The sequence below is a fragment of the Pseudogulbenkiania sp. AW2-16 genome, assembly GCF_056824575.1.
This window is the reverse complement of record NZ_CP157668.1, coordinates 2,692,454-2,805,083: the sequence shown is the minus strand read 5'-3', so window position 1 is coordinate 2,805,083 and position 112,630 is coordinate 2,692,454. Positions and strand designations below refer to the sequence as shown.

The following is a 112,630-nucleotide window of genomic DNA, read 5'->3' as shown; positions in this document are numbered from 1 at the left end:
GCTGGCCACATCCTCCGGACAACGCGCACTCATCACTACGCAGCCTGGATAGCGTTCCTGCAGTTCGGCCGTCCAGGCAGCCTGCTCCGCCTCATCGCCGACATGGTCGATCTTGTTGAACACGCGAATTCTCGGCACGTCGTCGGCGCCGATTTCCTGCAGCACCTCGTCGGTCACTTCCAGCTGGCGCTGAAAACCGGGGTCACTGGCATCAATCACATGCAGCAACAGCGCTGCATCCAGTGCCTCTTCCAGCGTGGACTTGAACGAGGCTACCAGTCCGTGAGGCAGGTTCTTGATGAAGCCGACAGTATCGCTGACCAGCACGCGCGGCACACTTTCCGGATAAAGGGCACGCACCGTGGTGTCCAGCGTAGCGAACAGCTTGTTGGCCACGAGCACCTCGCTGCCGGTCAGTGCCCGCATCAGCGTGGACTTGCCTGCATTGGTATACCCCACCAGCGACACCCCGCCCAGGCCCAGGCCCTGACGTTCCAGACGGCGCGCGCGCTGGGTCTTGCGCTCCAGTTCCATGGCGATGATTTCGCGTTGCAGCTCGGCGATGCGGTCACGCACCTTGCGGCGGTCCAGCTCAGTATGCGATTCACCGGCACCACGACCACCCGTACCGCTGCGCTGCCGGCCTTGCGGACCGGCCAGCTTGGCCGCTTCGCGCAGGCGCGGCGCCATATAGCCGAGACGGGCGATTTCCACCTGTGCACGTGCCGCGCGCGAGCGGGCATTGCGATGGAAAATCTCCAGGATGACCATGGTGCGGTCCATCACCTCGCAGCCAACGGCCAGCTCCAGATTGCGCGCCTGTGAGGGCGAGATTTCGTGGTCCACCAGCAACACGTCGAACTCGACCGTGCTGGAGTCCAGCTCTTGTGGGTCTTCTTCCAGTTCGTCGTTGCGGATGCCACGGTTGACGAACATGCTGATTTCTTCCAGCTTACCCACGCCCAGATAGGCCGTGCGGTCGAAGCTGTTACGCTTTTGAACAAAGGTCTGCATCACCTGGAAACCCAGCGTCTTGGCCAACTCGCTCAGTTCGTTGAGCGAGGCCTCGAACTCGCTATCGCTGACATCCGGCAACTGGACCGAGGTCACAAGGGCATAACGAGGCTTCTCTTTGACTTCTGTTTGCATGTGCAGATTGCTTTACTTGGTGACGAGCCCAGATAGTACTCACAAATGGCACTTTCCGCTGGCAGGATGAGTGACTGGCCATCGATCCGCTGCCACCCGCAGCCCCCTGGCAAGCAAGAGCCGCCATCTGGGCGCACACCGGCTGCAGCCACGCAACGCCTTCCTTGACCGCGTGGCTGGCGCAGCCGATACTCCTGCGGCCCTAGGCCGCAAGGTCCTCACACTCATACCCGTCGCCATTCATGCCATTCTCTTCTATGGGCCTGCACCCCTCTCTGGCCCAGGCCGCCCTCAGTCAGGGCTACCTTGCCCCCTCTGCCATCCAGACCTCCGCCATTCCTGCCATTTTGCAGGGCCGCGATGTACTGGCCACCGCACAGACCGGCTCCGGCAAGACAGCGGCCTTCTGTCTGCCGCTGCTGCAGCAATGGCTGACGAGTCGCCAGGGTTCGCCACGTCAGGTCCAGGCGTTGATCCTGCTACCCACTCGCGAACTGGCAGTTCAGGTCGGCAATACCCTGCGTGAACTGGCCCTGTCCCTGCCACGGAGCGTGAAGGTGGCCGTGGTCTATGGCGGCGTCTCCATCAACCCGCAAATGATGGCCTTGCGCGGCGGTGCCGACATCGTGGTGGCCACCCCCGGACGACTGCTGGACTTGATCGGGTACAATGCACTGACTATTTCCACCGTCGGTACCTTGGTACTCGACGAGGCCGACCGTCTGCTCGACCTCGGTTTTGCCGACGAACTTGGCCGCCTGCTGGCCTTGCTGCCCACCTACCGGCAGAACCTGCTGTTCTCCGCCACGTTTCCGCCCGCCGTTCACTCACTGGCGGAACAACTCCTGAGCCAGCCACTGCGCATCGACATTGCGCAGACCGCCGCCACGGCACCGGATATCCACCAGCGCGCCATCGAAGTGGACACCAGCCAGCGCACGATGCTGCTGCGCCACCTGTTGCAGACGCATGGATGGGACCGGGTACTGGTGTTCGTGGCTAGCCGGCAGGCTGCCGACCGTGTGACCGGCAAGCTGCAACGTGCCGGTATCCGTGCCGCAGCCCTGCATGGCGATTGCAGCCAGGGACAGCGCGGCCAAGTGCTGGCCGATCTCAAGTCGGGACAGTTGCAGGTACTGGTGGCCACCGACGTGGCGGCTCGCGGCATCGACATCCCCCTCCTGCCGGTGGTGGTCAACTACGATCTGCCACGCTCGCCGGTGGACTACACCCACCGTATCGGCCGCACCGGCCGGGCCGGTGCTCGCGGCGAAGCCATCAGTTTCATCAGCGCCGACTGCGCCGCCCATTTCCAGCTGATCGAAAAGCGCCAACAGCGACGGCTGCAGCGCGAACAGATTGCCGGTTTCGAGCCGACCGCCACCTCGAATGTCGCGAGCTTAGGCCACACGGCCGAACACGTCGGCAACGGCGGCATCAAGGGCAAACGCAAAAGCAAGAAAGACAAGCTGCGCGAAGCCGCCGCTCAACAACAGGCTGACAACAGCTAGGACGAATCATGGCGGCAGAACTCCGCCATCACCACCCGATGAGTAACAGCAGCGCAGGCGGCAGAGGAAGGAAGACGCTACCCCACCCTCTACCGCCACCCCCGGCTAGCCGATGACCGTCAGCTTGGCCGAAATCCAGATCACGGCAACCGCCAGCAGGAGCGCAAGGTACGGCAGGACGCCGGCGCGGGCATGCGGCAACTCCATGTCCTTGCGCATGGATGCCGGAAACTGCCCCTTGTCTTGCCAGTAATGACGGTAGATGAACACCGGCACAATCAGGAAAGTGGCGATCAGCCCGTTGCGCAGCGTGTTCTCACCCTGGAAGTTGGCGCCGGCGCCGACGAACACCAGGTCGAGATAACCGCACAGCACGCCAAGCGCCAGCAGCCAGTTGGCGCACTTGTACGGACGCGGCCAGTCGGCACGGTCGAGGCGGTGAATCCATCCGGACTGCAGGTTAAGGAAGACGAAGATCATGTAGCAGACGTTGGAGACCGACAGCACGGCCATGTAGTTCGACATCAACAGCAGGAACAGGTTGAACACCAGGTCGGTCCACATCGCCCGGGTCGGGGCACCGTGCTCGTTGACGTGCGACAGGTATTTCGGCAGCCAGCCGTCGACCGATGCCTGGTACAGGGTGCGCGACGACCCCATCATCGACGTCATCACGATCAGCAGGATCGACAACACCAGCATCGCTACGATCACGTTGAACACCACCACCACCCCACCACCGACAAACTTGGCCATCGCGGCGCCGACGCCAGAACCATCGACGATGGCCGGTGCGAGCATGCCGGAGAGGCCCAGTTCCCCCTGGAAGGCGATCGGCACCGCGATGAACATGAACAGGCACAAGAGCCCCGACGAGACGATCGCCTTGAAAGTGTCCTGCTGCGGGTTCTTGAACTCCCGGGTGTAGCACACGGCAGTCTCGAAGCCGAAGGTCGACCAGCAGGCCAGGAACATGGCACCCATCGCGGTACTGATGCCGGCGGCGTTCCAGCTTCCCATCACCGAGGCGCCGGTGGCGTCATGCATCAGCGGCAGCAGCGGCAGGAAATTCGTCGACGGCATGTCGCCGGTAAACAGGGGAACCAGCGCGATCACCACCAGCGGCGTCAGCGAAGCGATGCCGAGAATGCGCTGGGTTCGGGCGGCGGCGGAGGCGCCGCTGTGCTGCAGTTTGAACGTGATCAACAGGAAGATCACCGCCAGAACGAAGGTGGAATTGATCCGCAGCGTCAGATCCTTGCTGATGAAGCCCAGATCCAGCAGCGTGACCTGCCAGGTGTTGATGGCGGCATCGGCCGGGAACAGGTTGCTCAGCATGTAGCCGGCAGCCAGGCTGGTGCCGAGCGCCAGCATCGGCGACCAGGCGATCCAATTGCACCACACCGATACCGGGGCCACGAACTTGCTGTAGCGGACCCAGCCGAGTGCGCCGTACACCGACGCCCCGCCCGACTTGTGGGGGTAGAGCCCGGAGATTTCGGCATAGGTAAAGCACTGGGCGAACCCGACCAGGATGGCCAGAATCCAGATGATCCATGCCGGCTGGCCAATGGTGGCAGACACGCCACCGATGGTGAACAGCACACCAGCGGGTACGCCGCTGGTCACCCAGAACGCATCTCTCCAGGTGAGGTTACGATGCAGGTCCTGGGTTTGCCCGGCAACGTGCGTCCGGGCACCGCCTGCTGTGGGAAAAGGCAGTACTTCTTCTTGCAAACTCACACTTTCTCCTTTGGTGCTGCATTTCATGGTCTGGCCCGCGATACGCAGGCGCAAACCTTTGCTGCCTGTATTGGCAGTCATTTTTATATGCAGGGAAATGTAGCCGGCTTTTCTCATTCCTTGTAGCCAGCCAACGAAAAGGCAAACCACGCGACTTTCCGGGCAACCGCTGTTTGTCCGGACAGTGCATCCTGCCCCGTGGGGGCAGGGCAATGTTGCACGGTTACCGTTGTAAGGCATGCGGGGCTCGCCCTCTTGTCCTTACCGGCACTGCACTGGCCAAATTGCGTCATCGAGAGAGCTGACGCCACGAGAGCCGTCAATCGGTCAGAAAGAGAAAGGACATGGAGAGGCGCGCCCTCCGATCCGATACGCATACCAACACAAAGCAACTGGAGAAGCCAGCGCGGCTCAGGGTATGCTCAAGCACGGAACCGCACCATGGTGACGGCTCCGTCCCTCGTCCTTCTTCCTGTTAGCGGGTGCCATGGAAAAAAATCGGCTTGAAGCGTTCAGCGACGGCGTGCTGGCGATCATCATCACCATCATGGTGCTGGAACTCAAAGTGCCGCATGGCGAATCGCTCTCCGCCCTGCTGCCCTTGTGGCCGGTCGCCATCAGCTACGTGCTGAGCTTCATCTACGTCGGCATCTACTGGAACAACCACCATCACATGATGCACGCCAGCAAAAGCGTCAACGGTGCCATCTTGTGGTCGAACCTCCACCTGCTGTTCTGGCTGTCCTTGCTGCCTTTTACCACGGGCTGGATGGGCGAGAATCATTTTGGCCGCTGGCCGACCATGCTCTACGGCCTGAATCTGCTGCTGTGCGCGGTGGCCTATAACCTGTTGCAGACGTCCCTGATCCGCCATCACGGGCCGGACAGCCTGCTCGCACGAGCGATCGGACGGGACCTGAAGGGCAAGGCGTCGCCCGTGCTCTACCTGCTAGGCATCGTGACCGCCGGGCTGGATTACCCCTGTGGCGGGATGATTTTTTTCGTCGGCGTCGCCTTGCTGTGGCTGGTGCCTGATCGACGGATGGAAAGGGCCATGGCGGGGCATCAACGCAGTACGCCATAGCCTTCAAGATGAGAGGGCTGACCAGTCGCCTCACCGCGTGCCCATGTTCTGGATCGCTTCGGCCAACCAACGCTCGAGCGCGATGGTGTTGCTGGGATGGACCACCGTATTGCAACTGACCACCTGTGCTGCCCCGGCACCGTTCAGCAGGTCGACGGCTCCCTCGGTGAAGATGGCATGCACGGCGACGCACACCGCCGGGTTGGCGCCGAGTTGCCGCAGCTGCTGCAAGGTTTCAGCCATGGTATGGGCGGTGGACACGATGTCGTCGACCAGAACCGGCGTGCGGCCGGACAAGCGGGTCATGTCGGGGCGGGAAACCTCCACCTGCCGGTCGCCATGCCGGGTCTTGCTCAGGACCAGATAAGGCGCCTGGGCCAAGGCCGCGACCTCGGCAACCCATTGCTGGCTTTCCTCGTCCGGACCGATCAGGAGCGGCTTGGGCACGTTGGCGGCGATCCACTCGGCCATGGCCGGCGCGGCATGGACCACGCACGTGGCGCAGCGGTAGACCTGCTCCAGGCGGGCAATGCGGTGCAGATGCGGGTCGACCGTGACCAGCCAGTCAAAACGTGGCGACAAGGTCTCGGCGAAATAGCGCGCCGTCACCCCCTCTCCGGGATGGAAGCGGGTGTCCTGACGCATATAGGCGAGGTAAGGCACCAGCAGACCAACCTCCGCCGCACCGTAGTCGCGCACCAGCGCCGCGGCGAACAACAGGGGCAGCAGCTTGCCGTCGGGACGATCCAGCGTGGCGACCAGGACGACCCGGGCACCATCCACCTCGCTCAACAGCTGCAGGTGGGTTTCGCCATCGGGAAAGGAGCGCACCATGAGCTCCCCGCGTTCAGCTTGGCTGGCGAGCGCCGGCTGCGCCAGCAAGGCGGCAGCCATCGCCTCGTTGCCGGGCAAAGGCAGCAGCACGGTCTTCATCGCTCCTCCACCGTCACGATCTGAGGGTGCATCTCCAAATAGCTGAGGGCATATTCGAGTTCACCCGGCGTCTCGGCGTGCACCGTGAACAGGGGCATGCCGATGTCGACGTGGCTGTCGACCATCACGTGCAGGTCGATACCGGCTGACGCCGCGCGTGGGGCACCGGCCAATTTGGCGGCGCGGCTGACCAGGCGATTGTCGATGGCGGTGACGCGGCCGGCCTTCACGGCGCAGACAGGGTGAGTGTGGGGAGCTACGGGCGGCGTGCGCAAGCCGCCTTGGGCATTGGCAATGGCGACGAATTTCGCCCACGCCTGACCCGAATCGAGCAGGCGCCGGGCATGGGCCACGCCGGTGCCGATCGCGGCGGTGCCGCAAAACTCGAGCAGGGTGCCCGCCAGCGTCAGCGAGCGCTCGCGCAGATCGGCCGGCGCATCCGCTTCATTGCGCAATACCGCCAGAATGTCGCGGGCCTCCAAAGCGGGGCCCACACCCCGCCCGACTGGCTGGCTGCCGTCGGTAAACACCACCTGAATGGCCAATCCAAGGTTCCCCGCCACGTATTCGAGCAGGGTTTTCAGCACGGTCGCCGCGTGCTGCGAGCGTATCTTGGCGGTGTAGCCGACGGGAATGTCGATCAGCGCATGGCTGGAACCGGCGGCCACTTTCTTGGACAGGACGGAGGCGACCAGCTGGCCTTCGCTGTCGAGGTCCATCGGGCGTTCGACACGGATCAGGATATCGTCGGCCGGGCTCAGGTTGACGGCGCCGCCCCAGACGATGCACCCGCCCTCTTTCCCGACGACACGGCGGATGGCCGGCAGATCGAGGGCGACGGGAGCCAGGGTTTCCATGGTATCGGCCGTGCCTGCCGGCGACGTAATGGCACGGGAAGAGGTCTTGGGCATGATCAGCCCGGCCGCGGTCACGATCGCCACCACGATGGGGGTGGTGCGATTGCCCGGCAAGCCGCCGACGCAGTGCTTGTCGACGACGGGGGCGCTGCCCCAATCCAGGCGTTGTCCCACATTCACCATGGCGCGCGTCAAGGATACGGTCTCGTCGGCATCCAGGCGGCCGCCGGCGCAGGCCGCGACAAATGCGGCCAGATAGATGTTGGGGTAGCGCCCTCGCGCCACGTCCTCGATGATGCAATACATCTGCTCATCGTTCAGACGATGGCCGTAGATCTTGCTGCGCAAGGCAATCAGCGATTCCAGCGGCGGCAGAGGCCGGACCCGGATGGTATCCCCTTCACGACCGTCCAGCTGACGCCAGGCCGCCGAAGACAGACTGGCCTGGTGCGGAGCGAGCAGGTCGGAATCGATGACATTGAGCGTGGCGACGATCTCCACGCCGTTGCGCGCCACGCGCACGCGCGACTGAGCCTCGAACCCCTCCGAGCGGCATACCTCGCAGTCTCGCCGCATATAGATCACGGCTTCCTGGTAGGTGTCGATACCAAGCCACTTCAAGCGCAATTTATGACCGGCATTCACCGTTAGCTCCCCCTTTGATTCTTCTTTTTGCCGTTGATCGATCATGCCGAGCTGCTGAAGCGAAACGCGCTGTGTTTATTTTGAAAATTAGACGAATTCGAATCGGACTGGCAACGGCAATTCCCCTGCCAGTGAAGGGGGTGGGCAGGCGCAGGCGCCTGATTAGCTGGCGATCATCAGGGAACGCGCCATGCGGCATGGCGACCCCGGCCTACGCAAGGGTTTGGCAGGGGACGGAGCATTGCGTGCGCTAGTATCAAGGAAGAGGCCACCCTGCCCGCTCCGAACGCCTGATCGACGTCCACCGCCGTCGCAGCGAAGCGGCCCTCTCTTGGGCGTGTCATCCACGGGTTCTCCGGCGCTGGAGCAATGGATGCCCTGCCCCAAACTCACTGACCGAGGACTCGCCTTGCACGAACCGCTCGACGCACAGCCGGTCCCGTTCTGGACCCGATCGCTGACCGCACTCAAGACCGAACTCGGCGCGGACGAGCGCGGCCTGTCGGAGGAAGTCGCCTTGGCGCTGCGTGCGCGATACGGCGACAACGTGCTGCGCGCCCGGCGCCGGCGCCACCCAGTACTGGAGTACCTGGCCCACTTCCGCAACCCCCTGGTGCTGCTGTTGTTGAGCGCCAGCGCGGTATCGGCCCAGTTAGGCGACGTCACCAGCTTTGTCGTCATCAGCCTGATCGTGATCGGCAGCGTGACCCTGGACTTCGTGCAGGAGCACCGGGCCGGCAACGCGGCCGAGCGCTTGCGCGAATCGGTGGCCTTGCGCGCCAGCGTGCTGCGCGACGGCCACGTCGTGACGCGGCCGGCAGCCCAGCTCGTTCCGGGTGACCTGGTGCAACTGGCCGCGGGCGACCTGGTTCCGGCCGACGGGCGCATCGTCGAAGCGCGCGACTTCTTCGTGCGTCAGTCGATGCTCACCGGCGAGTCGTACCCGGTCGAAAAGCATGCCGTGGAGCTGACAGCGGAGGCACGCGAGGTCGCCGATGCCGTCAACGCGGCGTTCATGGGGTCGTCGGTGCTGAGCGGCAGCGCCACGCTGCTGATCTGCCATACCGGGCCGGCCACCTTTCTGGGCGGGATTGCCGACACCTTGCGCGCACCGGCCGAACCGACCTCGTTCGAGCTCGGCACCCGCCGCTTCGGCCAACTCATCATCAAGATGACCTTCGCCCTGGTGCTGTTCATCGTCTTCGTGCACACGCTGGCGCACCGCCCGGTGCATCAGACCTTCATGTTCGCGGTCGCCCTGGCGGTGGGGCTGACCCCCGAACTCTTGCCGATGATCGTGTCGGTGACCCTGTCGCGCGGGGCCCTGCGCATGGCGGCCAAGAAGGTGGTGGTGAAGCGGCTGGCGGCGATTCAGGACATGGGCAGCATGGACGTGCTGTGCACCGACAAGACGGGCACCCTCACCGAGGCAACGATCCGCCTCGAACAGCATGTCGACCTCCTGGGACACGACAGCGCGCGCGTGCTGCAGCTGGCGTACCTCAACAGCTTTTTCGAGTCCGGGCTGCGCAGCCCGCTCGACGACGCCATCCTGCAGCACGAGGAAATCGACGTCGGCGGCTGGAGCAAGATCGACGAGGTGCCGTTCGGTTTCGAACGCCGGCGCGTCTCGGTGCTGGTGGAACGCGCCGGAGAACGGCTGCTGATCGTCAAGGGCGCGCCGGAGGACATGCTGCGCCTGTGTGCCGAGGTCGAAACCGGTTCACCGGATGCGCCGCCCATGCTGCAGGCGATGGACGAGGCCACGCGCGAGCGCGCCCTGGCGCAATTCGAGGCGCTGAGCCGCGACGGCTTCCGCGTGCTGGCGATCGCCTGGCGCGCCGTGCCGCCGGACCATGGGCACGCCGTGGTCGACGACGAGACCCGGCTGGTGCTGTGCGGCTTTGCCGCCTTCCTCGACCCGGCCAAAGCCAGCGCGGCGACCGCGCTGGAGGAGCTGCGACGCAGCCATGTCCACGTCAAGGTGCTGACCGGCGACAACGAGTGGGTGACGCGTCACGTCTGCGCCCAGGTCGGCCTGCCGGTGAAGACGTTGCTGACCGGCGCGCAGATCGACCAGCTCGACGACCCCGCGCTGGCGGCGCAAGCCCAGCACACCGACGTGTTCTGCCGCGTCTCGCCGCCGCAGAAGAGCCGTATCCTGCGCGCGCTGCGCCGCCGCGGGCACGTGGTCGGCTTTCTTGGCGACGGCGTCAACGACGCGCCGTCGCTGCACGACGCCGACGTCGGCATCTCGGTGGACTCAGGGGTCGACGTGGCCAAGGACGCCGCCGACATGATCCTGCTCGAGCACGATCTCGGCGTGCTGCACGACGGCGTGATCGAGGGACGCCGCACCTTCGCCAACGTGATGAAGTACATCATGATGGGAACCAGCTCGAACTTCGGCAACATGTTCAGCATGGCCGGCGCGTCGCTGGCCCTGCCCTTCCTGCCGATGCTGCCGGTGCAGATCCTGCTCAACAACCTGCTCTACGACACGTCGGAAATCCCGATCCCGCTCGACGACGTCGACGCCGCCTACCTGCGCTACCCGCACGACTGGGACGCCGGCTTCATCCTGCGTTTCATGCTGACGCTGGGGCCGGTGAGTTCGCTGTTCGACTTTCTCACCTTCTACCTGCTGCTCAGCGTATTCCATGCCCAGGAGGCGCTGTTTCACACCGGCTGGTTCATCGAGTCGATCGCCACGCAGGTGCTGGTGATCTTCATCATCCGCACCCGTGCCGCCCCCTGGCTCAGCCGGCCCAACCCGTGGCTGGCCGGCACGGCGCTCGCGGTGGTGGGGGCCGCCGTGCTGCTGCCGTTCACCTCGCTGGCCGACCTGCTGGGCTTCGTCGCGCCGCCGGCGGAACTGTTGCTGCTGATCGCGGCGCTGACCCTGGTCTACCTGTGCGGCGCGGAGGCGGCCAAGCGCTGGTTCTACCACGCCGGGCGACCCCACCGGGCGCATGCCCGGCACGGCTGAAGACAAGGCGCACTCGACTCGCTGGCTTCATCGCGCCGCCGTCGGCAGTTGTCGCAGGAAGGGCTTTGCCCAATAATCGCCAGCGAAAACGTCGCTCTGCTTGGGGGCTGACAGGCCACATAACGGCAACACGTTGGCTCCCGTCCCCGCTCCGCCAGACGCCCTGGACGGAGCAGCACTGCACCGAACACGTCTCCAGGAGACTGGCGTCATGCCTTATTTACCTACGTTCATCCCGCCTAGCCGTTTCGACGACCCCGCCGCCGCGCTGGCCCAAGTGCGCCACATTTACCAAAACAGCCTCGCCCACTTGCGCGAGACGATGCAGCGCTTTGTCGATGGTGAAGACTTGCCCGGCCATGTACGGGCCTGCTACCCCTTCGTCCGTATCCAGACCGGCACCGTGTCGCGGCTGAAACCGCTGGAGAGCAAACGCCGCAGTTACGGCTTCGTGGCCGGACCGGGCCGCTTCGAGACCACGCTGACGCGACCGGACCTGTTCGAGGACTATTACCTCGAGCAGTTCACCTTGCTGCTGCAAAACCATGGCGTGGCGCTGGAAGTCGGCAGCAGTTCGCAGCCGATCCCCATCCATTTCTCGTTTGCGGAGAGCGATCACCTCGAGGGCAGCCTGAGCGCAGAGCGCCGCGAACGGATGCGCGACGTGTTCGATCTGCCCGACCTCACGGTGATGGACGATGGCATCGCCAACGGCACCTACGAACCGCGCGGCGGCGAGCCGCGGCCGCTGGCGCTGTTCACCGCGCCGCGCGTCGACTATTCGCTGCATCGCCTGCGGCATTACACCGGCACCCAGCCCGAGCACTTCCAGAACTTCGTGCTGTTCACCAACTACCAGTTCTACATCGACGAATTCATCCGCCTCGGCCACGAATGCATGGCCGACCCCGACAGCGACTACACCGCCTTCGTCGAGCCCGGCAACGTGATCACGCGCCGCGTGGGGATGGCGGCCGAAGCCGGCGATGCCTTGGGAAAAGCACCGGCGCGCCTGCCGCAGATGCCGGCCTATCACCTGATGCGCGGCGACCGCAGCGGCATCACCATGGTGAATATCGGTGTCGGCCCGGCCAACGCCAAAACCATCACCGACCACATTGCCGTGCTGCGCCCGCACGCCTGGATCATGCTGGGCCACTGCGCCGGCCTGCGCCAGACGCAGCAGCTCGGCGACTACGTGCTGGCGCACGGTTACGTGCGGGACGATCACGTGCTCGACCAGGACCTGCCGCTGTGGGTGCCGATTCCCGCCCTGGCGGAAATCCAGCTGGCGCTGGCCGCCGCCGTGTCCGACATCACGCAGATCCAGGGGTCCGAACTCAAGCGCATCATGCGCACCGGCACGGTGGCCAGTACCGACAACCGCAACTGGGAGCTGCTGCCGGAGAATGCGCCGCAACGCCGCTTCAGCCAGAGCCGCGCGGTGGCGCTGGACATGGAAAGCGCCACCATCGCCGGCAACGGCTTCCGTTTCCGGGTGCCCTACGGCACCTTGCTGTGCGTGAGCGACAAGCCCTTGCACGGCGAGATCAAGCTGCCGGGAATGGCCGATCAGTTCTACCGGGAACGCGTCGATCAGCATCTGCGCATCGGCATCCGGGCGATGGAACTGCTGCGCGAACAGGGCGTCGATCAGCTGCACAGCCGCAAGCTGCGCAGCTTTGCGGAAGTGGCGTTCCAGTAGGGCCCGGCTCGCATTGAACGCCGGCTACAGGTCGAGCGGCGAGACGATGCTGAACTTCTTCATGTGGCGGTACACCGTGGCGCGGCAGATGCCCAGTTCGGTCGCTGCCGCGGTGACGTTCCACTTGTTGCGCCTGAGCGCCGCCAGCAGCAGCCCGGCTTCGTCCAGAGCCGCCGGGAGGCTCTCTTCCCTTTCCGCCTTCGGCGGGGTCAAGGTCTCCTCCAGCGGCGGCCGCCCCTCCATCAGTTCGTGCGGCAGGTCGCCGAGTTCGACGCTGCCGCCGTCCGACAGCGCCAGCGCAAAGCGCAGCACATTGCGCAGCTGCCGCACGTTGCCGGGCCACGGGTAGTCCATCAGGCAGGCCAGCGCCGCTTCGGCGAGGACGGGAGATTGCCCGCTCTGGGCCGCTTCCTCGGCGAAGAGGCGTTCGATCAGGTAGCGCTTGTCCTGGCGTTCGCGCAGCGGCGGCAGGAACAGCGTGGCGCCGCACAGCCGGTAATAGAGATCCTCACGGAATTGCCCGCCGGCGATCAGCTTGCGCAGGTCGCGGTGTGAGGCGGCGATCACGGTCAGCTCCACCCGCACCGGCTTGTCGGCCCCCAGCGGCAGCACTTCGCGCTCGGACAGCACGCGCAACAGCCGGGTCTGCAGGTGCAGCGGCATGTCGCCGATTTCGTCGAGGAACAGCGTGCCACGGTCGGACTGCTGGATCAGGCCCTTCATGCCCTTGCTGCGCGCCCCGGTAAAGGTGCCGGGGGCGTAGCCGAACAGCTCGCTTTCGATCAGCGAATCGGGAATGGCGGCACAGTTGACGGCGATGAACGGGCGCGCCGCGCGCTCGCTCGATTCGTGCAGGGCTTTGGCGAACACTTCCTTGCCAGTGCCGGTCTCGCCGTGGATCAGGATATTGACGCCCTTGTTCACCAGGCGCTTGGACTGATCCAGGATGCGCTGCATCTGGCGATCGTCGCCGGCCAGCCGGTCGAGCGCGGGACAGGCGGGCAACGGCACGCTCTCGCGCGGAGTTGCAGAGACGGCCGGCCGCGGGGCAATGCGCGGCGGAATGACCGAGGCGTGGAAGAGGTCGTGGTCGAACGTGGCCAGGAGGGCCGCGTCGCCCATGGCGGGCGTGCGGGCGAGTTGGATGATGTCGTCCATGCTGCAACGGAAGATATCGGTCAGGAGATGGCCGATCAGACCGCCGCCGGCATCGTCCAGCCGCGTCCGGCCCAGCCGCTGACGGGCACCGGAGTTGGCCCCCACCACGACGCCGTCGGCGTCGAAGGCCAACATCAGTTCGCCGCACACGTCGACCAGCGCCGCCGCCGTGCCCAGGCGCAGGATCCAGCGATTGGCGAAGTGGCGCAGGAAGTTGGCGTCCTCGATCAGTTGCGCATAGAGCAGGGTCAGGTGCAAGGCGAGGTGCTGGCTCTCGCGCGCCTGCGGCGAGGCGAGCATGGAGACGTCGAGCACGCCCATGAATTCGCCGTCGGGCTGGAACAGCGGCGCGGAGTTGCAGCTCAGGGTGATGTGGGTGGCGTCGAAGTGATCCTCGCGGTGGCAGGTCAGCGGCGCCTGCTCGACGATGCAGGTACCGACGGCGCAGGTGCCGGCGTGTTCTTCGTTCCAGTCCGCACCGAGGTAGAGCCCGGCTTTTTTGAGGTCCGTTTCCAGCGCGTCGTTGCCGATGTAGTCAATGGTGACGCCCTGGGCATCGGTCAGCAGCAGCACGTAGCCCAGCGACGAGACGCGCTTGTAGAGCTGTTCCATGCCAGCACGGGCGACGTGCAGGAAGTCCTCGGCCTGCTCGCGATGGTCGCGCAGTTCATGCGCGGTCAAGATGCGCGCATGGCGGCGGGCAGCCGGGTCGAGGCCGTAGTCGTGCACGCAGCGCGACCAGGAGCGCTTGATCAGGTCGTACGCCGACGAATCCTGGCTCAGTCCGCTGTCGTGCGTGGCGACCGCCAGCACGCGCTCGATGTGCTGGCGCTCGGAAAGGTTCGCCATCTGTTCTCCTCCATGGGTACCCCATCATCGTGTGCGCTACGCGCCTGGGCTGTGCCGCCCCGGGGTTCTTTATGTTTGCCGCAACCGCTCGCATCGTGCGCCGGCCACGCATTGCAGTATAGCCACCCTCGCCCCTCCCCGAGCAGTCCCTCGGAATGTCGCCCCGGCTCAGTATCGTGACACCAGAAAAAAAGGGCGCCCCAGCAGGCGCCCGAACACCACGACAAAGGGGAGGATGTCCTACGTGGTGGGAGTGATCAGAGCTCCTTTCTCTGCATCGCGCCCGCGATGTACTCGGCACTGGCGGATTGCCAGCGCGACGATGGTGAGCGTCGGGTTGGCCGCCGAGCTGGAGGTGAACTGGCTGCCGTCGGAGATGAACAGGTTCTTGATGTCGTGCGCCTGCCCCCATTTATTGACCACGCCGTCGCGCGCCTTGGCGCTCATGCGGTTGGTGCCCATGTTGTGGCTGGCCGGGTACGGCGGCATGTCGATGACGCGGGTGGCGCCGACCGCCTCGGACACCTTGCGGAACTGAGCGAGACCATGCCGGCGGATGGCGGCATCGTTGGCGTGGTCGGTCTTGCTGACGATGGGCACCGGCAGGCCGTACTGGTCTTTCTCGGTGGGGTGCAGGGTGACACCGTTCTGCTCCTGCGCGAAGTCTTCGCCGCACACCCAGACGCAGCTCATGTGGTCGTACATCTCCAGCGCCGAGGTGACGTCGCGCCCCCAGCCGCCGGGCTTCATGAAGGCGGCGGTGTACGGCAGGCCGAGTGACAGCCCTTCGAGGTGATAGCCGCCGAAGAAGCCACGCTCCGGGTTGGGGTCGGCCTCGTCCGAGATCACCGCCGCCAGCGCGGTGCCGCGGTACATGTGCACCGGTTTCCGGTGGATGGCCACGGCGGCGGCGGTGGTGTGGGTGAGGTAGTTTCGGCCAACCTGGCCCGATGAATTGGCGAGCCCGTCCGGGAACAGCGACGAGGCCGAGTTGAGCAAGAGGCGCGGCGATTCGATCGAGTTGCCGGCCACGCATACCACGCGCGCCGCCTGGCGCTGCGTGCGTCCCTGCTGGTCGACGTAGACCACGCCCGTGACCTTGCCGCTCTTGTCGTGCTCGATCTTCAGCACCATGCTCTGCGGGCGCAGCTCGACGCGGCCGGTGTCGAGCGCCTTGGGGATTTCGGTGTAGAGCGTCGACCACTTGGCGGTCATCTTGCAGCCCTGCATGCAGAAGCCGAGCTGCTGGCAGCCGGGGCGGCCGTCATACGCCTGCGAGTTGATCGCCATCGGCCGCACGATCTGCTTGTAGCCGACCTTGCGCGCCCCGGCGGCGATCACCTTGTAATGGTTGTTCTCGGGTAACAGCGGCAGGCCGCTGGCTGCCGTGCCGGCCACGCCCATCTTCTTCTCGGCGCGGAAATAGTAGGGTTCAAGGTCGTCGTAGCCGATCGGCCAGTCGAGCAGGTTGGCGCCGTCGACGTGGCCGTAGGTCGACTTGTTGCGAAAGTCGTGCGGCAAAAAGCGCAGCGCCAGGCCAGCCCAGTGGATGGTGGAGCCGCCCACGCCCTTGACGATCCAGGCGGGCAGATTGGGGTAGGTCTTGGTGTGATGCCAGCCACCCGCCGAGATGCGCTTGTCCAGCCAGGAAATCTTGTTGAACATCGCCCACTCGTCGTTCTCGAAATCGTCGGGCTGGTAGTGCTTGCCTGCCTCCAGTACCACGCACTTGACGCCCTTTTGCGCCAGTTCGTTGGCCAGCGTGCCGCCGCCGGCACCGGAGCCGACAATCACCACCACTTCGTCATCATCCAAACGGAATTGCGTTGCCATTGCTTGTGTCTCCTCAGCGTGCCGGTCGCCCGTGAACGCCGGCTTGTGCTCATTGGCCGCTTACAGCCAGTCGATGTCGTCGAAACCGCGATGCAGGTAGCCGCCCTTCTCCCAGGACGAGCCTTCATAGCCGAACTGCGGCCACAGCGCCTTGTTGTTGTAGAGCCCGGTCACCAGGTTGCCGCGCACCTTCTGGAAGAAGGGGCCGGATTCGATGGCCTTGAGCAGCGCCACACGATCTTCTTCCTTGGCGACCGCGGTGTAGGGGCGCCCATAACGCTGGCGTGCGGAGGCATCAAGCGCGCTCACGCCGTCGGCCAGCAAGCTGGCGGTCGCCGCATTTTTGCCGGCCTCGGCATCCAGCGGCGCGATGGCTTGGCGGTAGTACGGGTCGGCCAGTTTGTCGTGGGGGAAGATATCCCGCGCCATTTTTTCCAGGGTTTTGGCCGTGGCCGGGCTGAGCGTCTTGAACGGCTTGGCCGCCATGGCATTCGGGCTGACCAGCAGCGCCGACAGCGGCACCAGGGTGACGCCGAGCGCGGCCAGCCCGCTGCCCTTGAGGAAGCTGCGCCGGCTCAAGCCGGTTTCGTCAATCGATGTTGTCATCTTTGTCTCTCCCAATCTCCAAATCAGGCTGAATCAGCCTGTCGTGACGGCACCATCCGTTTTAGGAGTGCCCTCCTCGCTTCAACCGCGCTTGGTGGGCGCCGGGCAATAGGGACGGGGAATAACCCTGGCCTTATCGCAATTAACCTGAAGCCCTGTTCAATCAGCAAAATCGATGCCAGTTTTTACATTCGCCTTAGCAACGCCGAAAACGTGATGAATTTCAATTGATTGCACGGCGAAACCCCATCATTTGGGGGTACAGGAAGCTTGAAGCGAGGTTGACATGGCAAAGCACGTCGAATAGGAAGCGACACCTGTTGCTTATTCGGTAGCTCGATGCGACAGGTGTAACAGGTGAAATGACTCAGGAGACAAACTGAATCAATTGGCCGACCCACGCTCTATGCCGGTTTTGAATGGATTAACCGGTTCGAGAGAGTGCCAATTTTTGGCTGCTCGAATCTGGCATATGGATTGCATAAAGCCTCTTCGGCCAACCTGCCTTAATGCAGTGGCCGTTCAAACCAAATCGAGGAGACAACCATGAATCATCCTGAATCGATGCCTACCATGCGTGCAGCGGTGTGGCACGGTAAAAACGATATTCGCGTCAGCGATGTTCCCCTTCCGCTCCCCCCGGCCCTGGTCACGTCCAGATCCGGGTCGAATGGTGCGGCATATGTGGTTCGGATCTGCACGAATACCTGGCTGGACCGATTTTCATCCCGGTCGACACGCCGCATCCGCTGACCGGACATAAGGGCCAGTGCATTCTTGGCCATGAATTTTGTGGCGAGATTACCGAACTCGGCAGCGGGGTCAGCGGTTTCAGGACAGGGCAACGGGTGGCGGCCGACGCCTGCCAGCATTGCGGCCAATGCCATTATTGCCAGCACGGCCAGTACAATTTATGCGAAAGCCTGGCGTTTACGGGACTGATGACCAATGGCGCCTTCGCCCAATACGTGAACGTGCCGGCCAACCTGCTGTATCCCTTGCCGGAGCACTTCCCGCCGGAGGCCGGCGCGTTGATCGAGCCTTTGGCCGTGGGGGTGCATGCCGTCAAGCAGGCCGGCTCGCTGGTCGGCAAGACGGTGGTGGTGATCGGCGCCGGCACCATCGGCTTGTGTACCATCATGGCGGCCCGGGCGGCGGGCGCCAGCAAGATCATCACCCTGGAAATGGCCGATGCCCGCAAGCGCAAGGCGCTGGAAGTGGGCGCAACACAGGTGCTCGATACCTCGCAATGCGACGCCGTGGCTGTCATCAAGGAAATGACGGGCGGCTACGGCGCCGATATTTCTTTCGAATGCATCGGGCACAAGGCCACCGGGCCGCTTGCGGTCGAGGTGATCCGCAAGGGCGGCAAAGCGATACTGGTCGGCATTTTCGAAGAGCCGAGCCAGTTCAATTTCTTCGATCTGGTCGCCACCGAGAAACAGGTCATTGGCTCCCTCGCCTACGCCGGCGAATTCGCCCATGTCATCGACCTGATCAGCGATGGCCGCTTCGATGTCACCCCGCTGATTACCGGCAGGATTCATCTCGAGGATATTGTCGAAAAAGGCTTCAAGGAACTGGTCGCCAATAAGGACAGGAACGTGAAGATTATCGTCAGCCCGCAACCGAAGTAGGCCTGTTCGTCAGAATGATGCTCGTCCACGGCCACCTCGGTGCGTGGACGAGCCCATCGCCCTCATCTTTCAGAGCAACCCGCGGTTTATTTGCCGCCTTTTTCACCCTCTTTGTTTTCTTCCCCCATACCCTTCTTAAACCCCCGTACGGCCCCACCCAAATCCTCACCGACATTGCGCAATTTTTTGGTTCCGAATAGCAACACGATGACCAGCAAGGCAACGACCCAATGCATGATGCTGAACGACCCCATGGCCTGCTCCTTTTTCCGCCTGCAGTAAAAAAAAGGCGCCCCGACGAGCGCCCAATACTCCACCATCACCCGATGCCTAAACGAGCGGTCATCTTTCCGGGAACCGGGGGTCCCACAGCAGGCGCGACTGGTCCCGCTCGTACCCCATACCGGCCGGAAAACTCACCAATTCCAGCTGCAACCCCCAAGGGGCGAGAAAATAGACCCAGGTCAGTCCGGCGGCGGGACCGTCGGTAAACGTGCTGGGCGTATCCAGTACCGTGACATGGCGTGACTTGAGATAGGCCACGGCCTGGTCCATATCATCGACATAAAAAGCCAGATGATGCCCACCGACATCGCTGTTGCGGGGCAGCCTGGTGTTTTGGTCCGGCGCGGCGTATTCGAAGATTTCCAGATTGGTGCCGTTGCCGCAGCGAACCATCTGGAAATCCCGGATTTCGGCACGGGGATGAACGTTGAGGTGCCGCGTCATCCAGTCGTCGTCGAATTTGAACGGGCCAAACGTGAAGTACGGCTCGCACCCGAGCACCTCGACGAAGAAATCCACCGCCTCTTGCAGGTTCGGCACCGTGATGCCGATATGCTGCAATCCGCGCATGCCGGGAAGGCCGGCTGTGGACGGTCTGGACTGTTTCAACTCCGGATCTTTCAACAAAGACATGCTGTCCCTCCTTATGATTTGGCAGGCGTCGGCGACGCCCGCTGTTGCTCGCACTACCCTTGCACTCACCTTTCAGGCCGGGCCGGGCAAGCCGGTCACCATGGCTCATCCGGACCGGACGGAGCCCCCAGGCTCGCCCACAGCCTCTGCTGCAAAGAGCACAGCAAAGCCAGCGGCGACAACGTCTCTCCGGCCTCGTCCACGCAGCAGGTGTTGCCGTCGGCCAGCCGCTGCGCCTCGCCTGACGGGCGCCCGAAGGCGCGGCACAGCAGGGTCCAGTCGGTCCGGCCAAACAGCAGGCCGGCCACGAACAGCACCCCCTTGGCACGACGCACCTGGGCGAGCCCCACCAGCTTGCGCCGCCCCACCACCACCTCGCCGGGCGAGAAGCCGCCGTAGCAGGCCCAGCCGATATCCGGGTCGGCCTCGCGCTGCAAGCGGCGCGCCGTCTCGGGGGTCAGCACCTCGCTGACGATGCCGACTTCTGCCAGCACGGCGCGGTAGGCCTCGCCCAGCCAGTGGTAGCTCAGCGCCGGTGGCTGCTGCGCGTAGCGGTGGCCGAGCGGCAGCAGGATCGAGGCGCTCAGCATCCACGGTCCGACCAGCACCGCACCGCCGCCGGCATCGCGCGCGGCGAGATCGAGCCCGGCACGCTCGCGCACCGTCTCCGCCGAGATGGCGCGGCGCTGCGAGCAGCCCAGCACCAGCGCCGGCTCGCGATAGCCCCAGAAGCGGATGGCCGGGGCCGTCACCGGCTCGGCCAGGTGGCGCCGGTTCCAGGCCTGCTCCTCCTCGGCCGAGACGATGTCCAGCGTCAGCGGCGCGTCCATGGCTAAAGCTCCTCGGCGCTTTCCAGGCGGCGCTTGAGGTCGCCCAGGAACAGCGCCGCCGGGTAACCGTCCACAGCACGGTGGTCGAACACCAGGCTCAGCCCCATCAGCGGCGCCGCCACGATGCCGCCGTGGCGCACCACCGGCTTGTCGATCACCCGGCTGACGCCGAGGATGGCGACCTGCGGCGGGTTGATCACCGGCGAGAAGCCGTCGATGTCGGTCATGCCGAGGTTGGTGACAGTGAAGGTGCCGCGCTGGAACACCCCGGCGCCGAGGCTGCCGTTGCGCGCGCCCTCGGCCAGCCAGCGTGACTCGGCGGCCAGTTCCAGCACCGACAGGTTGTCGGCCTGGCGGATCACCGGCGCCATCAGTCCGCCCGGCACGCTCACCGCCAGCGCGAGGTTGATGTCGTCGACCAGTTCCACCTCCTTGTCGCGCATCAGCGCGTTGAGGTGCGGGTGCTCGCGCAGGGTCAGCGCCAGCGCGCGCAGCACGAAGGCGGTGAGCGTGACCTTGAAGCCGGGATGCTCGGTCATCAGCCGGGCGCGTTTGAGCTGGCACGCGGTGACGTCGACCTCGGCCCACATCGCCACGCGCGGGGCCTGCCAGCCCTGGCTCATATTGCGGGCGATGGCGCCGCGCAGGCCGGTGAGCGGGATGCGCTTCACTGCCGGTGGTGCCGTTTCTACAGCGGTGGACATGGCCTAGTCCTCCAGCACGATCAGCACCGCGCCGCGCGGAAAGGTCTCCTGCGCCGCCACCTTGATCGCCGCCACGGTGGCGCCTACCGGTGCCATCAGCTCGTGGCTGGTCTTGACCAGCTCGACGGTGCCCAGCACCTGGCCGGCGGCGACGCGGTCGCCCACCGCCACCGTCCACTCATCCACCAGCGCCTCGGTGCCGTCTTCCACGTCGGCCCAGGCCGCGTCGTCCAGAATGATGTCGATCATGTTTGTTCCTTTCACAGTCCGATGGAGGTTGCCAGTTGTGCCTTGACCGCGGCGACGATGCCGTCGACCTGCGGGATGACGTGCTGTTCGAGCGGGCGGCTGAACGGGATCGGCACGGCGTCGACCGCGAGGCGGCGCACCGGGGCCTTCAGGCGAACGGTGTCAAGATGCTCGGCCACCAGCGCGGCGATCTCGCCGGAGAGGCCGAAGTGCAGGTAGTCCTCGTCGGCCACCAAAAGGCGCCCGGTCTTGGCGACCGAGGCGAGCACGGTCTCGGTGTCGAGCGGGACGATGGTCCTGAGGTCGATGATCTCGGCGCTGATGCCCTCTTCGGCCAACGTGTCGGCCGCCAGCACCGCCTTCTGCACCATCTGGCTCAGGGTGACGATGGTGACGTCCGAACCCTCGCGCACCACGCGCGCCTTGCCGAACGGGATGGCGTAGGCTTCCTCGGGGACTTCGTTGGTGCTGCCCTCGAAGTAGGACATCCACGACAGGCCCATGATGCCCTTGTGGTAGCAGAACACCACCGGGTTGTCGTCGCGGATCGCCTGAATCATCAGGCCCTTGGCGTCGTAGGCGTTGGACGGCACCACCACCTTCATCCCCGGCATGTGGGCGAAGCTGGCGTAGAGGCACTGCGAGTGCTGCGCTGCGTCGTTGTAACCGCCGCCGATGCCGGTCATCACCACCGCCGGCAGCTTGATATTGCCGCCCGCCATATAGGTGTTCTTGGCGAGATGGTTGTAGATCTGGTCGAAACAGACGCCGAAGAAGTCGACGAACATCAATTCGGCGATCGGGCGCAGGCCCTCGGCGGCGGCGCCGATCGCCGCGCCCATGAAGGCGGTCTCGGAAATCGGCGTGTCCATGATGCGTTCCTTGCCGAAACGCTCGTAAAGGCCGGTGGTGGCGCTGAAGATGCCGCCGTACTTGCCGACGTCCTCGCCCATCACGAACACGCGCTCGTCGCGCTCCATCTCCTGGCCGATGGCTTCGGAAATGGCCTGCGCCATGGTCAGCGTGCGGGTTTTCTGTTGCGTAGTCATGCTCTCTCTCCTCGCTATGCGCTAACTTAATCGACGAACACGTGCCGGTGGGCTTCCGCCACGTCCGGGTAGGGGCTGTGGCGGGCGAAGTCGAACGCCGCCTGCACCTTGGTCCTGATCGCCTCGCGCAACTCGGCGTCGCGCGCGTCGTCGAGCAAGCCCTGCTCGCGCAGCACGGCACCCAGCGCCGGGATCGGGTCGTGTTCGCGCAGCGCCTTCACCTCGCCCTTGGGACGGTAGGTTTCCGGGTCGCCCTGGAAGTGGCCGTAGTAGCGGTCGGTCTTGACCTCGATCAGCGTCGGCCCCTCGCCGCGGCGGGCGCGGTCGATGGCGACGCCGGCCGCCTCGAACACCGCCAGCGCGTCGTTCTTGTCCACCAGCACGCCCGGCATACCGTACCCAGCAGCGCGGTCGGCGTTGCTAGCGATGGCGGTGGAATCGCCCTTCCCCACCGAGATGCCGTACTTGTTGTCCTCGCACACGAACACCACCGGCAGCTTCCACAGCGCCGCCAGGTTCAAGGCCTCGTGGAAGGCACCCTGGTTGGCCGCGCCCTCGCCGAAGAAGGCGATCGCCACCCAGTCCTTGCCGAGCTTCTTCGCCGCCAACGCCGCGCCGCAGGCTTGCGGCGCACCGGCACCGACAATGCCGCTGCAGCTGAACTTGTGCGCAGGATCGAACAGGTGCATGTGCCCGCCCTTACCGCGCCCGAGCCCGGTGACCTTGCCGAACATCTCGGCGGTCATCTCGTTCAGCGGCACGCCCTTGGCGATGGCGAAGTGGTGCGGACGGTGCGCGCCGACCACGCTGTCCTCGTCGCGCAAGTGGGCGCAGACCCCCACCGCCACCGGCTCCTGCCCGGCTGCCAGGTGCATCTCGCCCGGCACCGGCCCGGCGCCGATATCGAAGGCCAGCCCCTTCTGGATCTTGGGCGGCAGCTTGCCCTCCAGATAGACCTTGGCCATGGTCTCTTCGTATTCGCGGATTTCCACCATCGTCCGGTACATCCAGAGCAGGCGGTCTGATGTCGTTTCCATGTCTCTCGTCCTCCTTTGCGAACGTGTTGCCGGAGCCTCTCGTCGACGCACTGCGCGACTGTCACGGACACCGAGCTCCTGATCCCTTAATGGCAAGAACGGTGCCAGCTCCAGCGCAACAGCCCGCCAGCGGCGCGAAAACCCATTTATTTTCTTAAATATCAGATAGTTGCATAGAAAAAACAGGGCGGACCGGCATCCAGAACGCACTGCCGGCGCCAACCCCGGAGGGGAAATCGGGAAAAAGGAGGGAAGGAAGGCTGCGACAGCTGTCGCATTGCTACGGCCGGATTGCGACAGGTGCCACAGACATGACAGGCGCGGTGGCCAGGACGGCATGGGGGGCCGGTGCAGCGGCGGCGTGCCCGCAGATTGAATTAATCAGTTTAAGGTTCTTTAATTAACTTCACTCTCGCACCGTACCGCGCACCGCTCACACCCGGTGCCGGCGCAGGAGCACGGCGTCGTCAGCCGGCGGGCAAGCACATGCCCCAGGCACGACATCGCACCTCAGACCTGGACCAAGAGCCTGTTCACGGTCTTCTTGCGGCGGGAACAAACCTTGAAGCGGCTTTGAAGGGTAACGATCATGACCACACCGCGTTCTTCCGCAGGCGCATCGCCCAAACCGGGTCGCCCGCCAGCCATGCCAGCGGACGACGCGCAGTCCGCCCCGCACGCGTCGGAAGCGCGGATGGACGGAACCGGCACCCTCGACCCGCTCGGCATCGCCACCCCGATCATGCAGGCGCAGCTCGGCTGGCTGCTGCACCCGCAGGAGCTGGCCGCGCGCCTGACCCGGCTGTCATCCGACCTGTGGCAGCTGCAGCGGCACAGCTGGCTGCGCCAGCTCGGCTTGGCCGACGCCGATCCGATCCCGGCCAAGGCCGACGACACCCGCTTCGCCGACCCGATCTGGTCCGACTCGCCGGCGTGGGATCTGGTCAAGGAGTGGTATCTGGCCTACACCCACCATACCCAGGACATGCTCTACGACACCCCCGGCCTCGCGGACAAGGAACGCCGGCGCGCGGCCTTCTGGTGGCGCAACTGGCTGAATGCGGCCGCCCCCACCAACTACCTGTGGAGCAACCCGGTGGCGCTGCGCAAGGCGTTGGAGAGCCATGGCGAGAGCCTGGCGCAGGGATTCCAGAACTTCCTCGCCGATGCCCGGGCCGGCAGCGTGCGCATGACCGACCCGGAGGATTTCGCGGTCGGCGTCAATCTCGCCACCACACCCGGTGCCGTGGTGTACCGCAACCGCCTGCTCGAGGTGATCCACTACGCCCCGCGCCAGCCGCAGGTACACGCCGAGCCGGTGGTGATCGTCACGCCGTGGATCAACAAGTTCTACGTGCTCGACCTCACCCCGAAAAACAGCATGATCCGCTTCCTGCTCGATCAGGGGTTGGACGTTTTCATCACCAGTTGGAAGAACCCGGACGCCTCGATGAGCGAGGTGCGCTTCGACGACTACCTCACCGAGGGCGTCGACACCATCATGCAGCTGGCCCGCCAGTTCAGCGGCGCCGCCAAGGTCCACGCCGTCGGCTACTGCATCGGCGGCACCGCGCTGGCGATGTACCTGGCCTGGGCCAACCGGCACTACGGCGCGGACGCCACGCCCGTGGCCGACGCCACCTTGCTCACCACGCTGGTCGACTTCCACAAACCGGGCGACATCGAGGTCTTCATCGACGACGCCAGCGTGCGCCACCTGTGCGCGCGGATGGAGCAGCAGGGCTTCCTCGACGGCAAGGACATGGCCGCGGCCTTCCGCCTGTTGCGCACCAACAGCCTGATCTGGCACTACGTGGTGCATGGCTGGCTGTACGGCGAAACGCTGCCCGCCTTCGACGTGCTGTACTGGAACATGGACACCACGCGCATGCCGAAGGCCATGCACGCCTGGTACCTGACCGAGCTCTACCTCAACAACCGGCTGATCGTGCCCAACGCGCTGACGGTGGCCGGCGAGATGCTTGACCTCGCCGCAATCGACCAGCCGCTGTACGTGGTGTCCGCCGAGGACGACCACATCACGCCGTGGGACCAGACCTTCAAGATCATCAACCACGGCATCGGCGAGAAGCGCTTCATCCTGTCGAGTTCCGGGCACATCGCCGGCATCGTCAACCCGCCGGTCACCCCGCCCAAACGCCGCTACTGGGCCGACATCGCGCACCGCTCCGACCGCCCCGAGCACTGGCAGCAGCGCGCCGAGGAGCACCCGGGCAGCTGGTGGGAAGACTGGATGGCGTGGCTCAAGCCGAAAGCCGGAGCACTGGTCGACGCCCCGCCGCTGGCGACGACGGACTTCCCCGCGCTGGACGCCGCCCCCGGCCGCTACGTGCTGGAACCCTGAAACGGCGCGGGGCCGAGGCCCTGCCCGCGGCGGCCTGACGGCGACACGGCGGGCGAACCTGCGGCCCCTCCCCGGAACCCTCGCCGCTACGCACGCTGCCCGACGCCGTGTTGCGACGCCGGCGGCAGGCACTCGCGAACTATCGGCTTACTGGGTCTCGGTCTTTTCCTTATAACCGGGCGAGGTTTTCAGCTTGAAGTCGAGCCAGCCCGAAGGCGGGTTGCGGGGAACGTGATAGTGGATGAATCCATAGCCCAACGCGGTATGGCAGGCATTGCAGCCCCTTTCGGCCTCGGCAAAGCGAGGATTGAACTGACTGAGGTCCTTCTTGTTGATGGCGGCCTGGAGCGGTACCAGATAATTCTCTTCAAGCGCTTTCAACATGGACGCCCGCCCGGGCCGCGTCGCCTCGCCCACCTCCTGGGCTTCCAGCAACTCCTTCAACTGATAATCGGCCATGCCCCAGTTACCGCCGTTGGCCGCCCAGTAGAGGTTGGCAAACCGCGTGCCGATTTCGTTCATGACGACCCCGAGGCCGGGTTGAATCTCGGCCAAGGCATTGATCCGCTGCTCCGGGGGGCCGTCAAAAATGCTCTTGCCGACCTTTTCTTCGGCCAACGTTGGCAAACAAACCAATAAGACCGCGCAACCGCCTAGCAACCAGTGTTTCATAGCCACCTCCCCAGAAAGAGTCCATTCGGACGGTGCCCACACCATTTTCGGCCCGGAATGCGGAGTGAGCGCTTCCAGCTTAGGTCGCCGCATTTGCTCCAGCCACATCAACCATCGCACTCCGGCCGGCAACGGTAGTTGCAATTGATCACGTCGCAGCCGTTGTGCCCGAAAAAACAAGGGATGGCGATCCATCCGCTCGACCGGGCCTCGGCCATGGAGAAGCGCTTGCGAGCGCCATGCACCGATTCTGCCTGCCGCCAAGCAGCGGGGCGCCGTATTCGCCGATTTCTCCACGAACGACGTCGAAACCTACAGGAAGATGCCCAAGGCAGTGATCACACAGTGCGGAGCAAGGGTACAACCGCCACAGGCGAAAGGCGGCTTGACGGGAAAGGACTGACGCTGCTCAAAACCAAAGAGGCCCCTGGCCTCTTTAACATGGGTGGAAAAATCCGTACGGGCTGTTCTTTTGCAAACAGCATGAAAACGTTCCGGTTCCTCGAATACCTCTCCATTGTGAATGATTGCCGCCTCATTCAAAAGCAAGGCTTTTCGACGCACCCAAAGAAGCTGCCCGGGATGTCAGCTCCCACTATGATGCATTATTTTTGACGGCCCCTCTATTTCTCATTTCGGTCGGAGTGATACCAAACTCCGACTTGAAAGAACGAGTAAAATGGGAAGACCCGATAAATCCACACTCGAATGCAATATAAGATATTTGATGCTTGGTGTTAAGCAGGAAGTGCCGGGCATGGTTCAACCTTAGCTTCAAGGAAAAAGACGCAGGCGTCATGCCCAACTCAACATGAAACAATCTTTCGAGCTGCCTAAGGCTGACATTGACCTTCCGAGAAACATCCTCAATTGACAGTGGGTTACTCAGATTGCGTTCGATCAAAAGCATGGCTTTCCGCACTACCAGGTTCGATACTTTTTCTGTCAAAACAGGCTGTGGCTGAGGAGTGGCTGCCGGCAGAGGCATTTCCTCAAGCATAATGCGAAGAGCCCGTGCCGCTTCGAATTTTCCACAGTGTTTCTCGATGAGATGCGCAGCGAGATGCGTTACCCCCGCCCCGCCGGCACACGTCATTCTCTTGCCATCTATGATGAATAGCTCATCCGAACTAACCGGCAGCTTTGGAAATTCGGCCTCGAAATGTTGATGGTGAAACCAACTAACACAGCAATTATGGCCTTGCATCAGCCCTGCGCGTGCCAATATGAAGCTTCCCGTGCAAATACCCACAAGCGGCAGATCCAATTCCGCTGCGCTTTTCAGATAGCTTAGCAATTGATTGGATATTTTTTTCCCGGAGTGCAATAAACCACCGACGACAACAATATAGTCAAATGACTTTGGATCTTCCAGCCCTGCGGTGGGGATCACCTCCAGGCCACAACTGGAGGCAATCGGTCGACTGTCATGGCTTAAAACTTTCCATTTGCAACGAATCTGCCGGCTAAAGTCGCCGTCATCTGCTGCCAGCCTCAGCGCATCAACGAAGTTTGAAAACGCACTCAGCGTAAACTGAGGCGCGAGTATGAAGGCAACCGACAATGGCTTTGCTACTTCATTTTGCTTGGACACTAAATGATTGTTACCCATAACGATACTATCCATTTTTGATAGCCCTCCCACGCAGCTTTAAATGATTGCCATTTGCTGGTGAAGTCTTTCCCTTCGATGACTCGGATGCCCATGCTCAATCGTGAGCATCTTTCTGTTTGTTACGTTCGATAATTGCAACGCTTGCCAAGGCCAGTCAAGTTCTCACTGGAAGTCCGGGGTGCCCCCCCCGAGAGGCTAGTTGTTGACGCTCCATGCCGCTGTAGTGGGCCGATTGCGGGTCTTCCCTGGCCGCAATCTCCCGTCAATACACGCTTTTCAGGTACCCCACATCCTCCTACTTCATTTACGCGAACACTCCGCACCTGTGATGCATTACCAAAAGTCAGTGAAAGGGTGCAGGAAATGTAACTGGATGCTGGGGGCAGACTTGATACGCTGTAGTCAAGCATTACACACAGATCACGAGTGATTCTGAAAGCGCCTCTCCTACGGTTGGTAGGATGCGGCTGCGGGCCACGAACACGAAGAGACCGCACAGGACACTCATTGCGTAAGCTTCAAGGAATCCGGCAAGTCGGTGCAGGTGGCGAGCGGGATGACCCTGCATGCGGCCGCAGCCAGTGCCGGTCTCACCATCCCCAAAGCCTGCGGCATGGGCATCTGCGGCACCTGCCGGGTGAGAGTGCTGGAGGGCGAGACGGAAATGAATCACAACGGCGGCATCACGGATGAAGAAATCGCCGAAGGCTATGTGCTCACTTGCTGTACCAAGGCGAAATCGGATGTGAGTCTGGAGTACTGATTCGGCGTAAGCCATCTAGGGGCGGGGTCGTATTCGGACGCGAACGCTTCGTAGACCGCCCCGCCCGGATCGAGGCCCGGCCTGCCTCCCTGCCGCCAGCCGTACACCACCTATACTGAAAAGTATGGTTGGAGGCAAAGATCATGACGACACCAAAGGTGGCGGGAAACGATGCGATCGGGGCCAGCTGCGTCACCCCGGCCGACTACGCCCGCCTGTGCCGCGCGCTGCGCACCCTGAGCGCGGGCAACCGGGCACTGGCGCGGGCCCCGGACGAGCAAACCTTGCTGCAGGACATGTGCAACGCCATCGTCGAGCAAGGCGGCTACCGCATGGCCTGGATCGGCTACATCGAGCACGACGAGCACCAGACCATCCGCCCGATGGCCCATGCCGGCGTCGAAGAAGGCTTCCTGCAACTGCTCGATCTGACCTGGTCCGAGCAGAGCACCACACCGTCCGGCCTCGCCATCCGTACCGGCCAGCCGCAGGTCGGGCATGACGTCCTGAACGACCCCGCCCTGGCCACACTGTTCGAGGAACAAAAACGGCGCGGCTACGCCGCGGCGAGCGCCTATCCGCTGGTGATCGACGGCGAAATCGGCGGCAACCTGAGCATTGTCGCCGGCGAATACAACGCTTTCGGCGAGGAAGAGTTGCGCGTGCTCAGCGAGTTGGCCGAAGACGTCGCCTACGGCATCAGCGCCCTACGCAGCCGGGTGCGCCACCAGGAAGCCGAAGCGGCCATGCACCGCATGGCGTATTACGACCAGCTCACCGGGCTGCCCAACCGTACCCTGTTTCTCGAACAGCTCGGGCGCATGATTGCTTCCTCGAGCCCCCCTACCGCCCGTTCACGGTGGGCATCCTCAGCGTCACCCAGTTCCGGGAAATCAACGACGTACTGGGCTACCAGCAGGCCAACGAACTCTTGCTGCAGGTGGCTGCCCGGCTACAGCCGCAGATCGACCAGGGGTATTTCCTCGGGCGCGTGAGCGATAACGAGTTCGCCATTCTGCAGCCCAACACCGACGCCGAGCGCGCCTCGCAAGAGGCGCTGCGACTGTTGCGCCAGTTCGACGAGCCGCTCACCGTGGCCGGCATCCAGGTCGATGCGCGGCTGCGCATCGGACTCTCGCTGTTTCCGGGGCACGGCCAGGAGCCGGACGCGCTGATGCGGCGTGCCACCATGGCGTCGCGCCAGGCCCTGCACTCGGCGGTGAACTACACCATCTTCAACGGCAGTCTCGACAAGGAATGCACCCGCCACGTCTCGCTGATCGCCGAACTGCACCATGCCATCGAGCATGACGAGCTTCGCCTCTACTGCCAGCCCAAGATCCAGTTCGACACCGGCAAGCTGTGCGGCGCCGAGGCGCTGGTGCGCTGGCAGCACCCCCAGCGCGGGCTGGTCGAGCCCGACCTCTTCATCAAGCTGGCGGAGCAGGCCGGCATGATCACCTCGCTCACGCATTGGATACTGGAAGCGGCCTTCCGGCATATCTACACGCTGGAACAGGCCGGGCGCCCCACCCCGCTGGCGGTCAACCTGTCGGCGCGCGACCTGCTCGACCCGCGCCTGGCCGAGCGCATCCGCGGCCTGTTCCTCACCTGGGGCATCGACCCCGCCCACCTGCAATTCGAACTGACCGAAAGCGCCCTGATGGACGACCCCGGCGGCGCGCTGGCGACGCTCAACCAGCTCAAGGCGCTCGGGGTGCAACTGGCGGTGGACGACTTCGGCACCGGCTATTCCAGCCTGAGCTACCTGCAGCGGCTGCCGGCCGACACCATCAAGATCGACCAGTCGTTCGTCGGCGCCATGATCGCCGACCAGGAGTCGGACACGATCGTACGCTCGACCATCGACCTGGGGCACAACCTGGGACTGCACGTGGTGGCCGAAGGCGTGGAAAACCGCGACATCTGGAACCGGCTGGCGACGCTGGGCTGCGACATCGCCCAGGGCTACTTCGTCAGCCGGCCGATCCCGGTGGAGCAGTTCGACAGCTCCTGGCACACCACGCTTGCAGCCTGACCCCGGCCCGCCCGCGCACCCCACTCGCCGCCCCAGCCCCGGATGGCATGCCATCCGGCACGCCACTGTCGACAGGCCGGTGATGGCAGCGCCTCGCCGCTGCGCCACATAACCATAATTAAATGTTATGGATAATTCGCCAATATCTCATTATCCATAACCTTGTTTCTTACATAGACTCTCCCTACCGACCTTGCTGCACATCAAGCATTTGCAACACCAGGCAGCAGGGTGAGGCAACACACAGTACCTAGCTCACCACAAAGATAGTGGCACCTACCAAGGAGACATGCATGAACCGCTCTAGCGATCAGTACGGCGAGTTCTACCAGCGCGACCGCAGCGTGCACCCGCCCGCTTACGCGCCCGACTACAAAACCAGCATTCTGCGTTCGCCCAAGAACGCCCTGATTTCGCTGCAGAACTCGCTGTCGGAGATCACCGGCCCGGTGTTCCGCCAGGACGAACTGGGTCCGCTCGACAACGACCTGATCCTGAACTACGCCAAGGACGGCCTGCCGATCGGCGAGCGCATCATCGTGCATGGCTTCGTGCGCGACGAGAACGGCCGCCCGGTGAAGAACTCCCTGGTGGAAGTGTGGCAAGCCAACGCCGGCGGCCGCTACCGCCACAAGAAGGACCAGTACCTGGCGCCGATCGACCCCAACTTCGGCGGCTGCGGCCGCGTGCTGACCGACGACAACGGCTACTACTTCTTCCGCACCATCAAGCCCGGTCCGTACCCGTGGCGCAACCGCGTCAACGACTGGCGTCCGGCGCACATCCACTTCTCGCTGTCGGGCGACGGCTTCGCCCAGCGCCTGATCACCCAGATGTATTTCGAGGGCGACCCGCTGATCGCCACCTGCCCGATCGTGCGCTCCATCAACGACGAAGAAGCCGTGCGCACCCTGATCGCCCCGCTCGACCGCCATGCTTTCGTGCAGCTCGACAGCATGGCGTACCGTTTCGATATCGTGCTGCGCGGCCGTCGTGCCACGTTGTTTGAAAACCGCATCCAGGGGGCGAAATGATGGTCAACCAGCTCAACTACCTGAAAGAAACCGCCTCCCAGACCGCCGGCCCGTACGTGCACATCGGCCTGGCGCCACACGCCGCCGGTTTCGACATCTTCGAGAACAACTTCTCCAACGTGCTGACGACCCCCGCCACCCGCGGCGAGCGCATCCGCATCGAAGGCCGCGTGATCGACGGTTCCGGCACGCCGCTGCGCGACGTGTTGCTGGAAATCTGGCAGGCCAACGCCGACGGCCGCTACAACCACCCGGCCGACACCCAGGACAAGCCGCTCGACGACAGCTTCCGCGGCTGGGGCCGCGCCTGCTCCGACTTCGAAAGCGGCCTCTACACCTTCGAGACCATCAAGCCGGGCGCCGTCGAGGGCCGCCACGGCCGCACCATGGCCCCGCACATCAACCTGTGGATCGTGGCGCGCGGCATCAACATCGGCCTGAATACCCGCCTCTACTTCTCGGATGAAGCCGAAGCCAACGCCAAGGACCCGGTGCTCAACCTGATCGAATGGGAAGTGCGCCGCAAGACGCTGATCGCCCAGCGCGAAGAGCGCGACGGTGAAGTGGTGTACCGCTTCGACGTGCGCATCCAGGGCGACAACGAAACGGTGTTCTTCGACGTCTGATCCTCCTCACTCGCGTTTCTCCCTCAAGTTATTCAGGGCCGCCCAGCGGCCCCTGCTTTTTTCCAAGGCCAGGTTGGCCGAAGGCGTCGCGCGGCCCCGCCCGAAACGCTGGACGCGACGAGCCCGCTCCCGGCTACGTCGCCTGGCCGGCTGACCTTTCCGCCCCATTCCGGCCCAGGTGGCGCACCTCGCCGCTCAGGCCGTCGACTTCGATCTCGTCGCCATCCTGCAGGGCATCGAGGATGCCGGGCAGGTTGACCACCGCCGGCAAGGCGAATTCGCGGGCGACGATAGCGCCGTGCGAGAGATAGCCGCCGGTTTCGACCACCAGCCCGCCCGCCCTCAGAAAGAGCGGCGTCCAGCCGGGATCGGTCGATGGCGCGACCAGAATCTCGCCGGCCTGCAGGCGCCCGCCGTCGGAGGGATGGCGCAAAATGCGTACCCTGCCCTGCACCCGCCCCGTGCCGGTGGCGACACCACGCCAGCGATGGCTGCCGTTGCCGGCGCCGGATGGCGAAGCCTTGGCTGGCAGCGTCGTCCCGGCCGCTTCGACCAACAGGAACTCCGGCGCCTCTTCCGCCTGCCACTGGCGGAACAGCGCTTGCCGCGCCGCAATGCGCGCCTGCAGGCCGGCGGCGGGGGTCTTCCCGCTCATGGCGGCGCGCTCGGCTTCGGAAGGCAGCAGCCAGAAGACATCCTCCGCCGCCCGCAGCCAGCCCTGCGACTGCATCCAGGCGGCGGCGCCCAACCAGGCGTGCCGCACCGCGTCGAGATTGGCGATCAAGGCGCTGCGCGCCGCCTCGCGCTGGTTGGATTCGCGATTGGCGGCCTTGACCAGGCCCTTGATGAACAGCGTTTTCCACAACGGCACATGTTGGCGCAGGCGTTGCCAGGCCGCGTCGGCGGCAGCCTGCTGGCGCGCCACTATCGCTTTCTCGTCGACCTGCGCCAGCGCCGGGAGTTGTTCGAGAATCGTCTCAGGCTGTTCGCGCCAGCGCGGCGAGCCGATATAGGTCTCGTAATGGCCCCGATGACCGTACTCGTCGAGAAAGGCGGCGAAAGCGCGGGCAAACTCGGGGTGGTCCTGCGGGCTGTGGCCACAGCGGGCCGCCAGGCGCGCCAGCGCCAGCAAGGCGTAGCCCTGCTGCGCCGTGACACTGGCGTCACCTCCCGCCAGCAGGGCGGCGCCGAGCGCCGCTCCTTCGCCAGGGAAGGTTTTTTCCAGTGTCTCGACCAAGAGGGACAGACTGCCGCCCCCCGACCCTTGCAGGAACAGCAGATCGACTTCCTCCCGCGCCGGCCGGCACAGCTGGTACAGCCGTTCACGCCAGCCCGCGGCATCGCAAGGTGACGTCTGCCCCAGCGCCTGGCGGGCGCTTGCCCGTACCCGGGCGATGGCCGCGTCGCCGCTCCGGCGCTTGGCCGGCGCCCCCAGGGCATAGCGCAGGATGCGCCCCAGGCGCCGCAGCCGTGTGCCGAACGCGGGGGGATTCACCGAGATTGTGGGCTGATGGCCGCCCAGCAGCGTATTGAAATGCTCGGGGGTCAACCCGATGGCGTCCCAGGCTTCCCACTGCATGATGGCCGCTTCGAGGTAGAGCCGGCCGTGAAACAGCCCGGCACGCTGGACTCCGGGCAACAGCGGGTAGCCGGCGAGCTTCCAGCCCTGCTCCAGCAGGTGGTTGACGCCGCGCCGGGAGAAGTTCCAGTCCATCGGCTGCAGCGGCTCGGGCATGATTTCGCGGGTATTGCCGCGCGTCCAGATCGACGGCTGGCCTTGCAGTGCGGCATAGGTACGACGCGGCCGCCGTGTCACCGGCCGTGCCTGGGTCAGCCAGCAGCGTGTGCCGTCCCAGACCCATTCAAGATCGTAGAAAGGCGCGACGAAATCGAGCGCAACGGCGGCGTCTCCCAACAAGGCGGCCAGCGCTTCGGCTTGCGCGGTATCGAAGACGGAAGCCGAGGCCTTGCCCGCGGGGACCGCTACGCGCACCGTGCCCCCGCCCGCAGCGCTCACGCTCATCGTCGCCTTGCTGCCTTGGCGGCGCTCGATCAGGCGCCAGATGTCGCTCGTATCCTCGGCGAAAACGTACTCGTCGCCCGCCGCCTCGCCACCCACCAGCGACTCGCCCAGCCCCCAGTTGGCATGCACGATCAGGCGATCCTCGCGGCCGCTGACGGGGTCGCAGGTGAACGCGATGCCGGATGCCTCGGCGGCGAGCAGCGGCATCACGATCACCGCCATCGTTGCCGGCTGCCGTTGGCCGATACACTGGCGATAGGCGCTTGCCGTCTCGCTGTCGAGCGAGCCCCAGACCTCGGCGATGGCCGCCAGCAACGCAGGCAGGCCGCGCACATTGAGGCATGAGCGATAGATACCGGCGAACGAGGCCAGCGCCGAATCCTCGCCCACCGCCGACGAGCGCACGGCGAGCGGGCGGTCGAGCCAGCCTCGTTCGGCCAACGTTGAGGCCAGCTGCGACGCCAGTTCCTCCGGAAACGCGCCGTGCCGGGCCTCGCTCCAGCTCGCCGGAATCGCGACGAAATCCGGTACCGGCAGGCCGAAATGGCGCAACTGCGCGAGTTGCCAGGCCTTGCCGCCGACGGCGGTGGCGCCCAGCGCGAGGCTCTCTGCTTCATTGATGATGGCCGCCGTCATGCCCGCACCTCCAGGCCGCCGAAGAAGACATCGAGCATGCTCTCGAACTCGCCGGGCAGCGAGGGCGCCGCCTCGGTCAGCCAGCGCAGCAGTGCAGCGAGATAGAGGAATTCGAGGTACACCGCCAGCACCGAGGCGCTGACGTCCTGGCGGAAACAGCCGGCCGCCTGGCCGTCGGCGATCAGGGCCGCGAAGATGCGCTCCAGACCGCTGCGCTGGCGCTCATCGTTCGGATGGCGCGGCTCGGCCAGACGGTATTGCACGTAGGGCAGCAGGTAGCGGCGGTGTGGTTCCGACCACTCGGCGCTCAGCGCGAAGAACCGGCGCAGGCGGGCCGCGCCGGGCGCTTCAGCCTGGATCACCGGCGCCAGGCCGGCCTCGGCCTTCGCGCAATTCACGGTGGAAGCGATGGCGAAGCAGCGCCTCCTTGACCGGGAAGTGCTTGTACAAGGTGCCCTTGGCGACATCGGCGGCCTCGGCGATGCGCTCCATGGTCACCGCTTCGTAGCCTTCTGCCTCGAACAAGGCCCAGGCGGTGTCGGCGAGATGGTCGAGTTGTTGCTGGCGCTTGCGTTCGCGCCGGCCGGTTTGCGCCGCCGACGGTTCGTCTGGCGTCGGGACGACGGAGTTGGACAGGTTGCCGGGCATGGTGACACCCTCAAGATAATATAGACGACATCTATTTTTATACGACGTTCAGTTTTTATCAAGTCCACGCAGCCATGCCACCCACTACCCTCGAAAACCGGCATCGGAATTCATGAAAATTGCCATGGCACGGCTTCTTTCATAACATCGGGCTATGGAAAAGGATCGTTTCACCAGCCGCATCCGGCTGCGCCACCTGCATTGCTTCGTCGCCGTGGCCCAGGAGCAGAACCTGGGACGTGCCGCGGCACGCCTGATGTTGAGCCAGCCGGCGGTCTCGAAGACCCTGGCCGAGCTGGAGGAGATCGCCGGCGCGCGGCTGTTCGAACGCGGGCGCCTGGGTGCCACGCTGACGCAAGACGGCGAGGCGTTTCTGGTGCATGCGGTCGCGGTGCTCGACACCCTGGGCGCGGCGGGGCGCGCCGTGAGCAAGCATGACGCCCCGTCGCCGACCCTGCTGCGAGTCGGCGCCCTGCCGACCGTGGCGATCGACCTGCTGCCGCTGGCGCTGGGCAAGTTTCGCGCCCAACGCCCGCACACCTCGGTACAGGTGCAGACCGCCGCCAACGCCCCGCTGCTGGCCAGCCTCAAGGCGGGCGAATACGATCTGGCGATCGGCCGCATGGCCGATCCGGAAATGATGGTGGGTTTGAGCTTCGAACTGCTCTACGTCGAGCCGATGATCATGGTGACCCGGCCCGGCCACCCGCTGCAGTCCGACCATCCGCCGTCGCTGGAGACGGTGCTCGATTACCCGCTGATCGTCTCGCCCAAGGGCACTATTCCGCGCCACAACACCGAGAGCTTTTTGCAATCGCGCGGCCTACGCCTGCCCGAGAGCCTGGTGGAAACCTTGTCGGTGTCACTGGCGCGGCTGCTGGCGCTGCGCTTCGATTACGTGTGGTTCATTTCGGCGGGGGCGGTGCGTGACGATCTGGAGCGGGGCCTGCTCGCGCGCCTGCCCCTGGCCACCGGCGGCACCGAGGAACCGGTGGGGCTGCTGACGCGCAGCGAGGGCCGGCTGTCGATGCCGGCCCAGGAATTGATCGCCACCATCCGCGATTCGGCGGCGCGGCAACGCGAGCGCCTGAAGGGCCAGGAATAAGCCCCCGCCGGATGCCTCAACGGCTCCCGACGGGGGCTTCGTCAGTATCGAGACGACAGGCTGCCGGCGGCGCTCGCCTACTTCGCCACGGTCACCGGGACGTCGGCCAGCCGGATCACTTCCGACGTCACCGAGCCCAGCAGCAGATGGCCGATCCCGCTGTGGCCGTGCGAGCCCATGACGATGGTGTCGATGCCGCGTTCGCGCGCGAACTGGGTGATGGTTTGCGCGCTATGCCCCACCGCGACGTGCACCGTGCAAGGGACGCCGGCCTGTTCCAGCCGCTCGCGCCCGGCCTTGAGCGCCGCCTGGCCTTGTTCGCGGTAATACTCCTGCAGATCCTCGTGGCTGATGAACATGCGCACGTGGCCGGATTCGAGCGGTATCTGCACGTTGAGCAGATGGACGTCCAGATCGCCCGCGGCGGCATGCAGCCGAAGGAGGTAGTCGATGGCGCGCAGCGACGGCTCGGAGCCGTCCAGTGCCACCAGAATTCGCATCGTCATGACAGATTCCCCCGATTAGTCTTTGCCGCTGCGCGGTGTCTCGCCGCTCAGCGCAATCTCGTTAAGCGGTGCGGCGGCAGCGCGTTTTGCCAGCTGCGTGCCGACAGCCACCACCAGCACCGCACCCACCGAGCCCGAGAGGTAGTGCAACCAGTGCGGTGCGTCCGCCAGGTACGGCTTGACCATCACGTCGCCCAGCACCATGTCGCCGGCGATCCAGCCCAACAGCGCCGCGCCCAGCGTGATCACCACCGGGAAGCGGTCCATCAGCTTGAGCACGAACTGGCTGCCCCAGACGATGATGGGAATGCTGATGGCGATACCGAACGCCACCAGTCCCAGCTCGCCCTTGGCGGCGCCGGCCACGGCGATGACATTGTCCAGGCTCATCACGGCGTCGGCCACGATGATGGTCTTGATGGCGCCCAAGAGATGGGTGCTGCCTTGGACGTTGGCGTGGCCGTCGTCGTCTTCCGGCTGCAGCAGCTTGACGCCGATCCACAGCAACAGCAGCGCGCCCCCCACCTTCAGCAAGGGCAGCGCCAAGAGCTGCAGCGCGAAGAAGATCAGCACGATGCGCAGGGCGACGGCGCCGGCCACGCCCCACAGGATGCCTTTGCGGCGCTGCGCTTCGGGTAGTTTGCGGCAGGCCAGCGCGATCACCACGGCGTTGTCGCCGCCCAGCAGGATGTCGATGGCGACGATTTGCGCCACCGAGAGCCAGAAGCTGGCCTCGAACAAGAATTCCGGCATGACGTCTCCTCTGACGGTGTTTGGAGCGGAAAGACAATGAAGCCGGGCACAAGGCCCGGCTTCTCCCATGACGCGATGATACCGGAGCGGTTAGCCCTGTGCCTTCATCTCGGCGAACACCGCTTCGGCCAGATGGAAGGCGGCGTTGGCGGCGGGCAGGCCGCAATAGATGCCGGACTGCATCAGGACTTCCTTCAGCTCGTCGCGCGTCACGCCGTTATTAAACGCGGCCTTCAGGTGCATGCGCAACTCGTCTTCGCGGTTGAGCGCGATCAGCATGGCGATGGTGATCAGGCTGCGGCTGTGGCGCGGCAGGCCGGGGCGGGTCCAGATGTCGCCCCAGGCGTAGCGCGTGATGAACTCCTGGAATTCGGTGTTGAAGTCGTTGCGCTTGGCCAGGGTGCGGTCGACGTGGGCGTCGCCCAGCACGGCGCGGCGCACCGTCATCCCGTTTTCGTAGCGGTCTTTTTCGTCCATGTTGCTGTCTTCCTTGTTCTGGGCGCTGCGCCGGCTCAGGCGAGCAGGAAATCGAGCACGGCACGGTTGAAGTCGGCGGCGGCCTCGACGTTGGAGAGGTGGGAGGCGTCGAGGTCGACGCGGGCGGCGCCCGCCACGCGGCTGGCGATGAAGTCGGCGTCGAGCGGGGTGGTCACCGGGTCGAAGCGGCCGCCCACCGACAGCGTCGGCACCGGGATGGTGGCGATGACCTCGCGCAGGTCGGCGTCGGCCAGGGCGTCGCAGCAGCCGGCGTAGCCTTGCGGCGGCGAGTCGCGTAGCTGGCTGATCAGCCCGTCGACCACCGCCGGCCGGGCCGCGACGAAATCGGGGGTGAACCAGCGTCCGGCGGCGCCGGCGGCGACGTCGGCCATGCCCTGCTCACGCACCAGCGCGGCGCGCGCCTGCCAGCCCTCGGTGGTGCCGATGCGCGCGGCGGTGTTGCACACCACCAGCTTGCCCAGCCGCTCCGGGGCGTAAACGCCGAGCCATTGCCCGGTCAGGCCGCCCATCGAGATGCCGCAGAAATGCGCGCGCTCGATGCCGAGCCCGTCGAGCAGGGCGACCACGTCACGGCCCAGGCGCTCCAGGGTGTACGGTGCCGTGCCGACGTCGCTGCCGCCATGGCCGCGGCTGTCGTAACGCAGCACGCGGAAATGCTGGGCGAAGGCGTCGATCTGCGGCTGCCACATGTCGAGGGTGGTGCCGAGCGAGTTGGAGAAGACCAGCACCGGCGCGTCGGCCGGGCCGTCGAAACGGTAGTGGAAGCGGGTGTTGTCGATATCGAGGTAAGGCATTAGTGATCTCCGGCACGTTCGAGGACGCGTTGAATGAAAGCGTCGGCCACGCCGACGGCGTTGAGCGGGTCGAGCAGGCGGTCGAGGTCGGCCAGGCTCAGGTGCGCGAGGACGCGCTCGTTCTCCGCCAGCACCGCCTTGAGGTGACGGCCCTGCGCGCTCGCCTCGCGGCACTTGGCCTCGATCAGCTTGTGCGCTTCGAGCCGGCCGAGCGGTTCGCCCAGCGCCATCGTCACCGCCTCGGCCATGATCAGGCCGCCGGTCTTGTCGAGATTGGCACGCATGGTGTCGGCTCGCACTTCCATGCCCTCGACCAGTTCGGCGCTTACGACCAGCGCACCGGCCGAGAGCTGGATCAGCTCGGGCAGCACTTCCCATTCGGCGTGCCAGCCGCCGAGGCCACGCTCGTGTTCCTGCACCATCGCCGCGAACACGGCGCCGACCAGCGCCGGCACGCGCACGGCGGCGGACAGCACGATGGCCGAGCTGACCGGGTTGCGCTTGTGCGGCATCGTCGACGAACCACCGCGGCCGGCTCCGGCCGGCTCGAACGCTTCGGCCACGTCGGTCTGCATCAACAGCGACACGTCGCGCGCCAGCTTGCCCAGCACGCCGGTCAGCGAGCCGAACCACGCGGCCACTTCGGCGATGCGGTCGCGCTGGCCATGCCACGGCGTCGCGGGCAGCGTCAGCTCCAGTTCTTCGGCCAACCTTTGCGCCACCGCGAGGCCCGCATCGCCCAGCGACGCCAGCGTGCCGACGGCACCGCCGAACTGCACGGCCAGCACGCGCGGCTTGAGCTCGGCCAGGCGCTCGCGCTGGCGCAGCAGCGCGTCGAGGGTGCCGGCGAGCTTGAGGCCGAAGGTGGTGGGCAGCGCGTGCTGCATCCAGGTGCGCCCCACCATCACGGTGTGGCGGTGCTCGGCCACGCGCCGCGCCAGCGCCGCGATCAGCCGCTCCAGGTCGGCCTCGACCGCGACCAGCGCCTGCTTCAGCTGCAGCACGAAGCCGCTGTCGATGGCGTCCTGGCTGGTGGCGCCCCAGTGCACGAAGCGCGCCGCGGCCGCGTCATCGGCCTTCACCCGCGCCGTCAGGTGCTTGACCAGGGGAATCGCCAGATTGCCGGCGCGCGCGGCGTCGGCGGCGATGCCGTCCAGGTCCAGCCGCTCGGCGCGGCAAGCCGCTTCGATCGCCGGCACCGCGGCCGGCGGAATCACGCCGACCGCCGCTTCGGCACGCGCCAGCGCCGCCTCGAAGTCGAGCATGCCCTGCACCGTGGCGGCGTCGCTGAAAGCGGCCTGGCATGCGCTACCCCGGAACAAGGGGTCCAGGAGTTTCATTCTTGGCTTTCCTTGAAAAAGCCGACAGGCCCGACCGGTTTGGGCGAGCCTGTCGGCGTCGTTTCAACGGGTTTTCACCCGAAGCATCATACCCGTTCGATGATCAGCGCGATGCCCTGCCCCACGCCGATGCACATGGTGCACAGCGCGTAACGGCCGCCGGTACGGGCCAGCTGGTAGGCCGCCGTGGTCACCAGGCGCGCGCCGGAGGCGCCGAGCGGGTGGCCGATGGCGATGGCGCCGCCGTTCGGGTTGACGCGAGCGTCATCGTCGGCCGGGCCGTGGTCACGGGTCACGGCCAGGGCCTGGGCGGCGAAGGCTTCGTTCAGCTCGATCAGGTCGATCTGGTCCAGCGTCAGGCCGGCCTTGGCCAGCACCTTGCGGATGGCCGGGGCCGGGCCGAAGCCCATGATGCGCGGCGCCACGCCGGCGGTGGCCATAGCCACGATGCGCGCGCGCGGGGTCAGGCCGTAGCGGCCGGCGGCGGCTTCGTTGGCCAGCAGCAGCGCGCAGGCGCCGTCGTTGACGCCGGAGGCGTTGCCGGCGGTCACGGAACCGTCCGGACGCACCACACCCTTCAGCTTAGCCAGCGCTTCCGGCGTGGTGGCACGCGGATGCTCGTCCTTGGCGAACACGATCGGATCACCCTTCTTCTGGGCGATGGTGACCGGGATCAGCTCGTCGGCAAAGCGGCCGGCCTCGTGCGCAGCGCTGTAGCGCTGCTGGCTGCGCAGCGCGAAGGCGTCCTGGTCGGCGCGGCTGACGGCGAAATCGACCGCCACGTTCTCGGCGGTTTCCGGCATTGAATCGACGCCGTACTGCGCCTTCATCAGCGGGTTGACGAAGCGCCAGCCGATGGTGGTGTCCTCGATCTTCATGTTGCGCGAGAACGCGGTGTCGGCCTTGCCCATCACGTACGGGGCGCGGCTCATGCTCTCGACGCCGCCCGCGATCATCAGGCTGGTCTCGCCGCTCTTGATGGCGCGCGCGGCGATGCCGATGGCGTCCAGGCTGGAGCCGCACAGACGGTTGACGGTGCTGCCCGGCACGTCTTGCGGCAGGCCGGCCAGCAGCGACGACATGCGCGCCACGTTGCGGTTGTCTTCGCCGGCCTGGTTGGCGCAGCCGTAGATCACATCGTCGATGGCGCCCCAGTCGACGTTAGGGTTGCGCTCGATCAGGGCCTTGATCGGCAAGGCGCCGAGGTCGTCGGCGCGCACCGAGGACAGGGTGCCGCCGTAGCGGCCGAACGGGGTGCGGATGGCGTCGCAGATGTAGGCGTTTTCCATGGTGGTCCTTATGCGGCGGCGGCTAGCGAGGCCATCTTGAGGGGAACCGGGACGATGCGCTGCAGCTCGTCGAAGCTGTTGCCTTCGACCAGTTCACGCACCACCAGGCCATCCGGAGTGACGTCGATGACGGCCACGTCGGTGTAGATGCGGTCGACGCAGCCCACGCCGGTCAGCGGATAGCTGCACGCCTCGACCAGCTTGCTCTCGCCGGTTTTGGTGAGCAGATCCATCATCACGAACACCTGCTTGGCGCCGACCGCCGGGTCCATTGCGCCGCCGACCGCCGGGATCGCGCCCGGTGCCCCGGTGTGCCAGTTGGCCAGGTCGCCGCTGGCCGACACCTGGAAGGCGCCCAGCACGCAGATGTCGAGGTGGCCGCCGCGCATCATCGCGAACGAGTCGCCGTGGTGGAAGAAGCTGCCGCCTTCGAGCAGCGTCACCGGCTCCTTGCCGGCATTGATCAGTTCCGGGTCCTCTTCGCCCGGTTCGGGCGCTTCGCCCATGCCGAGCAAGCCGTTTTCGCTGTGCAGGAAGATTTCGCGCTCTTTCGGCAGGTAGTTGGCCACCTTGGTCGGCAGACCGATGCCGAGGTTGACGTAGGAGCCTTCGGGGATGTCGCGGGCAACGCGCTCGGCCATCTGGTCGCGGGTGAGTTTGTTCATGTCGCTACTCCTTTACGCCGCTTGCGCCACGGCGTTGCCGATGGCGACGACGCGCTGCACGAAAATGCCCGGGGTCACGATGACTTCGGGGTCCAGGGCGCCTAAGGGCACGATTTCGGACACCTGCGCGATGGTGACGCCAGCCGCCGTCGCCATGATCGGGCCGAAGTTGCGCGCCGCCTTGCGGTAGATCAGGTTGCCCCAGCGGTCGCCCTTCAGCGCCTTGATCAGCGCGAAGTCGGCCTTGATCGGGTATTCCAGCACGTAGTGCTTGCCGTCGATCTCGCGCGTTTCCTTGCCTTCGGCCAACAGCGTGCCGTAGCCGGTCGGGGTGAAGATGGCGCCAAGACCGGCACCGGCGGCCTGGATGCGCGCGGCCAGGTTGCCCTGCGGCACCAGTTCCAGCTCGATCTCGCCGGCGCGGTAGAGCGCGTCGAACACGTGCGAATCCGCCTGGCGCGGGAACGAGCAGATGATCTTCTTGACGCGGCGGGCCTGCAACAGCGCGGCCAGCCCGATGTCACCGTTGCCGGCGTTGTTGTTGACGATGGTGAGGTCTTTCGCGCCCTGCGCGATCAGCGCGTCGATCAGCTCGGCCGGCTGCCCCGCCGTGCCGAAGCCGCCGATCATCACGGTGGCACCGTCGAAGATGCCGGCCACCGCCTCCTCAAGGGAGGCAACGGTCTTGTCGATCATGGTCTCGCTCCCGTCCCACCCTTCTATAAGAGGGCGGGATCCTTTGCTCGGGTTGATGAACATGCCCGGCCAGACGGCGCCAATCACGAAACGGGCGCTGACCGAACATTGCGTCTATTAATGAACACAATTTAGGGTTCACCACTCTCAGCGTCAAGGGCGATTATCGAAGTATAGTGCGACTATCGCACAAACTTTTCTGGCCATCGCTCGCCCCGAATGGCGCCAAAGGCAATGCGCCTGGGCCTTGTGGCGCTCGCCCCTCCCCGCTGTGAGGCAAAAACGCCATGCTCGCGGACCACGAACAAAGCTATAGCAATTGTCCGAATACAGAACATATAATCGACTATCGAACAAAACTCCACCTCGGCGAAGGCGGAGACTATCCTGAGAATCTGTTCACGATCTGTCGCGAGCAGCCCTCAGCGGGGTGACGCGCAGCGCAGGAACCGGAATGGACATGGAGTCCATGAGGATTTCCGATCGCTGAGCCAATCGAAGATTGGCACGCAGAGCACATGAGCCCCGATCGGGGATGCGCAGCAAGATCGGGAACTGGTTCAGAGAAATACGCTCATTTCTTGTGAGGACCGACCATGCAGCATTCCATTGCCACGGTGTCGCTGAGCGGCACGCTGCCGGAGAAGCTCGAGGCGATCGCCGCCGCCGGGTTCGACGGCGTGGAGATTTTCGAGAACGACCTGCTGTACTTCGAGGGCTCGCCGCGTGACGCCAAGCGCCTCTGCGACGACCTCGGGCTCAAGATCATGCTGTTCCAGCCGTTCCGCGACTTCGAGGGCGGCCGGCGCGACAAGCTGCAGCACAACCTCGACCGCGCCGAGCGCAAGTTCGACCTGATGCAGGAACTCGGCACCGACCGCATTCTGGTATGCAGCAGCGTGCAGCCCGACGTGATCCGTGACGACGCCGTGATTGCCGACGACCTGCACCAGTTGGCCGAACGCGCCGCCAAGCGCGGCATCCTGGTCGGCTACGAGGCGCTGGCCTGGGGGCGTTACGTCAACTCCTACCGCCACGTGTGGGACATCGTGAAGGCGGTCGACCACCCCAACCTCGGCATCATCCTCGACAGCTTCCACACCCTGTCGATCAAGGACGACCTGTCGCGGCTGGCCGAAATTCCCGGCGACAAGATCGTGTTCCTGCAGATGGCCGACGCCCCGGTGCTGGCGATGGACGTCATGGAATGGAGCCGCCACTTCCGCTGCTTCCCCGGCCAGGGGGAATTCGACCTGCCGGCCTTCCTCGCCCCGATCCTGCAAAGCGGCTACTCCGGCCCGCTGTCGCTGGAAATCTTCAACGACGGTTTCCGCGCCGCGCCGACCCGCATCACCGCGGCCGACGGCCTGCGCTCGCTGCTATACCTGGAAGAAACCACGCGCCAGGCACTGCAGGCATCTTCGGCCAACCTCGAGAGCGCGAAAAGCGCCGAGGCGCTGTTCGCCCCGCCCGCACCGTCCCGCTTCGACGGCGTGGAGTTCCTCGAATTCGCCGTCGACGACGACGCCGCGCGCCGCCTCGCCAAGTGGTTCCAGAAGCTCGGCTTCGCCCACGCCGCGCGCCACAAATCGAAGAACGTCGACCTCTACCGCCACGGCAGCGTCAACCTGATTCTCAACGCCGAGCCGGACTCGTTCGCCCACGCCTTCTTCGTCGCCCACGGCCCCTCATTGTGCGCGGCGGCGTTCCGCGTCGACGACAGCCGCGCCGCGCTGGAGCGCGCCAAGCTGTACCGCGCCCGCCCGTTCGAAAGCCGCGTCGGCCCCAACGAGCGCCAGATTCCGGCGGTGCGCGCCCCGGACGGCAGCCTGCAATACCTGGTGGACAAGGGCCTGGACGGCCGCTCGATCTACGACAGCGACTTCGATCCGCTGCCGGGCGGCGTTGCCGCCGCGGCGCGCGCCACGCTGTCGGCCATCGATCACTTCGCGCTCGGCCTGCCGGCCGAAACGCTGGATACCTGGTCGCTGTATTTCCGCGCCGTGTACGGCTTCGAAGCCGAGCACGAGTGGGTGCTGCCCGATCCGTACGGTCTGGTGAAGAGCCGCGTGCTGCGCAGCGCCGACCGCACCATCCGCATCCCGCTCAACATCTCGGAAAACCGCAACACCGCCATCGCCCGCTCGGTGTCGACCTACCGCGGTTCAGGCCTGCAGCACGTCGCCTTCGCCGCCGACGACATCTTCGCGGCGGTAGCGGCGGCGCGCGAAGCCGGCCTGCCGCTCTTGGAAATTCCGCGCAACTACTACGACGACCTGGCCGCGCGCTTCGACCTCGAGCCGGAATTCATCGAACGGATCGCCGCCGCCAACGTGCTGTACGACCGCGACCCGGAGGGCGGCGAGCTCTTGCACGTCTACACCGAACCGTTCGAGGAACGCTTCTTCTTCGAGATCATCGAACGGCGCGGCGGCTACCAGCAGTACGGCGCGGCCAATGTGGCGGTACGGCTTGCTGCCCTGGCGCAGACGCGTGCCCGAGCCGGTCAGCGCGGTGCGAGCTGGGCCGACTGAGCCCGCTCCAGCCCTGCCTGAGCAGAAAACCGGAGGACGCGGGCCCGCATCAGCCGCCCCTCCGGCCCCAAGGAAAGCAGCATCGCCCCCTCACCGGGGGGCGCCATGACCAAACACCAGCGTGTTCATGAATAAACCAACAATGGAGGAATGACTCGATGATTAGCGGCAAAACCACCCTGATCGCCCACCTCGGCTACCCGACCGAAGCCTTCAAGGCGCCGATGATTTACAACCCGTGGTTCGAAAAACAAGGCATCGACGCCGTGGTGGTGCCGATGGGCGTCAAGCCGGACGACTACGCGGTCTTTCTCAAATCGCTGTTCCGGCTGAGCAATATCCGCGGCGCACTGGTGACCATGCCGCACAAGATCACCACGCTCGATCTGGTCGACGACGCCACCCCGACCGCCAGGATCGCCGGCGCCTGCAACGCCATCCTGCTGCGCCCGGACGGCACCCTGCTGGGCGACCAGTTCGACGGCGCCGGTTTCGTACGCGGCGTCGAGCGCAAGGGCCGCCGCCTCGCCGGCACCCGCGTGCTCGTGTCCGGCTGCGGCGGCGTCGGCTCGGCCATCGCCGCGTCGCTGGCGGCCGCCGGCGTGGCGGAACTGGCCCTGTTCGACACCCGCGACGCCCAGGCTATGGCTCTGGCGGGGCGCCTCGCCGAGCACTACCCGCAGCTCGTCATCCACACCGGCTCCAACGACCCGGCCGGTTACGACGTGGTGGTCAACGCCACCCCGGTGGGCATGAACGACGACGATCCGCTGCCGTTCGACGTCGCACGCATCGCCCCGAGCACCTTCGTCGGCGAGGTGGTGATGAAGTCGGAATACACCCCGCTGCTGCGCGCCGCGCTGGAAAAGGGTTGCCAAGTGCAGGTCGGCACCGACATGCTGTTCGAGATGATTCCCGCCTACCTGGAGTTCTTCGGCTTCGGCACCGCCACCCCGGACGAACTGCGCGCGGTATCGCAGATCAAGTATTGAACGAGGACGAACGATGAAAAAAATTCTGGTACTGAACGGCCCCAACCTGAACCTGCTGGGGACACGCGAGCCGGCCCAGTACGGCCACACCACGCTGGCCGACGTCGAGGCGATGTGCAAGGAAACCGGCGAGCGCCTGGGCTACGAGGTGGAATGCTTCCAGAGCAACTGGGAAGGCGCCCTGCTCGACAAGATCCACGAAGCCGGCCGGGCGTTTCGTGACGGCACCCTGCTCGGCGTCGTCATCAACCCCGGCGCGCTGACGCACACCTCGATCGCGCTGCACGACGCCATCAAGGGCGTGGGCGACCTGCCGGTGATCGAAATCCACATCTCCAACGTGCACGCCCGCGAGTCCTTCCGCCACCACTCCTACGTCTCGCCGGCCGCCGCCGGCATCGTGGTCGGCTTCGGCGTCACCGGCTACACCTTGGCGATGGAAGGGCTGGTGCGCAAACTCCAGGGCTGAGAGCCACTGACAACCCCCTCCTGGCGTTGTTGCGCGGCCTAGCCAAGACCGTTGCACAGGGGTTGTTCGCGGCACCAAGCCGGCGGCCCGGCGCCAGTCTCCACTACAAGCCATGACAGCGATGATGCGTTGTCATGGCTTTCGTGCCGTTTCACCCGCTTCCGTCATGCTCCCACTGGCGTTCACTCACGCGCCAGCCACGCCCCTCGATGGCCAGCGCCCCGATATAGCCCGGCGCCGGCTGGAGCGTGTACAGCGACCACGGCCTTTCCGGAGCGATCTCGCCGGAAGCGCCGTCGAGGCCTGCCGGCCCCTCACCCGGATCGGTCGTCAGGGGAACCGAAAAACCATCCAGCTGCCCGGCAAGGCCGTTGCCGCAGGCTTTCAGGTACGCCTCCTTCTTGGTCCAGCACGCGAGAAAGGCATCGGCGCAAAGCGGCTCCGGCAGCGCACTCAACTGGTCGGCCTCGGCCGCCGAGAAGAAATAGCGCGCGATGTCCGCGTAATCGGCTTGCCCCCGGAGGCGTTCAAGATCGATGCCGAGCCCGGCGTCGGCGGCGATGGCGACGAGGGCCAGATCGCCCGAGTGGGACAGATTGAACGCGAGCCGGCCGTCGAATTCAGGGCTGAGGCGAGGTTTACCGAAGGCGTTGTACACATAGCGTACGCGGTCGGCCGGGGTCTGAAGATAGTTCCCCAGGAGCGCGCGCAGCACGCCATGCGCGGCGACAAACCGCCGTCGATCGCGCTCGAAGCGAAACCGTGCGCTGCGTCGGCATTCGTCGTCTGAGAGCGTCGCCTGGAGGCGCGCCGACGTTTCCGGGGAAACGTCCAGACTGGCGCGCCAGACATGCACTTCGTGGGAGGGCAGTTGAAACATGACGGACTCCCGCCTGTGACGGAGCGCTACAACTGCTCCAGCATGAGCTGAGCGATCTCCACGCCGATCCGGGCCTGGGCCTCGCGCGTCGAAGCGCCCAAGTGCGGCGTGCAGATGACATGGGGATGGCGGGCGAGCCGCAGGTCGCTGGGGGGTTCCCCGGCGAACACATCGAGCGCGGCCCCGCGCACCTTGCCCGAGTCGAGGGCGGCGAGGAGCGCCTCCTCGTCCACCAAGCCGCCACGCGCGCAGTTGACCAGCAGTACACCGTCCTTCATGCGCGCGATCTCCTTCTTCCCGATCACGGCGCGCCCCGCCTTGCCCGGCGGGGTGTGAATCGAAACGAAGTCGGCACACGCAAGGAGCGCCTCGAGCGAGAGCAGCTCAAGACCCTCGAAGCGCCCCACGGGCTCGGCGGCCTTGTCGGCCCCGACAACGACCATGCCGAGCGCGGCGGCACAACGCCCCAGGGCTCCCCCGATCCGGCCCACGCCGATGATGCCGAGCGTCTTGCCCGCCAATTCGATCCCGTCCGAGAACTCTTTCTTCGGCCAACGTCCCGACTTCACCGCGGCATCGGCCTGCGGGATGCGCCGCGCCAGGGCGAGAAGCATGCCCAGGGCCAGCTCGGCCACCGAGCCGGTCGAGGCCTTGGGCGTGTTCAGTACGGCGATACCCTGGGACTCCGCCGCGGCAAGGTCGATGTTGTCGGTGCCGACACCGGCGCGGACGATCAGCCGCAACCGCTGGGCCGCCGCGAGCTGCTGCGCGCCGATCCGGGTGGCGGAGCGCACGACGACGGCGTCGTAATCGCCGATCAGTTCCTCAAGCATCGCGGGCGAGAGGCCGATCCACTCGTCCACCAGCAGCCCGCCTTCGCGCATCCGCTCGACGGCCACGGCAGGGATCGGGTCACAGACCAGGACACGGGCATGCTCCACCGGGAGAACGGCTTCCGTTTCCGACTGGCGGCTCGGTCTCTGCTCGACATCCCAGAACACCGGCTCGTCCGGCAACACCGTCTCGAATTTTCCTGCTGACATTTGCAAGCTCCTTTACTGTGTGGCGGTCTTCGTCAATCGCCGGCCACCTCGATGGTCGGCGAGCAGTCGGCCACGTTCAGCGCGTCGGCCATGCCGACCAGCACCTCGCGCGGCCCCTCGAAGCGTTCCCTGGCGTGCGCGGTGCGGATGTTGTCCACCAGCATCAGGTCGCCGGACTGCCAGGCGTCGCGCACGGTGTGGGCGGTATAGACCTCGTTGATCGTTTGCACGATGTCCGGGCCGATCGGGTCGCCGTTGCCGAAACGCGTATTGAACGGCAGCCCGTCCTCGCCGTAGACGTCCACGAGGTATTCGCGCACCTCCGGGTCTATCGTCCACTCGTTGAGGAAGGCGATCTGGTTGAACCAGCAGCGCTGGCCGGTACGCGGATGGCGCACCGCGGCGCTGCGGCGCTGCCAGGTGCGCAAGGCGCCGTCGGGCTGCCACTCGAAGCGGATCGCCTGCGCACGGCAGTAGCTCTCGACGGCCAGGCGCTCGTCGCTGCCGAAGGCTTCGGCGATCGACGCCCCGATCTCGTCGTTGTAGTTGCGGACCAACAGCCACCCCAGCCGCTCGAAGTGGTCGACCAGATCCGCCGGTAGCGCTCGCCCTATCACCGTCTCGTCGGCCAACGGCGTCGCGCCCTCCTCGGTGGGCGCGGTGAGACAGGCGAACAACATGAGGGAGGGAAATTCGAGCGCATAGCTGAGTTCGTGGTGCATGCACATGGGCTGGCTGGGCGGCCACTTCGACGAGGAATAGAGCCCATCGGCGTAGCGCTGCCGGGTGGCGAACGCCTCCCGCTCGATCATCGGGCGGCCCAGTTGCCGGAACACGACGCCCACCTCCTCCACGTCGCGCAAGCCGAGGCCGCGCACCAGCAGCGCGCCGTGTTCGACGACGGCGGCACGCAGCTCGTCGCGATGCTCGGCGACCCAACGACGTGCGTCTGCGCTGGCGTCCGCCTGCAGCAACGGCGGCTTACCGGATCGCACCTCCACATCGAGCGATGAGGTCGGCACGGAAGACGATGCGGTTGCAAAGAGTGATGACATTTCGGATTACCTCCTTTACTGACTGATGCGGTGGTAGCGGAAGGGCTGCCCTTCTGGCGCAGCCAGCCGCCGCTACGCGGACCGCGCGTCCACCAGGCCGGCCAGATCGGCGAGCACCGGGTGATCCGCCAGGTCCTTCACCGACAACGCGCGGTTCAACTTGATCGCCAGCCTCAGTGCCGACAGCGAGGTGCCGCCGAGTTCGAAGAAGTGAGCCCCCCGGCCCACCTGCTCCGGCGAGATACCGAGGATCTCGGCCCATGCGGCCGCCAGCCGTTGCTCGGTCGGCGTGCTGGCGCGCTCGCCATCGGCTTTGGCCATGCCGAGCTCGCCGGCGAGAGCCGTCAAGGCCTTCCGGTCGATCTTGCCGTTGCCCGTCAAGGGCAGCGTTCTTTGCCAATGGAACGCCGACGGCACCATGTACGTGGGCAGCGACTCGCCAAGCTGCTTTTGCAGCGCCTCGGCGTCGAGCTGCCGCTCGCCGGAATAAAAAGCCACCAGGTGCTTGCTGCGGTCTGCCCGCTCGGCGACGACGACCGCGCCGTCCCGCACCCCCGGCAAGCGCAACAGCGTGTTCTCGATCTCGCCCAGCTCGATCCGGAAGCCGCTGATCTTGACCTGCGCATCGCGGCGGCCGAGGAACTCCAGCTTGCCTTCGGGCAGCCAGCGGCCGAAATCGCCGCTGCGGTACAACCGCTGCCCCGGGCGGTTCGGGTCGGCCATGAAGGCGCGTTGCGTGCGCTCCGGATCGTTGACGTAGCCGCGCCCGACGCAGACCCCGGAGAACACGATCTCGCCCGGTGCGCCGAGCGGCACCGGCGACAGCTGCTCGTCGACGACGTAGACATGCGCATTGTTGACGGGGCGGCCGAGCGGAACGCGCTCGCGGCTGGGCACACGGTCCATCACCTCGTGATTGGTGTCGTCGGAGGTCTCGGTCAGGCCGTAAACGTTCACCAGCCGGATACCGGGCTGGGCCGCGAACCAGCGTTGCGTCAGCTCCTTCTTCAGCGCCTCGCCGGTGACCGCCACGCAGCGCAGGTCCGGCAGCGCGCGCGGGTGCTGCTTCAGCTCGCTCAGGACGACGTCGAGATAGGACGGCACCACCTGCAGCACGTTGACCCTGGCCTCGACGATCTTGTCGACAAAACGCCCGGCGTCCAGGATCACGTCCTGCTCCACCAGCAGCGTCCGCCCGCCGACCAGCAGCGCGGACACCAGCTGCCACAGCGAAATATCGAAGCATTGCGGCGCCGTCTGGGCGACCACCGTTCCGGCGCCAATGTTCAGGTCGTCGATCTTGGCGAACAGGTGGTTGAGCATGCCGGCGTGCTCGCACATCGCCCCCTTGGGTTCGCCGGTCGAGCCGGAGGTGAAGTAGATGTAGGCAAGCTGACCGGGCGTGACCTCGACCCCGACATCGCCGTCGGGAAAACCCGCCGCCCAGGCCGCATCGATGAACAGTCTCTCGATGCCCTCGGGGATTCCGGCTGGGGCATCGAGCGCCTGATCCAGCATCCCGGTGCTGCCACGCTCGGTCAGCACCAGCCGGCAATCGGCCCGGCTGAGCGTGCGCGCGATGCGGTCGGCGGGGAAATGCGGCTCGATGGGCAGGTAGGCGCCACCGGCCTTGAAGATGGCGAGCACCGCGCTCAGCCAGTCCAGGTTGCGCTCGGTCACCACGGCGACCACGCCTTCACGGCCCAGGCCGTGCGCCAACAGCATCCGCGCCAGCTGGTTGGCGCGGGCATTGAGCTGGCCATAGGTAAGCTGCCCGTCGCCGTGCACGGCCGCCACGGCATCCGGGTGCGCCCGCGCCTGTTCTTCGAACAGCTCGTGGGCCCGGCGCTCCGGCAGCGTGCGCTGCGGCCCGGCGAGGCCATCGAGCTGGAAACGCCACTCCTCGGGGGAGAGCAGACTCTGTCGTGCCGGCTCGGCATCGGGATCGGCCGCCAGCGCCGCCAGCGCGGCGAGGTGATAGCCGGCGATTCTGGCGGCGCACTCGCCGTCGATGACATCCGTCCGGTAACGCAGCCGCAGCGCGAGCCCCTCGCCTTTCACCAGGGCGAGACGGAGCACGATACCGTCGCCCAGCGCGGCACCGCGCGCCCGGGTGGTATCGAACACGGTTTCGAACAGGGGCTCGGTGAGGCCGAGTTCCCGTCTCAGCGCCTCGACCGGAAAATTCCGGTGCAACAGCAGCGCCGACTCCACCCGCGCGGTTTCCAGCAGCACCTGCCGCCACGAGCGGGGCCCGATCGACATCGGGAGCGGCAACGGCGGGCCGCCCGGCACGGCGTAGCCGGCGGTCACCTCGCTCTCCCCGCACAGCGCGCCGAGCACCTTGGCGTGCGCGGTCAACAGCACCGAACTGAGCGGTACCGCCAGCTTATCCACCAGCCGGTACAGTGCCGTCACGAGTTCATCGGGAATCGCCGCTTCCACTTCCCCGACGCCGGGTACCGGATCTAGGGTCCAGCGCGGCAGCGCGGCGAAGCCGCCGGCGAGGAGGACATCGTGCCAGAACGCCCGGCTGTGCTCGGCCGTGGCGCCGTCTTTTCGTAATGCGATAGGGTTCATCTCAGATCTCCCTGGCCGGGTTCCCGCCCCACTGAGCGTTGGCGGGCACCGTCTCCCCCTTCATCAGGAAGGAGTCCGCAGCGAGTGCCGAACCGTCGCCCATCGTCACACCGTAGTGCACGAAGGCGCCCACCCCGAGCGTGCAACCAGCGCCGAGCGCGGTATGGCCGGACTTGTAGGTCCCGTCTTCCTGCGAGTCGCACTGGATCTTGCTGCGGTGATTGAGAACGCATTCGTCCCCGATGGTGGTCAGGGTCGGCTCGGAAATATGGGTACCGTCATCGAATACCCGCTTGCCCAAGCTCACCCCGATCAACCGCCACAGCACACTCTTGAAGGGCGTGCCGTCGAAGATGTGGAGGAAGTTGATCGGGTGCAGCTTCCAGTTGCGCTCGACCCACCAGAAACCCGGGTCGTAGATGGAGCAGATGGCCGGTGGTGGCGGGCCGAGCGCTTCGAAGCCGCGCTCCACCAGGGCGTAGTAAACCGCGGCGACAACCGCGCTCAGCGCGAAGAGCGCCGCCATGAGCGCATGGGCGAACACGTCGTAGAAAACCCGGACGGCGGCCACGTCGATGAGCACGATCAGGAAGACCCCCACCCACCGTGTGAGCAGGAAAATACCGATCGTCCGCAGGTTGAAGCGGTTCTTGGCAGCCAGTGCCGCGACGCATCGCCTCACCCGTCCGCAGATGATCGAATCGGCTGTCGCGCTCGACCGAGCGCGGAATCTCGAAGGGCGGCGAACCCAGCAGGCCCACCCCCTCGCGCACCTTGCCGTCGAGCGGCACCATCACCTTGATCGCGAGCAGGCAGTTGTCGGCCGTCCGCGCCCCTGGCGGGTAGGTCACGTAGTTGCCCACGAAGTTGCGCGACCCGATCGCCGTCCGGGACACCTTGAACGAGGTGCTGGAGATTTCGTCGTTGATCAGGTACAGGCCGTCGGAGACCATCGTTCCGCTGCCCACGGTGGTGAGCAAGGGGTTCGTGGTGATCACCTCGCTGCCGAAATTCGACCCGGTCTGCACCACGGGAGACAGGCGATAGCCGATCCACTCCAGGAAGTGGACGATGTACGAACTGTCGCCGAACAGCACCGGGAAGAACCTCAGCCTGCCCAAGCCCGCGATGGCGCGATGCATGGCGTAGCGGAAGCCGTAGAGCGGGTAGACCGTGTCCGGCTTGAGGAACAGGTTCAAGACACGCGGCAGGGTGCCGAGGGCCAGCAGACCGACCAGCAGCATGCCGAAGAAGAAGACGGCCGAGAACACCAGCGCCTCGGTCAGCAGCCCCCGCGCCGTCAACACCCCGCCGCTCGTTTTCAGGGCCGGGTCCAGCATCTCGACCAGCGACGACACCTGCAGGAACAGCAGGCCGAGGCCCCACTCCAGGAGCGGCGCCCACACAAAGAGGACGATGATCAAGGTCAAAGCGGCATACGCGGCTCGACGCAGCCTGCCGCACGGCGCCGGTGCCACTCTCACATAGTTGGTATCGGTGCGCTGTGCCGGTGAGCCGTGCCAGCGCTCGCCGGCCGGCACCGACTGGCCGCGGTGCAAGGCGGAGGTATGACCGAGCTGTGCCCCATCGCCCATGGCCGTGTCGATGTCGAGCACGGACATTTCACCGACAAACGCGTCCCGGCCCAGCGTCACCGGCCCGGTCTCGAGCCGGCCGGCCTGCGCCCGGTAGCAGAGAAACATCGCATCCCGGCGGATCACGGTTCCGGCGCCGATCGTGAGCAGGTCGGTGCACACCGGAATGTGCCGCGACAGGATCACGACCCCCGGCCCGATTTTCGCCCCCAACGCCCTCAGATAGAAATTGTACAAGGGCGAACCGACGCATAAATAGACGCCGGGGTTCGACCAGATCAGGGCCTTGACCACCCAGAAGCGGACATAGCCCAAGCTCCAGAGCCGGATCTGCTGCGGCTTCCAGCGGCCGATCAGCAGCCACTTCACCGCGATCGGCAGCACGCTCACGGCGAAGAAAACCACGCTGCCGAACAGGGCCAGGCGCAGCACCTTCTCGACGCCCATGGCATCGGCCACCAGCCACTGATAGCCCGCAATGGCGGCAATGACGCCAAGGTAGGAATACCCGAGGTAGAACAACGCTTGCAGCACACCGCACACGACATACTCGCGCGCGCTGGTCGGCGTCGCCGGCGCCAACGCTGCCGCCGGCGGCTTGCCGGTGACGGGAGCCGCGTCCGCCAGCGCCGCGGCCAGGCTTCTGATCGTCGGGTGCGCGTAGATATCCTTCATCGATACCGACGGCAGGTCGCCGCGCTTTCTCAGTCGCGCGCAGAAATGGGCCATCACCAACGAATCGGCCCCCAACTCCTTGAAAAAGTGACTATCGGCTGGCACATGGTCGATATCCATGACCCCGGCCAGTACCTCGGCGAGGATGCTTTCTGTACGTATGGCGGTGCCGCCGTGCTGATCCGCCATCGTCGTTGCGGCCCTCATCGCACGACCTCGTAGAAGAAGTCGGACAGACGCAGGTCTTGGCCGGCGGCGACCGCCTGGTCGTACACCCACTTACCGACCGCCAGGTCGAGTATCCCCATGCCGAAGGGCGAGAAGATGATCGGGCGGCGGCGATCGACCGAGCACGTCCCGAGCATGACTTCGGCCAACGTACCGGTCACGAAATCGCGGTTGCCCGTCTGTTGCAGGGCAAGATGAGGGGAGGTGTTGGCCTTCATGACGTGCTCGACATCGTCGACCACGTTCTGTGCACCCAGCAGTATCCCCGGCGCGAGATCGCGCAGGGAGATATGCAACACCAGCGGGTTGTGCTCGAACAGGGCCGAATCGGTGATGTGGGGCGTCGCGGCGACGGTGGCGAACACGATCAGATCACAGGCCCTGATCAGCCCCTCCACATCGGGAGCCACCGTCACCCGGCGGTGCCGCTCGGGGTGGCACGCCGTCTTGATGAATTTCTCGCTCTCGAGCGGCGAGCGATCGTACAGCCGCACCTCCTCGATCTCCCACCCGGTATCGACCAGGAACTCATAGACGTAACGGGCGATGAACCCGTTGCCCACGATGCCCAGCGAGCGCGCGCGGCGCGATTGCCCGTTCAGCCAGAACGCGGCCAAGGTGGCCGACGCGGCCGTGCGCGAGGCCGAGATGATCGAACTCTCGAGAATGGCGAAGGGATAGCCGGTGTCGTAGCGATTGAGCACGAGCACCGCCGAGGCGCGCGGGAAACCACGCTGGACGTTACCGGGAAAGCTCGCGATCCACTTCAACCCAGCCACATCGAAGCCGCCCCCGAGATAGGCCGGCAGCGCGATGATGCGGCAATCCGGCTTCTCGGGGAAACGCAGAAAGTAACTGTCCGGGTTGACGGAATGCCCGCCGGCATGCGCGAGGTAGGCGTTCTGGACGATCTCGACACAGACGTCGCGCTGGGCGCGGATGATGTCGGAAACGGTCTTGCCGTTGATGATAGACAGCTGGAATTCCATGACATTCTCCTCTACTCCAGCCTGGCCGCCCACACGGGGTCGTATACCGTGTCGAGGTAGGGCGTGCCGCGGTCGGCGCACAGGAACAACACGGTAGGCCGCCCGGATTCCGTCATCTTCGGTGCCTGCCGCTTCACCGCCGCGAACGCCGTCCCGCTCGACCCGCCGACGAACAGCCCATGAGTCGTGAGAAGTTCCTGGCACGCTGCGACGGTTTCGCGCTCGGGAATCAAGACCACCTCGTCAACCTCCGCCTCCGCCAGCAAGGGGGGACGATGCTCGACCCGATGCCGGGAATATGGCGTTTGTGAGGCTCTCCGCCAAAGATGACGGAGCCTTCGCTGTCGACGCCGACGATCTGGACCTTCGGGAAATGCTCCTTGAGGCGACGCGATACACCGGCGATGGTGCCCGCCGTACTGACGGCGACGAAGACATAATCGAGCGAATCGAAATCGGCGCAGATCTCGCCCGCCGTGAGTTCGTAGTGCGCCTCCAGGGCGTCCGGGTTGCCGTACTGGTTGGTCCAGTAGGCATCCGGAATCGTGGCACACAGGTGCTTCACCATCTGCAGGCGGGTCTTGAGGAATCCGCCGGTGTCGTCACGTTCCTCGACCTTCACCACCGTCGGGCACAAGCGCCGCAGGAAAGACTCGTAGAGGCCCGAGATGTTGGGGTCGATCACCGGAATGAATTCAAGGCCGACCAGGTGGGTGAAGGTGGCGAGCGCGTTGGCGAAGTTACCGGACGAGGACTCGATCACCGTCGTCGCTTCGTTGATCTGCCCGCGCTCGGCGGCTCGTTTGAGTATCCAGTAAGCGGAGCGGTCCTTGATGCTCCCGATCGGGTTGACATACTCGAGCTTGGCGAAAAGATTCATCCCGGCCACATCCAATCGCACATTGGGGGTGGGTCGCAGGGTCTTTCCGAGCATGTTGAGGCGGGAGACAAGATGGGACGCGGGCTGCCGGCCTCCCGCCGGGGGCTTGTCCAATTCTGCATCCCTACTCCGCGCGACTACCTCGTTGGCTGACAAACGCATGATCTGACTCCTATGGCAAGACCGATCAGGAGTGCTGTAAGCGTCGGCGCAGGAGCCGAAGTGAATACGCGGACACGAGTATAGAAGACGCAGCTTTCCCCCGAGCTGTGAAGACCTGTCTTCTACGCTCTTGAGTGTCCGCTAAGTAATTGATGCTGCGATGGAACGCCTCGAACATCGAGGAACCATGCGCTTATTTGAACGGGCTTTCGGCCCCCACCGTTGCACATACAGACGGTAACGTCTCCATTGAGCGGTGCGATACGGTGAACTTACCTAAGTGCGACCGAGACCGGCAAGGCAAGTTCCCATACTCTTCCGAGTATTCGACCCTCCATGCCCGGGCCGCGCCGCCCCGTCGCGTGCAAACGGGCCATCGCCGTGCTGGCGATGGCCCGTTGTCTTTGCATGCCTCAGTTCGCGAAGGGAGTCGTCAACTCCGCCTCGCCCGTATCCACCACGAACACCGCGAGGAGCTTGGCTGGCTGCGTCTCGCTGGCATTGGCGCTGACGGCGTGACGGTCGCCGGGCATCTCGGCGAAGTTCTGCCCGGCCTTGTAGACCGTCACCGGCCCATCGTTCACTTGGCTCTTGATCGCCCCCTCCAGCACCGTCGCATAGATGAAGGCGGACTTGGCATGCGTGTGACCAGGCGAGTAGCCACCCGGGCCGTATTCAACGAGCACACCCTTGATGCTCTTGCCGGGAGCATTCGGCAACTCGTGCTGGTAGACGAGGGTCACCTTGGCGTTCTTCGCCTTGGGCGCCTCCGCAAGGGCGCTGCCGAACGGTAGGGTGGCAACCAGCAGCGAACAGAGAATGCGTTTCATGGAACCTCCTGGCGGGACGACTTGCCCTGTTATGCCGGCATCTTGCGGAACGCGATGGCAAAACGGTTCCAGCCGTTGATGGCCACGATCAGCAGCGTCAGATCGGCGATCTCGGCGTCGGTGAAGTACGGCTTGACCGCCTGCCAGGTCGCATCCGGCACGTGGTCCTGCGCCACCAGCGTCAACGACTCGGTCCACTCCAGCGCGGCGCGTTCGCGGTCGGTGAAGAACGACGTTTCGCGCCACGCCGACAAGGTGGCGAGACGGCGCTCGCTCTCGCCGTTCTTGCGCGCGTCGGTCACATGCATGTCCAGGCAGAAGGCGCAGCCGTTGATCTGCGAGGCGCGCAGGCGCACCAGTTCGAGCAGCGATTTTTCCAGACCGGACGTGCTGACCTGCTCTTCGAGGCCCAGCATCGCCTTGAGAGCCCCCGGGCTGGCTTTGTAGAAATCGAGACGTTGTTCCATGGCTCACTCCTTTACGTTCACGTTGCGTCCTGAAACCAGGACTATGAGCGTAAGCTTAGGCCGTACCGTGGAGTGTAAAAATAACCAGTTTTGGGAAATTTGAGGTAACCAGTGCGATGGACATCCAGGTAACGATTCAAGGCAGCCATGACCTGGCCGGGCAGATCTACCGGCAGCTGCGCGAGGCCATCCTCGCCGGCCGTCTCGCCGCCGGCGAGCGCCTGCCCTCGACGCGCGACCTGGCGGCGCAGCTCGGCGTATCGCGCAAGACCACGCTCGACGTGTTCGAACGGCTGGGCTCAGAAGGCTTCCTCCAAACCCGTCCCGGCGACGGCACCTTCATCGCCGGGAGCCTGACACGCCTGCCGCCCAAGCCGCCGCAACAGCCCGCCGCCCGCGCCACCGCCGCCCCGCTGTGGGACCAGCTTCCCCCAGGCCTGGCCCTGCCCAGACCCGGCACCACCCTGCCCTTCGACTTCATGGGCGGCGTCATCGACAAGACGCCGTTCCCCTTCGACACCTGGCGGCGCTGCATCAACCACGCCCTGCGCATACAAGCGCGGGAGCGCGGCGCCTACCGCGACCCGGCCGGCGAACAGGAACTGCGCCTCGCCATATCGCGCTACCTCGCCTTCAACCGCGCCGTTACCAGCTCCTGGCAAGAGGTCATCGTCACCCAGGGCGCACAGCAGGCGCTGGACCTGATGGCGCGCGTGGTGCTTGAACCGGGCGACGTGGTGGCGGTGGAAGACCCCGGCTATCCACCCGCCCGCGCCTGCTTTACGGCACAAGGGGGCAAGGTGGTGCCGGTGCCGGTCGATGCGGAGGGAATCATCGTCGAGCAACTGCCAACAAACGCCCGCATGGTCTACGTCACCCCCTCGCACCAGTTCCCGCTCGGCATGCCGATGAGCCTGGAGCGCCGCATCGCGCTGTTGGAATGGGCGCAGCGCTCCGGCGCGGTCATCATCGAAGACGATTACGACGGCGAGTACCGTTTCGAAGGGCGGCCGATGGACCCCCTCAAGAGCCTGGACCGGGCCGGACTGGTGGCCTACGTCGGCACCTTCTCCAAAACCATCTTTCCCGACCTGCGCATGGGCTACGTCGTCCCACCTTCCTCGCTGCAGGCGGCGCTGCTCAAGGCCAAGCAGATCGGCGACTGGCACGGCTGCACCCTGACCCAGACGGCGCTGGCAAGCTTCATGCTGAACGGAGACTTCGCCAAACACCTGCGGCGCATGCACAAGCACTACACCGAACGCCGCCAGGCCCTACTCGCCCATCTCAAGGGCGAACTCAGCCCATGGCTCGACCCCATCGTCCCCGCCGCCGGCATCCACCTGATCGCCCGGCTCAGGCAGGGGCGGCAAGAAAGCGACGTGATCGCCGCTGCCAGAAGCGAGTCCATCGGACTGTATGGGATTTCAGCCTTCTATGCCGGTGAGCCCTTACAGCAAGGGCTACTGTTCGGCTACGGCGGCATCGATGCCGACTCAATTAACATAGCGCTGGGGCGGCTGGCGGGCCTGATGCAGGGGCTGGCGCGGGGATAAACCCAATAAGCAAAGAGGTAAAACCTAGTGCGGCAAGCACCAAAATTAATCAAACATCGCTTTGTAGTGAGTTCGCTTCGGCGAGCCTAAGTGAACAATCTTCGACTGAGGTAACCAGCTTGCACAGCTTTATACGGAAGGTCCGGTTGGCCGAGGGGTTGAATCTTAGCTCCACCACTCGAAACCATTTGCTTGCAAATATTTAAGAAACTCCGCGGCCTTCGCCTTTGCTTCCTCAACGTTATCAACGTTAATCACCACAATTTCGACTTCTTCAAATTCGTTGCATGCAAGGCGTATTTCATTGTGGCTCATTGGGTACATCCACAATGGCTCTTTGCCACCAGCAAGCTCTGGGATTGATTCGAGCAGCTCAAGCTTATGAGCATTAACCTGGCGTCGGAAATCTAATTCCTCCCAAATGTATGCCTTGAATGGATAGGTCTCTGATGCGACAGCCAACCAGTCTCGTAGATTCGCTGACACTGTCGATGTAACGATTATTAGAAGCGAGTCGATCTTGTGCTCAAGCGCCGCATCAAGCAATTCCTTTAGCTCAGACTTGGATAGAGAGAATTTTGTATATCGCTTACACTGGATCATCCATCGTTCGTGGCGTTGTACACCTGGAACGGGCGCATCTAGCCTTTCAGCGATGATGTCTCGCCCTTTGTCGCCCCCCGCCTCACCGTACCACTTGATGTTGGTGAAACCAGTCTTCTGAAGAACGGCAGCACAGAGCTTTTCAAACAAAGCTGGGGAGACTTGCTTCCAATCGGTAATCATGAGACTCCCTACTGTCAAGAGCCATGGCCCTTTGCGTCTCTAACGGTTTTCAGCTTAGGCTCCCTGAAGAATTAATCTTTTCGTTTGGATTTGATTTGGTTGAATGTTATCAATGTCTGGCAGAATGCGACAACATCACCCATTGAACGAATAGAGTGGAGGGCAGGCCCCCATTCCTCTGGAGCCCCCTCAAAGTGGTGAACTTGTAGCCATCCCTCTTCTGCTGCACGAGGGTGAGTAGAATCCTTTATTTGAAACGCAATGCCGTGCTTGGTTCTGTCAAAGTAAACGTAAATGGCGGAGTCGGCGTATGAGCCTTCAGTCTCATACCCATATTCGTCTCCAATTTCTAAAATAAGGCGTTTTGCCAATTTTTTATTCATATCAAATCCTTGTTTTTGACGGCCATTTAGCGGACAGCCTTTGCGGGTGGTCCATTGTTGGCGGGCTTAAATATAACCACGCAAATTAGTTGATAACTATTAGTTTTTCCCAACGACTAACGTTCAAATCAATCGAAAAGTCCGTCTGCCTGAATGACTTGTTAGCCATTTCTAGCCATCAGAAAGTGAGGCTTTAAAATTAGGATAGAAGATCGAAATTGGATTATCAACAGCATCTGGATCATCGAGGGCGCGCCGCACTTGACTGGCTATTTCTGATTTGTAGATTTCCATTCGAGGAACCAGAGAGTAAATATCTGTGGTGTCGATCTTGATAGTTCTGGTCTGACTGAGATCAAAAGGAATTCTGTCGGCAGCTCTAACGATTTGTACTACCGGAAGTCTTGCAGCGTGTCTAATCGCAAGCTCGTAGAAAACGTTTGGGTTGTGAAATGACAAGTCCGCGATAACGAGCCGAGACCGAATGAGGTATTCGATGATTTGTCGGGTAATTGTTCCAGGCTTGTCGATTGCATCGGCGCGAACGACCTTCAGGTGAAACTGCTCAAGTGCCGGCTCTACCAGTGAGCTCAGAAATAAGTCTGAATGTTTGCGCTGTTCGGAGCCCTCTTCGCCAATTGGAGTGACATAGAAGCATGTCGTCTCAAACTTGGCCTGCTCAGTGGTCATCAAATGCGCAGCTGGACGGACAGTTGTTTGCGATGCGAAATCGCCACCGTCTGGAGCCTTGAGCAATGTTGCCGGCAGACGGTCTAGGAGATGTTCTGTGGTTACAATGCGCTCGGCTCCCGAAAGCATTTTCAACAGACCAACGTATCGAAGATTTAGAATAAAAGTATCTACCGCTTCTTCTGCTGCCCCTGTCTCTACTCCACTTTCTACGACTGCATCTATGAGCACGGTTTTCGCTGGAAGTTTGTTTCCTTTGAATCTGTCGTACAACTTCTGGAATGGCTCAATCGACGTAACGGCTAGATTGACACGCGCCTTGATCTGATCTCGCTTCGAAACCTCGTCATCTACAGCCTTGATGCCCTCGGCTGTCAGCTTAATTTGCTCTGCGGCGTAGCTTCCTTCGACGAGGCCATACTTACCTGCGTTGGTAATGAGCTGTCGACTTGAGCTGCTCTCAGGAGATTTTCCGAGGTGATCGAATAGAGACAATCTGCGGACCGGCTGGCCACTTCCGAATACCAATATTTGCTTTGCAAACTCTGCAGCCTCCTCAAAGGCGCAGGCTGGAAATGACCTCACAATACGCTTTCGCTTTTTATTAACGGCCGAAGTTACTCTGGATGAAACCTCCTTCTCGGCATCGCTTGGCTCACTCACTTTATTTTCCCCTAATCTGATGGTTATTAATGACTAACTTTCTATATCACAGGCCCCGCGCTTGCTTTTGCGCGAGGTCCGAGTGCACTGTTGAGTTAGACCGTGGGATGCCCCCCTGCGCGAATGCGTGCTTCAAAGGATGTCAGGATACTTCGGCGAAACATGAATTCACAAAAGAAGTCTATGAGGGACTACGATCCGAACAAGACAAATGAGATTGAAACGATCACCCAGTAAATACGATCAGTTTTGATCGGATCTACAAATCCCCATAGCCAAGTAACAATAAGGAACACCGTCGCTGAAGTAAAACCCCAAAGAACGGGTGAACAGAACTGATCGCCCAGCACTACGCCAGGCCGAGCGACGCAGTTTGCGCTTTGCTTGTAGAACTTCGTCCAATGTAAGGTAGGAGGGCATCGGTGGTCATTGGCTTCACAGCCTAACTAGAAGTAGGCACCCTAAAAGGTGCATTCACATGCACCGATCATGTCGCATAAAAATGCCAACGTCAACGAAGGTTCTTGCCTACAAACGCTTTCTATCTTGTCTATGCATTTAGACACCCTAAAACATCGAGCAAACACACCTCTGCCCGGGTGTCAGCTAAGTGATGCCGAACGGGTTGCATGCCGCTCATAGTGGAGGGCCGCTTTACAGTTCAAAGCAGCAAATGACTACTTATGAGGCGGAGAGGCTACAAAAGCGTGAAAGGGGTGGATGTCAGGTCAATAGCAGGAAGCGGTCGCTCCGACCTAGTGGAGTGGACGGCCAGTTTGGCCGAACGGCCACCTGTCCTTGGGGCGACGAGGCCGATTCGGTCATTGCGGCCGTTGGCACTCATTGTCCTGTGTGACAGCAGCGCATCGGCTACGGGACATAAAGTACAGGACGGGGTGGTGTCCCAACTTATAGAGCGACGGTACTGCCAAGTAAACAGCACTACTCCCAGGGCAACATGCCGTTGCCCGTCTTAACTTAGTGGTATGAGTTGGTGAAGTGATGAAAGCCTGCACCCCCGCCCGACTACTCAACTCGCATGCATAGCGCGGACGGTCCTTCGGTCAGCGACTGTTTCAGGAATTAGATGCACACACGTCTTCATGCTGAACGGGGACTTCTCCAAGCACCTGCGACGCATGCACAAGCAGTACACGACGCGCCAGCAGGTTCTTGGCAAGACAGCCGGTTGTACTGAGAAGGTAGATGCCGCTGGCACGGGCAGACGGAAGGAAAAAGGAACGACGGCGAGATCGCGCTGGTTGCCCGTTCTTACAGCTCAGGCCATTTCAACAACTCGGAAGCGGGCACATCGAGAGACGATGCGATCTTCTCTATGTTATCGAGCGATACATTGATCCTAGCCCGCTCGACTTGGCTGATGAATGTTCGGTCCAGCCCCGCAGCAAAACCAAGCTGTTCTTGAGACAGCTTCTTCTCCACGCGATGCAACCGCACATTGAAGGCAAGCACGTCTCTTAGCGACCTGATAGGTTGGCTTGGGTCCGGGGCTTTTAATGAGGCTGGCATGGCCTCAATCTTTGCGCTATGCTGTCTTAGCATCCACGGCTTTTACATCACGTATCAGCCGTTTTTGCCACTCTAATACGTGATGCAAAAGCATCTTTACTTATAGTTTAGCCGGCCATGCAGGGGGCTCTGTAAGAGTTTGTTTGTGCTGTCGTTAACAGGGTCGTCGAATGAAAAGGAGCCAAACCATGGCATTGAACCCGCCGCACCGAACCGCCCGGCCCGGTACTGCGCTCACGGTTACCGAACTGTTCACCCAATGCCGCCACATCGTGGGCTACATCGACGGCGATCAGAACGGCCTGCCCTTCTCCATCGTGATCGGGCAGGCCTCCCTGAGCCAGCAACCGGAGCCACTAGCCCTTCCCTTCGAGAAATTCCTCGATGCCCAAGCACTCGCCAGACCGCTGGCGGCCTGATCGACCTGACCGCCCCACTGGATTTGTTCGGATTCACCCTGAAACATGACAGCTCAGGCACCCCCAGCATCGTTTGGCCTTGGACAGATCATTACCAAACCGCCCTGCACCATTCACCCCACACCAGACAACTACTCTTCGATCAGTACGAACGCCCCTTGCCAAGCCTCTCCATCAAGCAGCTCTACATCGCCCAGCATCGCGGCCTGCTCTGGCACGATACCAAGGCCTTTGCCAGCTGGTTTCTCTGCCATAGGCACCGATGGAACATGCCATGAAACCCGGCGTGGCATGAGTTGGTGAAGTAAGGGGATCTGGCCAGTGAGTGGCAGCCCCTGATCCAGCGCAATAGTACGGTGCGCTTGAGCATTGCCTGTTAGGCTACCGGCGCATCATTTGTCCTTTACTACTTCCTGCTTCAGGAACTGGGCGCTGTGGCGGCCTCGGGCTGGATTTACATGACCCCCATTGTGGCGCTTCTCATCGGCTGGGCTGCGGGTGAACGAGTCGGGTTGTTGGAAATACTGGCTGTCATCGTGATCTTCGGCAGCATTGCCATGCTGGAAGTGGGCCGCCAACAGGTCGCCCGGAAGGAGGCCGTGCCGCTGTAAGCTTCGATTGACCCGGCAGAACCATCCGTTCAGGAAAAAGGAGCCACACCACGGTACTGCCCCTCCTGCTCCGAACCGTCAGGCCCGGTACGGCGCCAGACCTGGTCAAGGCGACACCATTACCCCTCTTCGTGAAAACCCTCACCAAGCCGTCGTCACTGGTGCCCCGCAATAAATTCTTGTTTGCTAGATTTTAATTCCTGTATATTGGAATAATGAATCTAGACACCCGCCTCGCCAAACGCATCTACTCCCTGCGAAAGAGCCGCGCTTACTCCTTGGAAAAGCTCGCCGAGCTCAGTGGCGTCAGCCGCTCGATGATTTCGCTGATCGAGCGTGCAGAAACCAGTGCCACTGCGGCGGTGCTGAATAAACTTGCCGATGCGCTGGGCGTCAGTCTGGCCTCGCTGTTTTCCGAAGAAGCAGAAGCGCTTGTGGCCTCGCCACTATCGAGCGCTGAAGAACAGCCTGTCTGGCAAGACCCTGCGTCCGGTTACCTTCGACGCCAGTTGTCACCACCTGGCTATGGGTCTCCGATCGAGTTGGCCGAAGTGACCTTCCAGCCCGGACAAAAGGTGACTTTTGACAATGCAATGCGCAGCATCGTCACGCACCAGCAGATCTGGATGCTCGATGGCGAAATGGACATCACGGCAGAGGGACGAACATGGCATCTCCAGCCTGGCGACTGCCTGGCGATGGTGCTTGGCCAACAGATCGTGTTCCACAACCCCACTTCACGTTCGGCGCGTTACCTCATCGCGCTGACCGCAACACCATCCTCGACAGGGAGACAGTAATGAGTGAGCACAGGCTTGTTGATTGCGATTTTGACCGTCATGCGGCAGCCATCCTGGATATCTTCAATGACGCCATCGTCAACTCGACCGCGTTATACGACTACAAGCCCCGCCCGGCCGAGAGCATGGTGAGCTGGTTTGAAACCAAGAGAAAAGGCGGTTTCCCCGTCATCGGCGTTGAAGACAGCGATGGCCAGTTGCTGGCATTCGGCAGCTACGGCACCTTCCGGGCCTGGCCGGCATTCAAGTACTCGGTTGAACACTCCGTCTACGTGCACAAGGATTATCGTGGCCAGGGTCTGGGCAACACGGTGATGAAGGCCCTGATTGCCGCCGCGCGGCAAAATGATGTGCACGCCATGATGGGCGGCATCGACGCCAGCAACGCCGGCAGCATTGCCCTGCATGAACGGCTGGGCTTCAAGCACGTCGCCACCCTGCCCGAAGTGGGTTTCAAGTTTGGCCGCTGGCTTGATCTGGCCTTCTATCAGTTGCTGCTGGATACGCCGCATACGCCTGTGGATGGCTAATGCCCGGTGCCGGTTGGTGATCTTGGTGCCGGCGCCAAGGCTGGCAGGCAAGGAGCGCAGATCATGAATGCTTATCTTGTTTTCCCCCTGCTGACCGCAGCTGGGGTGGCGCTGGTGATACAAAACCTGTTGATGGTGCGGATAACCGAGTCCGTCTCGACAGTAATCATTACGCTGGTCATCAACTCCGCAATGGGGCTGGTGCTGTTGTTGGGCACCTTGCTGGCCCGCAACGGCTTGGCGGGCGTCAGTGAAACCATCCAGGCGATCCGCCCCTGGGTTGTTCTGCCTGGCCTGCTGGGCTCGTTTTTTGTCTTTGCCGGTATCGTGGGCTACCAGTCGGTTGGGGCATCGGTGACCATTACCGTGCTGGTCGCCAGCCAGCTCGGCACCGGTCTGCTGGTGGATGCCTACAAGGCACAGACGCCACCCAGTGCCCTCTCGCTGCTAGGGGCGGCGCTTCTCATCGCCGGCGCGGTCCTTATCCTTCGGGGGAAGGGGTAAAAGCATGCAGGTTGATCTTGCCCCTGTCGGCATTACGTTCAGGCACGATTGAACAATATGGCATTCATGCAGTTCATTGATGCATTGATTGCAGTAGTTGTTCCAGGCAAGGCCAGCTTGTTAACTGGCAAAGGCAGACGAGCGCGGAGAGAAGACAAACGGGCGGCAAAGACCTCGAACAGGCTCTTAGCTATTGCGCTCAGGCGGAATGGAATACGTTCCCACAACGTGAGCCACCGGCTCACTTGAACCCTTCGAGTACAGTGAAACCTCACCGACAGCCAACGTACGACCGACCTTCATAAGCTTGCACTCAGCAATGATGTGAGCATCGGCAGATGGCTTGCGCAGAAAGTTGATGGTGAGACTGGTAGTCACAGCCAGCGGCACGATGCCAATTTTGCCGAGGATGGCCACGTACAAGGCCACATCCGCCACCCCCATGAGCACTGGACCCGAAACCGTTCCGCCTGGGCGCAACTCACCTGGGCCAATATGATGCGAAACCCTGGCCCCATCATCGCCAACCGCTTCAACTACACACTTGCTTTGCGGAAATTCCGCTGCCATGAATGCGGCAACCTCTTCTTTCGTTGCAGGCATGGGTTCACTCCTGAAACCTGATTTTGTTTTGGGGAGAATAGATGACAGCCAGGGCATGAATGCCAAGCTGAAGCAACAGGGCATCAACGTCCGGCTCATCCCCATCCATAAGACGGTGGGCAGGCCCTTTCTCCGGGATTCCCGAAAGCCATACCACCCATCAAACCTACGGGTGCCCGTTGCTGACATAACCGGCAAACATACACGGAATTCATTAAAATGAACACTGTTCAATTTATGAATGCAGTGTAGAATCAGGATCATGGCCAAGTCAACTGCAAGTCAAAAAGTTAGCTCTCGGAGAATTTCTGCCACCGCCGAGTCACGGGTGGCCAGGGAAAATGCGCTTAATCAGGCGCGACGAACCCTCATACTGGATGCAGCCCGTACCGCGTTTTTCGAGCTGGGGCTGGATGGGGCAAGCCTGCGGGAAATCGCCAAGCGGGCCGGATATACGCCAGGGGCAATTTACAGCTACTTTGCCAACCTGGAAGAAATCTACGGCGCCCTGCTTGGCGAGTCCTTGCAGCGTCTGAACCAAGTTGTTGAGGCTGCCGATGCAGGCACCCGCGGCAAGGCACAGTTCGCCACGGCAACCGAGCTGCTCCGCGCCAAGGCCGAAGCCTTCTACGTGTTCTATCGGGACAACCCCAAAGAACTGGACCTGGGGTTCTACCTTTTCGACGGCATGAAGCCCAGGGGCCTGACGCCTGAACTCAACCAGCAACTGAATGAGCAGTTGATGGCTGCCCTGCAACCTGTCCAGAGCCAACTGGAAGCATTGGGCCTGGCCGCCGATAAGGCGCTCATCGAGACCACGGCTGTGTTTGCGCACATCGTGGGCATTCTCGTGCTAAACAACACGGGGCGTATTCGTCTGTTCAAACAGAACCCGGACGCACTCTTTGTGCAATACATGGATTCGCTCATTCAGCGGCTCTCGACGTCTCGCGCATAGGGCCAAAAGTCACGCAGTCGTTGAACGCACCCAGCCCGCACACTGGCAGCTGTAATTTGTGACCGCCTGCAGGCTGGCCAAAACTAGCCCCTCCCTGCCGGCCCCGAACGCCCCAGCAAAGTCACACACCGACCGTTCCTCTATCATCGACGCAGAATGAAAATCGTCCAGGCAACCCTGGCGCCTCAGGGCAGATGAGGGTTGAAGTGGTGCTGCATGATCGTGCCGGCACGCGCCACGATGGCGGTTTGCTCCGGCACCTCCTCCCACACCTCGGGCAGGTCGACAAGCGGTTCGGACAGCACGAGGAAGGCATCGTCGCCGGCCGCCGTGATGCGCGGGTCGTCCGGATACAGTTCGTGCAGGTGGTGAAACGACGTGCTGTGAAACAGCGAGCGCGACTGTGTCTCGCTGGAATAACGCACAGCGACCATCTGCTGCCCATCGGTCGCGCACATCGTCATGGTCAGCGGCGCTTCCACCCCATGGCGCCGCCCGGTCTCCTCGACCAGCGCCGCCATCCGCTCCAGCGCCGGCACCGGCTCGGTCGCCAGGCCATACGTCAAGGCGAGAAAGAACAACAGCTCGGAATCGGTCGTCCCCTCTATCGAGGCAAACAGTTCGGGGGCCACCGCCAGCATCAGGTCGCGACGCACGGCGTGGTAGTTGCGCACCAGACCATTGTGGACGAACAGCCAGTGCCCGTGCCGGAACGGATGGCAGTTGGTCTCCTGCACCGCCGTATCGGTGGCGGCGCGGATATGGGCCAGAAAAAGCGGCGAATGGATGGCGCGCGCCGCCTCGCGCAGGTTGGGGTCGTTCCACGCCGGGTGCACGCTGCGGTAGCGATACGGCGTTTCGCCTGGGCGCCCATACCAGCCGAGGCCGAAGCCATCGCCATTGGTGGTCGAGACGCTGAGCCGTGAGTGCAGGCTCTGATCGATCAAGGAATGTTTTGCTTGAAACAGCACCGTTTCAAGCGGAACGGGGTTTCCCGAGTAAGCGAGCCAGCGGCACATGATCGGACTCCAGGGTGAAAATCCATTATGGCACTGTCCCATCTCCATATTGGGCACCAGGTGGGCGCCCCACACGTTAACGTCGCTCAAGGCCTGCAACAGCGGACCACCTCTAAACGCTATGGCTACGCCCAATCCTTGATGGCCCATCAGTCATCAGATTAATGCGCATGATGACTATCGCGCATGGCGACATCTTCGGGCCGACATACCGTCTACGGCCAGCACGGTGTGCACTTTTACACACGGCACAAGCCAATCTCTCCAGCCACGAGGCCTCGCCGTTCACTATTCCCGAACCTTTGATTACCGAAACTCGAATTCCAAGGTAAGCGCACCTCGATTCCAGCGAGCGCGACATTCTTTCTTTGTCGACCCGTCAGAGCTATGCGGCAACCAACCTTGGCCGGCACCTGATTTCAAACGCCCTCGCGACGCATGTCCAAAAAAGAACAAAACCTGTCGAATGGCGACCAAAAACTATGACGTGCGCACGTTACAAATGACAAAGACGTTCATTTTTGCCACCCCAGTCTGCCATTCGGTATTTACAGGATGAGCAGACGACATTGGCGACGCAGCACTTGCCAATGAAAACATGTCTACAACGGAGAAACATGATGGCCAACGTTCGTCACTTTCGTACCAAATTTGTTTTCGCAGCAGGGTTGGCGCTCACCCCGTTACTGGGGTTCGCGGCAGAAGAAATGACCGTCAAGATCGGGCTGACCGGTCCGCTCACCGGCCCGCAAGCCGCTATCGGTAAAGACCATGAGAATGGTCTGAGAATGGCCATGGATCGCCTCAATGCCCAAGGCATCGTCGTGGGCGGCAAGAAAGTGCGTTTTGAGATGATGTCGGAAGACGATGGCGCCGACCCCCGCACCGGTATGACGGTAGCGCAGCGATTCGTCGATGCCAACGTCAAGGCCGTGATCGGCCCCTACAACTCGGGCGTGGCCATCCCCATCTCCAAGCTCCTCAACGACGCGGGCATCGTGATGGCAACCGTCGCCTCCAACCCGAAGGTCACCCAGAACGGCTACCCTTACGTTTTCCGGATCGGTGCCAGCGATACCCAACTGGGTACTAAAATGGGGGTATTCGCTGCCAAGAATCTGAAAGCGAAGAGTTTTGCCATCATCGATGACCGTACGGCTTACGGCCAGGGCGTTGCCGAAGAATTCATCAAGGCGGCAAAAGCCAACGGTATCCAGATTGTCGCCCGGGAATTCACGACGGACAAATCGACCGACTTCTCGGCCATTCTGACCAGTATCAAAGCCGCCAAACCGGATGGCATTTTCTACGGCGGCTATTACTCGCAAGGTGGGCCGATGCGTCGCCAGATGGCGCGCCTGGGGCTGAAAGCGTATCTGCTGGGAGGCGATGGCATCTGCAACGAAGAGTTGGCCAAGCTGGGGGGGACCACCGTCGATGGTGGCGTTTATTGCCCACAGGGCGGGCCGGTGCTGGAGCAGACCAGCGAAGGCAAGCAATTCACCACCGAGTACAAAAAGCGCTTCAGCATCGAGCCGCTCGTCTATGGTGCTTCCATGTATGACGGTCTCAACATCATTGCCAAGGCCATGCAGAAAGCCAACTCGGTGGAGCCCAAGCAATACCGCGCGGCACTGGCGGCCAGCAACCAGCAGGGCGTAGCCGGAACCTACCAGTTCGACGACAAGCGGGACCTCAAAAACTCCCCCATCACGGTGTACTCGTTCAAGAACGGTCAGCCGGTCCCGGTATCCGAGGGTAAATAGCCGCCAACACACAGCACGCCCCTGCACGTGATCGGTTAAACGACGAGCGGGCGAGGAAGGCTTATTTAAGAGATTAATGTTGTTGCTGTGGGGGTATGGCCCTTTATCCCGCCGCTCGATCCGAGCGGCGGTTTTTTTTGCGGGCTCTGTGGCCGGGCACGCCAGCGCATGCAATCCAGACCGGCTTTAAGAGGCTGGATTCTTGACGAAATTACAGTAAATAAAGACGAAATCTCGCCACGGGGTCATCCTGGCCTGTTGCCGGCCTTCACGCCATAACCTGGGTTCCCGGCATACCGCCCCAACCCGCTTCCCGTCACCACCACACAGCAACAGCCCCATACTGCTCGAACCGACCGCCTGCCCGGGTCACGCTCACGCGGCCGGCGCTGCGGTCCCCTTCCCCGCCATGCTGTGCAGCAGGCTGCTCAGCATGGCCGCCAGCACGACGGCCAGTGCGGCCAGCAGAAACACCGACGCATACCCCAGCCGATTCGCCACAACGCCGGCCAGCGGCCCGGTCACGCCGAGTGCCAGATCGAGAAACAGCGCATAAGCCCCCAAGGCCGCACCGCGACTGCCGCTGGGCACCCGGCGCACGGCCTCCATGCCCAGTGACGGAAACACCAGCGCAAAGCCGAACCCCGTCAGGGCCGCGCCGGCAAAGGCCTGCCAGGGTGCGGCAGCCAGCCACAGCAGCAGCAAGCCGGAGGCTTCTACGACGAGCGACACCAGCGCCACCGGAAAACCGCCGAAACGATTGATGCTGCCGGCGAACAGCAGGCGCGCCGCGATGAAGAAGACGCCCAGCAGGGTGAGCGCCAGCGCCGCATCCGGCCAGTGCCGGCTGGCAAAGAACAAGGTGACAAAGGTGGAAATGGCACCGAACCCGACCGAGCCCAGCGCCAGGCACAGCCCGAACGGCACCATGCGCCGGAACACCTGGCTGAACGGCAGCCGCTCGCCGCCGGATGGCGCCACGGCCGGCTTACGCCGCGCCAGGAACCACGAGGCCAGTGTCATCGCCACGGTGGTCAGGCCCAGCGCGCCAAAGCCCCAGCGCTCGGCGAGCACCACGCCCAAGGGCGCTCCGATGGCCATACCGCCGTAGCTGGTCATGCCGTTCCAGGAAATGACCTTGCCGGTATGGGCGCTGCCGGCCCGGGCAATTCCCCAGGTAATGGTGCCGGTGGTGACGAGGCTCTCCCCGGTCCCCAACAGCAGACGCCCCGCGATCAGACTGGCCAGGCTGCCCGCCGGAGCCAGGCCCGACAGTCCGGCAATCCAGAGGCAAACCCCGCTGGCACAGCACAGCGCCATGCCCGACAGGACCGAGCGCTTGGGGCCGTGGTTGTCACACAGCCGGCCCGCATAGGCCCGGCTCAGCAAGGTGGCCAGGTACTGGATGCTGACGGCGAAGCCCGCCACCACCTCGCCATAGCCCAGCGGGCCGTGCACGTAGCCCGGCACCACCGCCATCGGCAGGCCGACTGCGAGGTAGGCCACCAAGTTGAAGAACACGATGGCGATGATCGGCCCGGTGGCAGAGCCCGTGGTGGCGGGGGCCACCGGCGTCGCGGCGGTTGCGGAGGTATTGTCTGGCATCGGCTGAAATCGGATAACGGGTTAAAACAGGACGGAAGCGTTGCAAACGCCCGGAGCCCTCCCGCCACAAGACGATGCTGGGCGGCCACGGGCAGCATAGTTTAGCGTGATCGACGACAGGCAAAAAAAGGCGAACGTTCGTACGTCCGCCCAAGTCCCCGGGTCACAAGGAGTTCAAATCATCGCTTACGGCCGGAACACTACGGCGAGCCGTGGCCGTCCGCCCGTGACGGAAAAGATCACTTGCCGGCATAGAGCGCAACGTCCCGCCCGGCCGCCTGGCGCTGACGCGCGCCGTTGATGCCCTTCGCCAGGATGGCCAGCGCGGTCAGAGCCGCCGGCACCGACAGCGCCCCGAACACCTGCGAGAAGGACCAGCCCATGGCCAGCATCTGGGCACCGGCGAAGGCGCTCAGCACCGCGCCCCAGCGGCCGATACCGTGCATCCAGCTGGAGCCGGTGGCCCGTGCCTCGGTCGGGTAGAAGCTGGCCGACAGCGCGTTCATGCCGGTATTGGCACCGTTGAAACAGAAGCCGATCACGAAGGAGAGCAGCACCACCAGGGCGAAGTGACTCGACACCATGCCCAGCACGTAGAGCATTGCGCCGCCGAACAGGTAGGTCAGCGCCAGCAGCTTGTGCGGGTTGGTGCGGTCCATGCACCAGCCGAGGAACAGCGAGCCGATCGGGCCGCCCAGTTGGAAGAACGCCGTCACCACCGCGGCGTCGCTGACGCTGTAGCCGGACTCCTTCACCAGGGTCGGCATCCAGCTGCCCATCAGGTACACCAGGAACAGCGCCGAGAAATAACCGAGCCACAGCATCAGGCTGCCGAACTTGTACTGCTTGGACAGCACGATCTTGATCGGACTTTCGTTCGAGGTCGCCGCCGGGGCGCTCGGCATCACGAAGGTGGAATGCTCGTTGGCCACGCCCGGAGCGAGCCGGTCGACAATCTTGCAAATCCGCTCGGCCGGGGCGCGTTTGGTGACCAGGAAGCGCACCGATTCCGGCAACTTGAAGAACAGGATCGGCGCCACGATCAGCGGCAGCACGCCGCCCAGCACCAGCACGCTGGCCCAACCGAAGTTCGGAATCATCCAGGCCGCCAGGAAACCGCCGCCGGCCGCGCCGACGGTAAAGCCGCAGAACACCACCGTCACCAGGAAGGAACGGCTGCGGTCCGGGGCGTACTCCGACACCAGCGTGCCCACGTTCGGCATCGCCGCGCCCAGGCCCAGGCCGGTCAGGAAGCGGAACATGATCAGGTGCGTGATGTCGGTGGACGCCGCCGTCGCCAGCGTCCAGACGCCGAAGAAGAACACGCTGCACACCAGCACTACCTTGCGGCCGAAACGGTCCGCCAGCGGGCCAGCGACCAGGGCGCCGATGGCAAGGCCGGCCAGGGCGGCGCTGAGCACCGGCCCCAGCATCTGGTTGGTTACCCCCCATTCCTGCTTCAGTTGGGGCGCGATGAAGCCCATGATCGCGACGTCGAAACCATCGAGCGCGATGATGCAAAAGCCGAGCAACACCACCAGTTTCTGGCACAGCCCGATGGCACGGTCATTGATCAACGCGCGAACGTCGATAGCAGTGGATACAGTCACGGTTTATCTCCTCCATTACATCAAAAGTGACGCAAGCGGGGCTTGCGCGACGGGCTCTCCCTGTCTTTGTGCGTCCGTCAGGACGCCTGCAGGGTGTCGAGCAATTCTTTGGGGTAAATCATGTCCCTGAGCGCGGAGGCATCGTTCTCGATGCCGGCCGCCGCGGTCTCCAGGCCGAAAAAGCGCAGGTACAGCGGCGCCTGCTGGATCAGCATCTCGAAACCGGGCTCGGCCTTGAGCGCGCGGGCGCGTGCCGAGCACAGCAGCGGCGTCGGCTGGTTCTTCATCAGCACGTCGAACACCGCGGCGCCGGCGTCGAGCCGCGTCACGTCGAACGGCGCCGGGTCGCCCTGCTTCATGCCCAGCGGCGAGGCGTTGACGACGAGGTCGTAGCCGGCCGGGTCGTTGCTGGCGGCGGCACGGGTCTCGACCGGGAAGGCCTCGGCGATGCGCGCCGCCAGCTGCGCGGCCTTGTCGCCGGCTGGATCGAAGACGGCGATCTCGGCGCTGCCGCACGCCGCCAGCGCGGCGGCAATCGCCGAGGCGGCACCGCCGGCACCGATCAGCAGCACGCGCTGGCCGGCGTAGGGAATGTGGGCGCGCTCCAGTGCCTTGACGAAGCCCAGGCCGTCGAACAGGTCGCCTTCGAGCGCGCCGTCCGGAGCGCGGCGTACCGCGTTGACCGCCCCGGCCACCTGCGCCAGCCGGGAGCAGCGGTCGGCCACCGTCAGCGCCGCCGGCTTGTGCGGAATCGACAGGAACACGCCGTCCACATTGGGCGCCTTGAACAGCGCCCTGAGCGTGGCATCGAAGTCTTCCGGCTTGACGTTCAGCGGCACCACCACGGCATCGATGCCGTACAGACGGAATACCAGGTTGAACAGTTCAGGCGCGCGGACCTGGTCGATCGGATCGGCGATCACGAAATACACGCGGGTGGAACCGGTGATCTTCATCAGACTCTTCCTAACTGGCTTTTCCGTTCCCGGGGCATGGATGGCCTGCCGGGTGCGGGGCGGCGATCGACGCACGATCGCCAGGGCGGTGGATCCGGCCGGCAACGGCCGTCGGCGAGGGGTCGCGCTAGCGCGATGTGCTCGTTCGAAAGCGTGACGGAGAGCGGGAAGTCGATCGGAAGGGGATGCGATCGGACCGACCGGCAAGGCGCTCGCTTGAGCGGGCTGGCGGGTGGAAACGAGGGACGGGGCCACGGCGTTGATCATGATCATCCTCCAAATCGTAATGGGCGATTAACGCCCTTATGTTCTTATATCGGACTTCAATGTAGGTCGGCCATGACACGCCGTCAACACCGATTATCGAATTATCGTTCGTCTATCGAACACAACGAGACTAACTGTGTTGACCGGCCCGGATTCCACCCGGCTTCGGCCAACCTTGGCCAAGAAAAAGACCCGCGCCGGAGGGGCGGGCCTGGCGAGAACGGCAAACGCTCAGAAGTTCTTCCACATGCCGATGGCGATGGAGTGCTGCTTCGACATGACCGCGCCCGCACCCGGCTGCACGGCGTTCGAACCCAGCACGTAGCCGGCGTTGTCATCGTTGTGCATCAGCGTGTACAGCGCGTACACCTGGGTGGTCTTGCTCAGGATGCGGTTGTAGGCGATCGAGCCCATGCGCGCGCCGCTGTCGGCCACCCCGGCCGCCCCGGTCCACGACGCCGCCTTGCCGAACTGGGCCGAGAACACGTTGAGGCCGGCGGTGTAGCTGGCCATCGCGCCGTAGTAGTTGCGGCTGCGGTCGTTGCCGCTGTTGTTGATGTTTTCCAGCTTGATGTGCTCGTACAGGCCGCCGAGGTAGAAGTCGCCGAAGACATAGCCCGCGGCCAGCATGTGGGCGGTGCCGTCCTCGTAGAAGTTGGACGACAGGCCCTGCATGTCGCGGTTGTTCTGGAAGCCGTAGCCGACGCGCAGCGGGCCGTCGTCGTACAGCACGTTGGCCGAAACCACCGAAGCCCCGTTCGACTTCGCTTCCTTGCCATTGGTGGCGTCCGTGGTCAGCGAATACTGGATGCGCGAGCTGAAGCCCTTGTACTTGGGGGTCTGGTAACTGATCGAGTTGCCCAGGCGCGTATCGAAGCCGCCGGTCTTGAGATCGCCGCCGTTGGCCCACATCGCGGCATCGTTGGAAATACCGGTGCCCTGCTGGAAGTTGTTGCCGGCGATGTAATGCAGATCGTCGTAAGGCACCAGGAAGTTGCCGGCCTTCAGGGTGCCGAAGGTGGCGTCGCTCAGGCCCAGGAAGCTCTCGCGCGAGGCCCAGGTGCCGCCGCCGGCATCGACCGACACCCCCGACTCCACCTGCCAGATCGCTTTCAGGCCGTTCCCCAGATCCTCACTGCCCTTGAAGCCGATGCGCGAGGCATCGTTCTGTACCTTGGACAGTGACGGCGTCTCGGTCGTACCGGCCTTGGTGCTTTCCAGGTCCATGTGGATACGGCCGTAGAGCGTGACGTCGGCGTAGGCAAACGAGGTCATGCCCAGTGCCAGAGCGGCGATCAGGCTTTTCTTCTGCTTCATGAATCTTTCTCCTAGATGGACACAGCTTTTTTGGTGTGGGGGGCAGCCTCGAACACGTCACCCGCCATTCCAGCGCGCTGCCGATCCATCGGGATCGGGCATCGGGGACGGGGAACAAACTCGAAACCGCCAGCGACCAGGCAAAACCCGGCCGCCTTTGACAGGAACGCCGATCGTTGGCGGTCCGATCAAATTCGGGTGCAACACGGAAACGCGCGACGCCATGAGAACGCGGCGCACGCCCGCGGCCGGGTCGAACGTCAGGGAGGGAAAGTGGGTGATGGGCCATGACTGTCTCTCCTAAGTCGTTTTTGTGCGTTTAACGCACATCTATTTGTTTATCGAACAAACTGTAGCCAGCCGCCCTCAGCACGGTCAATACCGATAATCGAAATATTGTGCGATAGGCGAATAATCAACTATCCTGACGGTGCCGGTGAATGCGAGGCGATGCGGGAGGAACAGGCCGACAGCCTGCATTCACGGAGACATGCGCTCCGCCACAGGGCGGAGAGTGAACGATTGAACGAGGCGAAGGCGGCATGGACGCTTTAACGGAAATGGCACACGCTCATCTGCGTCGTTAGCCAGCCGCCCCGCCATGACAAGAGACGGCCCATGTACAACACTGAAGACCGCCCCGCTGAGGACCTGGAAGAGCTGTCCGGTCCCGACGAGAGCAGCGAAGACACCCCTCAGACCGCCGCGGATGACATCGCCTCGCAGAGTGGCGATCCCAACTTCATGACCTCGCTCGCACGCGGCCTGACCGTGATCCAGGCGTTCTCGCAACAGCGCCGCCTGATGTCGATCTCGCAGATCAGCCAGAAGACCGGCATCCCGCGCGCCGCCGTGCGCCGCTGCCTGTACACGCTGAACAAGCTCGGCTTCGTCAGCGCCGAGGACGGCCGCAACTTCGCGCTGCGCCCGCGCATCCTGTCGCTGGGCCACGCCTACCTGGCCTCGACCCCGCTGGCCAAGGCGGCCCAGCCGGTGCTGCGCTACATCAGCAACACGCTCAACGAATCGAGCTCGATCGCCATCCTCGACGGCGACGACATCCTCTACATCGCGCGCGCCTCGACCTCGCGCATCATGACCATCGACCTCGACATCGGCAGCCGGCTGCCGGCCGCCTACACCTCGATGGGGCGCGTCCTGCTGGCCAGCCTGCCCGCCGAAGAGCGCGAGGCCCAGCTGGCCCGCGCCAAGCTGATCAAGTACACCTCGCACACCCTGATCACCGTGGACGATCTGCGCGCCGAACTGGAAAAGGTACGCGCGCAAGGCTACGCCATCGTCGATCAGGAACTGGAAATCGGGCTGCGCTCGATCGCGGTGCCGATCGCGGCATCGGACGGCAAGGTGGTGGCGGCGATGAACATCGGCGTGCAGGCCGGGCGCGTCTCGCTGAGCGACCTGGAAACCCGCATCCTGCCGGTGCTGCGCGCCGGGTCCAACGAGCTGTCGCTGCTGCTGCCCTGAGCGGGCCCGCCATACCCTCCCGGCTGCGCACCCGCCGCCGGGAGGGCCTTTCCATCCCGTCCCGTCTCGGCAACGCCGTCTCTCCGCCTCATGCCCGCCGATTTGTGGCACGCAAAAAAAACGGACGGGAAGACCCGTCCGCCAATCCCTGGGAAATCGCCAGGTGCACACACCAACACAAACAACGTTACCCCTCCCGGCCATGGCCGGAAGCGAGGGAGATCAGTACGCCGACGCCGCACCGTAGCGGGGCGCCGGAAACAGCGCGTTCAGCCCGACTGTACCTGCGAAGAAAGCCACTCCACCGCCTGCCCTGCCCACTGCAGCACCAGCGACGGGGGGCAATGCTGATAATCGTCATTGGCCACCTCGAAGGCGTAGCGGCCGCGATAGCCGCCCGCCTCCAGCCGGCTCACCAGTTCCACCAGCGCCCGGCTGTGCTCGCCCTCGCCCGGGAAGAAGCGGTGATGCAGGGAGAGCTCCACCATCTCGTCGAGAGCCGGCACGTAGTCGTACATGGCGTCGGAAAGCTGCACCAGGAACAGGCGCTCCGGTGGAATGGCTTTCAGGTCGTCCGGCTGCATGCCGCGGGCAAACAGGTGGAAGGAATCGAGCACCAGGCCGACGTTTTCGCGGTCGACCCGCTCGATCACCTGCCAGGCACTGGGGTAGTCCGCGACGTGGCGCCCCCAGGCCAGCGGTTCGTAGCCGATGCGCAAGCCGAGCGGCGTCGCCAGCGCCGACAGCAGTTGCAGATGCTGCACGATGGTGTCGAGGTCGCCGCTGGCTTGCGGCGAGGTCGTCGACGACACCAGCAAGAGATCGGCACCGGTCTGCTGCGCCATGCGCAGCATCGACTTGGCGATGTCGACCTTGTAGTCGAGGAAGCGGCCGCCCAGCCCTTCGAAGTCGCGCAGCGCCAGGAAGCCGCTGACCGCCAACTGGCTGTCGCGCACCCGGCGCACCGCCTGCTCCAGGCCGCCGGTCTGCTCGCCCACCAAATCCTTGGCCGACAGCGTCACGGCCGAAAAACCGGCCTCGGCGATGGCCGCCAACTTGTCTTCCAGCGCCCCGGCAAGGGCGGTGGTATCGATGGCAAAACGGGATCGTTCCATGATCGGCACCGTGTCAGTCAGCCTGCGAGGCCATTTCGAATTGCACCAGCCCCGCTTCGTGCAGCGTGTGCAGCACTCGCGGGGCATAGGCGTCCGGGGTCAGCGATTCGACCAGCCGTACCCCCCGCCGCGCCAGCTCGGCGGCCGCGGCGGGCAGATCGGGCGCCAGCAGCCGCACGGCATGCAAGCCTTCGCGCCCGCCTTCGCCACGCTCGCCCGCGGCGGTTTCGAGGCGGATGCGCACCTTGCCGCACGGGCTTTCGATCAGGCATTCGCCGGCAACGCTGCGTGGATGGGCGCGAAATCCGAACAGGTGGGCATAAAAATCTTGCCACTCCTTGAGCCGGCCGGGTTGAACCCGCTGCACCAGTTGATCGACCGCGGTGAGCAGCAGCGGCGTCTGGTCCGCCTCGGCGCCGGTCAGCCAGACAAAATCGACGTCGTAGATGGAATGGTCCTGGTAACGGTCGACCAGATAGATCAGCGAGCCCCCCACCCCCTGAAACGCGGGAATGCGCAACTCCATCACCCCGGGGGCGCTGTCCACTTCCCAGCCACCGCGTTCATTGGCATAGCGCGTCGCGAGTGCCGCATCCCTGACCCGGAAAGCCACGGCGCAAATGCCTGAACCCTGCTGTTGGGCATACTGCTGGGCGTGCCCGCCCTGTTCGCCGTTGACGATGAAGTTGACCGAGCCTTGCCGGTACAACAGCACGTTCTTCGAGCGGTGCCGTGCCACGGCGCTGAAGCCCAGCGCCTCGAGATGGCGCCCCAGACGGAGGGGTTCGGTGCTTGCAAACTCCACAAACTCGATGCCGTCCATTCCCATGGGGTTGGGCGCGCCTCCCGGAGTGTTCGAGTTAACCATGACGTTCCTCAGCAGAGTGATTCTTTAACATGCTCGTCGCGCTGCGACACGGCCAACACCTTGCGAGCGGGGGACGGGGCGATCGAAGCTGCAGCCTCCTGACACACCCAGCCACCGATCCATCGGCTCGTCATTTTCATTGTCAGAAAACTGCTCGCTTAATCAAGCGGCATTGCCAGGCTGCCTACCGATAAATGGCCGATAAACGCACAAACAGTTCGAATATCGGCCGTCAATGTAGTGAGTGGCAGCCGTGGCGTCAAGGATAGTGTCTGCAAAGACGTTCGATGATCGAACAGACAGGGTTTGGCGCGCAGGATGACCCATCGAGACGGCCTGCACCGCAGGCGCTGTGGTCCGGAGCGAAGAGCGGGATGCTGGGCGGTAGAGCACCGCGCACGGCGGAGAAAACGGGGCGGCCAGCACGTGGCCGCCCGCGTTCACAGGACAGGAATCAGGCGGAACCGGCCAGGGCTGCCGGCGCCGCCTCGAGATCGGCCGCCGGGCTGGCATCGGCCACTTCGGCCAACTTTCTAGCAGCGATATCGGCGACGCGCTTGACGTGAGCCACCGAGGCATCATGCGCGGACTGGGGGTCGCGTCGCTTGAGCGCGTCGACCAGGAGGCGCATCTCCGCCGCGGCCTCGGTGGCGCGGCCCGCCGAGCTGATGGTCATGGCGCGCAGGCGATTGATGCGGGCGTTGAGCGACTGCACGATCTCCCACGCCATGGTCTGGCCGCTGCCCTCGAACATCAGCTCGTAGAACGCCGAGGTGCTGGCCAGCACCTCGTGGAAATCGTTTCTGGCGAAGGCCGCCTGGATTTCCTCGTTGATGGCGGCCAGGCGCACGATGGTCTCGTCGTCGGCGCGCTCGGCGCACAGCCGGGCGGCGTGGCCTTCCAGCAGGGCGCGGATCTCGTAGATCTGCGCCGCCTTGTCGGCGTCGAGCGTGGCCACCACCGGGCCCTGGTGCGGGATCGACTCGACCAGGCCTTCGGTCTCCAGATGGCGCAGCACTTCCCTGACGATGGAACGGCTGACGCCCAGCTCTTCACACAAGGAGCGTTCCACCAGGCGCTCGCCGGGCTTGAAATAGGCGCTGAGGATGGCGTCGCGCATCTTCTCCAGCGTCAACTCGCGCAGCGTCTTGACGCTACGGTCTATCTTCAGCGAACTGCTGCCCTTGGGTGACATGGTCGATCTCCTTATTGAATGCCGCCAAGACAGAGGTATTTGATTTCGAGGTAATCCTCGATGCCGTAGCGCGATCCTTCCCGGCCGCAGCCGGATTGCTTGATCCCGCCGAACGGCGCCACTTCGGTGGAAATGAGGCCGGTGTTGACCCCCACCATGCCCGCTTCAATCGCCTCGGCCACGCGCCATACCCGGGCGAGATCGCGGCTGTAGAAGTAGGCTGCCGGGCCGAATTCGCTGGCGTTGGCCTGGGCGATCACGTCCGCCTCGTCACGGAAGCGGAACACCGGCGCCACCGGGCCGAAGGTTTCTTCGCGCGCCACGCGCATCGCGGGCGTCACGTCGCGCAGGATGGTCGGCTCGAAGAAGGTTCCGCCCAGCGCATGGCGCCGGCCGCCGGTGACGATGGCCGCGCCCTGCTCCAGCGCGTCGGCGATATGCGCCTCGACCTTGGCCACGGCCTTGTCATCGATGAGCGGGCCCTGCATCACCCCGACGTCCATGCCGTTGCCGACGTCGAGCGCGGCCACGCGCGCGCTCAGCTTGGCGATGAACGCGTCGTAGACCCCGTCCTGCACGTAGAGGCGGTTGGCGCACACGCAGGTCTGCCCGCTATTGCGGTACTTCGACACCATCGCGCCTTCCACCGCGGCGTCGAGGTCGGCGTCGTCGAACACGATGAACGGCGCGTTGCCCCCCAGTTCCATGCTGACCTTCTTCACCGTGCCGGCGCATTGCCGCAGCAGCAGCCGTCCGGTCTCGGTGGAACCGGTGAAGGTCAGCTTGCGCACCTGCGGGTTGCTGGTCAGCTCCCCGCCGATCGCCACCGGGTCGCCGGTGACGACGTTGATCACGCCGGGCGGTATGCCGGCTTCTTCGGCCAACACTGGCCAGGGCCAGCGCCGACAGCGGGGTCTGTTCCGCCGGCTTGGCGACGACGGTGCACCCCGCAGCGAGCGCCGGCGCGATCTTACGTGCCAGCATGGCATTTGGGAAGTTCCACGGCGTGATCGCGGCGACCACACCCACCGGCTGCTTGATGGTGATCAAGCGCTTGTCGCCCTGCGTGGCGGGAATCACGTCGCCATAGACGCGCTTGGCTTCCTCGGCAAACCACTCGATGTAGGCCGCGCCGTAGGCGATCTCCCCCTTGGCTTCGGCCAACGGCTTGCCCATTTCCGCGGTCAGCAGCCGCGCCAAGGGCTCGGTGTGCGCCAGCACCAGGTCGAACCAGCGGCGCAGATAGCCCGCCCGCTCCTTGCCGGTCAGCGCGCGCCAGGTCACGCCCGCGGCATGGGCCGCGTCGATGGCGCGGCGGGTTTCGGCCGCACCCAGACGCGGCACGCTGCCGATGGTCTCGCCGGTGGCCGGGTTGTGCACGTCCAGGCGCTCGACGCCGTCCAGCCATTGCCCGTCGATGTAACAGCGGTCCTGCAGCAGTTCCGCCTCGCTCAAGATTTCCATTCTCTATCCTTCGACGGCCGGTGTCGTTGCCCCGCCGCCCACTTGCGTTTGATCAGCGCAGAGCGTGTGAAAAAATTCGTCCCACAGGGATTCCCTGCGGTCATCGCCGCAGGATGAGGTCAAAGCGAGAAGCACAGCTGTACAAGTGGTACAGCGAGCATCACAGCTTTGAGATCACCCTGCGCAGCAGGATTTTTCGCAAGCTCTCAGGCAAACACGTGACCGTGCTGCGCGTCCCACTCCAGTACCGCCGGTGCCCCGATGCTCAGCCCCTGGCCATCGCGCACCGCCATGCGCACTGCGACTTCCTGCTGCCACGGCGTCTGCACCGCGAAGTGCATGCTGTCGCCCAGGTACGTCATGTCACGTACCGTCACCGCCGGGCCGTGTCCTGCGGCTGCCGCGGCAGGACGGATGCGCATCTGCTCCGGGCGCACCATCAGCGTGCCCTCGCTGCCGGCCGCGAGCGCACTGGCGGCGCCCTCGACCGCGTGGCCGTTGGGGAACACCGCGCGTGCCCGGCCGCTGCCCATCTGCTCCACCTTGACCGGCAGGAAGTTGGAGTTGCCGATGAAGCCGGCGACGAAGCGCGACGTCGGGCGCTCGTACAGCTCCTCGCCGGTGCCGACCTGCTCGATCTTGCCCTGGCTGAACACCGCGATGCGGTCGGACAGGCGCAGCGCCTCTTCCTGGTCGTGCGTCACGTAGAGGATGGTGACGCCGGTTTCCTGGTGGATGCGGCGCAGCTCAAGCTGGATTTCCTCGCGCAATTTCTTGTCGAGCGCGGAGAGCGGCTCATCCATCAACAACAGCGGCGGGTCGTAGGCCAGGGCGCGGGCGATCGCCACGCGCTGCTGCTGGCCGCCGGAGAGCTGGCCTGGCAGACGGTCGCGATAACCGGCCAGGTGCACCAGCTCCAGCATCTTTTCCACCTTGGCCTTGATCTCGGCCTCGGGGCGGCGCCGCACGCGCAACGGGAAGGCGACGTTCTCGCCCACCGTCAGGTGCGGGAACAGCGTGTAGCGCTGGAACACCATGCCGATGTTGCGCTGGTTCGGCGCCACCTCGAGCAGCGACTTGCCGTTGAGCAGCACCTGCCCCTCGGTCGGCCCCTGGAAACCGGCGACGATGTAGAGCGTGGTGCTCTTGCCCGAGCCGGACGGGCCGAGAAAGGTCATGAATTCGCCTTGCTGGATATCGAGCGAAACATGGTCGATGGCCACGACCTGATCGTAGGTCTTGCGCAGGCCACGAATCTGCAAAAACGGGGTCGTCATGAGCGTGTACCTCTCTTCAACAGGGAAACCAGCAGCATCAGCACGATGGTCAGGGCCACCAGCAGGGTCGATGCCGCCGCGATCACCGGGGTCAGGTCCTGGCGCAGCGTGCTCCAGATCAGTACCGGCAAGGTTTGCAAGGTGGGGCTGGCCATGAAGATCGACAGTACGACCTCGTCCCACGAAATCAGGAAAGAAAACACCGCAGCGGCGAACAGCCCGAGCCGGATCGCAGGCAGCGTCACGCGCCACTTCACCTCGATCGGCCCGGCGCCGCAGATCATGGCGGCGTCTTCCAGCGCCGGATCGAAGCTCTGCAAGGAGTTGCCGATGGTGATGATCGAGAACGGCAGCGCGATGATCAGGTGGCCGATGACGAAGCCGGTCAGCGTGCCGGTCAGCCCGAGCTTGAGGAAGAACGCATAGAGCGCCACCGCCAGCACCACCACCGGCAACACCATCGGCGTCAGGAAGAAGGCCTGCAAGGCGCTCTTGCCGAAGAAGGTGCTGCAGGCGAGACCGAGCGACGCCAGCAGGCCCAGCGACACCGACAGCACGGTGACGATCACCGCCACCTTGGCGCTGGTCAGCAGCGAGTCGACCCAGACCGGATCGGTCAAGAGCTGCTGGTACCACTGCAGCGTCCAGCCCGGCGGCGGAAACACCAGCCATTGCGAATCGCCGAACGACAGCGCGGCGATGAACACGATGGGCAGCAGCAGGAACAGCATCACCACGGTGCCGACACCGATCAGGCCCCAGCGCCAAGCCCCCAGACGATCAAAATCGAGCAACATCTCAGCGTCCTCCGAAACCGGTGCGTCCGCCGCCGAGGTAGCGCAGCTGGACGGCGTAGAGACCGAGCGTCACCACCAGCAGCACGAAGGCGGCAGCGCCGGCGAGACCCCAGTTGAGCAGCGACTGCACCAGCTGGGCGATCAGCTCGGCCAGCATCATGTAATTGGTGCCCCCCAACAGCGCCGGGGTGACGTAATAACCGAGCGACATCACGAACACCATCAGCGCCCCGGACGCGATGCCGGGCAGCGCCAGCGGCAGCAGCACCAGGCGCAGCGCCTGCCAGCGGCTGGCGCCACAGATGGCGGCGGCGCGCAGCGTGGAGGGATCGATGGCGCGCAGCGTGGCGTGCAGCGGCATCACCAGGAACGGCAGCATGATGTAGGTCATGCCGATGGTGACGCCGACCAGGTTGTTCACCAGCGCCAGCGGCTCGTCGATCACGCCGATGGCCATCAGCACCCGGTTGATGAGACCGGTCTGCTGCAGCAGCACCATCCAGGCGTAGGTGCGCGCCAGCAGGTTGGTCCACATCGACAACAGCAGCACCGCGAACATCAGCTGCGACCAGCGCTTGGGCAGCACGGCGAGCAGCCAGGCGGTCGGAAAGCCGATCAGCAAGGTGATCAGCGTGACCACGCCGGCCACCATGAAGGTGTTGAAGAACACCCGGACGTAGGTCTGCGAACCGAGCAGCTCGACATAATTCTGCAAACCCGGAGCCGGCTCCATGACACTGCGCAGCAACAGGGTGAGCACGGGGATCAGGAAGAACACCCCCAACAGCAGCAGCGCGGGGAGCAGTAGCTTGACGCCACGCGATTCGGCACCGATCTTGAATCGGCGGCGCACCGGAACGGCGGCAGAACTCAAAGCAGTGGACATGACAACTCCTAAACGACACGACGGCTAGACAGGCGGGCGGGACGGCGGAAAGCCGTCACCCCCGCCCCGGCACCTTACTGGGTCTGCCAGGCGTACCAGCGCTTGGCGATCTCTTCGCGATGCTCGGCCCAGTAGCGCATATCGAGGTTGATCTGGCTGGCGCCATGCTGATCCGGCAGCGACTTGACCGCGGCCGGCGTCATCTTGCTCTTGGCCTGCAGGTTGATCGGCGCATAACCGGTTTCGCCGGCAAACTTGGCCTGGGCCTCCGGGCTGGTGGCGTAGGCCAGGAACTTCATCGCGGCCGCCTTGTTCTTGCTGCCCTTCGGAATCACCAGCATGTCGGCGGCGGTCAGGTTCTGGTTCCACGACATCCCGACCGGGGCGCCGCTTTGCTGCAGGGCGTTGACGCGGCCGTTCCAGAACATGCCGATCGAGGCCTCGCCCGATGCCAGCAACTGCTGCGACTGGGCGCCGCCGCTCCACCACACGATCTGGCTCTTGATGCTGTCGAGCTTCTTGAAGGCACGGTCGATGTCGAGCGGATAGAGCTTGTTGGCGGGCACGCCGTCCGCCAACAGCGCGATCTCCAGCACCCCCGGCGCCGACCACTTGTACAGCGTGCGCTTGCCGGGATAGCGCTTAAGGTCGAACAGGGCGGCCCAGGAGGCCGGGGCGGCGCCTTTCAGGGCCGGCTTGTTGTAGCCCAGCACGAAGGAGTAATAGAAGCTGCCCACCGAATTGGGCGAGACGAAGCGCGGGTCTACCCCCTTGAGCTGGGCGAGATCGAGCGGCTCGAGCAGCCCGTCCTTGGCGGCCTTGTAGGCAAAGTCGCCCTCGACGTCGACCACGTCCCAGTTGACGTTGCCGCTTTCCACCATGGCCTTGAACTTGCCATAGTCGGTCGGGCCGTCCATCGCCACGTTGACGCCGCTGGCGGCGCTGAATGGCTTGGCCCAGTGCTTCTGCTGCGCCTGCTGGGTGGTGCCGCCCCAACTGGTGAACACGAGGCTCTCCGCCAGCACCGGGGTGGCGGCCAGAATGCCGAGGCTGGCGGCCAGGGCGACGCGAGTACCAAACGCTTTCGTTGCAGTCATGATGTCATCTCCTAGGTAGAGGTAATGCTGTTGTTCTTGTAGCTTGACGGTGCCGGCCTGAACGCTCAGGCCAGCGGGGAAAACGGTGCCGGCTTCATGATCTTGCTCTCCATCTCCTCAAGGAGAGCCTGGATCTTGGGCGCGAACGCCTGCCAGGCCGGGTCCTTGGCCAGAGCGGCGCGGCGCTCCTCGCGCTCGTCCAGGCTGGAATACGCCCAGATGTGCACGATCTGGTTCAAGGGGCCGATCTCGGAAAAGAAGTAACCGACCAGGTTGCCGAGATACTGCTTCTGCAACGCGATACCCTCCTCTTCCACCAGTTTCAGGTAGGCCGGCACGGCGCCGGTCTTGATGCGGTAGGTGCGGATTTCGTAGTACACCTTGTCCTCCTCAGCGCATCACGAACGGGTCGGCGATCGGCTCGTCCGAGGTGCGGATCCACACCGACTTGGTGCGGGTGTAGTCCAGCACCGACTCCATGCCGCCCTCGCGCCCCAGGCCGCTCAGGCCGTAGCCACCGAACGGCACGATCGGCGACACCGCGCGGTAGGTGTTGACCCAGACGATGCCGGCGCGCAGCGCACGAGTAAGCCGATGCGCACGGGTCAGGTCACGGGTGAACACGCCGGAGGCGAGGCCGTAGACACTGTCGTTGGCGAGCGCGATGGCCTCGGCCTCGGTATCGAAGGTCACCACGCTCAGCACCGGGCCGAACAGCTCCTGCGTCACGCTCGGGACTTGGGCATCGGGGCAAGCGAGGATGGTCGGGCGGTAGTAGTAGCCCGCGTCGAACCCCTCCGGGCGCACGCCGCCGGTCACCAGCTCGGCGCCGGCCTCGAGGCTCGCCGCCACCACACGCTCGATGTGCTCGCGCTGCTTCAGCGTCGCCAGCGGCCCCATCTCGGTGGCCTTGTCCTGCGGGTCGCCGATGCGGATCGCCCCGGCCTTGGCCTTCAGCGTGGCCAGCAGGCGGTCGCGCACGCCGCGCTGCACCAGGAGGCGCGAGCCGGCGACGCAGCTCTGGCCGGTGGCGGCAAAGATACCGGCGACGATGGCGTTGCTGACGCTGTCGACATCGACGTCGTCGAACACCAGCACCGGCGACTTGCCGCCCAACTCCAACGAGGTGTAGGCCAGGTTCTCGGCCGAGTTGCGCACGATGTGGCGCGCCGTCTCGGGGCCGCCGGTAAAGGCGATGCGAGACACCAGCGGATGGCTGGTCAGCGCCCGGCCACAATCGGCGCCGAAGCCGGTGACGATGTTGACCACGCCGGGCGGGAAGCCGGCCTCGTGCACCAGGCGGGCGAACTCCAAGAGCGGGGCCGGGCCCTCCTCGGAGGCCTTCAGCACCACGGTGCAGCCCGCCGCCAGCGCCGGACCGAGCTTGACCGCCGACAAGAACAGCTGCGAATTCCACGGCACGATGGCCGCCACCACACCGATCGGCTCGCGCCGCAGGAAGGCGTCCATGTCCGGCTTGTCGACCGGCAAGCAGGCGCCCTGGATCTTGTCGGCGAGGCCGGCGTAGTAGCGGTAGTACTCGGCGACGTAGCCGATCTGGCTTTGCGTCTCGCGGATGATCTTGCCGGTGTCGGCCGTCTCCAGCTCGGCCAGCCGGGCGGCGTTCTCGGTCACCAGGTCGGCCAGCTTGTAGAGCAGCTTGCCGCGCTGGCTCGCCGTCAGGCCGGCCCAGGCGCTGTCCAGGAAGGCGCGGTGCGCGGCCTTGACCGCACGGTCCACGTCCTCGGCGCTGGCCGCCGGCATGCTCGCCCACGGCTCGCCGCTGGCCGGGTTGACGCTGTCGAAGCGGGTGCTGCCGTCTTCGAACTGGCCGTCGATGTACTGCTGAAACCGTCTCAACATGCTGCAAGCTCCTCGAATGGATCAGGCAAACGCCGGCATCACCTGGTTGATGAACAGCTCGAGCGACTTCTGCTTGCGCTCGAAGTCCATGTGGCTGTCGATCCAGAAGCTGTACTGGTCGTAGCCCAGCGCCTCATAGCCCTTGAGGCGCGCGATCACCTCGTCCGGCGTGCCGACCACCAGGTTCTGCTTGATCAGTTCCGGCGCGTAGTTCGGGAACATCGCCAGGTCGTCGTCATTGAGCGGCTCGATGAAGCCCTGATCGATCGACTTCTCGTTCTTGAACCACTTGCTGAAGTAGCAGTAGAAGCGGCGCAGGTCGGCGACGGCGGCGTCGACTTCGCGCTGATCAGCACCGACGAAGGTGTGCATCAGCATCATGATCTGCGGGCGCGGGATGTCAGGGTGGTTGGCGCAGGCGGCGTTGAAGCGCTCCATCAGGCTCGCCACCTCGGCGTCGCCGGCGGCGAGCGAGGTCACCTGCACGTTGCAGCCTTGCGAGACGGCGTAATCGTGCGAGTTGGGATCGCGCGCCGCCACCCACAGCGGCGGGTGCGGCTGCTGCAACGGGCGCGGCACCGGCGTGGTCTTGGGGAACTGCCAGTATTCGCCCTGATGGGCGTAGTCGCCGGCGAACAGCTTCTGCAGGCAGGGGATCATCTCGCGCAGCCGGCCACCGGCGCCCCAGGCGTCGAGTCCCGGGAACATGCGTTCGTACTCGAAGGAATAGGCGCCGCGCGCGATGCCGACGTCGAGCCGGCCGTTGCAGGCCAGATCGGTCATGCCGATTTCGCCGGCCAGCTTGATCGGGTGCCAGAACGGCGCCACCACGGTGCCAGTGCCCAGGCGGATCTTGCAGGTCTTGGCGGCCAGGTAGGCCAGGTTGACGAAGGGGTTGGGGGCGATGGTGAATTCCATGCCGTGGTGCTCGCCGATCCAGGCGGTTTCGAAACCGCCCTCCTCGGCCATCTTCACCAGCGCGGTCATCTCGTCGAACAACTCCTTGTGCGACTTGCCGGCGTCGTAACGCTCCATGTGCAGGAACAGCGAAAACTTCATGATGTGTCTCTCCTAAAATCTCTGGCGGGTGGATTTTTTAATCTTGAAGGTGGATTCGCTCACGCCTTGGCGAGTGATTGCACCGAGCCGGAATGGCTATCACCGATATAGATGCCGAAGGCGTCCTCGGTGCGCTCCTTGACGAAACGCTGCAGCATCGAGCGCATCGCCTCGTCGGTCAGCCGCTCCCACGGAATATCGTCCAGCGCCACCGCGCGCAGCTTGCCGCCCGCCGGCAGTTCGCCCTGCACCCGTCCACGGTAATAGATGTTCACCGCGCCCCCCTCGGCGGCACTCTCCTCGAACACCGCGAACAGGAAGTCGAGCTGGGCATCAACCCCCAACCGATCCAGCACACCGCGCAGGCTCTTGGCGTCCGTGGCCGGCTCCAGGCGGGTGCCGGTGGGCAGCTCGTAGCCCCGGTCCGTCTCCAGCAGCACCACACCGCCGTCGTACTCCAGAATGGCCCCGACCTTGGCTTTCTGCCCGGCCGCAGCGAGCGCGTCCTGCGACAGGCTGAAGGTGAGATACGCCCCGCGTCCGTAACCGAGCGGGCTCACCGTGGTATTGGCGAAATCCACCACATTGCCGATCAGGATGATGTGATCGCCGGCATCCACCACCTGGTGGGTCTCGCAGTCGAACCAGGCGGCCGAGCCGTCGATGATCGGGCTGCCGGTCACGCCCCGATGCCACGCCACCTGCTCGAACTTGTCGGCGGCCTTGGAGGCGAAGATGCTGGACACGTTCTTCTGATCCTCGGCCAGGATGCTGATCGAGAAGTGGCGGGTTTCCGCAAACACCCCGTAGCTCGCCGCGGACTTGCCGACGCAGATCAGCACCAGCGCCGGATCGAGCGACACCGAGGTGAACGAGTTGGCGGTGAAGCCGCGCGGCGTGCCGTCCGCCTGCCGCGTCGAGACCACGGTCACGCCGGTGACGAAGGCGCCGAGCGCCTTGCGGAATTCCATCGCGTCGATGGGCTGGCTCATGCTGGTTCACTCCTCTGCGATTGTTGCGCGCCGGCCGTCACGGGGGTGGCCAGGAAATCGCGCAGGCGTTGGTTGATGTCATCGGGCGCAGTGACGTTCATCATGTGGCGCGCTCCGGCGACGATATCGAGACGGCCCTGCGGCGCCAGTGCGGCCATCGCCCGCGACATCTCGGGGCTCGAATTCGGATCGAACTCGCCGGTCATGAACAGCGCCGGCATCGCCAGCCGCGGCAAGCCGTCCGCGTGCACCGCATCCGAGCTGGCGAACAGGCGGTAGGTTCGGGCGTAGCCCTGCGGGTTCACCTCGGTCAGAAAACGCTTCACCAGGTTGGCCGAAGCCTTCAGCTCGGCCGGCACCGGCTCGCCGAACCAGCGTGCCAGCGTGGAATCGACGGTGGCGGCCACGCCGGTGTGCTGCAGCGCCTCGGCGCGTTCCAGCACCGCGGCACGCTGTTCCGGGGTGCGCATGAACACGGCGTTGAGCGCCGCCACGCGCAGGGTCCGCGCCGGGTAGGTCAGCGCGAATTCCAGCGCCACCAAGGCCCCCATCGAATGGCCGACCACGTTGGCCGAAGCGATGTCCAGATGGTCGAGCAAGCCGGCCAGCTGCGCGGCGTAGTCGCCGAGCGCGACATCGTCGGGCGGCACCTCGCTGCCACCGTGGCCCAGCATGTCGTACACGATCACCTTGTAATCGCGCGCGAACTCGGCCACCTGCGGCGCCCAGATCGCCTGCCCCATGCCGACGCCGTGAATCAGCACCAGCGGTTCGCCGCCGCCGTACACGCTGAAGGCGGTGCCACCCACCGTGCCGGACAGCAGCGGTACCGACGCGTCGTGCTCAGGCTTCATTGCTGCCAAGCTCCTGCAGATCCTGATAGCGGTTGCCGATGCGGTGATGCGGACGGCCGCCGATCGAGGCTCCCAGCGCCACCACGATCTCGTCCGGCGCCGGGGCGTCGTTGATCGAGAACTGGATGGTCAGGTAGTGCGAGCGCATGCCCTCGTCGTCCTTGTGCATCATCGGGATCATGATCGGGCAGTTCGGGCCGCCGCGGACGTTGGTGAAGCTGAGGTAGCTCTTGGCGCCCACGGCCTTGCGGTAGTAATTGCCGAAGCGCAGGGTGTGGATCAGCGCCGAAGCGTGCTCGACCTCGCCGTCGGTGCCGACCACGGCGGCCTTGCCGTAACCCTCGATCACTTCGCCCGAGCCGGCGATGCGCAGGATTTCGCCGGTCAGCAATTCGCCCAGCACCGGAGCGATGGCGTGGATCTCCGGTTTCAAATCGTCCACGAAACCGCGCCCCGCCCAGGGGTTCTTCAACACAGCCGCCGCCGCGAACATCTTCAGCGGCACCGGCGCGGCCTTGCCCCCTTCGATCAGCGTCTCCTCGACATAGGTCACCACTTTGCGAATCCCGACATCCATCGTCTTTTCTCCTCAGCCTTGGCGCCCCGCGCCGTTCGATTTGCGATATGTTGGTATTACGGTATACCAAGAAATAATCGATAGCAAGTGGATTGTATGTTGGTATACCATAATACAGAACAAAAAAGAGACAGCCGCCAGCAACGGCGTCGGCACTCGAACGACTAGGATGAAACGTTCACTCCCTTCCCAGCCGGAAGGGCATTACATGAAAAGGAGCACAACGATGAGCAAGGAAACCTTCGACCGCGGCCTGGAAATCCGCAAGGCGGTACTCGGAGAAGACTACGTCAACCAGGCGCTGGCCAACGCCGATGAACTCTCGATGCCGCTGCAGCAATTAGTGACGGAATACTGCTGGGGCACGGTGTGGGCGCGCGAAGGGCTGGAGCGCAAGACGCGCAGCCTGATCAACCTCGGCATGATCGCCGCGCTGAACCGCCCGCACGAACTCAAGCTGCACGTGCGCGGCGCCCTCAACAACGGCTGCAGCAAGGAAGAAATCGTCGAGGCGATCCTGCAGATCGCCATCTATTGTGGGGTGCCCGCCGCTATCGACGCCATGCGCATTGCGCGCGAGGTGTTGAACGCCGATAGCGCGGGGTAAGATCAGTCCGCCGGCGGCAGCAGCACGCGCCAGTCGGCCTCGCCCAGCGTCAGATGGCAGGCCAGACGCCAGGTGTCGGCGGTGTCCGGCCACTCCTCGGCGGCTGCCATGGCGGCGTCGATCAGCCCGGCGCGCAGCATCACGTTGCGCTCCTTTCGGCCAACCTTGACGGTGCCGGGCTGGCCCAGGTGTTCGACGCGCACCTTGCAGGTGCCGCAGGTGCCCTGGCCGCAGCGCCAGTGCAGCGGCAGCTCGTGAAAGCGCGCGACGTCGATCAGCACATCGCCCGCTTCGGCGGCAACCTCCTCCAGCACCTGCCCGCTGGATTGATCGATAAAGCGGACGATCGGCATCAGAATTCCAGCGCGATGAAATCGAGCTGGTCACCCGCCGCCACCACCTGCCCCGGCGCCAGGCGCACCAGGCCGTCGGCCCAGGCACACGAGGTCAGCACCCCCGAACCCTGGTTGGGGTAGCGTTCGAGCACGGTCTGGCCGTCGCGCACCACGCGCCGCACGCGCAGGAACTCCACGCGCTTGGCGTCGGGACGGCCCCAGTCGAAGGCGGCAGGATAGCGCACCGTCGTCGTGCCCGCCGCGTCGGCCACGCCAGCGCGTCGCTGCAGGAAGGCCTTCACCAGCACCGCGAAGGTGACGAAGCCCGACACCGGGTTGCCCGGCAGGCCGATGAAGTCGGCGCTGCCGACCTTGCCGCTGGCCAGCGGCTTGCCCGGCTTGATGGCGATTTTCCACAGATTGAGCGCCCCCTCGGCCTCCACCGCGGCCTTGACGTGATCTTCCTCACCCACCGACACCCCGCCGCAGGTCATGATCACGTCGGCAAAGTCGGCGGCGTCGCGCAGCGCCTCGCGCGTGGCCTGCAGCTCGTCGGGGATGATGCCCAGGTCGCTTACCTCGCAGCCCAACTGCATCAACGCCGGCACCAGCCAGTAGCGGTTGGAGTTGTAGATCTGGCCGGTCCCAGCGGCTGGCCCGGCTCGACCAGTTCGTCACCGGTGAAAAACACCGCCACGCGCAGCGGCCGCACCACCGCCACCTCGGCGATACCAAGCGAGGCGAGCAAGCCGATATCGGCGGTGGAAAGACGCTGACCGGCGGCCAGCACGGTCTGGCCGTTGGCGATATCTTCGCCGGCACGGCGAATATTCTGGCCGGCGACGGGCGCCTTTTGAATCGTGACGCGGCCGTCCTCCTGCACCTCGCACTGCTCCTGCATCACCACCGCGTCGGCCCCGGACGGGATCGGCGCGCCGGTAAAGATGCGCGCAACACTGCCCGACTGCAGCGCATCGGGCACATGGCCCGCCGGGATGCGCTGCGACACCGGCAAAGGTTGGCCGAAGTCCGCCACGCGCAGGGCGTAGCCGTCCATGGCGCTGTTGTCGTGCGGCGGCACGTCCAGAGTGGCCACCACCGGCACCGCCAGCACGCGGCCGCAAGCCTCCAGCAGGGAAACGGTTTCGGTCTCGGTCACGGCGTCGGCGCGCGATAGCAGCCAGCTCGCGGCCTCGTCAACGGTCAGCATGTTTTGCATCGGGTAAGGTACTCAACAGGAAAGCGACGATGCCGGCGATATCGTCTCGATGAAACTGCGGCAAGGTCGTGTCGATGGGGACGTCGCCAACCACGGCCAGTACCTGCGGATCGTCCGGGTACAGGCGCGGACTGGCGAGCGCGCTATTGATCACTTCGATCTTGGGCACCGGGGCGTGCTTGAAGCCCTCGGCCAGCACCAGGTCGCACGGAGCGAGCCGCGCCACGTGCTCCAGCAGCGGGTGATCGTTGCTGCCGGGCAGCTCCTCCACCAGCAGCCGGCGCCGGCCGGCCGCCAGCAGCACCTGCCGCGCCCCGGCCTGGCGATGGCGCCAGCTGTCCTTGCCCGGCACGTCCCAGTCGACGTCGTGGTGAGTGTGCTTGATCACCGCCACGTCGAGCCCATGGGCCACAAGTCGGGGCAACAGCCGTTCAATCAGGGTGGTTTTGCCACTGCCGGAATAGCCGGCAAAGCCGATCACGTGCATCGTTCAGCATCCGCAAGAATCTAGGCCCGGCGCGCAGGCCGGGCGGAACAGGGCGATGATAACACGCAGGGGGATGCCACCTAATCGGGCGAAATGACTAGTCTCGACTCACCCGGTACCGATGAAGAAAATCGTCACGAGCAGTCCCCCCGGCGGGATGAAGGGCCGCACAGAAATCGCAATGAGCACGCAGCCTCTGAGGATATTTCATCACGGAGCCCCCTGGGGGCACAGCTTCGCCGCGCCCGGCAAAAAGATTCGCACGCAGTGCGCCTGAGCCCGATCAGCGGGCGCGGCAGAGCCATTCAGCCGCGTTCAGGCGGCGTGCGACAGGCTGGCGTCGTTGCCCTGCCCGTCCTCGGGGTCCTCGAAGCGTTTCCAGTCGATGATCATCACTTCGGTCAGCCCGCAATCGATCGCCAGCTGTGCCTCGATCTCCTCCAGCACTTGGTGGCAATGAATCGAGCCGTTCAGCGCCACCTCGGCGCGGCGCACCACCTTGTCGTCAGGCGTGGCAAACCAGATGCAATAGCGGTTCATGACGGCCTCCGATCAACCGGTCAGACAGCGCGCTTGTCAATAAACTCGGCAGCCCACCCCGCCCGGCCCCGCAATGCTCGCCGCACCCGCGATACGGCGACGCTTCTCGAACCGCCCGGGAGCGCGGCAATGACCGTAGGGAATCCCTGTGGGACGATGTTTCTCGCAAGCTCATACTACATATATCGGCGCAATTGCAGCCAGATCGCAAGCTTTTCCTCATAGGGGCGGGTATAGGCCGGGCTGGAAGACGGCAGCGCCAGCAAGGCCAAGGGGCTTGCGGCCAGGCTTTTCGCCGCCTTGAACGCCGTGCCGCCGTTGAATCCAATCGCCTCAAGCCGGGGAAGGGAACGCGTCAGCACCAGGAGGTCGTTGTGCTCGATGTCGTTGAGCGCGGCATCCAGGCTTCCCTGACGCCGCGCCTGCGCCACCACATCCCACAGCCCGACACGATGCTCCAGCAGGCAGCCGAGCCGGTCGGCATACGGCATCTCCCCCAAGGGCTCGTCCAGCACTTCGCCCAAGAGGCGCCAGAACTGGTTGCGCGGGTGAGCATAATACTGGCCGGCCGCCAGCGAGGCGTCTCCCGGCAGCGAGCCCAGGATCAGCAGCCGCACCTCGGGCGAGACGACCGGCGGGAAACAGTGCTTGTGAGGCGTCATGGTCTTACTCGGAAGGGGCTGCCGGAAGATAGCGTTCTGCTCGTGACACGGCCCGCTGAAGTGCGGCCGGTCAGAACAACTGCCCCTGCTGCCGCGCCAACCACGCCTTGACCGGGCCGAAGGTGCGGCGGTGCTCCGGCAGCACGCCGAAACGCTCGATCGCCGCCAGGTGCTCGGCCGTCGGGTAGCCCTTGTGGCGGGCGAAACCGAACTCGGGATGCAAGGCGTCGAGCGCCACCAGCTCGGCGTCGCGCGCAGTCTTGGCGAGGATGGACGCGGCAGAGATAGCCGGTTCCAACGCATCGCCCTTGACGATGGCGCGCGCCGGCACGGCGATGCCCTTGGGCACGCGGTTGCCGTCGATCAGCACTTCGCCGGGCAGGACCGACAAACCGGCCACGGCGCGGCTCATCGCCAGCATGGTGGCCTGCAGGATGTTGAGCCGGTCGATCTCGTCGACACTAGCGCTGGCGATGCACCAGGCGAGCGAGCGCTCGCGGATCAGCGGCGCCAGCTCGTCGCGTTGCTTTTCCGAGAGTTTCTTGGAATCCGCCAGCCCGGCGATCGGCCGGGCCGGGTCGAGGATCACCGCGGCGGCGAACACCGCCCCGGCAAGCGGCCCCCTGCCCGCCTCGTCGACACCGGCGATCATGCCGGCACCCCCGCCACCTGCAGCACCGCGTCGGCCGCGAGCTCGGCGGTATCCTGCTTCAGCTCGCGGTGCAGCGCGGTGAAACGGGCGGTGAGCGCCCGCCCGGCCGGCTCGTCATCGTAGAGTGCGGCCACGGCTTCGGCCAACCTTTCCGGCGTGGCGTCGTACTGCAGCAGCTCCGGCACCACCGAGTCGCCCAACAGGATGTTGGGCAGGCCGACCCACGGCAGCTTCAGCTTGCGCTTGACCAGACGGTAGGTGAGCCACGACAGCTTGTAGGTGATCACCATCGGTTTCTTGGTGAGCGCCACCTCCAGCGTCGAGGTGCCGCTCTTCACCAGCACCACGTCGCTGGCGATCATCGCCATTTGCGCGTGGCCAAACAGCTTGCGGATCGGCAAATCCCAGGCCTTGAGCCGGGACAGCACCCGGTCGAAGGCATCGAGCGTCGCCCGCGTCGCCAGCGGCACCAGGAACTGCGCCGCCGGGTAGCGCTCATGCAGCAACCGCGCCGTTTTGACGAAGATCTCGCCCAGGTAGTCGATCTCGCTGACGCGGCTGCCGGGCAGCAGCGCGAACACCGGCCCTCCCGGGAACAAGCCGAGCTGCTCGCGCATCGCGGCGGTATCCGGCACCAGCGGAATTTCTCCCGCCAGCGGATGGCCGACGAAGGTCACCGGCACGCCGGCCTTTTCATACAGCGGCGGCTCCATCGGAAACAGGCACAGCACCCGATCGGCCGCGTCGCCGATCTTCTGCACCCGCTCCGGGCGCCACGCCCATACCGACGGGCTGACGTAGTGGACGGTACGAATGCCCTTCTTCTTCAGCGACTTCTCAAGCCCGAGGTTGAAGTCCGGGGCGTCGATGCCGACGAACACGTCGGGGCGCTCGGCGATCAGGGCATCGCGCAGATGGGCGCGGATGCGCAAGAGCTCAGGCAGGCGCGACAGCACCTCGGCGTAGCCACGCACCGCCAGCCGCTCCTGCGGCACCACCGAGTAGAGACCCTGTGCCTGCATCCGGGGCCCGCCGATACCGGCAAACTCGATCTCGGGATGGCGTGCCTTGAGCGCCGCCATCAGGTGCGCGCCCAGCAGGTCGCCCGATGCCTCGCCGGCCACCATGGCGACCTTCAACGCGCCACTTCGCTTGAACAAGGGTTCCGGCATGATTTAGCGAATGATGCCCCGCTCCGACAGGCCGAAGAAGCGCACGAACGCCTCCAGCTCGGGATGGCTGGCCGCTTCGGCGATGATGGCCTGCTTGGCCTCGTCGAGCGACAGGCCGTTACGGTACAGTGTCTTGTAGGCCTGGCGGATGGAGCGGATCTGCTCCGGGGTGAAGCCACGGCGCTTCAGTCCCTCGGCGTTGATGCCGGAAGGCACGGCACGGTTGCCGTGCGCCATCACGTAGGGCGGCACGTCCTGCGCCACGGCGCTGGCGAACGCAGTCATGGCGTGCTCGCCGATGATGCCGAACTGGTGCACGCTGGTGAAACCACCCAGGATCACCCAGTCGCCGATCTGCACGTGGCCGGCCAGCGTGGCGTTGTTGGCAAAGATGGTGTGGTTGCCGACCTGGCAATCGTGCGCCAGATGCACGTAGGCCATGATCCAGTTGTCGTTGCCGAGGCGGGTCACGCCGACGTCCTGCGCGGTGCCGACGTTGAAGGTGCAGAATTCGCGGATGGTGTTGTTGTCACCGATCTCGAGCCGGGTCGGCTCGCCCGCGTACTTCTTGTCCTGCGGCATCGCGCCCAGCGAGCAGAACTGGAAGATGCGGTTGTTCTTGCCGATCGAGGTGTGGCCCTCGATCACCACGTGCGGCCCGACCCAGGTGCCGCTGTCGATGGACACGTTGGGGCCGACGATCGAATAGGCGCCGATCTCGACATCCGGGGCGACCCGGGCGTTCGGGTCGACGATAGCGGTGGGATGAATCGCCATGGTCACACCTCGCGCTTGGCGCACATGATCTCGGCCTCGCAGGCCACCTGACCGTCCACCAGGGCACGTGCCTTGTACTTGGCGATGCCACGCTTGGACGTGATTTCCTCCACTTCCATCACCAGCTGGTCACCCGGCACCACTTGGCGCTTGAAGCGGGCGTTGTCGATGCCGACGAAGAAGTACAGCTCGTTCTCGGCGCGCTCGCCCTGGCTCTTGATCGACAGGATGCCGGCCGCCTGCGCCAGTGCCTCTATGATCAGCACGCCCGGCATCACCGGATACTGCTCGAAGTGGCCGACGAAGAAAGGCTCGTTGATGGTCACGTTCTTGAGCGCCTTGACACGCTTGCCCGCCTCGAACTCGACCACGCGGTCCACCAGCAGGAACGGGTAGCGGTGCGGCAGGTATTTCATGATTTCACGTACGTCGACGTTCACGGCATGCTCAGTCATTATTCTGTTCCTTGCTGTCTTTCAGGGTCTTGATCTCGCGTTCGAGTTCTTTTACGCGTTTGACGAGATCGTCGAGATGTCTCAGGTGAACGGCGTTGGGCAGCCATTCCTTCATGGTGGAAAGCGGGTAGGATGAGGCATAGTTGTCCGGCTTCTTGATGCTCTTGGACACCAGCGTGCCACCACCGATATGGGTGCGGTCGGTCACCTCGATGTGGCCGACGAACATCGCCGCACCGCCGACGGTGCAATAGGCCCCGATCTTGGTGCTGCCGGCGATGCCGACGCAGCCGGCGATCGCGGTGTGCTCGCCGATCTGCACGTTGTGCGCGATCTGCACCAGGTTGTCGATCTTGGCGCCCTTGCGGATGATGGTGTCGGCCATGGCACCGCGGTCGACCGTGGTGTTGGCGCCGATCTCGACGTCGTCCTCGATCACCACCCGGCCGGTTTGCGGAATCTTGAACCAGTGGTCGCGGGCCCAGGCCAGGCCGAAGCCGTCCGCGCCGATCACCGTGCCGGAGTGGATGCCGACGCGCGAGCCGATCAGGCAACCGTGGTAAACCGTGACATTCGGGTGCAGCGTCACGTCATCGCCGATCACCACGCCATCGCCGATCACCACGCCCGGCAGGATGCGGCAGCGCTGGCCGATGGTCACATCACGACCGATGCTGACGTTGGCGCCGATCTCGCTGGAGGCATCGATGCGGCATCCCTCGCCGACCACCGCCGAGGCATGGATGCCGGGACGGGCCGGCGGGGCGGGATGGAACAGCGTCGCCACCTGGGCAAAATAGAGATAAGGGTCGTCGGTCAGGATCAGCGGTCCGCCATAGCCGGTTTCTTCGGCCAACTTGGGCGACATGATGAGCGCGCTGGCCGCGGTCGTCTCGAGCTGGCGCCGGAACTTGGCGCTGGCGAGAAAACTGATTTCGCCCGTCTTGGCGTCCTCCAACGGAGCCAGGCGTTCGACCAGGCAATCGTCACCACGCAGCTCGCCACCGAGCCGCGCCACGATTTCGGAAAGGGTGTATGCCATCAAAAACAAAGCCGACCCGGGGCCGGCTTCTCCGGAAAATAGAGGGAATTACTTGTCCAGTTCCTTGAGGACCTTGGCAGTGATGTCGTACTTGGGATTGACGTACACCGCGTCCTGCAGGATCAGGTCGAACTGTTCGCGCTCGGCGATCTGCTTGATGGTACGGTTGGCACGCTCCTGCACAGCGGCGAACTCCTCGTTGCGACGCAGATTGAAGTCCTCCGCCAGCTCGCGCCCCTTGGCCCGGTAATCGCGGTCGAGTCCGGCCAGCTCGCGCTCGTATTTCTTGCGATCATCCAGCCCCAAGCCGCTCTTGCCCAGCAGCGTTTCCAGCTGCTTGGCACGATCCTCCATCTTTTTCAGCTCGGTACGTCGGTCGCTAAACTCCTTCTCCAGCTTCTTCATCACCTGCTGTGCCGGGGCCGCCTCGCGATATACCCGCTCGGTGTTGATGTAGCCCAGCTTGAACTCGGCGGCCGTCGCAGCGAACGAAGCGGCCGCCACGGCGCAGGCGGCGAGCAAGCGAACAGTTTTCATCTTCATATGCGGACTCCGCTCAGAACACCGTCCCCAGCTGGAACTGGAAGGACTGCTTCTTGTCGCCCTCTTCCTTCTTCAGCGGTACGGCGTAGCTGAATTTCATCGGACCCATCGGCGACAGCCAGGTCAGCGCCGCGCCAGTCGAATAACGCAGCCCATCGCTCGGGGTAGAACCGGACACATTGCTGTCCCACAGGCTGCCGACGTCGAAGAACACGCTGGTGCGCACCGACTTGTTGTCGCGCATGCCCGGGAACGGGAACAACAGCTCGACGTTGCCGACCATCTTGGTGGTGCCGCCGAGGAAGTCGCCGTTGGTGTCCTTGGGACCGATACTGCCGGTCTCGTAGCCCCGTACCGAGCCCAGACCGCCCATGTAGAAGTTCTGGAAGAACGGCAGGGTCGCGCTCTTGCCGTAACCGTCGGCATAACCCACTTCGCCATTCAGCATCAGGGTGAAGGTCTTCGACAGCGGGAAATACCAGGTCTGCTGATGGCTCAGGCGATAGTATTGCAGGTCGAGGCCCGGCAGTCCGATATCGACCCCGGCGCGCAGCACCGCGCCACGCGTCGGCCACAAGGCGCTGTCGCGGGTATCGCGCGACCAGCTGATGGTGGACAACAAGGTATTGGCGCTCTTGCCGTACTTGTCGACAAAGTCGAGGTAGCGCTGCGGGCTGTCACTAAAGGTAGTGATGGCGGTCTGCTCCACCCCCAGGCTCAGGTTGATGCGGTCGAACTCGGTAATCGGCACGCCGAACTTGGCAGCGGCACCGGTGGTACGCGTCTTGTACTTGGAGACGTTGTCTTCCTGGGCATCGTAGGTGCGAGTGTACAAGTTGTAGCCCAAGCTGACGCCGTCGACCGTGAAATACGGGTCGTTGAAGGCGATGCTGGCGCTCTTGTTGACCTTGCCGGTGGAAATGCCGGCCGACAACGACTTGCCGGAGCCGAAGATATTGCTCTGCGACACGCTGCCGGAGAACACCAGACCCTGGCCCTGCACGAAGCCGATACCGGCCGAGATGCTGCCGGTCGGACGCTCCTTCAGGTTGATGTTCATGTCGACCTGGTCCGGGGTGTCGGCCACCGCCGGGGTTTCGACGTTGACATCCTCGAAGTAGCCCAACAACTCGACCCGTTCCTTGCTGCGCTTGATCTTGTCGGAGGCGTACGGCGCACCCTCGAGCTGGCGCAGTTCACGGCGCACCACCTCGTCACGCGTCTTGGTGTTGCCGGCGATATTCACGCGGCGAACGTAGGTCTTGCGGCCCGGATCGAGGAACAGCGTGAAGGCCACCTGACGCTTCTCGCGGTCGATCTCCGGCAGCGCATTGACGTTGGCAAAGGCGTAACCATCGTTACCCAGCCGGTCGCTGATGGCGGTTACTGAATCGTTGACCTTCTCGCGGCTGAACACGTCGCCAGCCTTGAACTGGATCAACTTGCGCAACTCGGCTTCCGGAACCTTCAGGTCGCCAGCCAGCTTCACATCGGAAATGGTATAGCGCTGACCTTCGTTGATATTGATGGTGAGGAACATGTCCTCCTTGTCGGCGCTGATCGAAACCTGGGTCGAGTCGATGTTGAACTCGAGGTAGCCCTGGTTCTGGTAGAACGCCTTGAGCTTCTCCAGATCGCCGGACAGCTTCTGCTTGGAGTACTGGTTATCCTTGGTGATCCACGACAGCCAGTCACCGGTCGTCAGAGAGAACTGGCCCAGCAGCGTATCCTGATCGAACGCCTTGGCGCCAACGATGCGGATTTCCTTGATCTTGGCTGTCACGCCCTCGACGATGTCAAGGGTGACGGCGACGCGGTTACGCTCCAGCTTGGTCACGCTGGGGGTAATTTCCACCGAGTACTTGCCGCGGCTGTAGTACTGACGCTTCAGCTCCTGAACGGCGCCATCCAGCAGGCCCTGATCGAACACGCGGGATTCGGCCAGGCCGTTTTCCTTCAGTGCCTTCTTGAGCTGGTCCTTGTCGAATTCCTTGGCACCGCTGATATTCAGCTGGGTGATCACGGGGCGCTCGATGACGGAAACGATCAGAACATCGCCCTGCGCTTCCATCCGAACGTCATTGAAGAAGCCGGTGGCAAACAATGCCTTGATCGCTTCTTTGGCCTTCTCGTCGGTAAAGGTATCGCCCACCTTGAGCGGCATGTAGTTGAATACCGTACCGGGTTCGGTGCGCTGCAAGCCCTCGACACGGATATCCTTGACCACGAACGGCTCGGCCGCCATGGCAGCAGACATGGAAAACAGACCGGCAATCGCCGCTGCAACGAGTTTGATTCTCATCGGTTTGTTCTAACCCCCAAAAAGGCGGCTGATGTCGTTTAGCAAGGCAAATGCCATCAACGAAGCCAGCAAGGCAAAACCTATTCTTTGCCCGAGTAACTGCGCCCGTTCACTGACCGGGCTCCCCTTAATCAACTCCGCCGTATAATACATTAAGTGTCCCCCATCCAGAATGGGGATGGGCAGCAGGTTCAATATGCCAATGCTGACACTGATCAGTGCCAGAAATTCGAGATAGGCGTCCAATCCTTGCCGTGCAGTCTGGCCGGCTACACTGGCGATGGTGATCGGTCCACTCAGATTGTTCCACGATGCCTGGCCGATCAGCATGCGCCCGAACATGCGCAGGCTCAGCACGCCGTTGGACCAGGTCTTTTGCAACGCCATCCCCCCGCTTCGGCGACGTCCGGATGCAACTCGTAACGCAGCGTCGCAAGCCAAGCGGCATCCACCGCCGGCGCCGCCCCGATCCGGCCGACAAAACCGGTGGGGGTTTCGACTGAATCCGGACGCAACGTCACTTGCCGACGCTCTTGGCCCCGCTGAAACGCCAGGGAAACCTCTTTGCCGGGGCTGTTGTGCACCATTCCCACCCACTCGGCCCAACTACGCAGGCTGCGGCCGTCGGCGCTCAGCAAGAGGTCGCCGGCACTTAGCCCGGCTCTTTGCGCAGCCCCACCCGGTTCGACGGCCCCCAACACCAGGGAATAGCGCACCGGCAATATGCCGATCTGGCCATTGCCGCCGGTTTCAGACCCGGCCTTCACGACACGGTTGAGACGCTGCCCGGCGACGGTTTCCACTTGCACCGTCAAGGGCTCGCTGGCATCGCTGCTGCGGTCGAGCAAGGCCAGGCTGATGTCATTCCATTGGGCGACAGGCGTACCGGCAATCGACAGAACCCGGTCTCCCGGCTGGAACCCGGCGATGGCAGCAGGACTCTCTGGCACCACCGTGCCCACCAGCGGCCGGTACAGGGTCAGACCATTGCCGATCACCACCCAGTAGAACAAGGTGGCGAGCAACAGGTTCATCACGGGCCCCGCCACCACGATCAACATGCGCTTGCCGACCGGCTGCCGGTTGAAGGCGCGCGGCCGGTCTGCCGGGGCCACGATCCCCTCGCGCTCATCCAGCATCTTCACATAGCCACCCAGGGGAATCGGGCAAACCGCCCACTCCGTCTCCCCCATTTCACCGTGAAGAGCGGCTTGCCAAAGCCGATCGAGAAACGCAGCACCTTCACTCCGCAACAACGAGCGGCGGCATAGTGGCCCAGTTCATGGAAAGTGACCAGAACGCCGATGGCCAGGAGGAAGGCGAGGATGGAAATCATAGTGGCAGCAGTGCCTCAAGGGATGAGCGGACCTCTCGATCCTTCTCCAGCAACGCATCCAGCGTAGAACTGGCGGACAAGTCAAAGCGGCCGAGGGCCTGCTCGACCAGTTCAGGAATACCCATGAAGCCTATCTTTCCGTCCAGGAAGGCTGCCACGGCAACTTCGTTGGCCGCATTCAACACCGCCGGGGCATCGCCCCCGCTACGCAGCGCCTCAAAGGCCAGCTTCAGGCAAGGGAAGCGCTCCAGATCCGGCTGTTCGAACGTCAGATTGGACAAGGTAAAGAAGTCGAGTGAGGCCACACCGGCGTCGATCCGCTCCGGCCACGCCATGGCGTAGGCGATCGGAGTGCGCATGTCGGGCGACCCCAGCTGGGCGACGACCGAACCGTCGCGGTATTGCACCATGGAATGGATGACACTCTGCGGGTGCACGACCACGTCGATGTTATCGGCCGGCGCATTGAACAACCAATGCGCCTCGATGACCTCCAGCCCCTTGTTCATCAACGAGGCGGAGTCGACGGAAATCTTCTGCCCCATCACCCAGTTCGGATGCTTGCACGCCTGGGCCGGGGTAACACCATGGAGTTCTGCGGACGACAACTGCCGGAACGGGCCGCCCGAGGCGGTCAGGATGATCTTGCGCACCCCGGCTTGCTCCAGCGAGCCGAGGTAACCATCGGGCAAGGACTGGAAAATGGCGTTGTGCTCGCTATCGACCGGCAACAACGCGGCACCACCCTCGCGCACGGCGCTCATGAAAAGCTGCCCCGCCACCACCAGCGACTCTTTATTAGCCAGCAAGATACGCTTGCCCGCACGGGCCGCTGCCAGAACCGAAGGCAGGCCCGCCGCCCCGACGATGGCGGCCATCACCATGTCGGCCTCCGGCAAGGTGGCGACCATCTCGAGGGCATGGGCACCGGCCAGGACCTCGACCGGCAGGCCGGCTTCATTCAGCCGCAAGCGCAACACGCTGGCGGCCTGCTCGTCGACCATGACCGCGAAGGCGGGACGAAACTGCCGGCACTGTTCGAATAGGCGATCTACCTGCCGGTGGGCTGCCAGCGCCACCACGCGGTAGCGCTCCGGGTGTCGGGCAACCACATCCAGCGTGTTCGTGCCGATGCTGCCGGTTGCCCCAAGTACTACGATTCCTTGAGGTTTCATCAGTTTGGCGATTTGGAGCCTGTTATGGACCTGCTCGCGAACTGCAGCAAGCATCCGGTGCGCTGGATGCAAGACGCGGTCGCGCCGGTCGATGTCATTCATTGGCCAAGCGCCGTAACGCCACAGGCGGCGCACAGGGCGCGTGGCCCTTCGGGTTGGAGCAAAAAAGCATTGCTCCCCGCTTGCGGTGCCCGCACAGCGGCGCAGATCACGCCTTGCCCTGCTGATTCTTAGCCGCCAACGCGGTTGTGATCACGCCAATAGCAGGCTACAGGCCACTCAGCGCGCGCAAGGCATTGCTCACGGCAAGCACGGCGATAAGGCTGTCGATACGATCATAAACCCCACCATGACCGGGAAGCAGCTGGCTACTGTCCTTGAGGCCAGCGGCACGCTTGAACCACGACTCCAGCAAGTCTCCGGCAATGCTGACAGCAGTCAGGGGAAGAGACAAGAGCAGCAGGCTCCATGGTGACAGACCCAGATGCAGCCAGCCCAGTTCATTCACCAGGAAAACATAAGCCGCCGTCGCCACCAGCGCGCCATAGACCCCCTCCCAGCTTTTACCGGGGCTGATCGACGGTGCCAGCTTACGCCGGCCGAACGCCTTGCCGGAAAAATAGGCTGCGATGTCCGCCACCCAGACCAACCCCATGATGGCCAAGAGCTGCTGCGCCTGTGCCACATTGGGTTGCGGCCGCCATTCGAGCAAGGCGAACCAGGCCGGGAACATCAGCAGCCAACCTAACAGCCGGGCACCCCAGCCGTTTCGGACCACCCAACGCCGCGACAACCACAGCGGCACCACCGCCAGCCAGAAAGCCAGCGCCAGAAGGTGTAGCCACGGCATCGCGGTGACCCGGCCAAACCAAGCCCCTGCCGCAAGCAGCGTCGAGATCGCCAGGTAGAGCCATTGGCCAGTACCGGCCATGCCCACCATCCGGCTGTACTCCCACAGTGCCAAGCCAACGACCAGCCACGAAAAAGCGGCCCATAACGGGGCCGAGAAGAAGAACAGTGCCGCCAGCATCAAAGGAAGCAGCACCAGTGCGGTCAGCACGCGTGTTTTCAGCATGGAGTCAGTCCCGGCGCAACGAGGCAGGCAGTTGCTCGCTTGTCCGGCCAAAGCGACGCTCGCGGCACCGATAGGACTGCACGGCCCCTTCCAAGGCCTGCTTGTCGAAATCGGGCCACAACAGATCGGTGAAGTACAGTTCGCTGTAAGCCAGCTGCCACAGCAGGAAATTGCTGATGCGCTGCTCGCCACCGGTACGGATGAACAGATCGGGCTCCGGGGCATAGGCCATCGACAAGCGACCAGCCAGCGCCTCTTCGGTGATGGCGGTAGCCCCCTCCCGGATCAGCCGGTTGACAGCCTGCAGCATGTCCCAGCGCCCACCGTAATCGGCGGCGATGGTCAGCACCAGGCCACCGTTGGCAGCCGTGCGCGCCTCGGCGGCTTCAATGCGTTCCACGATGCGCGGGGCAAAACGGGAGCGATCGCCGATAACCTTGAGGCAGATATTATTGGAATGCAGCTTCTCCACCTCGTTCTCCAGCGCACCCAGGAAGAGGTCCATCAGAAACGAGACTTCGTCCTGCGGGCGGCGCCAGTTTTCGGTGGAAAAGGCAAACAGGGTCAAATACTCGACCCCCAGTTCCTGGCAGCCCGAAACGACCTCACGCACCGCGCTCAGGCCTTTCTTATGGCCGGCGACACGGGGCAGAAAGCGTTTTTTAGCCCAGCGTCCGTTGCCATCCATGATGATGGCAATATGGCGCGGCACCGGGCGGACTTCAGGAATGGAACTAGTGGAACTACCGAACAAGTCGTTCCCCTTATACCGCCATCAGATCGGTTTCTTTGGCGGCAAGGGCTTTGTCGACTTCGGCAATGTACTTGTCGGTCAGCTTCTGGATGTCATCCTGGCCACGGCGCTCGTCGTCCTCGGTAATCGACTTGTCCTTGAGCAGGTTCTTGAATTCATTGTTGGCGTCGCGGCGGATATTGCGTACGGCGACACGGGCACCTTCAGCCTCGCCACGCACCAGCTTGATCAGATCCTTGCGGCGCTCTTCGGTCAGCATCGGCATCGGCACACGGATGATCTCGCCCATCGAAGCCGGATTCAGGCCGAGATCGGAATCACGGATGGCCTTTTCGATCTTGCCCAGCATATTCTTTTCCCACGGCTGGACGCCGATGGTGCGGGCATCGATCAACGTGACGTTAGCCACCTGGTTCACCGGCACGTCGCTACCGTAGTAATCCACCATGACATGATCCAGAATACCGGTGTGCGCGCGGCCGGTACGAACCTTGGTCAGGTCGTTCTTGAAGGCTTCCAGCGACTTCTGCATTTTCTGTTCGGCCGATTTCTTGACGTCGTTAATCATGTCAACTCCATGGATACTTGGAAAAACAAGGCGGAAAGCGGCTGCTGCCGTTTCCGCCTTTTTACTATTCGGTAAGGCTCAGCAGTGTACCAGCGTGCCTTCGTCTTCGCCAAGCACTACACGCTTGAGAGCGCCGGCCTTGAAGATGCTGAACACCTTGATGTTGAGGTTCTGATCCCGGCACAGCGCAAAGGCAGTGGCATCCATCACCTTGAGGTTGCGCGAAATCGCCTCGTCGAAGGTCAGCGTCTGGTAGCGCTGGGCATCCGGGTTCTTCTTCGGATCGTCGGTGTACACCCCATCCACCTTGGTGGCCTTGAGCATGATGTCCACGTTCATTTCCATGCCGCGCAGCGCTGCCGCCGTGTCGGTGGTGAAGAACGGGTTGCCCGTACCGGCCGCGAAGATGACGACCTTGCCCTCTTCCAGATACTGCATGGCCTTACCGCGCACATACGGTTCGGCGATCTGCTGCATGGTCAATGCCGATTGCACCCGCGCCACCAGCCCCACCTTGGTCATGGCATCCTTGAGGGCCAGCGCGTTCATCACCGTCGCCATCATGCCCATGTAGTCGGCCGTGGCACGATCCATACCGGAGGCCGCCGGCGCCACGCCGCGGAAGATGTTGCCGCCGCCGATGACGATGCCCACCTCGATGCCCAGATCGACCACCTCCTTGATCTGCCCCACGATTTGCTCGATCGTGGCGCGGTTGATCCCGTAGCTATCGTCACCCATCAGGGCCTCGCCCGACAGTTTGAGCAGAATACGTTTATAGGCAGGAGCTTGGCTCATAGTCACCTCGGTGGCAGTTTTCAGTCAGTCAATTTGCAAAACGGCACCCTGCAAGCAGGGTGCCGTTCTAATCAGTCCAGATATCCGGACTTACAGCTTGGCGGCGGCAGCCACTTCAGCGGCGTAGTCCACTACCTTCTTCTCGATGCCTTCACCCACGACGAACATGGCAAAGGCTTTCACCGAGGCGGATTTCTCAGCCAACAGCTTCTCGACGGTCTGGTCCGGGTTCTTCACGAACGGCTGACCCAGCAGGGTCACTTCGGCCAGGTACTTGTTCACGCGGCCTTCCACCATCTTGGCCACGATGTCAGCCGGCTTGCCGGATTCTGCTGCCTGGGCGGTGTAGATCTTGCGCTCTTGCTCCAGGGTTTCAGCCGGAACCTGATCCTTGGACACGCAGATCGGCTTGGAAGCGGCGATGTGCATGGCGATATCTTTGCCCAGACCTTCGTCGCCGCCGTTGAAATCAACGATGACGCCGATCTTGGCACCGTGCAGGTAAGTCGCGATCTTGCCTTCGGTTTCGTAGCGAACGAAACGACGAATGGTCATGTTCTCGCCCAGTTTGGCGATCGCGGCCTTGCGGATTTCTTCAACGGACAGACCATCCACTTCAACCCCGGACAGCGCTTCAACGTCGGCCGGATTGGCAGCAACGACGGCCTTGGCCGCAGCGGCAGCCAGCGCCAGGAAGGTCGGGTCTTTGGCAACGAAGTCGGTTTCGCAGTTCACTTCCACCAGGGCGCCAACGCCGCCTTCGATGAAGGAACCGATGATGCCTTCGGCCGCCAGACGGCCAGCCATCTTGGAGGCCTTGTTGCCCGACTTGATGCGCAGGATTTCTTCGGCCTTGGCCAGATCGCCTTCGGCTTCAACCAGCGCCTTCTTGCACTCCATCATGCCAAGGCCGGTAGCAGCGCGCAGGTCCGAGACCATTTTTGCGGTAATTTCCGCCATGCTTGAAACTCCTTAACAGTATCTTTTTACGTAAAGCGGTACGGGTTCAAAAAAGGGGCTTACGCCCCTTTCTCAGGTCCGTGCTTACTCGGCTTGAGCCGGTTCAGCGGCAACGATTTCCTGCAGCGACTGTGCGCGACCTTCCAGCACGGCATCGGCGATGCCGCGGGCGTACAGGCGGATGGCGCGATTGGAGTCGTCGTTACCCGGAATTACGTAATTGATGCCTTCCGGCGAGTTGTTGGTATCAACCACGCCGATCAGCGGGATGCCCAGCTTCTTGGCTTCAACAACGGTACCCTTCTGGTAGCCGGTGTCGATAACGAAGATGGCGTCCGGCAGACCTTTCATGTCCTTGATACCGCCCAGCGAACGCTCCAGCTTCTCAACTTCGCGCTCGAGGTCCAGCAGCTCTTTCTTGTTGTAACCGGTGTCGCCGGAGCTTTCCAGGATGGCACGCTTTTCTTCAAGACGCTTGATGGACTGCTTCACGGTCTTGTAGTTGGTCAGCATACCGCCGAGCCAGCGGTGATCGACGAACGGCATGCCACAACGGGCTGCTTCTTCACGAACAATCTCACGCGCCTGACGCTTGGTACCCACAAACAGGACGGTACCCTTGTTGGCAGCCAGGCGACGTACGTATTCCTGAGCTTCAACGAACAGCGGAAGGGTCTTTTCCAGGTTGATGATGTGGATCTTGTTGCGGCTGCCGAAAATGTACTGAGCCATTTTCGGGTTCCAGAAACGGGTTTGGTGGCCGAAGTGAACGCCGGCTTCCAGCATCTGGCGCATGGTAACGTTGGTGGTCATGCAAAACTCCTAAAGGGTTAGGCCTCCATTCGCGCGCAGAATCCTGTCGGACACCCTTTCGGCGCGAATGTGCGTAGTAAAAACCCTGCGAAATGCAGGGCGCGCAGAAGTATAGCACCGTGGGCAGAGTCAGCTCAAGCCGCGGGCTCTTCGTTCTCGGCCTCGGCAAGCGCAACCTTCTTGCGCAAACGACGCCGTACCAGCCGCGTGAACAATAGCCCGGGCAGCACCGCCAGAAACACGATGATGAAGGCCATACGGATGGGACTTTCCTGCACCACCGCCATCATCAGCACCACGTAGAGCCAGCCGATCAGAATGAGATACATGTGAAAGCAACCGTCCTGGTCAGGATGAACAGACGCTCATTCTAGCGTGGACAAGCGTGCCAGCGTATCTTGCCGGTAGAAAGCCACCAGCTGCCGGTACACGGCCGGGTAGTCTTCGGCCAACCCCTGTGGGCATTCGAAGAACGCCTCGCTGAGCACCGCGAAGAATTCGGCCGGGCTTTCCGCCGCGTAGGGATCGAGCCAGCCCTCCTCCGCCATTTCGCCTTCGCGCTCCAATTGCTGCTGAAAATCGGCATAGGCGGCAGCCCAGGCCTGCGACCATTGTTCTCGATTCATACCCTTGTGCAGCGGCGGAAAACCGTTGGCGTCGCCGTTGAGCATATCGAGCTTGTGGGCGATTTCATGGATCACCACGTTCCAGCCGTCACGGCCGGTGGAGCACTTCACATCCGGCCAGGACAAGACGACCGGCCCATCCAGTCGTGCCTGGCCAATCAGCACGCTGTCCCCTTCATGGACCACACCCCCTGGCGCCATCCAGTGGTCACGCACGACAAAAGCGGACGGGTACAGCACCACTTCTTCCCAACCGTCCAGCGCCTCCTTGCCGAGGTTCATCACCGGCAGCGCCATCTGCAACGTGACCGTTGCCACCATCGACGGCGTCACCATCAAGCCGGCGGCCCCGCTAAAGGCTTTGCCACGGGCGAAAACCGCCGCCAGCGCGACCAGCTGGGTTAGCTCGGCATGGCTCAACCCGGCCAGCAGCGGCATGCGCGCGGCCCGCTGCCGCAACTGGGCAAGCTCGGACTCGGCAGCGGCCCTTCGGCCAAAAAACCAAAAACCATGAAACTCTCACGTCATTCTCACGTCACTTCATGATGCTACACCTTTCTGCCACCCCCTCAAGCCGGCAAAGGTCGCCGATGGCACCGCAGACCCGGGAGTGGCCAGCAAGCATCGATAATGCTTGGCCGGTTCCGGCACCACTCCTGTCGCCAGGATGGCGATGGACGCCCACCAACGCCGAAGCCG

At 64.0% G+C, this 112,630-nt stretch carries 112 protein-coding genes and 2 pseudogenes (2 of these 114 cut by a window edge); 27 read left to right on the top strand and 87 right to left on the bottom strand.

The genetic code is table 11. The features are described from left to right. A protein-coding gene (gene hflX / locus ABKF58_RS13730) for a GTPase HflX (RefSeq protein WP_482581290.1) crosses the window boundary here: on the bottom strand, window positions 1–1,149 show its 5' portion. The gene continues 240 nt to the left of window position 1, outside the view; the window shows 1,149 of its 1,389 coding nt (coding positions 1–1,149); it begins with the start codon at window positions 1,147–1,149; its stop codon lies beyond the left edge, outside the window. 242 nt (window positions 1,150–1,391) lie between these two features. On the opposite strand from hflX, the gene ABKF58_RS13725 reads away from it, so the two are divergent. Beyond that, window positions 1,392–2,660, top strand: coding sequence for a DEAD/DEAH box helicase (locus ABKF58_RS13725; protein ID WP_482581288.1), 1,269 nt, complete (start codon window positions 1,392–1,394; stop codon window positions 2,658–2,660). Between the two features lie 105 nt (window positions 2,661–2,765). On the opposite strand, the gene ABKF58_RS13720 is transcribed toward ABKF58_RS13725, so the two are convergent. Next, window positions 2,766–4,403, bottom strand: coding sequence for a trimethylamine N-oxide permease (locus ABKF58_RS13720; protein WP_482581287.1), 1,638 nt, complete (start codon window positions 4,401–4,403; stop codon window positions 2,766–2,768). A 487-nt stretch (window positions 4,404–4,890) separates the two neighbouring features. Between ABKF58_RS13720 and ABKF58_RS13715 the strand changes: the two genes are divergently transcribed. Further along, complete coding sequence (locus ABKF58_RS13715) at window positions 4,891–5,487, top strand: TMEM175 family protein (RefSeq protein ID WP_008952918.1); 597 nt, start codon at window positions 4,891–4,893, stop codon at window positions 5,485–5,487. A 30-nt stretch (window positions 5,488–5,517) separates the two neighbouring features. Here the strand turns inward: ABKF58_RS13715 and ABKF58_RS13710 are convergent, their stop codons facing one another. Together ABKF58_RS13710 and ABKF58_RS13705 are read right to left on the bottom strand one after the other, a co-directional pair. Then, entirely contained in the window at window positions 5,518–6,420 is a 903-nt protein-coding gene (locus ABKF58_RS13710; protein WP_482581285.1) for a ribose-phosphate diphosphokinase, read from the bottom strand. Then, window positions 6,417–7,967, bottom strand: coding sequence for a thymidine phosphorylase family protein (locus tag ABKF58_RS13705; RefSeq protein ID WP_482581284.1), 1,551 nt, complete (start codon window positions 7,965–7,967; stop codon window positions 6,417–6,419). The genes ABKF58_RS13710 and ABKF58_RS13705 overlap by 4 nt, the downstream gene beginning before the upstream one ends. 328 nt (window positions 7,968–8,295) lie before the next feature. Here ABKF58_RS13705 and mgtA point away from each other — a divergent pair, with 328 nt between their 5' ends. Together mgtA and ABKF58_RS13695 are read left to right on the top strand one after the other, a co-directional pair. Next, window positions 8,296–10,911 (top strand): magnesium-translocating P-type ATPase, encoded by a 2,616-nt coding sequence (gene mgtA / locus ABKF58_RS13700; RefSeq protein ID WP_482581282.1) that lies wholly within the window; start codon window positions 8,296–8,298, stop codon window positions 10,909–10,911. Window positions 10,912–11,122: 211 nt separating this feature from the next. Further along, complete coding sequence (locus ABKF58_RS13695) at window positions 11,123–12,616, top strand: AMP nucleosidase (RefSeq protein ID WP_482581280.1); 1,494 nt, start codon at window positions 11,123–11,125, stop codon at window positions 12,614–12,616. 24 nt (window positions 12,617–12,640) lie between these two features. Here the strand turns inward: ABKF58_RS13695 and ABKF58_RS13690 are convergent, their stop codons facing one another. The 3 genes from ABKF58_RS13690 to ABKF58_RS13680 all read right to left on the bottom strand — a co-directional run bounded on the left by ABKF58_RS13690 (window position 12,641) and on the right by ABKF58_RS13680 (window position 17,062). Continuing rightward, window positions 12,641–14,623, bottom strand: a complete 1,983-nt coding sequence (locus tag ABKF58_RS13690; RefSeq protein WP_482581278.1) for a sigma-54-dependent Fis family transcriptional regulator — start codon at window positions 14,621–14,623, stop codon at window positions 12,641–12,643. A gap of 240 nt (window positions 14,624–14,863) precedes the next feature. Beyond that, window positions 14,864–16,456, bottom strand: a complete 1,593-nt coding sequence (locus ABKF58_RS13685) for a GMC family oxidoreductase (protein ID WP_482581277.1) — start codon at window positions 16,454–16,456, stop codon at window positions 14,864–14,866. Window positions 16,457–16,516: 60 nt separating this feature from the next. Next, window positions 16,517–17,062: a gluconate 2-dehydrogenase subunit 3 family protein gene (locus tag ABKF58_RS13680; RefSeq protein ID WP_014087518.1), complete on the bottom strand. Its 546-nt coding sequence runs from the start codon at window positions 17,060–17,062 to the stop codon at window positions 16,517–16,519. A gap of 659 nt (window positions 17,063–17,721) precedes the next feature. On the opposite strand from ABKF58_RS13680, the gene ABKF58_RS13675 reads away from it, so the two are divergent. Next, window positions 17,722–18,699: a 2,3-butanediol dehydrogenase gene (locus ABKF58_RS13675; RefSeq protein WP_482584384.1), complete on the top strand. Its 978-nt coding sequence runs from the start codon at window positions 17,722–17,724 to the stop codon at window positions 18,697–18,699. An 86-nt stretch (window positions 18,700–18,785) separates the two neighbouring features. Here the strand turns inward: ABKF58_RS13675 and tatA are convergent, their stop codons facing one another. The 7 genes from tatA to ABKF58_RS13640 all read right to left on the bottom strand — a co-directional run bounded on the left by tatA (window position 18,786) and on the right by ABKF58_RS13640 (window position 23,486). Continuing rightward, window positions 18,786–18,953, bottom strand: a complete 168-nt coding sequence (gene tatA / locus ABKF58_RS13670; RefSeq protein ID WP_008952927.1) for a Sec-independent protein translocase subunit TatA — start codon at window positions 18,951–18,953, stop codon at window positions 18,786–18,788. An 88-nt stretch (window positions 18,954–19,041) separates the two neighbouring features. Then, window positions 19,042–19,617 carry a VOC family protein gene (locus ABKF58_RS13665; RefSeq protein WP_482581274.1) on the bottom strand — a complete coding sequence of 192 codons (576 nt, stop codon included), beginning with the start codon at window positions 19,615–19,617 and terminating at the stop codon, window positions 19,042–19,044. Between the two features lie 95 nt (window positions 19,618–19,712). Next, window positions 19,713–20,447, bottom strand: coding sequence for a lipoate--protein ligase family protein (locus ABKF58_RS13660; RefSeq protein ID WP_482581272.1), 735 nt, complete (start codon window positions 20,445–20,447; stop codon window positions 19,713–19,715). Between the two features lie 2 nt (window positions 20,448–20,449). Continuing rightward, on the bottom strand, window positions 20,450–21,151 hold the full coding sequence (locus ABKF58_RS13655; protein WP_482581270.1) for a dihydrolipoamide acetyltransferase family protein: 702 nt from the start codon (window positions 21,149–21,151) through the stop codon (window positions 20,450–20,452). 3 nt (window positions 21,152–21,154) lie between these two features. Next, window positions 21,155–21,400 carry a lipoyl domain-containing protein gene (locus ABKF58_RS13650; protein WP_482581268.1) on the bottom strand — a complete coding sequence of 82 codons (246 nt, stop codon included), beginning with the start codon at window positions 21,398–21,400 and terminating at the stop codon, window positions 21,155–21,157. An 11-nt stretch (window positions 21,401–21,411) separates the two neighbouring features. Beyond that, window positions 21,412–22,449: an alpha-ketoacid dehydrogenase subunit beta gene (locus ABKF58_RS13645; RefSeq protein WP_482581266.1), complete on the bottom strand. Its 1,038-nt coding sequence runs from the start codon at window positions 22,447–22,449 to the stop codon at window positions 21,412–21,414. 26 nt (window positions 22,450–22,475) lie between these two features. Next, window positions 22,476–23,486 (bottom strand): thiamine pyrophosphate-dependent dehydrogenase E1 component subunit alpha, encoded by a 1,011-nt coding sequence (locus ABKF58_RS13640; RefSeq protein ID WP_482581264.1) that lies wholly within the window; start codon window positions 23,484–23,486, stop codon window positions 22,476–22,478. A 694-nt stretch (window positions 23,487–24,180) separates the two neighbouring features. Between ABKF58_RS13640 and ABKF58_RS13635 the strand changes: the two genes are divergently transcribed. Further along, window positions 24,181–25,851, top strand: coding sequence for a PHA/PHB synthase family protein (locus ABKF58_RS13635; protein ID WP_482581262.1), 1,671 nt, complete (start codon window positions 24,181–24,183; stop codon window positions 25,849–25,851). A 147-nt stretch (window positions 25,852–25,998) separates the two neighbouring features. Here the strand turns inward: ABKF58_RS13635 and ABKF58_RS13630 are convergent, their stop codons facing one another. Next, complete coding sequence (locus ABKF58_RS13630) at window positions 25,999–26,523, bottom strand: hypothetical protein (protein WP_482581260.1); 525 nt, start codon at window positions 26,521–26,523, stop codon at window positions 25,999–26,001. 138 nt (window positions 26,524–26,661) lie between these two features. Between ABKF58_RS13630 and ABKF58_RS13625 the strand changes: the two genes are divergently transcribed. Then, window positions 26,662–27,138: a hypothetical protein gene (locus ABKF58_RS13625; protein WP_482581258.1), complete on the top strand. Its 477-nt coding sequence runs from the start codon at window positions 26,662–26,664 to the stop codon at window positions 27,136–27,138. On the opposite strand, the gene ABKF58_RS13620 is transcribed toward ABKF58_RS13625, so the two are convergent. Beyond that, a complete protein-coding gene (locus ABKF58_RS13620; protein ID WP_482581256.1) occupies window positions 27,119–28,150 on the bottom strand; it encodes a GlxA family transcriptional regulator in 1,032 nt (343 codons plus the stop codon). The two genes, ABKF58_RS13625 and ABKF58_RS13620, sit on opposite strands and share 20 nt — an antisense overlap. Before the next feature lie 544 nt (window positions 28,151–28,694). Here ABKF58_RS13620 and ABKF58_RS13615 point away from each other — a divergent pair. The 5 genes from ABKF58_RS13615 to pcaG all read left to right on the top strand — a co-directional run bounded on the left by ABKF58_RS13615 (window position 28,695) and on the right by pcaG (window position 32,599). Further along, window positions 28,695–28,901 (top strand): 2Fe-2S iron-sulfur cluster-binding protein, encoded by a 207-nt coding sequence (locus ABKF58_RS13615; RefSeq protein WP_482581254.1) that lies wholly within the window; start codon window positions 28,695–28,697, stop codon window positions 28,899–28,901. 143 nt (window positions 28,902–29,044) lie between these two features. Further along, window positions 29,045–29,896: a GAF domain-containing protein gene (locus ABKF58_RS13610; RefSeq protein WP_482581253.1), complete on the top strand. Its 852-nt coding sequence runs from the start codon at window positions 29,045–29,047 to the stop codon at window positions 29,894–29,896. Further along, complete coding sequence (locus ABKF58_RS13605) at window positions 29,794–30,939, top strand: putative bifunctional diguanylate cyclase/phosphodiesterase (RefSeq protein ID WP_482584383.1); 1,146 nt, start codon at window positions 29,794–29,796, stop codon at window positions 30,937–30,939. The genes ABKF58_RS13610 and ABKF58_RS13605 overlap by 103 nt, the downstream gene beginning before the upstream one ends. A gap of 293 nt (window positions 30,940–31,232) precedes the next feature. Continuing rightward, a complete protein-coding gene (gene pcaH, locus ABKF58_RS13600) occupies window positions 31,233–31,973 on the top strand; it encodes a protocatechuate 3,4-dioxygenase subunit beta (RefSeq protein WP_482581251.1) in 741 nt (246 codons plus the stop codon). Next, a complete protein-coding gene (gene pcaG / locus ABKF58_RS13595) occupies window positions 31,970–32,599 on the top strand; it encodes a protocatechuate 3,4-dioxygenase subunit alpha (RefSeq protein ID WP_482581250.1) in 630 nt (209 codons plus the stop codon). The genes pcaH and pcaG overlap by 4 nt, the downstream gene beginning before the upstream one ends. A gap of 133 nt (window positions 32,600–32,732) precedes the next feature. On the opposite strand, the gene ABKF58_RS13590 is transcribed toward pcaG, so the two are convergent. From ABKF58_RS13590 to ABKF58_RS13580, 3 genes are read right to left on the bottom strand one after another with little or no spacing between them, the layout of a single operon-like run. Beyond that, the gene (locus ABKF58_RS13590) at window positions 32,733–35,258 is read right to left on the bottom strand and encodes a PEP/pyruvate-binding domain-containing protein (protein ID WP_482581248.1); all 2,526 of its coding nucleotides are present in this window, start codon (window positions 35,256–35,258) and stop codon (window positions 32,733–32,735) included. After that, complete coding sequence (locus ABKF58_RS13585) at window positions 35,255–35,656, bottom strand: hypothetical protein (protein ID WP_482581246.1); 402 nt, start codon at window positions 35,654–35,656, stop codon at window positions 35,255–35,257. The genes ABKF58_RS13590 and ABKF58_RS13585 overlap by 4 nt, the downstream gene beginning before the upstream one ends. After that, on the bottom strand, window positions 35,607–35,906 hold the full coding sequence (locus tag ABKF58_RS13580; RefSeq protein ID WP_482581244.1) for a helix-turn-helix domain-containing protein: 300 nt from the start codon (window positions 35,904–35,906) through the stop codon (window positions 35,607–35,609). The genes ABKF58_RS13585 and ABKF58_RS13580 overlap by 50 nt, the downstream gene beginning before the upstream one ends. 154 nt (window positions 35,907–36,060) lie before the next feature. Between ABKF58_RS13580 and ABKF58_RS13575 the strand changes: the two genes are divergently transcribed. Further along, complete coding sequence (locus ABKF58_RS13575) at window positions 36,061–37,011, top strand: LysR substrate-binding domain-containing protein (protein ID WP_482581242.1); 951 nt, start codon at window positions 36,061–36,063, stop codon at window positions 37,009–37,011. 77 nt (window positions 37,012–37,088) lie between these two features. Here the strand turns inward: ABKF58_RS13575 and ABKF58_RS13570 are convergent, their stop codons facing one another. The 8 genes from ABKF58_RS13570 to ABKF58_RS13535 all read right to left on the bottom strand — a co-directional run bounded on the left by ABKF58_RS13570 (window position 37,089) and on the right by ABKF58_RS13535 (window position 43,552). After that, a complete protein-coding gene (locus tag ABKF58_RS13570; RefSeq protein ID WP_482581240.1) occupies window positions 37,089–37,517 on the bottom strand; it encodes a universal stress protein in 429 nt (142 codons plus the stop codon). Between the two features lie 15 nt (window positions 37,518–37,532). Next, complete coding sequence (locus tag ABKF58_RS13565) at window positions 37,533–38,270, bottom strand: TerC family protein (RefSeq protein ID WP_008952946.1); 738 nt, start codon at window positions 38,268–38,270, stop codon at window positions 37,533–37,535. Between the two features lie 90 nt (window positions 38,271–38,360). After that, window positions 38,361–38,747, bottom strand: coding sequence for a 4-carboxymuconolactone decarboxylase (pcaC, locus tag ABKF58_RS13560; RefSeq protein ID WP_482581238.1), 387 nt, complete (start codon window positions 38,745–38,747; stop codon window positions 38,361–38,363). 35 nt (window positions 38,748–38,782) lie between these two features. Then, window positions 38,783–39,562, bottom strand: coding sequence for a 3-oxoadipate enol-lactonase (pcaD, locus tag ABKF58_RS13555; protein WP_482581236.1), 780 nt, complete (start codon window positions 39,560–39,562; stop codon window positions 38,783–38,785). Continuing rightward, window positions 39,562–40,902 (bottom strand): 3-carboxy-cis,cis-muconate cycloisomerase, encoded by a 1,341-nt coding sequence (locus ABKF58_RS13550; RefSeq protein WP_482581234.1) that lies wholly within the window; start codon window positions 40,900–40,902, stop codon window positions 39,562–39,564. Before ABKF58_RS13550 ends, pcaD begins: the two co-directional genes overlap by 1 nt. 86 nt (window positions 40,903–40,988) lie before the next feature. Further along, window positions 40,989–42,191, bottom strand: a complete 1,203-nt coding sequence (gene pcaF / locus ABKF58_RS13545; protein WP_482581233.1) for a 3-oxoadipyl-CoA thiolase — start codon at window positions 42,189–42,191, stop codon at window positions 40,989–40,991. 8 nt (window positions 42,192–42,199) lie between these two features. Next, entirely contained in the window at window positions 42,200–42,856 is a 657-nt protein-coding gene (locus ABKF58_RS13540; RefSeq protein WP_482581231.1) for a 3-oxoacid CoA-transferase subunit B, read from the bottom strand. A gap of 12 nt (window positions 42,857–42,868) precedes the next feature. After that, on the bottom strand, window positions 42,869–43,552 hold the full coding sequence (locus ABKF58_RS13535) for a 3-oxoacid CoA-transferase subunit A (protein ID WP_294863631.1): 684 nt from the start codon (window positions 43,550–43,552) through the stop codon (window positions 42,869–42,871). A 596-nt stretch (window positions 43,553–44,148) separates the two neighbouring features. Here ABKF58_RS13535 and ABKF58_RS13530 point away from each other — a divergent pair. The 3 genes from ABKF58_RS13530 (at window position 44,149) to aroQ (ending at window position 47,547) form a co-directional block, all read left to right on the top strand. Further along, window positions 44,149–46,086: a bifunctional sugar phosphate isomerase/epimerase/4-hydroxyphenylpyruvate dioxygenase family protein gene (locus tag ABKF58_RS13530; protein ID WP_482581229.1), complete on the top strand. Its 1,938-nt coding sequence runs from the start codon at window positions 44,149–44,151 to the stop codon at window positions 46,084–46,086. A gap of 158 nt (window positions 46,087–46,244) precedes the next feature. Next, on the top strand, window positions 46,245–47,078 hold the full coding sequence (locus ABKF58_RS13525; RefSeq protein WP_482581227.1) for a shikimate dehydrogenase family protein: 834 nt from the start codon (window positions 46,245–46,247) through the stop codon (window positions 47,076–47,078). A 13-nt stretch (window positions 47,079–47,091) separates the two neighbouring features. Next, window positions 47,092–47,547, top strand: coding sequence for a type II 3-dehydroquinate dehydratase (gene aroQ / locus ABKF58_RS13520; protein WP_482581225.1), 456 nt, complete (start codon window positions 47,092–47,094; stop codon window positions 47,545–47,547). Window positions 47,548–47,698: 151 nt separating this feature from the next. Here the strand turns inward: aroQ and ABKF58_RS13515 are convergent, their stop codons facing one another. From ABKF58_RS13515 to ABKF58_RS13465, 11 genes are all read right to left on the bottom strand, one after another. Next, window positions 47,699–48,427 (bottom strand): 4'-phosphopantetheinyl transferase family protein, encoded by a 729-nt coding sequence (locus ABKF58_RS13515; RefSeq protein WP_482581223.1) that lies wholly within the window; start codon window positions 48,425–48,427, stop codon window positions 47,699–47,701. 26 nt (window positions 48,428–48,453) lie between these two features. Further along, a complete protein-coding gene (locus tag ABKF58_RS13510) occupies window positions 48,454–49,470 on the bottom strand; it encodes an NAD(P)-dependent oxidoreductase (protein ID WP_482581221.1) in 1,017 nt (338 codons plus the stop codon). 32 nt (window positions 49,471–49,502) lie between these two features. After that, window positions 49,503–50,525, bottom strand: coding sequence for a TauD/TfdA family dioxygenase (locus ABKF58_RS13505; protein WP_482581219.1), 1,023 nt, complete (start codon window positions 50,523–50,525; stop codon window positions 49,503–49,505). Window positions 50,526–50,597: 72 nt separating this feature from the next. Beyond that, a complete protein-coding gene (locus tag ABKF58_RS13500) occupies window positions 50,598–53,105 on the bottom strand; it encodes a non-ribosomal peptide synthetase (protein ID WP_482581217.1) in 2,508 nt (835 codons plus the stop codon). A gap of 1 nt (window position 53,106) precedes the next feature. After that, a complete protein-coding gene (locus ABKF58_RS13495; RefSeq protein ID WP_482581216.1) occupies window positions 53,107–53,406 on the bottom strand; it encodes a hypothetical protein in 300 nt (99 codons plus the stop codon). Next, a complete protein-coding gene (locus tag ABKF58_RS13490) occupies window positions 53,384–55,564 on the bottom strand; it encodes a Pls/PosA family non-ribosomal peptide synthetase (protein WP_482581214.1) in 2,181 nt (726 codons plus the stop codon). Before ABKF58_RS13490 ends, ABKF58_RS13495 begins: the two co-directional genes overlap by 23 nt. Before the next feature lie 14 nt (window positions 55,565–55,578). Beyond that, window positions 55,579–56,592, bottom strand: coding sequence for a 2,3-diaminopropionate biosynthesis protein SbnB (sbnB, locus tag ABKF58_RS13485; RefSeq protein WP_482581212.1), 1,014 nt, complete (start codon window positions 56,590–56,592; stop codon window positions 55,579–55,581). Between the two features lie 11 nt (window positions 56,593–56,603). After that, window positions 56,604–56,825, bottom strand: a complete 222-nt coding sequence (locus ABKF58_RS13480) for a hypothetical protein (protein WP_482581210.1) — start codon at window positions 56,823–56,825, stop codon at window positions 56,604–56,606. Next, window positions 56,822–57,586 carry a pyridoxal-phosphate dependent enzyme gene (locus ABKF58_RS13475; protein WP_482581208.1) on the bottom strand — a complete coding sequence of 255 codons (765 nt, stop codon included), beginning with the start codon at window positions 57,584–57,586 and terminating at the stop codon, window positions 56,822–56,824. Before ABKF58_RS13475 ends, ABKF58_RS13480 begins: the two co-directional genes overlap by 4 nt. A gap of 461 nt (window positions 57,587–58,047) precedes the next feature. Continuing rightward, window positions 58,048–58,464: a cupin domain-containing protein gene (locus tag ABKF58_RS13470; RefSeq protein WP_482581207.1), complete on the bottom strand. Its 417-nt coding sequence runs from the start codon at window positions 58,462–58,464 to the stop codon at window positions 58,048–58,050. 29 nt (window positions 58,465–58,493) lie between these two features. Then, window positions 58,494–58,931 (bottom strand): carboxymuconolactone decarboxylase family protein, encoded by a 438-nt coding sequence (locus ABKF58_RS13465; protein WP_482581205.1) that lies wholly within the window; start codon window positions 58,929–58,931, stop codon window positions 58,494–58,496. A gap of 116 nt (window positions 58,932–59,047) precedes the next feature. Between ABKF58_RS13465 and pdxR the strand changes: the two genes are divergently transcribed. Further along, window positions 59,048–60,487 (top strand): MocR-like pyridoxine biosynthesis transcription factor PdxR, encoded by a 1,440-nt coding sequence (gene pdxR, locus ABKF58_RS13460; protein ID WP_482581203.1) that lies wholly within the window; start codon window positions 59,048–59,050, stop codon window positions 60,485–60,487. A 165-nt stretch (window positions 60,488–60,652) separates the two neighbouring features. Here pdxR and ABKF58_RS13455 read toward each other — a convergent pair whose 3' ends face one another. The 4 genes from ABKF58_RS13455 to ABKF58_RS13440 all read right to left on the bottom strand — a co-directional run bounded on the left by ABKF58_RS13455 (window position 60,653) and on the right by ABKF58_RS13440 (window position 64,539). Then, window positions 60,653–61,273, bottom strand: coding sequence for a restriction endonuclease (locus ABKF58_RS13455; protein WP_482581202.1), 621 nt, complete (start codon window positions 61,271–61,273; stop codon window positions 60,653–60,655). Window positions 61,274–61,344: 71 nt separating this feature from the next. Then, window positions 61,345–61,656 (bottom strand): hypothetical protein, encoded by a 312-nt coding sequence (locus tag ABKF58_RS13450; RefSeq protein ID WP_482581201.1) that lies wholly within the window; start codon window positions 61,654–61,656, stop codon window positions 61,345–61,347. A 171-nt stretch (window positions 61,657–61,827) separates the two neighbouring features. Beyond that, a complete protein-coding gene (locus ABKF58_RS13445; protein ID WP_482581199.1) occupies window positions 61,828–63,009 on the bottom strand; it encodes a hypothetical protein in 1,182 nt (393 codons plus the stop codon). 1,272 nt (window positions 63,010–64,281) lie between these two features. After that, window positions 64,282–64,539, bottom strand: a complete 258-nt coding sequence (locus tag ABKF58_RS13440; protein WP_482581197.1) for a helix-turn-helix domain-containing protein — start codon at window positions 64,537–64,539, stop codon at window positions 64,282–64,284. 188 nt (window positions 64,540–64,727) lie between these two features. On the opposite strand from ABKF58_RS13440, the gene ABKF58_RS13435 reads away from it, so the two are divergent. The 5 genes from ABKF58_RS13435 (at window position 64,728) to ABKF58_RS13415 (ending at window position 67,403) form a co-directional block, all read left to right on the top strand. Next, on the top strand, window positions 64,728–64,958 hold the full coding sequence (locus tag ABKF58_RS13435; RefSeq protein WP_482581196.1) for a hypothetical protein: 231 nt from the start codon (window positions 64,728–64,730) through the stop codon (window positions 64,956–64,958). A gap of 434 nt (window positions 64,959–65,392) precedes the next feature. After that, window positions 65,393–65,569, top strand: a complete 177-nt coding sequence (locus ABKF58_RS13430) for a hypothetical protein (protein ID WP_482581194.1) — start codon at window positions 65,393–65,395, stop codon at window positions 65,567–65,569. Window positions 65,570–65,784: 215 nt separating this feature from the next. Further along, window positions 65,785–66,369: a helix-turn-helix domain-containing protein gene (locus tag ABKF58_RS13425; protein WP_482581192.1), complete on the top strand. Its 585-nt coding sequence runs from the start codon at window positions 65,785–65,787 to the stop codon at window positions 66,367–66,369. Then, window positions 66,369–66,899, top strand: a complete 531-nt coding sequence (locus ABKF58_RS13420; protein WP_482581190.1) for a GNAT family N-acetyltransferase — start codon at window positions 66,369–66,371, stop codon at window positions 66,897–66,899. Before ABKF58_RS13425 ends, ABKF58_RS13420 begins: the two co-directional genes overlap by 1 nt. A gap of 63 nt (window positions 66,900–66,962) precedes the next feature. Continuing rightward, on the top strand, window positions 66,963–67,403 hold the full coding sequence (locus tag ABKF58_RS13415; protein WP_482581188.1) for a DMT family transporter: 441 nt from the start codon (window positions 66,963–66,965) through the stop codon (window positions 67,401–67,403). Window positions 67,404–67,589: 186 nt separating this feature from the next. On the opposite strand, the gene ABKF58_RS13410 is transcribed toward ABKF58_RS13415, so the two are convergent. Beyond that, complete coding sequence (locus tag ABKF58_RS13410) at window positions 67,590–68,006, bottom strand: PaaI family thioesterase (RefSeq protein ID WP_482581186.1); 417 nt, start codon at window positions 68,004–68,006, stop codon at window positions 67,590–67,592. Between the two features lie 262 nt (window positions 68,007–68,268). Here ABKF58_RS13410 and ABKF58_RS13405 point away from each other — a divergent pair, with 262 nt between their 5' ends. Next, window positions 68,269–68,964, top strand: coding sequence for a TetR/AcrR family transcriptional regulator (locus ABKF58_RS13405; protein ID WP_482581184.1), 696 nt, complete (start codon window positions 68,269–68,271; stop codon window positions 68,962–68,964). Between the two features lie 185 nt (window positions 68,965–69,149). On the opposite strand, the gene ABKF58_RS13400 is transcribed toward ABKF58_RS13405, so the two are convergent. After that, window positions 69,150–69,983, bottom strand: a complete 834-nt coding sequence (locus tag ABKF58_RS13400) for a class II glutamine amidotransferase (RefSeq protein WP_482581182.1) — start codon at window positions 69,981–69,983, stop codon at window positions 69,150–69,152. A 617-nt stretch (window positions 69,984–70,600) separates the two neighbouring features. On the opposite strand from ABKF58_RS13400, the gene ABKF58_RS13395 reads away from it, so the two are divergent. Continuing rightward, on the top strand, window positions 70,601–71,749 hold the full coding sequence (locus tag ABKF58_RS13395; protein ID WP_482581181.1) for a branched-chain amino acid ABC transporter substrate-binding protein: 1,149 nt from the start codon (window positions 70,601–70,603) through the stop codon (window positions 71,747–71,749). A 375-nt stretch (window positions 71,750–72,124) separates the two neighbouring features. Here the strand turns inward: ABKF58_RS13395 and ABKF58_RS13390 are convergent, their stop codons facing one another. The 4 genes from ABKF58_RS13390 to ABKF58_RS13375 form a co-directional block, all read right to left on the bottom strand. After that, entirely contained in the window at window positions 72,125–73,354 is a 1,230-nt protein-coding gene (locus tag ABKF58_RS13390; protein ID WP_482581179.1) for an MFS transporter, read from the bottom strand. Window positions 73,355–73,593: 239 nt separating this feature from the next. Then, on the bottom strand, window positions 73,594–74,964 hold the full coding sequence (locus ABKF58_RS13385; RefSeq protein ID WP_482581177.1) for an MFS transporter: 1,371 nt from the start codon (window positions 74,962–74,964) through the stop codon (window positions 73,594–73,596). A gap of 77 nt (window positions 74,965–75,041) precedes the next feature. Beyond that, the gene (locus tag ABKF58_RS13380; RefSeq protein ID WP_482581175.1) at window positions 75,042–75,920 is read right to left on the bottom strand and encodes a shikimate dehydrogenase family protein; all 879 of its coding nucleotides are present in this window, start codon (window positions 75,918–75,920) and stop codon (window positions 75,042–75,044) included. A gap of 498 nt (window positions 75,921–76,418) precedes the next feature. After that, window positions 76,419–77,504: a porin gene (locus tag ABKF58_RS13375; RefSeq protein ID WP_482581174.1), complete on the bottom strand. Its 1,086-nt coding sequence runs from the start codon at window positions 77,502–77,504 to the stop codon at window positions 76,419–76,421. A 618-nt stretch (window positions 77,505–78,122) separates the two neighbouring features. Here ABKF58_RS13375 and ABKF58_RS13370 point away from each other — a divergent pair. Continuing rightward, the gene (locus ABKF58_RS13370) at window positions 78,123–78,989 is read left to right on the top strand and encodes an IclR family transcriptional regulator domain-containing protein (RefSeq protein WP_482581172.1); all 867 of its coding nucleotides are present in this window, start codon (window positions 78,123–78,125) and stop codon (window positions 78,987–78,989) included. Between the two features lie 269 nt (window positions 78,990–79,258). Here the strand turns inward: ABKF58_RS13370 and ABKF58_RS13365 are convergent, their stop codons facing one another. The 14 genes and pseudogenes from ABKF58_RS13365 to ABKF58_RS13300 form a co-directional block, all read right to left on the bottom strand. Beyond that, window positions 79,259–80,104, bottom strand: a complete 846-nt coding sequence (locus ABKF58_RS13365) for a sugar phosphate isomerase/epimerase family protein (RefSeq protein WP_482581170.1) — start codon at window positions 80,102–80,104, stop codon at window positions 79,259–79,261. Between the two features lie 13 nt (window positions 80,105–80,117). Then, window positions 80,118–80,972, bottom strand: a complete 855-nt coding sequence (locus tag ABKF58_RS13360; protein WP_482581168.1) for a 4-hydroxyphenylpyruvate dioxygenase family protein — start codon at window positions 80,970–80,972, stop codon at window positions 80,118–80,120. 454 nt (window positions 80,973–81,426) lie between these two features. After that, window positions 81,427–82,167, bottom strand: a complete 741-nt coding sequence (locus ABKF58_RS13355; protein WP_482581167.1) for a GntR family transcriptional regulator — start codon at window positions 82,165–82,167, stop codon at window positions 81,427–81,429. An 11-nt stretch (window positions 82,168–82,178) separates the two neighbouring features. After that, a pseudogene (locus tag ABKF58_RS13350) lies at window positions 82,179–83,631 on the bottom strand (NAD-dependent succinate-semialdehyde dehydrogenase). A 206-nt stretch (window positions 83,632–83,837) separates the two neighbouring features. Beyond that, window positions 83,838–84,908: an ABC transporter ATP-binding protein gene (locus ABKF58_RS13345; RefSeq protein ID WP_482581165.1), complete on the bottom strand. Its 1,071-nt coding sequence runs from the start codon at window positions 84,906–84,908 to the stop codon at window positions 83,838–83,840. Further along, a complete protein-coding gene (locus ABKF58_RS13340; RefSeq protein WP_482581163.1) occupies window positions 84,905–85,705 on the bottom strand; it encodes an ABC transporter permease in 801 nt (266 codons plus the stop codon). The genes ABKF58_RS13345 and ABKF58_RS13340 overlap by 4 nt, the downstream gene beginning before the upstream one ends. 1 nt (window position 85,706) lies before the next feature. After that, the gene (locus tag ABKF58_RS13335) at window positions 85,707–86,591 is read right to left on the bottom strand and encodes an ABC transporter permease (protein WP_014087602.1); all 885 of its coding nucleotides are present in this window, start codon (window positions 86,589–86,591) and stop codon (window positions 85,707–85,709) included. A 74-nt stretch (window positions 86,592–86,665) separates the two neighbouring features. Beyond that, complete coding sequence (locus ABKF58_RS13330) at window positions 86,666–87,688, bottom strand: ABC transporter substrate-binding protein (RefSeq protein ID WP_014087603.1); 1,023 nt, start codon at window positions 87,686–87,688, stop codon at window positions 86,666–86,668. Between the two features lie 65 nt (window positions 87,689–87,753). Next, window positions 87,754–88,068 carry an NIPSNAP family protein gene (locus tag ABKF58_RS13325; RefSeq protein WP_008953667.1) on the bottom strand — a complete coding sequence of 105 codons (315 nt, stop codon included), beginning with the start codon at window positions 88,066–88,068 and terminating at the stop codon, window positions 87,754–87,756. A 10-nt stretch (window positions 88,069–88,078) separates the two neighbouring features. Further along, window positions 88,079–89,551 carry an aldehyde dehydrogenase gene (locus ABKF58_RS13320; protein ID WP_482581160.1) on the bottom strand — a complete coding sequence of 491 codons (1,473 nt, stop codon included), beginning with the start codon at window positions 89,549–89,551 and terminating at the stop codon, window positions 88,079–88,081. 21 nt (window positions 89,552–89,572) lie between these two features. Then, entirely contained in the window at window positions 89,573–90,610 is a 1,038-nt protein-coding gene (locus ABKF58_RS13315; protein ID WP_482581158.1) for an LLM class flavin-dependent oxidoreductase, read from the bottom strand. 59 nt (window positions 90,611–90,669) lie between these two features. Then, window positions 90,670–91,602 (bottom strand): flavin reductase, encoded by a 933-nt coding sequence (locus ABKF58_RS13310; RefSeq protein WP_482581156.1) that lies wholly within the window; start codon window positions 91,600–91,602, stop codon window positions 90,670–90,672. Further along, window positions 91,599–92,456 (bottom strand): alpha/beta fold hydrolase, encoded by an 858-nt coding sequence (locus ABKF58_RS13305; protein ID WP_482581154.1) that lies wholly within the window; start codon window positions 92,454–92,456, stop codon window positions 91,599–91,601. Before ABKF58_RS13305 ends, ABKF58_RS13310 begins: the two co-directional genes overlap by 4 nt. After that, window positions 92,446–93,033, bottom strand: a complete 588-nt coding sequence (locus tag ABKF58_RS13300) for an amino acid synthesis family protein (protein WP_014087609.1) — start codon at window positions 93,031–93,033, stop codon at window positions 92,446–92,448. Before ABKF58_RS13300 ends, ABKF58_RS13305 begins: the two co-directional genes overlap by 11 nt. Window positions 93,034–93,259: 226 nt before the next feature. Here ABKF58_RS13300 and ABKF58_RS13295 point away from each other — a divergent pair, with 226 nt between their 5' ends. Next, complete coding sequence (locus tag ABKF58_RS13295; RefSeq protein WP_014087610.1) at window positions 93,260–93,640, top strand: carboxymuconolactone decarboxylase family protein; 381 nt, start codon at window positions 93,260–93,262, stop codon at window positions 93,638–93,640. Window positions 93,641–93,642: 2 nt separating this feature from the next. Here ABKF58_RS13295 and ABKF58_RS13290 read toward each other — a convergent pair whose 3' ends face one another. The 25 genes and pseudogenes from ABKF58_RS13290 to ABKF58_RS13170 form a co-directional block, all read right to left on the bottom strand. Then, window positions 93,643–93,993, bottom strand: coding sequence for a 2Fe-2S iron-sulfur cluster-binding protein (locus tag ABKF58_RS13290; protein WP_482581152.1), 351 nt, complete (start codon window positions 93,991–93,993; stop codon window positions 93,643–93,645). After that, window positions 93,993–94,571 carry a molybdopterin-binding protein gene (locus ABKF58_RS13285; protein WP_482581150.1) on the bottom strand — a complete coding sequence of 193 codons (579 nt, stop codon included), beginning with the start codon at window positions 94,569–94,571 and terminating at the stop codon, window positions 93,993–93,995. The genes ABKF58_RS13290 and ABKF58_RS13285 overlap by 1 nt, the downstream gene beginning before the upstream one ends. Then, on the bottom strand, window positions 94,571–95,185 hold the full coding sequence (locus ABKF58_RS13280; RefSeq protein WP_482581148.1) for a molybdopterin molybdotransferase MoeA: 615 nt from the start codon (window positions 95,183–95,185) through the stop codon (window positions 94,571–94,573). Before ABKF58_RS13280 ends, ABKF58_RS13285 begins: the two co-directional genes overlap by 1 nt. After that, window positions 95,172–95,681 (bottom strand): molybdopterin-guanine dinucleotide biosynthesis protein B, encoded by a 510-nt coding sequence (gene mobB / locus ABKF58_RS13275; protein WP_008953658.1) that lies wholly within the window; start codon window positions 95,679–95,681, stop codon window positions 95,172–95,174. The genes ABKF58_RS13280 and mobB overlap by 14 nt, the downstream gene beginning before the upstream one ends. Before the next feature lie 315 nt (window positions 95,682–95,996). After that, entirely contained in the window at window positions 95,997–96,221 is a 225-nt protein-coding gene (locus tag ABKF58_RS13270) for a hypothetical protein (protein WP_024303090.1), read from the bottom strand. Between the two features lie 176 nt (window positions 96,222–96,397). Further along, window positions 96,398–96,883, bottom strand: coding sequence for a DNA-deoxyinosine glycosylase (locus tag ABKF58_RS13265; RefSeq protein ID WP_008953656.1), 486 nt, complete (start codon window positions 96,881–96,883; stop codon window positions 96,398–96,400). A 70-nt stretch (window positions 96,884–96,953) separates the two neighbouring features. Next, window positions 96,954–97,535 carry a ribonuclease HII gene (gene rnhB, locus ABKF58_RS13260; RefSeq protein WP_482581147.1) on the bottom strand — a complete coding sequence of 194 codons (582 nt, stop codon included), beginning with the start codon at window positions 97,533–97,535 and terminating at the stop codon, window positions 96,954–96,956. Then, entirely contained in the window at window positions 97,532–98,707 is a 1,176-nt protein-coding gene (gene lpxB, locus ABKF58_RS13255; RefSeq protein WP_482581145.1) for a lipid-A-disaccharide synthase, read from the bottom strand. The genes rnhB and lpxB overlap by 4 nt, the downstream gene beginning before the upstream one ends. A gap of 3 nt (window positions 98,708–98,710) precedes the next feature. After that, window positions 98,711–99,484, bottom strand: coding sequence for an acyl-ACP--UDP-N-acetylglucosamine O-acyltransferase (gene lpxA, locus ABKF58_RS13250; protein WP_008953653.1), 774 nt, complete (start codon window positions 99,482–99,484; stop codon window positions 98,711–98,713). Window positions 99,485–99,486: 2 nt separating this feature from the next. Next, window positions 99,487–99,939 (bottom strand): 3-hydroxyacyl-ACP dehydratase FabZ, encoded by a 453-nt coding sequence (gene fabZ / locus ABKF58_RS13245; RefSeq protein WP_008953652.1) that lies wholly within the window; start codon window positions 99,937–99,939, stop codon window positions 99,487–99,489. Then, window positions 99,932–100,981, bottom strand: a complete 1,050-nt coding sequence (gene lpxD / locus ABKF58_RS13240) for a UDP-3-O-(3-hydroxymyristoyl)glucosamine N-acyltransferase (RefSeq protein ID WP_482581143.1) — start codon at window positions 100,979–100,981, stop codon at window positions 99,932–99,934. The genes fabZ and lpxD overlap by 8 nt, the downstream gene beginning before the upstream one ends. A 48-nt stretch (window positions 100,982–101,029) precedes the next feature. Beyond that, on the bottom strand, window positions 101,030–101,524 hold the full coding sequence (locus ABKF58_RS13235) for an OmpH/Skp family outer membrane protein (protein ID WP_008953650.1): 495 nt from the start codon (window positions 101,522–101,524) through the stop codon (window positions 101,030–101,032). A gap of 13 nt (window positions 101,525–101,537) precedes the next feature. After that, a complete protein-coding gene (gene bamA, locus ABKF58_RS13230) occupies window positions 101,538–103,826 on the bottom strand; it encodes an outer membrane protein assembly factor BamA (RefSeq protein ID WP_014087619.1) in 2,289 nt (762 codons plus the stop codon). A 9-nt stretch (window positions 103,827–103,835) separates the two neighbouring features. Beyond that, window positions 103,836–104,213 carry a site-2 protease family protein gene (locus tag ABKF58_RS13225; protein ID WP_482581141.1) on the bottom strand — a complete coding sequence of 126 codons (378 nt, stop codon included), beginning with the start codon at window positions 104,211–104,213 and terminating at the stop codon, window positions 103,836–103,838. Next, the gene (locus ABKF58_RS13220) at window positions 104,177–104,629 is read right to left on the bottom strand and encodes a PDZ domain-containing protein (RefSeq protein ID WP_482584381.1); all 453 of its coding nucleotides are present in this window, start codon (window positions 104,627–104,629) and stop codon (window positions 104,177–104,179) included. Before ABKF58_RS13220 ends, ABKF58_RS13225 begins: the two co-directional genes overlap by 37 nt. Window positions 104,630–104,731: 102 nt before the next feature. Next, window positions 104,732–105,162: pseudogene (rseP, locus tag ABKF58_RS13215) on the bottom strand (RIP metalloprotease RseP); the annotation flags it as partial. Beyond that, window positions 105,159–106,337, bottom strand: a complete 1,179-nt coding sequence (gene ispC / locus ABKF58_RS13210) for a 1-deoxy-D-xylulose-5-phosphate reductoisomerase (RefSeq protein WP_482584379.1) — start codon at window positions 106,335–106,337, stop codon at window positions 105,159–105,161. The pseudogene rseP and the gene ispC, both read right to left, overlap by 4 nt. 268 nt (window positions 106,338–106,605) lie before the next feature. Beyond that, window positions 106,606–107,412, bottom strand: coding sequence for a phosphatidate cytidylyltransferase (locus tag ABKF58_RS13205; RefSeq protein ID WP_482581140.1), 807 nt, complete (start codon window positions 107,410–107,412; stop codon window positions 106,606–106,608). A 4-nt stretch (window positions 107,413–107,416) separates the two neighbouring features. Further along, a complete protein-coding gene (gene uppS / locus ABKF58_RS13200) occupies window positions 107,417–108,100 on the bottom strand; it encodes a polyprenyl diphosphate synthase (RefSeq protein WP_008953645.1) in 684 nt (227 codons plus the stop codon). Window positions 108,101–108,176: 76 nt separating this feature from the next. Then, complete coding sequence (gene frr, locus ABKF58_RS13195; RefSeq protein WP_294863736.1) at window positions 108,177–108,734, bottom strand: ribosome recycling factor; 558 nt, start codon at window positions 108,732–108,734, stop codon at window positions 108,177–108,179. A 78-nt stretch (window positions 108,735–108,812) separates the two neighbouring features. Next, window positions 108,813–109,532, bottom strand: coding sequence for a UMP kinase (pyrH, locus tag ABKF58_RS13190; protein ID WP_008953643.1), 720 nt, complete (start codon window positions 109,530–109,532; stop codon window positions 108,813–108,815). 90 nt (window positions 109,533–109,622) lie between these two features. Then, the gene (gene tsf, locus ABKF58_RS13185) at window positions 109,623–110,492 is read right to left on the bottom strand and encodes a translation elongation factor Ts (RefSeq protein WP_482581138.1); all 870 of its coding nucleotides are present in this window, start codon (window positions 110,490–110,492) and stop codon (window positions 109,623–109,625) included. A gap of 84 nt (window positions 110,493–110,576) precedes the next feature. Next, entirely contained in the window at window positions 110,577–111,305 is a 729-nt protein-coding gene (gene rpsB / locus ABKF58_RS13180; protein WP_008953641.1) for a 30S ribosomal protein S2, read from the bottom strand. Between the two features lie 134 nt (window positions 111,306–111,439). Next, window positions 111,440–111,634 (bottom strand): hypothetical protein, encoded by a 195-nt coding sequence (locus ABKF58_RS13175; RefSeq protein WP_008953640.1) that lies wholly within the window; start codon window positions 111,632–111,634, stop codon window positions 111,440–111,442. A gap of 36 nt (window positions 111,635–111,670) precedes the next feature. Next, a complete protein-coding gene (locus ABKF58_RS13170) occupies window positions 111,671–112,369 on the bottom strand; it encodes a M90 family metallopeptidase (protein WP_482581135.1) in 699 nt (232 codons plus the stop codon). 235 nt (window positions 112,370–112,604) lie between these two features. Between ABKF58_RS13170 and ABKF58_RS13165 the strand changes: the two genes are divergently transcribed. After that, window positions 112,605–112,630: the beginning of a cation:proton antiporter gene (locus tag ABKF58_RS13165; protein WP_482581134.1), read on the top strand. 754 nt of this gene lie beyond the right edge of the window; the window shows 26 of its 780 coding nt (coding positions 1–26); it begins with the start codon at window positions 112,605–112,607; its stop codon lies off the right edge, out of view.

Coding starts and splice junctions, on each gene's coding strand:
- ABKF58_RS13500 (WP_482581217.1), bottom strand. CDS start 53,105: ATGAACCCTATCGCATTACGAAAAGACGGCGCCACGGCCGAGCACAGC.
- ABKF58_RS13570 (WP_482581240.1), bottom strand. CDS start 37,517: ATGACGATGCGAATTCTGGTGGCACTGGACGGCTCCGAGCCGTCGCTG.
- ABKF58_RS13320 (WP_482581160.1), bottom strand. CDS start 89,551: ATGTTGAGACGGTTTCAGCAGTACATCGACGGCCAGTTCGAAGACGGC.
- ABKF58_RS13305 (WP_482581154.1), bottom strand. CDS start 92,456: ATGAAGCCTGAGCACGACGCGTCGGTACCGCTGCTGTCCGGCACGGTG.
- ABKF58_RS13370 (WP_482581172.1), top strand. CDS start 78,123: ATGTACAACACTGAAGACCGCCCCGCTGAGGACCTGGAAGAGCTGTCC.
- lpxD (WP_482581143.1), bottom strand. CDS start 100,981: ATGGCATACACCCTTTCCGAAATCGTGGCGCGGCTCGGTGGCGAGCTG.
- ABKF58_RS13695 (WP_482581280.1), top strand. CDS start 11,123: ATGCCTTATTTACCTACGTTCATCCCGCCTAGCCGTTTCGACGACCCC.
- ABKF58_RS13205 (WP_482581140.1), bottom strand. CDS start 107,412: ATGCTGAAAACACGCGTGCTGACCGCACTGGTGCTGCTTCCTTTGATG.
- ABKF58_RS13170 (WP_482581135.1), bottom strand. CDS start 112,369: ATGCCGCTGCTGGCCGGGTTGAGCCATGCCGAGCTAACCCAGCTGGTC.
- ABKF58_RS13395 (WP_482581181.1), top strand. CDS start 70,601: ATGATGGCCAACGTTCGTCACTTTCGTACCAAATTTGTTTTCGCAGCA.
- ABKF58_RS13510 (WP_482581221.1), bottom strand. CDS start 49,470: ATGTCAGCAGGAAAATTCGAGACGGTGTTGCCGGACGAGCCGGTGTTC.
- ABKF58_RS13655 (WP_482581270.1), bottom strand. CDS start 21,151: ATGTCCACCGCTGTAGAAACGGCACCACCGGCAGTGAAGCGCATCCCG.
- fabZ (WP_008953652.1), bottom strand. CDS start 99,939: ATGACTGAGCATGCCGTGAACGTCGACGTACGTGAAATCATGAAATAC.
- rpsB (WP_008953641.1), bottom strand. CDS start 111,305: ATGACCACCAACGTTACCATGCGCCAGATGCTGGAAGCCGGCGTTCAC.
- ABKF58_RS13580 (WP_482581244.1), bottom strand. CDS start 35,906: ATGCCCGGCAACCTGTCCAACTCCGTCGTCCCGACGCCAGACGAACCG.
- ABKF58_RS13330 (WP_014087603.1), bottom strand. CDS start 87,688: ATGACTGCAACGAAAGCGTTTGGTACTCGCGTCGCCCTGGCCGCCAGC.
- ABKF58_RS13490 (WP_482581214.1), bottom strand. CDS start 55,564: ATGGCGGATCAGCACGGCGGCACCGCCATACGTACAGAAAGCATCCTC.
- pcaG (WP_482581250.1), top strand. CDS start 31,970: ATGATGGTCAACCAGCTCAACTACCTGAAAGAAACCGCCTCCCAGACC.
- lpxB (WP_482581145.1), bottom strand. CDS start 98,707: ATGCCGGAACCCTTGTTCAAGCGAAGTGGCGCGTTGAAGGTCGCCATG.
- ABKF58_RS13715 (WP_008952918.1), top strand. CDS start 4,891: ATGGAAAAAAATCGGCTTGAAGCGTTCAGCGACGGCGTGCTGGCGATC.
- ABKF58_RS13405 (WP_482581184.1), top strand. CDS start 68,269: ATGGCCAAGTCAACTGCAAGTCAAAAAGTTAGCTCTCGGAGAATTTCT.
- frr (WP_294863736.1), bottom strand. CDS start 108,734: ATGATTAACGACGTCAAGAAATCGGCCGAACAGAAAATGCAGAAGTCG.
- ABKF58_RS13355 (WP_482581167.1), bottom strand. CDS start 82,167: ATGTCACCCAAGGGCAGCAGTTCGCTGAAGATAGACCGTAGCGTCAAG.
- ABKF58_RS13535 (WP_294863631.1), bottom strand. CDS start 43,552: ATGATCGACAAGACCGTTGCCTCCCTTGAGGAGGCGGTGGCCGGCATC.
- ABKF58_RS13225 (WP_482581141.1), bottom strand. CDS start 104,213: ATGGCGTTGCAAAAGACCTGGTCCAACGGCGTGCTGAGCCTGCGCATG.
- ABKF58_RS13515 (WP_482581223.1), bottom strand. CDS start 48,427: ATGTTTCAACTGCCCTCCCACGAAGTGCATGTCTGGCGCGCCAGTCTG.
- ABKF58_RS13530 (WP_482581229.1), top strand. CDS start 44,149: ATGCAGCATTCCATTGCCACGGTGTCGCTGAGCGGCACGCTGCCGGAG.
- ABKF58_RS13440 (WP_482581197.1), bottom strand. CDS start 64,539: ATGCCAGCCTCATTAAAAGCCCCGGACCCAAGCCAACCTATCAGGTCG.
- ABKF58_RS13270 (WP_024303090.1), bottom strand. CDS start 96,221: ATGAACCGCTATTGCATCTGGTTTGCCACGCCTGACGACAAGGTGGTG.
- lpxA (WP_008953653.1), bottom strand. CDS start 99,484: ATGGCGATTCATCCCACCGCTATCGTCGACCCGAACGCCCGGGTCGCC.
- ABKF58_RS13630 (WP_482581260.1), bottom strand. CDS start 26,523: ATGAAACACTGGTTGCTAGGCGGTTGCGCGGTCTTATTGGTTTGTTTG.
- ABKF58_RS13265 (WP_008953656.1), bottom strand. CDS start 96,883: ATGACGCCTCACAAGCACTGTTTCCCGCCGGTCGTCTCGCCCGAGGTG.
- ABKF58_RS13705 (WP_482581284.1), bottom strand. CDS start 7,967: ATGATCGATCAACGGCAAAAAGAAGAATCAAAGGGGGAGCTAACGGTG.
- ABKF58_RS13470 (WP_482581207.1), bottom strand. CDS start 58,464: ATGAAACGCATTCTCTGTTCGCTGCTGGTTGCCACCCTACCGTTCGGC.
- mgtA (WP_482581282.1), top strand. CDS start 8,296: ATGCCCTGCCCCAAACTCACTGACCGAGGACTCGCCTTGCACGAACCG.
- ABKF58_RS13400 (WP_482581182.1), bottom strand. CDS start 69,983: ATGTGCCGCTGGCTCGCTTACTCGGGAAACCCCGTTCCGCTTGAAACG.
- ABKF58_RS13610 (WP_482581253.1), top strand. CDS start 29,045: ATGACGACACCAAAGGTGGCGGGAAACGATGCGATCGGGGCCAGCTGC.
- ABKF58_RS13280 (WP_482581148.1), bottom strand. CDS start 95,185: ATGCTGACCGTTGACGAGGCCGCGAGCTGGCTGCTATCGCGCGCCGAC.
- ABKF58_RS13415 (WP_482581188.1), top strand. CDS start 66,963: ATGAATGCTTATCTTGTTTTCCCCCTGCTGACCGCAGCTGGGGTGGCG.
- ABKF58_RS13175 (WP_008953640.1), bottom strand. CDS start 111,634: ATGTATCTCATTCTGATCGGCTGGCTCTACGTGGTGCTGATGATGGCG.
- pcaD (WP_482581236.1), bottom strand. CDS start 39,562: ATGCCTTACCTCGATATCGACAACACCCGCTTCCACTACCGTTTCGAC.
- ABKF58_RS13565 (WP_008952946.1), bottom strand. CDS start 38,270: ATGCCGGAATTCTTGTTCGAGGCCAGCTTCTGGCTCTCGGTGGCGCAA.
- ABKF58_RS13665 (WP_482581274.1), bottom strand. CDS start 19,617: ATGTCTTTGTTGAAAGATCCGGAGTTGAAACAGTCCAGACCGTCCACA.
- ABKF58_RS13365 (WP_482581170.1), bottom strand. CDS start 80,104: ATGGAACGATCCCGTTTTGCCATCGATACCACCGCCCTTGCCGGGGCG.
- ABKF58_RS13640 (WP_482581264.1), bottom strand. CDS start 23,486: ATGGAAACGACATCAGACCGCCTGCTCTGGATGTACCGGACGATGGTG.
- ABKF58_RS13290 (WP_482581152.1), bottom strand. CDS start 93,993: ATGCCGATCGTCCGCTTTATCGATCAATCCAGCGGGCAGGTGCTGGAG.
- mobB (WP_008953658.1), bottom strand. CDS start 95,681: ATGCACGTGATCGGCTTTGCCGGCTATTCCGGCAGTGGCAAAACCACC.
- bamA (WP_014087619.1), bottom strand. CDS start 103,826: ATGAGAATCAAACTCGTTGCAGCGGCGATTGCCGGTCTGTTTTCCATG.
- sbnB (WP_482581212.1), bottom strand. CDS start 56,592: ATGGAATTCCAGCTGTCTATCATCAACGGCAAGACCGTTTCCGACATC.
- ABKF58_RS13340 (WP_482581163.1), bottom strand. CDS start 85,705: ATGTTGCTCGATTTTGATCGTCTGGGGGCTTGGCGCTGGGGCCTGATC.
- ABKF58_RS13435 (WP_482581196.1), top strand. CDS start 64,728: ATGGCATTGAACCCGCCGCACCGAACCGCCCGGCCCGGTACTGCGCTC.
- ABKF58_RS13235 (WP_008953650.1), bottom strand. CDS start 101,524: ATGAAGATGAAAACTGTTCGCTTGCTCGCCGCCTGCGCCGTGGCGGCC.
- ABKF58_RS13375 (WP_482581174.1), bottom strand. CDS start 77,504: ATGAAGCAGAAGAAAAGCCTGATCGCCGCTCTGGCACTGGGCATGACC.
- ABKF58_RS13645 (WP_482581266.1), bottom strand. CDS start 22,449: ATGACTACGCAACAGAAAACCCGCACGCTGACCATGGCGCAGGCCATT.
- ABKF58_RS13525 (WP_482581227.1), top strand. CDS start 46,245: ATGATTAGCGGCAAAACCACCCTGATCGCCCACCTCGGCTACCCGACC.
- ABKF58_RS13465 (WP_482581205.1), bottom strand. CDS start 58,931: ATGGAACAACGTCTCGATTTCTACAAAGCCAGCCCGGGGGCTCTCAAG.
- ABKF58_RS13420 (WP_482581190.1), top strand. CDS start 66,369: ATGAGTGAGCACAGGCTTGTTGATTGCGATTTTGACCGTCATGCGGCA.
- tatA (WP_008952927.1), bottom strand. CDS start 18,953: ATGGGGTCGTTCAGCATCATGCATTGGGTCGTTGCCTTGCTGGTCATC.
- ABKF58_RS13725 (WP_482581288.1), top strand. CDS start 1,392: ATGCCATTCTCTTCTATGGGCCTGCACCCCTCTCTGGCCCAGGCCGCC.
- pyrH (WP_008953643.1), bottom strand. CDS start 109,532: ATGAGCCAAGCTCCTGCCTATAAACGTATTCTGCTCAAACTGTCGGGC.
- pcaH (WP_482581251.1), top strand. CDS start 31,233: ATGAACCGCTCTAGCGATCAGTACGGCGAGTTCTACCAGCGCGACCGC.
- ABKF58_RS13660 (WP_482581272.1), bottom strand. CDS start 20,447: ATGGACGCGCCGCTGACGCTGGACATCGTCTCGGCCGAGGAGGAGCAG.
- ABKF58_RS13295 (WP_014087610.1), top strand. CDS start 93,260: ATGAGCAAGGAAACCTTCGACCGCGGCCTGGAAATCCGCAAGGCGGTA.
- ABKF58_RS13685 (WP_482581277.1), bottom strand. CDS start 16,456: ATGGCAACGCAATTCCGTTTGGATGATGACGAAGTGGTGGTGATTGTC.
- ABKF58_RS13680 (WP_014087518.1), bottom strand. CDS start 17,062: ATGACAACATCGATTGACGAAACCGGCTTGAGCCGGCGCAGCTTCCTC.
- rnhB (WP_482581147.1), bottom strand. CDS start 97,535: ATGATCGCCGGTGTCGACGAGGCGGGCAGGGGGCCGCTTGCCGGGGCG.
- pdxR (WP_482581203.1), top strand. CDS start 59,048: ATGGACATCCAGGTAACGATTCAAGGCAGCCATGACCTGGCCGGGCAG.
- ABKF58_RS13650 (WP_482581268.1), bottom strand. CDS start 21,400: ATGATCGACATCATTCTGGACGACGCGGCCTGGGCCGACGTGGAAGAC.
- pcaC (WP_482581238.1), bottom strand. CDS start 38,747: ATGGACGAAAAAGACCGCTACGAAAACGGGATGACGGTGCGCCGCGCC.
- ABKF58_RS13335 (WP_014087602.1), bottom strand. CDS start 86,591: ATGTCCACTGCTTTGAGTTCTGCCGCCGTTCCGGTGCGCCGCCGATTC.
- ABKF58_RS13455 (WP_482581202.1), bottom strand. CDS start 61,273: ATGATTACCGATTGGAAGCAAGTCTCCCCAGCTTTGTTTGAAAAGCTC.
- ABKF58_RS13590 (WP_482581248.1), bottom strand. CDS start 35,258: ATGACGGCGGCCATCATCAATGAAGCAGAGAGCCTCGCGCTGGGCGCC.
- ABKF58_RS13380 (WP_482581175.1), bottom strand. CDS start 75,920: ATGAAGATCACCGGTTCCACCCGCGTGTATTTCGTGATCGCCGATCCG.
- ABKF58_RS13690 (WP_482581278.1), bottom strand. CDS start 14,623: ATGGCGAACCTTTCCGAGCGCCAGCACATCGAGCGCGTGCTGGCGGTC.
- uppS (WP_008953645.1), bottom strand. CDS start 108,100: ATGGATGGCAACGGACGCTGGGCTAAAAAACGCTTTCTGCCCCGTGTC.
- aroQ (WP_482581225.1), top strand. CDS start 47,092: ATGAAAAAAATTCTGGTACTGAACGGCCCCAACCTGAACCTGCTGGGG.
- ABKF58_RS13285 (WP_482581150.1), bottom strand. CDS start 94,571: ATGCAGTTGGGCTGCGAGGTAAGCGACCTGGGCATCATCCCCGACGAG.
- ABKF58_RS13410 (WP_482581186.1), bottom strand. CDS start 68,006: ATGCCTGCAACGAAAGAAGAGGTTGCCGCATTCATGGCAGCGGAATTT.
- ABKF58_RS13345 (WP_482581165.1), bottom strand. CDS start 84,908: ATGACGACCCCGTTTTTGCAGATTCGTGGCCTGCGCAAGACCTACGAT.
- ABKF58_RS13315 (WP_482581158.1), bottom strand. CDS start 90,610: ATGAAGTTTTCGCTGTTCCTGCACATGGAGCGTTACGACGCCGGCAAG.
- ABKF58_RS13425 (WP_482581192.1), top strand. CDS start 65,785: ATGAATCTAGACACCCGCCTCGCCAAACGCATCTACTCCCTGCGAAAG.
- ABKF58_RS13505 (WP_482581219.1), bottom strand. CDS start 50,525: ATGTCATCACTCTTTGCAACCGCATCGTCTTCCGTGCCGACCTCATCG.
- ABKF58_RS13635 (WP_482581262.1), top strand. CDS start 24,181: ATGGACGGAACCGGCACCCTCGACCCGCTCGGCATCGCCACCCCGATC.
- ABKF58_RS13390 (WP_482581179.1), bottom strand. CDS start 73,354: ATGCCAGACAATACCTCCGCAACCGCCGCGACGCCGGTGGCCCCCGCC.
- ABKF58_RS13550 (WP_482581234.1), bottom strand. CDS start 40,902: ATGAAACTCCTGGACCCCTTGTTCCGGGGTAGCGCATGCCAGGCCGCT.
- tsf (WP_482581138.1), bottom strand. CDS start 110,492: ATGGCGGAAATTACCGCAAAAATGGTCTCGGACCTGCGCGCTGCTACC.
- ABKF58_RS13450 (WP_482581201.1), bottom strand. CDS start 61,656: ATGAATAAAAAATTGGCAAAACGCCTTATTTTAGAAATTGGAGACGAA.
- ABKF58_RS13620 (WP_482581256.1), bottom strand. CDS start 28,150: ATGGATAGTATCGTTATGGGTAACAATCATTTAGTGTCCAAGCAAAAT.
- ABKF58_RS13540 (WP_482581231.1), bottom strand. CDS start 42,856: ATGAACAAACTCACCCGCGACCAGATGGCCGAGCGCGTTGCCCGCGAC.
- ispC (WP_482584379.1), bottom strand. CDS start 106,337: ATGAAACCTCAAGGAATCGTAGTACTTGGGGCAACCGGCAGCATCGGC.
- ABKF58_RS13710 (WP_482581285.1), bottom strand. CDS start 6,420: ATGAAGACCGTGCTGCTGCCTTTGCCCGGCAACGAGGCGATGGCTGCC.
- pcaF (WP_482581233.1), bottom strand. CDS start 42,191: ATGGAAAACGCCTACATCTGCGACGCCATCCGCACCCCGTTCGGCCGC.
- ABKF58_RS13310 (WP_482581156.1), bottom strand. CDS start 91,602: ATGAGCCAGCCCATCGACGCGATGGAATTCCGCAAGGCGCTCGGCGCC.
- ABKF58_RS13575 (WP_482581242.1), top strand. CDS start 36,061: ATGGAAAAGGATCGTTTCACCAGCCGCATCCGGCTGCGCCACCTGCAT.
- ABKF58_RS13615 (WP_482581254.1), top strand. CDS start 28,695: ATGACCCTGCATGCGGCCGCAGCCAGTGCCGGTCTCACCATCCCCAAA.
- ABKF58_RS13360 (WP_482581168.1), bottom strand. CDS start 80,972: ATGGTTAACTCGAACACTCCGGGAGGCGCGCCCAACCCCATGGGAATG.
- ABKF58_RS13300 (WP_014087609.1), bottom strand. CDS start 93,033: ATGGATGTCGGGATTCGCAAAGTGGTGACCTATGTCGAGGAGACGCTG.